This is a genomic window from Dyella japonica (genome assembly GCF_040545895.1).
In the GTDB taxonomy this organism is placed as follows: domain Bacteria; phylum Pseudomonadota; class Gammaproteobacteria; order Xanthomonadales; family Rhodanobacteraceae; genus Dyella; species Dyella japonica_D.
On the sequence record NZ_JBEPMU010000001.1, the window covers coordinates 801876 to 914767 of the forward strand.

The 112892-nt window shown below is 65.1% G+C and carries 105 protein-coding genes and 1 tRNA gene (2 of these 106 cut by a window edge); 38 read left to right on the forward strand and 68 right to left on the reverse strand.

All coding sequences use genetic code 11. The annotated features are described in order from the left end of the window. The 14 genes from ABIC75_RS03400 to ABIC75_RS03465 all read right to left on the reverse strand — a co-directional run. A protein-coding gene (locus ABIC75_RS03400) for a sulfate/molybdate ABC transporter ATP-binding protein (RefSeq protein WP_354012442.1) crosses the window boundary here: on the reverse strand, positions 1–419 show its 5' end (the start). It extends 700 nt beyond the left edge of the window; 419 of the gene's 1119 nt are visible here — the first part of the coding sequence; the start codon lies at positions 417–419; its stop codon lies off the left edge, out of view. Between the two features lie 9 nt (positions 420–428). Then, complete coding sequence (cysW, locus tag ABIC75_RS03405; protein ID WP_354012443.1) at positions 429–1460, reverse strand: sulfate ABC transporter permease subunit CysW; 1032 nt, start codon at positions 1458–1460, stop codon at positions 429–431. Continuing rightward, positions 1457–2281, reverse strand: coding sequence for a sulfate ABC transporter permease subunit CysT (gene cysT, locus ABIC75_RS03410; protein WP_436407867.1), 825 nt, complete (start codon positions 2279–2281; stop codon positions 1457–1459). Before cysT ends, cysW begins: the two co-directional genes overlap by 4 nt. Positions 2282–2285: 4 nt before the next feature. Continuing rightward, positions 2286–3287 carry a sulfate ABC transporter substrate-binding protein gene (locus tag ABIC75_RS03415; protein WP_354012445.1) on the reverse strand — a complete coding sequence of 334 codons (1002 nt, stop codon included), beginning with the start codon at positions 3285–3287 and terminating at the stop codon, positions 2286–2288. Between the two features lie 126 nt (positions 3288–3413). Next, positions 3414–4811 (reverse strand): FAD/NAD(P)-binding protein, encoded by a 1398-nt coding sequence (locus ABIC75_RS03420; protein WP_354012446.1) that lies wholly within the window; start codon positions 4809–4811, stop codon positions 3414–3416. Between the two features lie 300 nt (positions 4812–5111). After that, positions 5112–5741 (reverse strand): bifunctional phosphoribosyl-AMP cyclohydrolase/phosphoribosyl-ATP diphosphatase HisIE, encoded by a 630-nt coding sequence (gene hisIE / locus ABIC75_RS03425; protein ID WP_354012447.1) that lies wholly within the window; start codon positions 5739–5741, stop codon positions 5112–5114. Between the two features lie 27 nt (positions 5742–5768). Continuing rightward, positions 5769–6539: an imidazole glycerol phosphate synthase subunit HisF gene (gene hisF / locus ABIC75_RS03430; protein WP_354012448.1), complete on the reverse strand. Its 771-nt coding sequence runs from the start codon at positions 6537–6539 to the stop codon at positions 5769–5771. Next, positions 6533–7261 carry a 1-(5-phosphoribosyl)-5-[(5-phosphoribosylamino)methylideneamino]imidazole-4-carboxamide isomerase gene (gene hisA, locus ABIC75_RS03435; RefSeq protein ID WP_354012449.1) on the reverse strand — a complete coding sequence of 243 codons (729 nt, stop codon included), beginning with the start codon at positions 7259–7261 and terminating at the stop codon, positions 6533–6535. Before hisA ends, hisF begins: the two co-directional genes overlap by 7 nt. After that, positions 7258–7848: an imidazole glycerol phosphate synthase subunit HisH gene (hisH, locus tag ABIC75_RS03440; RefSeq protein WP_354012450.1), complete on the reverse strand. Its 591-nt coding sequence runs from the start codon at positions 7846–7848 to the stop codon at positions 7258–7260. Before hisH ends, hisA begins: the two co-directional genes overlap by 4 nt. Next, on the reverse strand, positions 7848–8912 hold the full coding sequence (gene hisB / locus ABIC75_RS03445) for a bifunctional histidinol-phosphatase/imidazoleglycerol-phosphate dehydratase HisB (RefSeq protein WP_354012451.1): 1065 nt from the start codon (positions 8910–8912) through the stop codon (positions 7848–7850). The genes hisH and hisB overlap by 1 nt, the downstream gene beginning before the upstream one ends. After that, entirely contained in the window at positions 8909–10015 is a 1107-nt protein-coding gene (gene hisC, locus ABIC75_RS03450; protein ID WP_354012452.1) for a histidinol-phosphate transaminase, read from the reverse strand. The genes hisB and hisC overlap by 4 nt, the downstream gene beginning before the upstream one ends. After that, positions 10012–11319 carry a histidinol dehydrogenase gene (gene hisD, locus ABIC75_RS03455; protein ID WP_354012453.1) on the reverse strand — a complete coding sequence of 436 codons (1308 nt, stop codon included), beginning with the start codon at positions 11317–11319 and terminating at the stop codon, positions 10012–10014. Before hisD ends, hisC begins: the two co-directional genes overlap by 4 nt. Positions 11320–11346: 27 nt before the next feature. Then, entirely contained in the window at positions 11347–12240 is an 894-nt protein-coding gene (hisG, locus tag ABIC75_RS03460; RefSeq protein ID WP_354012454.1) for an ATP phosphoribosyltransferase, read from the reverse strand. After that, a complete protein-coding gene (locus ABIC75_RS03465) occupies positions 12237–12572 on the reverse strand; it encodes a YerC/YecD family TrpR-related protein (RefSeq protein WP_354012455.1) in 336 nt (111 codons plus the stop codon). The genes hisG and ABIC75_RS03465 overlap by 4 nt, the downstream gene beginning before the upstream one ends. Positions 12573–12742: 170 nt before the next feature. Between ABIC75_RS03465 and ABIC75_RS03470 the strand changes: the two genes are divergently transcribed. The 4 genes from ABIC75_RS03470 (at position 12743) to ABIC75_RS03485 (ending at position 15889) form a co-directional block, all read left to right on the forward strand. Next, on the forward strand, positions 12743–13174 hold the full coding sequence (locus tag ABIC75_RS03470; protein ID WP_354012456.1) for a hypothetical protein: 432 nt from the start codon (positions 12743–12745) through the stop codon (positions 13172–13174). Between the two features lie 76 nt (positions 13175–13250). After that, on the forward strand, positions 13251–13709 hold the full coding sequence (locus ABIC75_RS03475) for a MarR family winged helix-turn-helix transcriptional regulator (RefSeq protein WP_354012457.1): 459 nt from the start codon (positions 13251–13253) through the stop codon (positions 13707–13709). Beyond that, a complete protein-coding gene (locus tag ABIC75_RS03480; protein ID WP_354012458.1) occupies positions 13706–15253 on the forward strand; it encodes an MDR family MFS transporter in 1548 nt (515 codons plus the stop codon). The genes ABIC75_RS03475 and ABIC75_RS03480 overlap by 4 nt, the downstream gene beginning before the upstream one ends. Before the next feature lie 57 nt (positions 15254–15310). Then, entirely contained in the window at positions 15311–15889 is a 579-nt protein-coding gene (locus ABIC75_RS03485) for a DUF998 domain-containing protein (protein ID WP_354012459.1), read from the forward strand. Positions 15890–15934: 45 nt separating this feature from the next. Here the strand turns inward: ABIC75_RS03485 and ABIC75_RS03490 are convergent, their stop codons facing one another. Both ABIC75_RS03490 and hisS read right to left on the reverse strand, forming a co-directional pair. Continuing rightward, the gene (locus ABIC75_RS03490; protein WP_354012460.1) at positions 15935–17827 is read right to left on the reverse strand and encodes an HAL/PAL/TAL family ammonia-lyase; all 1893 of its coding nucleotides are present in this window, start codon (positions 17825–17827) and stop codon (positions 15935–15937) included. Between the two features lie 97 nt (positions 17828–17924). Continuing rightward, positions 17925–19310 carry a histidine--tRNA ligase gene (gene hisS / locus ABIC75_RS03495; RefSeq protein WP_354012461.1) on the reverse strand — a complete coding sequence of 462 codons (1386 nt, stop codon included), beginning with the start codon at positions 19308–19310 and terminating at the stop codon, positions 17925–17927. Positions 19311–19510: 200 nt separating this feature from the next. Between hisS and ABIC75_RS03500 the strand changes: the two genes are divergently transcribed. Both ABIC75_RS03500 and ABIC75_RS03505 read left to right on the forward strand, forming a co-directional pair. Then, positions 19511–19587: transfer RNA gene (locus ABIC75_RS03500), tRNA-Pro, on the forward strand. 106 nt (positions 19588–19693) lie between these two features. Next, positions 19694–21763, forward strand: coding sequence for an acyltransferase family protein (locus ABIC75_RS03505; RefSeq protein WP_354012462.1), 2070 nt, complete (start codon positions 19694–19696; stop codon positions 21761–21763). A gap of 30 nt (positions 21764–21793) precedes the next feature. On the opposite strand, the gene ABIC75_RS03510 is transcribed toward ABIC75_RS03505, so the two are convergent. The 14 genes from ABIC75_RS03510 to ABIC75_RS03575 form a co-directional block, all read right to left on the reverse strand. After that, on the reverse strand, positions 21794–22606 hold the full coding sequence (locus tag ABIC75_RS03510; RefSeq protein WP_354012463.1) for a ferritin-like domain-containing protein: 813 nt from the start codon (positions 22604–22606) through the stop codon (positions 21794–21796). 73 nt (positions 22607–22679) lie between these two features. Continuing rightward, positions 22680–24155 carry an amidophosphoribosyltransferase gene (gene purF, locus ABIC75_RS03515; protein ID WP_354012464.1) on the reverse strand — a complete coding sequence of 492 codons (1476 nt, stop codon included), beginning with the start codon at positions 24153–24155 and terminating at the stop codon, positions 22680–22682. A 16-nt stretch (positions 24156–24171) separates the two neighbouring features. Then, positions 24172–24777 carry a CvpA family protein gene (locus ABIC75_RS03520; protein ID WP_354012465.1) on the reverse strand — a complete coding sequence of 202 codons (606 nt, stop codon included), beginning with the start codon at positions 24775–24777 and terminating at the stop codon, positions 24172–24174. A 41-nt stretch (positions 24778–24818) separates the two neighbouring features. Then, positions 24819–25871, reverse strand: coding sequence for an SPOR domain-containing protein (locus tag ABIC75_RS03525; protein ID WP_354012466.1), 1053 nt, complete (start codon positions 25869–25871; stop codon positions 24819–24821). A gap of 62 nt (positions 25872–25933) precedes the next feature. Beyond that, positions 25934–27226, reverse strand: a complete 1293-nt coding sequence (gene folC / locus ABIC75_RS03530) for a bifunctional tetrahydrofolate synthase/dihydrofolate synthase (RefSeq protein WP_354012467.1) — start codon at positions 27224–27226, stop codon at positions 25934–25936. Between the two features lie 11 nt (positions 27227–27237). Next, entirely contained in the window at positions 27238–27834 is a 597-nt protein-coding gene (locus ABIC75_RS03535) for a GNAT family N-acetyltransferase (protein WP_354012468.1), read from the reverse strand. Between the two features lie 3 nt (positions 27835–27837). After that, a complete protein-coding gene (locus tag ABIC75_RS03540; RefSeq protein WP_354012469.1) occupies positions 27838–28245 on the reverse strand; it encodes a ketosteroid isomerase-related protein in 408 nt (135 codons plus the stop codon). Between the two features lie 87 nt (positions 28246–28332). Then, positions 28333–28491, reverse strand: a complete 159-nt coding sequence (locus tag ABIC75_RS03545; protein ID WP_354012470.1) for a hypothetical protein — start codon at positions 28489–28491, stop codon at positions 28333–28335. A gap of 99 nt (positions 28492–28590) precedes the next feature. Continuing rightward, on the reverse strand, positions 28591–31011 hold the full coding sequence (locus ABIC75_RS03550; RefSeq protein WP_354012471.1) for a heavy metal translocating P-type ATPase: 2421 nt from the start codon (positions 31009–31011) through the stop codon (positions 28591–28593). After that, positions 31008–31433, reverse strand: coding sequence for a MerR family DNA-binding protein (locus ABIC75_RS03555; protein WP_354012472.1), 426 nt, complete (start codon positions 31431–31433; stop codon positions 31008–31010). Before ABIC75_RS03555 ends, ABIC75_RS03550 begins: the two co-directional genes overlap by 4 nt. Before the next feature lie 776 nt (positions 31434–32209). Beyond that, positions 32210–33217, reverse strand: a complete 1008-nt coding sequence (cydB, locus tag ABIC75_RS03560; RefSeq protein ID WP_354012473.1) for a cytochrome d ubiquinol oxidase subunit II — start codon at positions 33215–33217, stop codon at positions 32210–32212. Between the two features lie 4 nt (positions 33218–33221). Then, positions 33222–34622: a cytochrome ubiquinol oxidase subunit I gene (locus ABIC75_RS03565; RefSeq protein WP_354012474.1), complete on the reverse strand. Its 1401-nt coding sequence runs from the start codon at positions 34620–34622 to the stop codon at positions 33222–33224. A gap of 258 nt (positions 34623–34880) precedes the next feature. Continuing rightward, positions 34881–35429, reverse strand: coding sequence for a cytochrome b (locus tag ABIC75_RS03570; protein WP_354012475.1), 549 nt, complete (start codon positions 35427–35429; stop codon positions 34881–34883). Beyond that, on the reverse strand, positions 35426–36475 hold the full coding sequence (locus tag ABIC75_RS03575) for a catalase family peroxidase (RefSeq protein WP_354012476.1): 1050 nt from the start codon (positions 36473–36475) through the stop codon (positions 35426–35428). The genes ABIC75_RS03570 and ABIC75_RS03575 overlap by 4 nt, the downstream gene beginning before the upstream one ends. Positions 36476–37501: 1026 nt before the next feature. Between ABIC75_RS03575 and ABIC75_RS03580 the strand changes: the two genes are divergently transcribed. The 4 genes from ABIC75_RS03580 to ABIC75_RS03595 all read left to right on the forward strand — a co-directional run bounded on the left by ABIC75_RS03580 (position 37502) and on the right by ABIC75_RS03595 (position 40324). Further along, a complete protein-coding gene (locus ABIC75_RS03580; protein ID WP_354012477.1) occupies positions 37502–38575 on the forward strand; it encodes a catalase family peroxidase in 1074 nt (357 codons plus the stop codon). Beyond that, complete coding sequence (locus ABIC75_RS03585; RefSeq protein ID WP_354012478.1) at positions 38572–39171, forward strand: cytochrome b; 600 nt, start codon at positions 38572–38574, stop codon at positions 39169–39171. Before ABIC75_RS03580 ends, ABIC75_RS03585 begins: the two co-directional genes overlap by 4 nt. A 113-nt stretch (positions 39172–39284) precedes the next feature. Further along, positions 39285–39878, forward strand: a complete 594-nt coding sequence (locus ABIC75_RS03590) for a TetR/AcrR family transcriptional regulator (protein WP_354012479.1) — start codon at positions 39285–39287, stop codon at positions 39876–39878. Between the two features lie 2 nt (positions 39879–39880). Beyond that, positions 39881–40324 carry a PaaI family thioesterase gene (locus tag ABIC75_RS03595; RefSeq protein WP_354013058.1) on the forward strand — a complete coding sequence of 148 codons (444 nt, stop codon included), beginning with the start codon at positions 39881–39883 and terminating at the stop codon, positions 40322–40324. Positions 40325–40329: 5 nt separating this feature from the next. On the opposite strand, the gene ABIC75_RS03600 is transcribed toward ABIC75_RS03595, so the two are convergent. Both ABIC75_RS03600 and ABIC75_RS03605 read right to left on the reverse strand, forming a co-directional pair. Beyond that, a complete protein-coding gene (locus ABIC75_RS03600; RefSeq protein ID WP_354012480.1) occupies positions 40330–40863 on the reverse strand; it encodes a DUF6496 domain-containing protein in 534 nt (177 codons plus the stop codon). Between the two features lie 148 nt (positions 40864–41011). After that, positions 41012–42868: an ABC transporter ATP-binding protein gene (locus ABIC75_RS03605; RefSeq protein ID WP_354013059.1), complete on the reverse strand. Its 1857-nt coding sequence runs from the start codon at positions 42866–42868 to the stop codon at positions 41012–41014. 234 nt (positions 42869–43102) lie between these two features. Between ABIC75_RS03605 and ABIC75_RS03610 the strand changes: the two genes are divergently transcribed. Together ABIC75_RS03610 and ABIC75_RS03615 are read left to right on the forward strand one after the other, a co-directional pair. Beyond that, positions 43103–43762, forward strand: coding sequence for a PadR family transcriptional regulator (locus ABIC75_RS03610; protein ID WP_354012481.1), 660 nt, complete (start codon positions 43103–43105; stop codon positions 43760–43762). A 4-nt stretch (positions 43763–43766) separates the two neighbouring features. Beyond that, positions 43767–44120 (forward strand): Fur family transcriptional regulator, encoded by a 354-nt coding sequence (locus tag ABIC75_RS03615; RefSeq protein WP_354012482.1) that lies wholly within the window; start codon positions 43767–43769, stop codon positions 44118–44120. A gap of 3 nt (positions 44121–44123) precedes the next feature. On the opposite strand, the gene nfi is transcribed toward ABIC75_RS03615, so the two are convergent. Further along, positions 44124–44813 carry a deoxyribonuclease V gene (nfi, locus tag ABIC75_RS03620; protein ID WP_354012483.1) on the reverse strand — a complete coding sequence of 230 codons (690 nt, stop codon included), beginning with the start codon at positions 44811–44813 and terminating at the stop codon, positions 44124–44126. 87 nt (positions 44814–44900) lie between these two features. Between nfi and ABIC75_RS03625 the strand changes: the two genes are divergently transcribed. The 6 genes from ABIC75_RS03625 (at position 44901) to ABIC75_RS03650 (ending at position 50311) form a co-directional block, all read left to right on the forward strand. After that, entirely contained in the window at positions 44901–47333 is a 2433-nt protein-coding gene (locus tag ABIC75_RS03625) for a DUF3772 domain-containing protein (RefSeq protein WP_354012484.1), read from the forward strand. Positions 47334–47382: 49 nt separating this feature from the next. Then, entirely contained in the window at positions 47383–48198 is an 816-nt protein-coding gene (locus ABIC75_RS03630) for a helix-turn-helix domain-containing protein (RefSeq protein ID WP_354012485.1), read from the forward strand. 85 nt (positions 48199–48283) lie between these two features. Further along, positions 48284–49126, forward strand: a complete 843-nt coding sequence (locus ABIC75_RS03635) for a DUF72 domain-containing protein (RefSeq protein WP_354012486.1) — start codon at positions 48284–48286, stop codon at positions 49124–49126. Positions 49127–49189: 63 nt separating this feature from the next. Beyond that, a complete protein-coding gene (locus ABIC75_RS03640) occupies positions 49190–49645 on the forward strand; it encodes a ribonuclease domain-containing protein (protein WP_354012487.1) in 456 nt (151 codons plus the stop codon). Continuing rightward, on the forward strand, positions 49642–50076 hold the full coding sequence (locus tag ABIC75_RS03645; protein WP_354012488.1) for a barstar family protein: 435 nt from the start codon (positions 49642–49644) through the stop codon (positions 50074–50076). The genes ABIC75_RS03640 and ABIC75_RS03645 overlap by 4 nt, the downstream gene beginning before the upstream one ends. Positions 50077–50089: 13 nt before the next feature. Beyond that, positions 50090–50311: an RNA-binding S4 domain-containing protein gene (locus tag ABIC75_RS03650; protein WP_354013060.1), complete on the forward strand. Its 222-nt coding sequence runs from the start codon at positions 50090–50092 to the stop codon at positions 50309–50311. On the opposite strand, the gene ABIC75_RS03655 is transcribed toward ABIC75_RS03650, so the two are convergent. Then, positions 50312–51136, reverse strand: coding sequence for an arylamine N-acetyltransferase family protein (locus ABIC75_RS03655; protein WP_354012489.1), 825 nt, complete (start codon positions 51134–51136; stop codon positions 50312–50314). A gap of 179 nt (positions 51137–51315) precedes the next feature. Between ABIC75_RS03655 and msrA the strand changes: the two genes are divergently transcribed. Further along, entirely contained in the window at positions 51316–52026 is a 711-nt protein-coding gene (gene msrA / locus ABIC75_RS03660) for a peptide-methionine (S)-S-oxide reductase MsrA (RefSeq protein WP_354012490.1), read from the forward strand. Positions 52027–52030: 4 nt separating this feature from the next. Here the strand turns inward: msrA and ABIC75_RS03665 are convergent, their stop codons facing one another. From ABIC75_RS03665 to hutU, 4 genes are all read right to left on the reverse strand, one after another. Further along, entirely contained in the window at positions 52031–54781 is a 2751-nt protein-coding gene (locus tag ABIC75_RS03665) for a putative bifunctional diguanylate cyclase/phosphodiesterase (protein WP_354012491.1), read from the reverse strand. Positions 54782–54852: 71 nt separating this feature from the next. Continuing rightward, complete coding sequence (locus tag ABIC75_RS03670) at positions 54853–55626, reverse strand: TenA family transcriptional regulator (protein ID WP_354012492.1); 774 nt, start codon at positions 55624–55626, stop codon at positions 54853–54855. Positions 55627–55997: 371 nt separating this feature from the next. Further along, entirely contained in the window at positions 55998–56393 is a 396-nt protein-coding gene (locus ABIC75_RS03675; protein ID WP_354012493.1) for an MAPEG family protein, read from the reverse strand. Between the two features lie 188 nt (positions 56394–56581). Next, on the reverse strand, positions 56582–58252 hold the full coding sequence (gene hutU, locus ABIC75_RS03680; RefSeq protein WP_354012494.1) for a urocanate hydratase: 1671 nt from the start codon (positions 58250–58252) through the stop codon (positions 56582–56584). A 158-nt stretch (positions 58253–58410) separates the two neighbouring features. Here hutU and ABIC75_RS03685 point away from each other — a divergent pair, with 158 nt between their 5' ends. The 3 genes from ABIC75_RS03685 (at position 58411) to ABIC75_RS03695 (ending at position 61047) form a co-directional block, all read left to right on the forward strand. Beyond that, positions 58411–58950, forward strand: a complete 540-nt coding sequence (locus ABIC75_RS03685) for a YybH family protein (RefSeq protein ID WP_354012495.1) — start codon at positions 58411–58413, stop codon at positions 58948–58950. A gap of 70 nt (positions 58951–59020) precedes the next feature. After that, positions 59021–60517, forward strand: a complete 1497-nt coding sequence (locus tag ABIC75_RS03690; protein WP_354012496.1) for an AlkA N-terminal domain-containing protein — start codon at positions 59021–59023, stop codon at positions 60515–60517. Continuing rightward, positions 60517–61047 (forward strand): methylated-DNA--[protein]-cysteine S-methyltransferase, encoded by a 531-nt coding sequence (locus tag ABIC75_RS03695; RefSeq protein WP_354012497.1) that lies wholly within the window; start codon positions 60517–60519, stop codon positions 61045–61047. Before ABIC75_RS03690 ends, ABIC75_RS03695 begins: the two co-directional genes overlap by 1 nt. Positions 61048–61056: 9 nt before the next feature. Here ABIC75_RS03695 and ABIC75_RS03700 read toward each other — a convergent pair whose 3' ends face one another. Continuing rightward, positions 61057–61320 (reverse strand): hypothetical protein, encoded by a 264-nt coding sequence (locus ABIC75_RS03700; RefSeq protein WP_354012498.1) that lies wholly within the window; start codon positions 61318–61320, stop codon positions 61057–61059. A 114-nt stretch (positions 61321–61434) separates the two neighbouring features. Here ABIC75_RS03700 and ABIC75_RS03705 point away from each other — a divergent pair, with 114 nt between their 5' ends. Then, positions 61435–62724 (forward strand): ectonucleotide pyrophosphatase/phosphodiesterase, encoded by a 1290-nt coding sequence (locus tag ABIC75_RS03705; RefSeq protein WP_354012499.1) that lies wholly within the window; start codon positions 61435–61437, stop codon positions 62722–62724. A 57-nt stretch (positions 62725–62781) separates the two neighbouring features. Here ABIC75_RS03705 and ABIC75_RS03710 read toward each other — a convergent pair whose 3' ends face one another. After that, complete coding sequence (locus ABIC75_RS03710; protein WP_354012500.1) at positions 62782–63963, reverse strand: MFS transporter; 1182 nt, start codon at positions 63961–63963, stop codon at positions 62782–62784. Between the two features lie 364 nt (positions 63964–64327). Between ABIC75_RS03710 and ABIC75_RS03715 the strand changes: the two genes are divergently transcribed. Beyond that, positions 64328–66019, forward strand: coding sequence for a GGDEF domain-containing protein (locus ABIC75_RS03715; RefSeq protein WP_354012501.1), 1692 nt, complete (start codon positions 64328–64330; stop codon positions 66017–66019). 3 nt (positions 66020–66022) lie between these two features. Here the strand turns inward: ABIC75_RS03715 and ABIC75_RS03720 are convergent, their stop codons facing one another. The 5 genes from ABIC75_RS03720 to ABIC75_RS03740 form a co-directional block, all read right to left on the reverse strand. Beyond that, positions 66023–67015, reverse strand: a complete 993-nt coding sequence (locus ABIC75_RS03720; protein ID WP_354012502.1) for an alpha/beta hydrolase — start codon at positions 67013–67015, stop codon at positions 66023–66025. 5 nt (positions 67016–67020) lie between these two features. Then, on the reverse strand, positions 67021–70158 hold the full coding sequence (locus ABIC75_RS03725) for a glycoside hydrolase domain-containing protein (RefSeq protein ID WP_354012503.1): 3138 nt from the start codon (positions 70156–70158) through the stop codon (positions 67021–67023). Positions 70159–70256: 98 nt separating this feature from the next. After that, complete coding sequence (locus tag ABIC75_RS03730; protein WP_354012504.1) at positions 70257–71243, reverse strand: multidrug resistance efflux transporter family protein; 987 nt, start codon at positions 71241–71243, stop codon at positions 70257–70259. 73 nt (positions 71244–71316) lie between these two features. After that, a complete protein-coding gene (locus tag ABIC75_RS03735) occupies positions 71317–72681 on the reverse strand; it encodes a HAMP domain-containing sensor histidine kinase (protein WP_354012505.1) in 1365 nt (454 codons plus the stop codon). Continuing rightward, positions 72678–73364: a response regulator transcription factor gene (locus tag ABIC75_RS03740; RefSeq protein WP_354012506.1), complete on the reverse strand. Its 687-nt coding sequence runs from the start codon at positions 73362–73364 to the stop codon at positions 72678–72680. Before ABIC75_RS03740 ends, ABIC75_RS03735 begins: the two co-directional genes overlap by 4 nt. 159 nt (positions 73365–73523) lie before the next feature. Here ABIC75_RS03740 and ABIC75_RS03745 point away from each other — a divergent pair, with 159 nt between their 5' ends. Beyond that, positions 73524–74018 (forward strand): Spy/CpxP family protein refolding chaperone, encoded by a 495-nt coding sequence (locus tag ABIC75_RS03745; RefSeq protein WP_354012507.1) that lies wholly within the window; start codon positions 73524–73526, stop codon positions 74016–74018. Positions 74019–74192: 174 nt separating this feature from the next. On the opposite strand, the gene ABIC75_RS03750 is transcribed toward ABIC75_RS03745, so the two are convergent. Next, positions 74193–75308 carry an aldo/keto reductase gene (locus ABIC75_RS03750; RefSeq protein ID WP_354012508.1) on the reverse strand — a complete coding sequence of 372 codons (1116 nt, stop codon included), beginning with the start codon at positions 75306–75308 and terminating at the stop codon, positions 74193–74195. A gap of 106 nt (positions 75309–75414) precedes the next feature. Here ABIC75_RS03750 and ABIC75_RS03755 point away from each other — a divergent pair, with 106 nt between their 5' ends. Beyond that, the gene (locus tag ABIC75_RS03755; RefSeq protein WP_354012509.1) at positions 75415–76329 is read left to right on the forward strand and encodes a LysR family transcriptional regulator; all 915 of its coding nucleotides are present in this window, start codon (positions 75415–75417) and stop codon (positions 76327–76329) included. A 117-nt stretch (positions 76330–76446) separates the two neighbouring features. Here ABIC75_RS03755 and ABIC75_RS03760 read toward each other — a convergent pair whose 3' ends face one another. Both ABIC75_RS03760 and ABIC75_RS03765 read right to left on the reverse strand, forming a co-directional pair. Next, positions 76447–76614: a hypothetical protein gene (locus tag ABIC75_RS03760; RefSeq protein WP_354012510.1), complete on the reverse strand. Its 168-nt coding sequence runs from the start codon at positions 76612–76614 to the stop codon at positions 76447–76449. Between the two features lie 133 nt (positions 76615–76747). Then, the gene (locus ABIC75_RS03765; protein ID WP_354012511.1) at positions 76748–78118 is read right to left on the reverse strand and encodes a formimidoylglutamate deiminase; all 1371 of its coding nucleotides are present in this window, start codon (positions 78116–78118) and stop codon (positions 76748–76750) included. A gap of 82 nt (positions 78119–78200) precedes the next feature. Here ABIC75_RS03765 and ABIC75_RS03770 point away from each other — a divergent pair, with 82 nt between their 5' ends. From ABIC75_RS03770 to hutI, 3 genes are read left to right on the forward strand one after another with little or no spacing between them, the layout of a single operon-like run. Continuing rightward, on the forward strand, positions 78201–79775 hold the full coding sequence (locus ABIC75_RS03770) for a GNAT family N-acetyltransferase (RefSeq protein WP_354012512.1): 1575 nt from the start codon (positions 78201–78203) through the stop codon (positions 79773–79775). Next, positions 79772–81238, forward strand: coding sequence for a chloride channel protein (locus ABIC75_RS03775; protein WP_354012513.1), 1467 nt, complete (start codon positions 79772–79774; stop codon positions 81236–81238). Before ABIC75_RS03770 ends, ABIC75_RS03775 begins: the two co-directional genes overlap by 4 nt. Further along, complete coding sequence (gene hutI, locus ABIC75_RS03780; protein ID WP_354012514.1) at positions 81235–82470, forward strand: imidazolonepropionase; 1236 nt, start codon at positions 81235–81237, stop codon at positions 82468–82470. The genes ABIC75_RS03775 and hutI overlap by 4 nt, the downstream gene beginning before the upstream one ends. A 64-nt stretch (positions 82471–82534) precedes the next feature. On the opposite strand, the gene ABIC75_RS03785 is transcribed toward hutI, so the two are convergent. The 5 genes from ABIC75_RS03785 to ABIC75_RS03805 all read right to left on the reverse strand — a co-directional run bounded on the left by ABIC75_RS03785 (position 82535) and on the right by ABIC75_RS03805 (position 85194). Then, entirely contained in the window at positions 82535–82696 is a 162-nt protein-coding gene (locus tag ABIC75_RS03785; protein WP_204635521.1) for a 30S ribosomal protein THX, read from the reverse strand. A 70-nt stretch (positions 82697–82766) separates the two neighbouring features. Beyond that, positions 82767–83741, reverse strand: coding sequence for a cation diffusion facilitator family transporter (locus tag ABIC75_RS03790; protein WP_354012515.1), 975 nt, complete (start codon positions 83739–83741; stop codon positions 82767–82769). A gap of 60 nt (positions 83742–83801) precedes the next feature. Then, positions 83802–84227 carry a MerC domain-containing protein gene (locus ABIC75_RS03795; protein WP_354012516.1) on the reverse strand — a complete coding sequence of 142 codons (426 nt, stop codon included), beginning with the start codon at positions 84225–84227 and terminating at the stop codon, positions 83802–83804. Between the two features lie 124 nt (positions 84228–84351). After that, the gene (locus ABIC75_RS03800) at positions 84352–84846 is read right to left on the reverse strand and encodes a transcriptional repressor (RefSeq protein ID WP_436407882.1); all 495 of its coding nucleotides are present in this window, start codon (positions 84844–84846) and stop codon (positions 84352–84354) included. Between the two features lie 63 nt (positions 84847–84909). Next, positions 84910–85194 carry a hypothetical protein gene (locus ABIC75_RS03805; RefSeq protein ID WP_354012518.1) on the reverse strand — a complete coding sequence of 95 codons (285 nt, stop codon included), beginning with the start codon at positions 85192–85194 and terminating at the stop codon, positions 84910–84912. A 95-nt stretch (positions 85195–85289) separates the two neighbouring features. On the opposite strand from ABIC75_RS03805, the gene ABIC75_RS03810 reads away from it, so the two are divergent. The 5 genes from ABIC75_RS03810 to ABIC75_RS03830 all read left to right on the forward strand — a co-directional run bounded on the left by ABIC75_RS03810 (position 85290) and on the right by ABIC75_RS03830 (position 93483). Further along, positions 85290–85979, forward strand: coding sequence for a response regulator transcription factor (locus ABIC75_RS03810; RefSeq protein WP_354012519.1), 690 nt, complete (start codon positions 85290–85292; stop codon positions 85977–85979). 25 nt (positions 85980–86004) lie between these two features. Beyond that, positions 86005–87345: a sensor histidine kinase gene (locus tag ABIC75_RS03815; protein WP_354012520.1), complete on the forward strand. Its 1341-nt coding sequence runs from the start codon at positions 86005–86007 to the stop codon at positions 87343–87345. Positions 87346–87509: 164 nt separating this feature from the next. Next, a complete protein-coding gene (locus ABIC75_RS03820) occupies positions 87510–88688 on the forward strand; it encodes an efflux RND transporter periplasmic adaptor subunit (protein ID WP_354012521.1) in 1179 nt (392 codons plus the stop codon). A 35-nt stretch (positions 88689–88723) separates the two neighbouring features. Then, positions 88724–91912, forward strand: coding sequence for an efflux RND transporter permease subunit (locus ABIC75_RS03825; protein ID WP_354012522.1), 3189 nt, complete (start codon positions 88724–88726; stop codon positions 91910–91912). A gap of 128 nt (positions 91913–92040) precedes the next feature. Next, complete coding sequence (locus ABIC75_RS03830; protein ID WP_354013061.1) at positions 92041–93483, forward strand: efflux transporter outer membrane subunit; 1443 nt, start codon at positions 92041–92043, stop codon at positions 93481–93483. 57 nt (positions 93484–93540) lie between these two features. Here the strand turns inward: ABIC75_RS03830 and gltX are convergent, their stop codons facing one another. Beyond that, positions 93541–94941 carry a glutamate--tRNA ligase gene (gene gltX, locus ABIC75_RS03835; protein WP_354012523.1) on the reverse strand — a complete coding sequence of 467 codons (1401 nt, stop codon included), beginning with the start codon at positions 94939–94941 and terminating at the stop codon, positions 93541–93543. Positions 94942–95008: 67 nt separating this feature from the next. Between gltX and ABIC75_RS03840 the strand changes: the two genes are divergently transcribed. Continuing rightward, positions 95009–95794: a transporter gene (locus tag ABIC75_RS03840; RefSeq protein WP_354012524.1), complete on the forward strand. Its 786-nt coding sequence runs from the start codon at positions 95009–95011 to the stop codon at positions 95792–95794. 18 nt (positions 95795–95812) lie between these two features. On the opposite strand, the gene ABIC75_RS03845 is transcribed toward ABIC75_RS03840, so the two are convergent. Next, positions 95813–96247 (reverse strand): DUF4399 domain-containing protein, encoded by a 435-nt coding sequence (locus tag ABIC75_RS03845; protein ID WP_354012525.1) that lies wholly within the window; start codon positions 96245–96247, stop codon positions 95813–95815. A 171-nt stretch (positions 96248–96418) separates the two neighbouring features. Here ABIC75_RS03845 and ABIC75_RS03850 point away from each other — a divergent pair, with 171 nt between their 5' ends. Continuing rightward, a complete protein-coding gene (locus tag ABIC75_RS03850; RefSeq protein ID WP_354012526.1) occupies positions 96419–97627 on the forward strand; it encodes a glycosyltransferase family 4 protein in 1209 nt (402 codons plus the stop codon). A 186-nt stretch (positions 97628–97813) separates the two neighbouring features. Continuing rightward, positions 97814–98386, forward strand: a complete 573-nt coding sequence (locus ABIC75_RS03855) for a phosphatase PAP2 family protein (protein ID WP_354012527.1) — start codon at positions 97814–97816, stop codon at positions 98384–98386. Positions 98387–98891: 505 nt separating this feature from the next. Here ABIC75_RS03855 and accD read toward each other — a convergent pair. The 3 genes from accD to trpB are packed head-to-tail and all read right to left on the reverse strand — an operon-like array spanning position 98892 to position 101824. Further along, entirely contained in the window at positions 98892–99764 is an 873-nt protein-coding gene (gene accD, locus ABIC75_RS03860; RefSeq protein WP_354012528.1) for an acetyl-CoA carboxylase, carboxyltransferase subunit beta, read from the reverse strand. A 54-nt stretch (positions 99765–99818) separates the two neighbouring features. Beyond that, positions 99819–100619, reverse strand: coding sequence for a tryptophan synthase subunit alpha (gene trpA / locus ABIC75_RS03865; protein ID WP_354012529.1), 801 nt, complete (start codon positions 100617–100619; stop codon positions 99819–99821). Further along, positions 100616–101824: a tryptophan synthase subunit beta gene (gene trpB / locus ABIC75_RS03870; RefSeq protein WP_354012530.1), complete on the reverse strand. Its 1209-nt coding sequence runs from the start codon at positions 101822–101824 to the stop codon at positions 100616–100618. Before trpB ends, trpA begins: the two co-directional genes overlap by 4 nt. Positions 101825–101933: 109 nt before the next feature. Between trpB and ABIC75_RS03875 the strand changes: the two genes are divergently transcribed. Continuing rightward, positions 101934–102830, forward strand: coding sequence for a LysR family transcriptional regulator (locus ABIC75_RS03875; RefSeq protein WP_354012531.1), 897 nt, complete (start codon positions 101934–101936; stop codon positions 102828–102830). A gap of 445 nt (positions 102831–103275) precedes the next feature. On the opposite strand, the gene ABIC75_RS03880 is transcribed toward ABIC75_RS03875, so the two are convergent. The 10 genes from ABIC75_RS03880 to prmB all read right to left on the reverse strand — a co-directional run. Next, positions 103276–104280 (reverse strand): cupin-like domain-containing protein, encoded by a 1005-nt coding sequence (locus ABIC75_RS03880; protein ID WP_354012532.1) that lies wholly within the window; start codon positions 104278–104280, stop codon positions 103276–103278. A gap of 50 nt (positions 104281–104330) precedes the next feature. Then, entirely contained in the window at positions 104331–104960 is a 630-nt protein-coding gene (locus tag ABIC75_RS03885) for a phosphoribosylanthranilate isomerase (protein ID WP_354012533.1), read from the reverse strand. Next, on the reverse strand, positions 104957–105724 hold the full coding sequence (gene truA, locus ABIC75_RS03890) for a tRNA pseudouridine(38-40) synthase TruA (protein WP_354012534.1): 768 nt from the start codon (positions 105722–105724) through the stop codon (positions 104957–104959). The genes ABIC75_RS03885 and truA overlap by 4 nt, the downstream gene beginning before the upstream one ends. 104 nt (positions 105725–105828) lie before the next feature. After that, on the reverse strand, positions 105829–108183 hold the full coding sequence (locus tag ABIC75_RS03895; protein ID WP_354012535.1) for a FimV/HubP family polar landmark protein: 2355 nt from the start codon (positions 108181–108183) through the stop codon (positions 105829–105831). A 182-nt stretch (positions 108184–108365) separates the two neighbouring features. Next, a complete protein-coding gene (locus ABIC75_RS03900) occupies positions 108366–108656 on the reverse strand; it encodes a hypothetical protein (RefSeq protein ID WP_354012536.1) in 291 nt (96 codons plus the stop codon). After that, a complete protein-coding gene (locus ABIC75_RS03905; protein WP_354012537.1) occupies positions 108656–109684 on the reverse strand; it encodes an aspartate-semialdehyde dehydrogenase in 1029 nt (342 codons plus the stop codon). The genes ABIC75_RS03900 and ABIC75_RS03905 overlap by 1 nt, the downstream gene beginning before the upstream one ends. Before the next feature lie 113 nt (positions 109685–109797). Beyond that, positions 109798–110817 (reverse strand): 2-hydroxyacid dehydrogenase, encoded by a 1020-nt coding sequence (locus ABIC75_RS03910; protein ID WP_354012538.1) that lies wholly within the window; start codon positions 110815–110817, stop codon positions 109798–109800. Between the two features lie 49 nt (positions 110818–110866). Beyond that, entirely contained in the window at positions 110867–111955 is a 1089-nt protein-coding gene (gene aroC / locus ABIC75_RS03915) for a chorismate synthase (RefSeq protein ID WP_354012539.1), read from the reverse strand. A gap of 34 nt (positions 111956–111989) precedes the next feature. After that, positions 111990–112556, reverse strand: a complete 567-nt coding sequence (locus ABIC75_RS03920) for a GNAT family N-acetyltransferase (RefSeq protein WP_354012540.1) — start codon at positions 112554–112556, stop codon at positions 111990–111992. 6 nt (positions 112557–112562) lie between these two features. After that, on the reverse strand, positions 112563–112892 hold the final stretch of the coding sequence (prmB, locus tag ABIC75_RS03925) for a 50S ribosomal protein L3 N(5)-glutamine methyltransferase (protein ID WP_354012541.1). The gene runs 597 nt beyond the window's last position; only the last 330 of its 927 coding nucleotides appear in the window; its start codon lies beyond the right edge, outside the window; the stop codon is at positions 112563–112565.

Here is a 112892-nt window from a genome sequence, read left to right on the forward strand (position 1 = left end):
CCACCCGAGAGCTGCGCCGGAAAGCGCGCGCCCATGCCTTCCAACTGCACGCGGCGCAAGAGACGATCCACGCGCGCACGAATCTCGCCGCGCGACGGACGCAACCTCCACGGCCGCACGCGCAGGCCAAACGCAATGTTCTCGATCACGGTGAGGTGACGAAACAGCGCGTAGTGCTGGAACACCATGCCGATGCGCCGCTCGCGCGCCGGCTGCGCAAGAAAGTTCTCACCGTCGTTGAGCACGCTGCCGCTGTCGGGATAGTCCAGCCCCGCGAGTATGCGCAGCAGCGTCGTCTTGCCCGAGCCGGACGGCCCGAGCAAGGCGAGGAACTCGCCCGGCGCGATGCTCAGGCTCACATCGTCCAGTGCCTGGAAGCCGGCGAAGCGACGATGGAGTCGGGACAGTTCAAGCGTCATGCCGCACCCTCAATGACCACCCGGCGCATGCGCGGCGATCTCGTCGCCATAGCGCCATTCCAGCAAGGACTTCACCGCCAGCGTCACCAGCGCCAGCAGCGCGAGCAACGACGCCACCGCGAAGGCGCCGACGTATTCGTATTCGTTGTAGCGCATTTCCACTTCCAGCGGCATGGTGGTGGTCAGCCCGCGGATATGCCCGGACACCACGGAAACCGCGCCGAACTCGCCCATCGCTCGCGCATTGCACAGCAGCACGCCATACAGCAGCGCCCAGCGAATGTTGGGTAGCGTCACGCGGAAGAACATCTGCCAGCCGCTGGCGCCGAGTACGCGGGCGGCTTCCTCCTCCTCGCTGCCCTGCGCCTGCATCAGCGGAATCAGTTCGCGGGCGACGAACGGCAGCGTCACGAAGATGGTGGCCAGCACCAGCGCGGGCACGGCGAAAATGATCTTGATGCCGTGACTGTCCAGCCACGGCCCGAACCAGCCCTGCGCGCCAAACAGCAGCACATACACCAGGCCCGATACCACCGGCGACACCGAGAACGGCAGGTCGATGATGGCGCCAAGCAGCGCCTTGCCGCGAAACTGGAAGCGCGTCATCGCCCAGGCTGCGGCGATACCGAACAGCACGTTCAATGGCACGGCAAGTACGGCGACCAGCAAGGTGAGCTTGATGGCCGACAGCGCTTCGGGCTGCTTGATGGAATCAAGATAGGGGGCCACGCCTTGGCGAAAGGCTTCCACGAAAACCGCGATTAGCGGCAAGAGCAGAAACAAGGCCAGAAAGAACAGTGCCACCAAGATCAACGCAACACGCACCAGGCGACGTCGCCAACTCACCGACCGCCGCGAGTCATCGCGACTCAAGACGTTGAGTACCACCGTAAGGGCGGCCAAGAACAAGGCCAAATGACGAATGGTTGTCGACGACATTACGATGGAGAGTGCCAGCACCAGCAAAGTCACCGAAATCGACGCGATCAACCCAGCGCGACGCGACAACAGGAATGACCGTGATGGCGAAGAACGGCTCATGCCGAGCGCTCCTGCCATCGATGGCTCCAGCGCTGCAGGAACGCCACCAGCACCAGCAACACGAACGATATCGAGAGCATCGCCACGCCCAATGCCGCCGCACCCGCGTAATCGAACTGTTCCAGCTTCTGCACGATGAGCAGCGGCGCAATTTCCGAACGCATGGGGATATTGCCTGCGATGAAAATCACCGAGCCGTATTCGCCCACCGCGCGTGCAAGCGCCAGCGCAAAACCGGTGAGCAGCGTCGGCGCCAGCATGGGAAGGATCACGCGGAAAAAGGTTTGCCAGCGTTGCGCGCCCAGGCTCTCGGCCGCTTCTTCCACATCCTGTTCCAGCGACGACAGCACCGGCTGCAAGGTGCGCACGACGAACGGGAAACCCACGAACACCATCGCCACGAACACGCCCAGTGGCGTATACGCCACCTTGATGCCCATGGGTTCCAGCCACTGCCCCAGCCAACCGTTCGGCGCATACAGCGTGGTGAGCGCAATGCCAGCCACGGCCGTGGGCAAGGCGAACGGAAGATCCACCAACGCATCGAACAGGCGACGTCCGGGAAAGCGATAGCGCACCAGCACCCAACCCACCAGCAGGCCGATCACCACATTGACCAGCGCCGCCACCACGGCGCCGCCGACGCTCAAGCGCAACGCCGCCAGCGTGCGCGGAGCCGACAGCAGCCGTATCAACCCTTCGAAGCCGATGCCGGACGCTTTCCACGCGAGTGCTGCCAATGGCAGCAATACGATCAGGCCGAGGTAGGCCAGCGCGACACCGAGGCTGAGTCCAAATCCCGGTAGCACGCGCCTGCGCATGGCGTCAGCTTCCCGCGCCCAGTTGGTCGAACACACCGCCATCGTTGAAGAACTTCGCCTGGGCCTTGCGCCAGTCGCCGAACAATTCGTCGAGCGTGAAGGTGCGCACGGCAGGGAACTGGCTGGCGTAACGCGCCGCTACGTCCGGCGCACGCGGACGGTAGAAGTTCTTCGCGGCGATATCCTGTCCCTGTGGCGAATAGAGGAATTCCACATACGCCTGCGCGACGGCGCGCGTGCCGTGCTTGTCGACATTGCTGTCCACCACGGCCACCGGCGGCTCGGCCACGATGGTGATGGAAGGCACCACGATCTCGAATCCGTTGTTGCCCAGCTGGCGCTGCGCGAGCAAGGCTTCGTTCTCCCAGGCGATCAGCACATCACCGATGCCCCGCTGCACAAAGGTGTTGGTGGCACCGCGCGCACCGGTATCGAGCACGGGCACGTGCTTGAAGAGTTCCTTCACGTACGCGGTGGCGGTGGCATCGCTGCCGCCAGGTTGCTTGAGTGCATAGCCCCAGGCCGCCAGGAAATTCCAGCGCGCGCCGCCGGAGGATTTCGGGTTGGGCGTCACCACCTGCACGCCCGGTCGCACCAGGTCGGCCCAGTCCTTGATGCCCTTGGGATTGCCCTTGCGCACCAGGAACACGATGGTCGAGGTGTACGGCGTGGCGTTGTTCGGCAACTTCTTCTGCCAGTCCTTCGCCAGCAGGCCGTGATCGGCGATGGCGTCGATATCGTAGGCAAGCGCCAGCGTCACCACGTCGGCGGACAAACCATCCACCACCGAGCGCGCCTGCTTGCCCGAACCGCCGTGCGACATCTGGATGGTGACGCTGTCGCCGTGCTGCGCCTTCCATTGCGCGGTGAATGTGGTGTTGATCTGCCGGTACAGCTCGCGCGTCGGGTCGTAGGAGACGTTGAGCAGCGAGACATCCTTGGCGCCCACGGCGGCCGCCAGCAGCACGCTGGCGGCGGCAAGCAGTACGAGGATGGACTTCTTCATGAGGCCTCCTGCGGAACGATGAAACGGCAGACTAGCGTTGGCCGGCGGACAGGCGAAATCGCAATATGGCATAACCTCAGGTCGCGGCCTTGCGCAGCATCAGCACGCAGCGGGCCCATTTGCGCTTCAGGGCAACTCGCTTGCGCTCTCGCGGGCCACCGACGAGGCCTGCGACAAATGGACGGCCAGACGGTGCGCCGCCGCGCGGATCTCCGGCATGGCCGTGCATTCCCACAGGTTGCCGCGCAACAGCGAGCCGATGGCATATAGCCCGTGCTGCACCCGGCCGTCGGCATGTGTGAGCTGTCCGTCCGGCTGCGCCAGCACGCCCAATTGCAGCGGATCGGCGGTGGCCAGGCCATCGCGCAACAACTGCGACAAAAGGTCGTGCGCGCCGTAGGCCACGGCCGTATCCAGGCCGGTTGCCTGGATCACCAGATCGGCTTCGAGCGCACTGACCAACTGGGTGGCGCGCTCGCGCAGCGTCACCTGCAGCGGCGCCGAACCGTCGACGTCAAGCACGCGCGCCGCCAGCACCTGCAGGCGTCCTTCTTCGTGCAGCTGATAGATCGCCTCGCCCGTGGCCGGTGCCATGCGATGACGCGCCGCCTCCCACACCCAACGCGCATGGCGCAGGAACTGCCGGCGACGCGCATGCGTCAGTCGCTGCCAAAGCGTGGCGTTGATGGGACGCATGCCATCGATGATGCTGCGCCAATCCGTATCGCCAGCGTCGTCCAGCGCGCGCCGCACCAGGCGGAACATGGCGGCGGGGCAATCGCTGGCCAACAACGCCTGATTGAGCGCCTCCTGCCGCGCATACGGCGCCAATGGCAACGCCGCATGATTGAACGGCAACAACCCATGGCGCGATACGGCGATCAACTCCGCGTGCGGCCACTTCGCCGCGGCCGACAACAAGGTGTCCACGGCCGTCAGACCCGTGCCAATCACCACGACGCGGCGCGGCGCCTGCGGATGCCGGTCCAGCCGCCATGGATCGAGTTCGTACGCGCCGCTTGCCAAGGCCGTGGTGGACACCGTGCGCAACGGTCGCTGCGCCAGCGCACCCACCGCCAGCACCACGTGCCCTACTTCCAGCCAGCGGTCGGCACCCACGCGAACGGCATAGCCATCCTTGCCGCGCGAGACGATTTCGCGCGCGCTTTCCGGATGAATGCGAAAACTGCGCCCGGCGCGGCGCGCGGTGTCGATGCGCGCGCCCACCTGCGCCTGGATGAAATCGCCGAACAGTCGCCGCGGCAGGAAATCCGTGCCCTTCACCTGGCCCAGCTGGCGCGACGCGTGCTGCAGGAAGTCCTCGGCGTGCTCCTGGAATACGCCCATGGCGGCGGCGCGCACGTTCAACAGATGCTGGTCGTCGCTGGTGGCGTAGGCCACGCCACGTCCTGGTGCATGCTGTCCCACGATCCAATGCACCGTGCCGCCGTCGAACCGCGCGAGCAGTTCACCGAACGCAGCAGCACCCGCCGCTCCACCACCGATCACCGCCACATCAGCCATAACGCGATCCTCGAATGGGACACGAAGCCCTTGCGATCTGCCAATGGCAGGTCACGGCGCGTTGTGTCCCCTTGAAAGAAACCCCAGGTGAAAACTGCCTTCACATCCGACGGCAGCCGTACGACTCGGTTGGCTCAGCGCCCGTCCTTCGGGCGTGTACCGCTTGCGTGTCTTTGCGTGTCACCGTTCGGCATGGTGTTTCCCCGGCATGTCGGCCCGTCTGGCAAACAAGAAATCACAGGCGCCGTTAAGGCCGCGCTAGCCGTCCGTGCACTTGTGGCGCGGCTCATTCCCGGGAGGTTATGACGGACGGCTCACCGCATGCCGCTTGGCCAGCACGGCGGCCACGTCGGAAAGCCCCAGGCCGCGTGCGCGTAATGCCACCGTGAGGTGATAGACGAGATCGGCGGCTTCGCCCAACAGCGCTTCGTCGTCCTGCGCCACGGCCGCCAGCGCTGTTTCCACGCCTTCTTCGCCCACCTTCTGTGCCATGCGGCGTATGCCGCCTTCGAACAGGCTGGTGGTGTAGCTGCCGGCCGGTCGTTCGGCATGCCGCTGTGCAATCAGCGCATCGAGTTCCGCGAGGAAACCGAGGGGCGTCTGCACCTCGTTGCCGAAACAACTGCTGGTGCCCCGGTGACAGGTCGGGCCATGCGGTTCGGCCTGCACCAGCAAGGTGTCCGCATCGCAATCCATGCGCACGGACTTCAGCGCCAGCACATGCCCCGACGTTTCTCCCTTCATCCACAGGCGCTGCTTGCTGCGGCTGAAGAAGGTGACGTGCCCGCTATTTTGCGTGGCGGCCAGCGCCTCGGCATTCATGTAGCCCAGCATCAAGACCTCGCCCGTGAGCCAGTGCTGGACGATGACCGGCAGCAGGCCATCGCCCTTGGACCAGTCGAGTCGGGAGGAATCGAGTGTGGAGTTCATCGTAGATACCAACCGCATTGCCGATGTTTAGATTCTTACCGCCACGCCCCACGCACTCAGCGATTGCTTGAGCGCGGGAATGGCGATGGCGCCGGAGTGGAAGACGCTGGCTGCCAGTGCGCCATCGACGTCGGCCGCCACGAAGGCATCACGAAAATGTTCCGCCGCGCCCGCGCCGCCGGAGGCAATCAAGGGCACGTGGCAGAGGCTGCGCACGACGCTCAGTTGTTCCAGGTCGTAGCCCTGTCGCACGCCATCGCTACCCATGCAATTGAGCACGATCTCGCCGGCGCCACGCTGCTGCGCTTCCACGATCCAGTCCAGCGTGCGCCGGGGCAGCGCCTGCGTGCGCGACGGATCGCCGGTGTATTGGCGCACGCGCCATTCGCCGTCGGCATCGCGCAGGCTATCCACGCCCACCACCACGCACTGCACGCCGAACGCCGCTGCCAGTTCATCGATCAGCTCGGGGCGCTCGAGTGCGGGAGAATTTACCGAGATCTTGTCCGCGCCGGCATGCAGCACGGCGCGTGCCTCTTCCACGCTGCGGATGCCACCCGCCACGCAAAACGGAATATCAATGACGCTGGCCACACGCTCCACCCAGCCGCGATCCACGCTGCGCCCTTCCGGGCTGGCGGTGATGTCGTAGAACACGAGTTCGTCCGCGCCTTCGTCGCGATAGCGCAGCGCGAGATCCACGATTTCGCCCATCACCACGTGATCGCGAAAACGCACACCCTTCACCACCTTGCCGTCGCGCACGTCCAGGCAGGGAATCAGGCGGCGGCTCAACATGCGAGGGCTTCCTTCACCGTGAAACGGCCTTCGAGCAAGGCGCGACCGAGGATCACGCCCTGCGCGCCCGCGTCGCGCGCGGCCCGGATATCGTCGAGCGAACGCACGCCGCCCGATGCCTGCACCGCCATCGACGGCACGAGCGTGGCGAGGTAGCGGTAAAGATCGAGATTGAAACCGCCTAGCATGCCGTCGCGATCGATATCCGTGCACAGCAGGTGTTTGGCGCCGCATTCGGCATACCACGGCGCCAGATCGTCCAGCGTGGCCGATTCCGCCTCCGTCCAGCCCGCGCTGGGCAAGGTCCACGCGCCATCGCGATACAGCGTGTCCAGGGCCAGCGTGAAACGCTGCGCGCCGCGCGAAGCGAGCCAGCCTTCCACCATCACCGGATCGCGTATGGCCAAACTGCCCAGCACCACGCGCGAGACGCCGGCATCGAGCAATCGCTGCACGTCCGCCTCGGAGCGCACGCCGCCGCCGGCCTGGATGCGCATGCCGTCGCTGGCAATCGCTTCGATCACCGCGAGATTCTCCAGGCTGCCGCCGCGCGCACCATCGAGATCGACCAGGTGCAACCATTCGGCACCGGCCTGCGCGTAATCGCGGGCAAGCGAGCGAGGATCGACATCGTAAGTCGTCTGTTGCGCATAGTCGCCCTGCTTGAGGCGCACGACGCGACCGGCGCGCAGGTCGATGGCGGGAATGACAGTGAAACTCATAGTTCGAGGAAATTCTTCAGCAGGCGGGCGCCGACCTTGGCCGAGCGCTCGGGGTGAAACTGCATGCCGTGGAAGTTGCCGCGTGCGATGACCGCGGCGAACGGTCCGCCAAAATCCGTGGTGGCCAGGGTGTGATCGCCCACGGGTACTGCGTAGCTGTGCACGAAATACGCCCAGTCACCATCCGACAACCCATCCAGCAGGCGATGGTCGCGCTGGCGCTGAAGACGGTTCCAACCCATGTGCGGCACGCGCAGCTCCGGCTGCTCGACAAAGCGATGCACCGTGGCAGGAATCACGCCGAGACAGGTCGTGTCGCCTTCTTCCGAACGCTCGCACAACAGCTGCATGCCCAGGCACACGCCGAGCACCGGCTGCGTCAACGAGCGCATGAGCTCCACCAGGCCAAGTTCGTGCAGGCGCGCCATGCCCGGACCGGCCGCGCCCACGCCGGGCAGGATCACCTTGTCCGCCGCGCGAATCGCCTCGGCATCGGAGGTGAGCGACGCATCGACACCCAGGCGCTGCAGCGCATAGCGCACCGAGCCGATGTTGGTGCCACCGGCGTCGACCAATACGACGCTCATCAGAGCGCCCCCTTGGTGCTCGGCAGCTCGCTGCCTTCGCGCCGGATCGCCTGGCGCAACGTGCGTGCCACCACCTTGAAACACGCCTCCACCATGTGGTGCGCATTCTCGCCATGCACGCTCAGGTGCAGGTTGGCGCCCAGCGTCTCGCACAACGAACGGAAGAAATGCGGAACCAGTTCGGTGGGCACATCGCCCACGCGTTCACGCGGGAACTGCCCCTCGAAGACGAAGTACGGGCGACCGGAAAGGTCCAGCGCCGCGCTCGCCTGCGATTCGTCCATCGGCAACACGAAACCGTATCGGCCGATGCCGCGTTTGTCGCCCAGCGCCTGCCGCAGCGCCTGGCCCAAGGCCAGCGCGCAATCTTCGATGGTGTGGTGTTCGTCGATCTGCGTGTCGCCATCGCAGCGCAGCGCCAGCGCGAAACCGCCGTGCTTGCCGATCTGCTCCAGCATATGGTCGAAGAAACCCAGCCCCGTGTGTACCTGCGGCTCGGCGGACTTGTCGAGATTCACGCTCACGGTGATGCGCGTTTCGCGCGTGTTGCGCTCCACCGTGGCCATGCGAGGCCCGTCGAGCAGTTGATGGGCAATCTCGTCCCAACCGAGCCCGTGCGGACCCACGCGGAAGCCGCGCACGCCCATGTTGGCGGCGAACTGCAGATCGGTCTCGCGATCGCCCACCATGGCCGATGCCGCACGACTCCAGCCATCGTCCGCCAGGTAGTGACGCATCATGCCGATGCCCGGCTTGCGCGTGTCCTTGCGCTCATGCAGGAAGCTGCGGTCGATCAGCACCTCGCCGATCCTGATGCCTTGCGAGGCCAGGATGCGCATCAGCAACTCATGCGGGCCGATGAAGTCCGTCTCGGGAAAACTGCCCGTGCCGAGGCCATCCTGGTTGGTGACCATCACCAGCTCGTAGCCCGCGGCCACGCAGCGCTGCAACGCCGCGATGACGCCCGGCAGCAGCGCGAACTTCTCGTAGCTGTCGATCTGGAAATCTTCCGGTTCCTCGATCAGGCAGCCATCGCGGTCGATGAAGAGAATCTTGCGGCTCATGAGGGCTGTCCTGCGACCGCACCATCGGCCAGCGCGCAGCTGTCCTGCGTCCGGTTCTGCAATACATCGAGCACGCGTTCGTTCTCCTCCGGCAGGCCGACGGTGATGCGCAACGCGTCGCCAAGTTGCGGATAGCGCTGGATGTCGCGCACCACGATGCCGGCACCCAGCAGGCGTCGATAGACGGCGCTCGCATCATCAAAGCGCACGGCAAGAAAGTTGGCCTGCGAGGGAAGCACCTCGCGCACGCCCGGCACGTCTGCCAATGCGCGAGCCATGCGGCCACGCTGCTCGCGCACGATGGCAATGTGGCCGCGCGCCGCGGCCTGCCCACTCTCTGACAACGCTTCCAGCGCCAAGGCCACGCAGGGGCGCGGCAATGGATACGGCGCCATGATGCGTCGAAGCAAGGCGATCACCTCTTCATTCGCGAGCAACGTCCCGATGCGCGCACCTGCCAGCGCCCAGGCCTTGGAAAGCGTGCGAAGCACGGCGAGGTTGTCGAACTGTGTCAACACGGATGTCGCACTCGGCGCGTCGGAAAACTCGATATATGCTTCGTCGACCACCAGCAGCGCGCGATCGACCAGCGCCTGCGCAAGACGCGTCACCTCGCGCAAAGGCACCAGCTGCCCGGTGGGATTGTTCGGCGTGCACACGAACACCAGCTTCACCGCAGGCGTGATGGCCGCGAGCACGGCGTCCACGTCCAGCGTGAAATCCGCCGCCAGCGGCACGGTGACGACAACGGCATTCTGGATATGCGCACTCACCGCATACATGCCGAACGTGGGCGGCTGGATGGCGATGGCGTCCTCGCCGGCGCGGCAGAATGCGCGCACCAGAAGGTCAATGGCTTCGTCGCTGCCGCGCCCAACCAAGACCTGCGATGCCCTTACGCCATACAGACGCGCCAGGGCGTCGATGAGCGGCGCGGGCTGCGGATCGGGATAGCGGTTGCACGCCAGATCGTGATCGCCCGGCGGCGCCCATGCCGACTCGTTGGCGTTGAGCAACACGCGACCGCCGCTCGCTTCCATCCGCGCCGACGAATACGGCTGCAGCGCGCGAATATCGGGACGCGCGAGATCGAGCACGCTCATGCCGCATCCTCCAACGCCGCCAGACGCAGCGTCACGGCGCGGCGATGCGCCTCCAGTTGTTCGGCCGCGGCGAGCGTGGCCGTGCACGGGCCGATGGTGCGCAGACCTTCCGGCGACAGCTCCTGCACGGTGATCTGCTTCTGGAAGCTGGCCACGGAGACGCCGCTGTAACTGCGTGCGTAACCGTAGGTAGGCAACACGTGGTTGCTGCCGCTGCAGTAGTCGCCCACGGATTCGGGCGTCCATGCGCCGAGAAACACGGAACCGGCACTCTGGATGGCGTCGAGCAACGAGCGCGGCTCGTCGACCTGCAGAATCAGATGTTCCGGCGCGTAACGGTTGCTGACGTCCACCGCCTGCGCCAGCGACGCCACGGCGATGAGGCGGCTCTGCGACAGCGCCTTCTCGGCAATCCCCGCACGCGGCAACGCAGCGCACTGAGCGCTCACTTCGGCCTCGACGGCGTCGAGCATGGAAGACGACGGGCTGAGCAGGATCACCTGCGAATCCGGGCCGTGTTCCGCCTGCGACAGCAGATCGGCCGCCACGAAGGCCGGGTTGGCGTTTTCATCGGCAATCACCAGCACTTCGGAGGGGCCCGCCGGCATGTCGATGGCAGCACCCTCCGGATCGGACGACACCTGCAGCTTCGCCTCGGTCACCCACGAATTGCCGGGGCCAAACAACTTGTCGCACTTGGGCACCGATTCCGTGCCATAGGCCATGGCGGCAATTGCCTGCGCGCCGCCCAGCTTGAACACGCGATGCACGCCGGTGATGCGCGCCGCATACAACACGGCATCGTCGCAGCGGCCATCGGGACGAGCCGGCGAGCACAGCACCACTTCAGCGCAGCCGGCGATGCGGGCGGGCACACCGAGCATCAGCGCAGTGGAAGGCAACGGTGCGCTACCGGCCGGCACATACAGGCCCACGCGATGAACCGGGCGAAGCATGCGTTCCACCCGTACGCCACGGGCGGTGTCCAGCGTCACCGGCTGCGGTGCGGCAGCGCGATGGAAGGCGTCGATGCGCGAGGCGGCCTCTTCGATGGCTGCCTTCAGCTCGGGCGCGAGCCGCAGTTCTGCCTCGCGCCATTCCTTCTCGCTGACTTCGATGGCATGCAGTGCGCAGCGATCGAACGTGGCGGTGAGTTCGCGCAGGGCCACGTCGCCATCGGCGCGCACGCGCGCCACGATCTGCTCGACGCCGCTGCGCAGGCTTTCGGCGCGCGATTGCGCCGGACGCGACAACGCGGCGCGCTGCCCCTGTGTATCCAATGCGTTCCAGTCTAGGCGGTTCATACGCTGTACTCGTTCATTCGGCCTGCATCACGCAAGCATCTTCTCGACCGGCAGCACGAACATCTCGCGCGCTCCGGCTTTCTTGATCTCTTCCAGCTGGCGCCAGCTGACTTCGCCCGCGCACAGCGCCTGCAACATCAGCTGGTCAGGCTGGCCAGCCACGGGCAGCAACGTGGGTTGCGGGCCGCCGGGCAGCAGACGGATGACCGCATCGAGCGCACCACGCGAGGTCTGCAGCAACAGCAGCCGCGACTCGCGCACCTGGATGACACCGTCCAGGCGCTTGAGCAACAGATCGATCATGTCGCCGCGTTCGTCCGTGGGCAGCACCTGCGGACCGGCCAGCACGGCTTCGCTTTCCAGCAGCACGTCCGCTTCGCGCAACTGGTTGGCGACCAGCGTGCCGCCGCTTTGCACCAGATCGCAGATGGCGTCGGCCGTGCCCAGGCGCGGCGCAATCTCCACCGATCCCGCCAGCGTGACCACGCTGGCGTCGACACCGCGTTCGCGCAGCCATTCACCAAGCAGGCCCGGATACGAGGTGGCGATGCGTTGACCCTGCAGTTGCGATGCGTCGCGGTAATCGAGCTCCTGCGGCACGGCCACCGACAGGCGGCAACGGCCGAAACCCAGCGGACGCCACTCGGCCAGCGCGGGACCATCAAGGCCGCCGGTGAGGCGGTACTCGCTGAGCACGTTGCGACCGACGATACCTAGGTCGCAGACGCCCTGCGAGATCAGGCCGGGAATGTCGTCGTCGCGCACCAGCAGCAGGTCCACGGGCTCGCCTTCGCCGAAACAGAACAGCTTGTCGCGGCTTTGGCGGAACGTGAGTCCGCAGCGATTGAGCAACTCCAGGGCGGGCTCGGTGAGCCGGCCGGATTTCTGCATCGCGATACGCAGTCGGTCGCGCGGTTTCATGCCTTTGCCTTTTTAGTGGCCGCACGACGACGCGCAGCGCGGGCGGCTGCGGCGAGATAGCCGCCACTGCCCTGATTGAGATAGCGCGCCACGCGCCCGATGGTGGTGATGCTCACGGCGGTGCGTTCGTGGATCTCGCGATACGACACCCCGTCGAGCAGGTAAGGCACCACCCGCCAGCGGTCCACCATCACTTCCAGCTCGGCGGGCGTGCACAGGTCGTGCAGGAACGCCGACATCTCCTCGGCGTTCTTCAGCGAGAGCAAGGCCTCGCACAAGCTCAGCTCGGCGGACTCGGCAGGCGTCTCGGGATCGATCGATCGGCGCTTCATAATGTACTAATGCGTTAATACAGTGGATCGCATCATACGCAAGCAAGGCGCCGGCGGCAACCGGGGACTGAAGGCTCCATCGTTGCCCGCTCTGCCCTTTGGTGTATTCGCCGCGAAGCAATTTCTTGCGAACATGCATGTCTTACGTGAGCAGGAGCACAGCAAGCTTGATGGACTCGTTCGAGGCGACGTTGGACGCAGACCGCCTGCCTGCGATTTCGCTGGTCACACGCCGATTGCAACGGTTGATCGACCAGGGCTTCCTGGAAGCCGCGCCAGGCGCCCTGGCCTGGGAACTGGTCACCCATGCGTGGGCGCTGCGCCCAGCCCTGTTCGATGGTCGCGAAGGCCCAAGGCCACACCCACTGGCCGTGGCGGCCATCGCCCTGGCCGAGGCCGTTCGGCTGGAATCATTCCGCGGCGACGCCCCTCTGCAGGCCATCTATGTCCTGGCCCTTTCCACCCTGCTCGACGGCATCGCCCGCGAAGGCGAGTTGCTTCGCCTGCAGGAAGTCGACCGGCACCTGCTGGACGCCGCCCGGGCTGTCCGGCTGGGCCATCTCCATGGCGACCGGCTCGACCCGTTGCGCAAACCCAGCTGAGCGTCGTGCTCGCCAACCCGGATCAACCGGGTTAAATTAGATAGGTAGCCTACCTATCTAATGACCCAGCCCGAAGATGATTCCCACCCCGTCTGCCGACAGCGACGCACGAGAACTGGCCGAACAGCTGCGGTCGGCGCTGCGGCGCCTCTATCGCCAGCTGCGCCGGCACGCGGTCGATCAGGACATGTCGCCGCTGCACTTGCCGCTGCTGGTCAACATCGTCGAAAACCCGGGCATCGGCGTGGGCGAACTGGCACAGCTGGAAAACCTGCGCAGCCCCACCATGACCGGGCACATCAACAGCATGGTGGCGGCCGGCCTGGTGAAACGCACCGAACCCGCCAAAGGCGATCGGCGACGCGTCGGACTCGTGGCCACGCCGCATGGTCGCGCACTCATCGACGCCAAGCGCAAGCGCCGCACCGATCAACTGGTCCAAGCGCTGCTGCAACTTTCGCCTTCATCGCGCGCCGCCCTGTGGGCCGCGGTTCCCGCCTTGAACGACATCGAACTCAACGACATCGACGCATGAGCACCCCCAGCGCCACCCTCACTGCCGCCGCGCAGGCGAACCATCTGCCCACCGAACACGAAATCCGCCGCGTCTTCGCCGGGCTGGTGATCGTGCTCGCACTCGGCGCCATCGATCAGAGCATCGTCGCCACCGCCCTTCCCCGTATCGTGAGCGACCTGGGCGGCATCACCCACTTATCGTGGGTGGTGACGTCGTACGTGCTGGCTTCCACCGCCACCATGCCGCTGTACGGCAAGCTGAGCGACCAGTACGGCCGCAAGCCGGTGCTCTACTTCGCCATCTTCACCTTCCTGCTGGGCTCGGTGCTGTGTGGCGCCGCGCGCAACCTGTTCGAGCTGATCGTGTTCCGCGCCATCCAGGGCATCGGCGCGGGCGGGCTGTTGCCGTTGGCGCAGATCATCATCGGCGACATGGTGCCGCCCACGCAGCGCGGCAAGCGGCAAGGCGTGGTGGCCGGTATCTTCGCGCTATGCAGCGTGGTGGGCCCGGTGCTTGGCGGCGTCATTACGGATCTCCTGTCCTGGCACTGGATCTTCTTCGTCAACCTGCCGGTGGGCGCTGTCGCATTCGTGATCATCAGCCGCACGCTGCGGCAATACACGCCACTGCACACGCGGCGCATCGACTATCTCGGCTCGCTGCTGATGACCACCTGCACGATTGCCTTGTTGCTGGTGCTGACGCTCGGCGGCGGCGAATGGCCATGGATGTCGATGCCCATCGTGGCACTGAGCGCATTCGCCCTCGTCACCGGCGTGATGTTCGTGCGGCACGTGAAACACGAACCCGGCCCCGTACTGCCGCTCGACCTGTTCCACAACCGCCTGTTCGTGGTTGCGAGCATCGTCATGGCGCTGACCTTCATGGGCTTGATGGGCGCAAGCCTGTTCTTCCCGCTGTTCTTCCAGCTGGTGATGGGTGTGAGCCCCGCTCGCTCCGGCGTGCTGACGGGCCCGATGATGATGGGCATCGCGCTGTCCGCGCTGTTCAACGGACGCGTGCTGATGCGCGCCGGACGCTACAAGCCCACCGTGGTGGCAGGCCTTGCGGTGGCCACGATGTCCTTCGGCGTGCTCGCATGGAGTGCGGCCACGTCGCAGAGCCTCTACATCATCGAGCCTTCGATCTTCGTGCTCGGTCTGGGCCTTGGCCTGGTAATGCCCAACGTGACCATTGCGGTGCAGAGCGCGCTGGCGCCGATTCATCGCGGCGTGGGCACGGCCACGCTCACGTTCTTCCGTTCACTGGGCGGATTGGTTGGCGTCGCCGGTTCCGGCGCCATCCTCGCGTGGCAGCTGCGCAGTCGTGGCGATACCGCCATGCCTTCCGTCACCATGACGCCCGAAGGCGGCGGCATGACGAACCACGCCCTGCTGCATCAGGTAACGGACGCGGCGGTGATGGTGTATCGCCACGCCATCGCCTCCACCTTCACCGTCGGCGCCTGCATCGTGGCCTGCGCGTTCGTGCTGATCCTGCTGCTGCCCGAAGTGCCGCTGAGCGATCATCACCACACCGCACCCGCTCCGGCTGCCGACTGAGAGACACGGATGATCGCCCCGCGACGAAACGGATCGCTCGCGCTGTGTGCAAGCTGGATGGCTTTCGTCGTGGTGGCGTTCGCGCTGACAGCCGGCGCGCTGCAATGGACACGAACTGATCTGGATCCGATCGCCATGCCGCTCAGCGCGTATCTACGCGGCGCCGGCGGTGCCTGGCTGCGAAGCGCCTACTACCTGATGGCCAGTGCCCTGGCCGTTCTCGCCTGGGCGAGTTTTCGCGCAACGCGCGCCGCCCTGCGCAGCGGACTGGCGAGCGCCCTGTTTGTTGTCGCCGCACTCGCGCTACCCATCGTGGCCGTCACGGTGTTGTACGAACACACGCCGAAGGAAGATCTCGCACGCCTGATCCATAGCGAAGCTGCGCAGACGACGTTCCTGTGCCTGGTGATGGGCATGTTGCTGCTCTCGTCGCGGTGGCGGCGCGATGGGCGCATGCAGTCCGGCGGCACCATCGGCGTCGTGCTGGCGTGGCTCGCCTTCGTGCAGATGTGGGTGCTCGCGCTTTGGAAAGGCCTGCCGCCCGGGCTCACGCAGAAAGCGCTGATCGCGCTGATCCTGCTGTGGCTTGCCTGGGCCACGCGGCAATTGTGGCGCGCGAGTGCTCAGCCAGATTGAGTCGCACAAGAAAAGGGCCGCATCGGCGACCCTTTCCTGCGTTCCTTATTTGGCGAAGGCTCGCTGCCGCACCAGCTCGCACACCGTGCGCACATCGCCATCCATGGCGCGGTCGCGCGCCATGAAACCGATGCGCTTGCGCAGCGCATCGTGCGCCTTGCGCACCGCCTCGCCCGCGTGGAAATCGCCCACGTTCGCCAGCGCCGCGGTCAACTGCTGCACTTCCTCGACGAACTGCGCGTAGTGCGCATGACCTTCGCGCGGCGCGTTGGACACCTTGCCAGCCAAGGTCTGCCAGTCGCCCTTCGACGCAAGGCGGCACGCGGCATTGAGCATGGCCTGGCGGAAATCCAGCGCCTGCGCAGCCGTGTACAGCTCCAGCGCCAGCACGTGGCTGAGGTCTTCCATCATCTCCAGCACATGGCGCGCCTCGTTGGCGCCCATCGACACGTGGTCTTCGGCATTCGCACTGGTCGGCACGGAATAGACGCTGGCCGGATGAGCGCGCGTGGCCAGGTCGTTCACCAGCGCGGCGGCCGTGTACTGCACGATCATGAAACCGGAATCGGTGCCGTCCTCATTGCCGGTGAGGAAGGCTGGCAAACCATCGTTGGTCGCCGGGTCCACCAGCTTGTTGAGGCGACGCTCGGAGATGGAGGCAAGCACGGGAATGGCGGCCTTCACGTAGCTCATGGCCAGCGCCAGCGGCATGCCATGGAAGTGGCCGGCCGAAATCACCTGCTCTTCGATGAACTGCGCATCTTCCGCATCCGGGAAGATCAGCGGATTGTCGGTGACCGCATTGAGCTCCACGTCGATCACGCGGCACGCCTGCGCCCATGCATCGCGCACGGCGCCGTGTACCTGCGGCATGCAACGCAGGCAGTAGGCGTCCTGCGGCTGGTGTTTCTTGCCGCCCTTGAACGGCAGGAAGCGCGCATAGAACGCTTCGCGACCATGGCGCTGATTGGCCGGCACCCAGTCCCAGCCGATGTCGAAGGTGAGTGCCTGATCGGAAGGATCGGCCCAGGCCTCGGCCGACCACTGCTTGAAGCGCGGCACCAGGTGATAAGGAATGTCGACCAGGGTGCTGCCGGCCAGCAGTTCGCGCACGTGCGCGGCGGCATCGACCTGTCCCGGATGCGGACGCAACGCGTGCACTTCCGGACGCAGCGCGCCGCTGCGTCCGGCGAAGGCATCGAGCGTCATCGCAGCAGCAAGATCGGCCAGCTCCAGCAGGTGTTCGAGTTCGTCCAGCGCCAGCGCGGCCGTGGCAAGCATCTGCGCCGTGCCGTTGTTGAGCGCCAGGCCTTCCTTGAAGGACAGGCGGATCGGCGCGAGGCCAGCGCGCTTGAGCGCTTCCGCGCCCGGCAGGCGCTCGCCCTGATAGAACGCTTCGCCGCCACCGAGCAGCACGATGGCCAGATGCGAGAGCGGCGCAAGATCACCACTGGCGCCTACCGAGCCCTTCTCCGGCACCACCGGCACGATGCCGGCGTTGAGCATCGCGGTCAGCGCCTTCAGCGTTTCCACGCGAATACCCGAGTGGCCACGCATCAGTGTGTTGATGCGGATCACCAGCATCGCGCGCACCACGTCCGGCGCAAACGGCTTGCCCACGCACACGGCATGCGTGGTGATGAGGTTGTGCTGCAGTTCTTCAAGCAGCGTGCCTTCGGGCTTGTCCGGGTTGCCACCGGGCAGCTCATCACGCAGTCGATGCGCACCCAGCAACTTGTCGGCATTGCTGCCGAAACCGGTGGTGACGCCATACGTGGGTTCGCCGCAGCTCACCTTGTCGGCGAGGAAATCGGCCGCGCGCTGCACGCGCTTGAGTTGGACCTCGTCGAGCTCCACGCGCAGTCCCTGGCGGGCCACCGCCACCAGTTGTTCGCGCGTGAGGCTGTTGCCGTCCAGGAGTATTGTCTTTGCAGTCATGCTTGGCTCCAGCCCGGACGGGCCATCTCGGATTGGGTTGTCTGTTGCAGCCGCCGCGCCTCACGGCTGCAGCGGCGGATGATCAAACGCGCAGCGCTCAGGCGCCGATGTCGGCCTGCGCCAGTTCCACGCGCAACGTCTTGATGAGATCGGCGCGCGACACTTCGAACTGGTCTTCGCGACGCAGGTCTTTCACGGTCACCACGCCCTTGGCCAGTTCGTCTTCGCCCAGCACGATCACGAAGCGGATGCCCGCGCGATCGGCGTACTTGAACTGCTTGCCGAGCTTGCCGCCATCGAGCACCACTTCGGTGGCGATGCCAGCGCCACGCAATTCGCTGGCCAACGCGAGATAGGCCGGCAACTGCGCCGGGTCCATCTGCGTCACCAGCACGTCGACCGTGCTGCGCGCCGTGCCGATCAGGCCCGCATCGCGCAGCTGCCAGTACAGGCGCGTGAGGCCAATGGAAATCCCCACGCCCGGCAGGTGCGACTTGGTGTATTGGCCGGCGAGATTCTCGTAGCGGCCGCCAGAGCAGATGGAACCGATCTGCAGATGGTCGTTGAGCGTGGTCTCGTAGACGGTGCCGGTGTAGTAGTCCAGGCCGCGCGCGATCGACAGGTTCAGCGCGTAATGCGATTCGGGCACACCGAACGCGTGGATCAGGTTCAGCACTTCCTTCAATTCCGCGCGGCCCTGCTCCATCGTTTCCGGACCGGGGCCAAGCGCGTCGAGCTTGTCCAGCGCATCCTGCAGCGAGGTGGAACGCACCTGCACGAAGTCGAGGATCTTCTGCGCCGTTGCCGCGCTCAGGCCGAACGGCTCGCCGGTGAGCGTGTCCCGCACGTAATCGGCGCCGCGCTTGTCGAGCTTGTCCACCTCGCGCAGCACCAGCGTCTGCTGTTCGCCGTCCGTCACGCCAAGGCTTTCGAAAAAGCCGCGCATCAGCTTGCGGTTGTTGAGCTGGATGGTGAACGCGCCGATGTTCAGTTCGCGGAACACGCTGTAGATCACGGCGGGCAGCTCGGCGTCGTAACGCACCGACAGGCTGTCCTTGCCGATCACGTCGATGTCGCACTGGTAGAACTCGCGGAAGCGGCCGCGCTGCGCGCGCTCGCCGCGGTACACGCGCTGCATCTGGTAGCGGCGGAACGGGAACGAGAGATCGTGCTCGTGCTCGGCCACATAGCGGGCCAGTGGCACGGTGAGATCAAAGCGCAGCGCCAGCTCGGGCACGCCGTCGTTCTTCTCGGCGTTGGCCAGCGCACCGGTGGACTGCACGAAATACACCTGGCGCTCGGTTTCACCGCCCGTCTTGGTGAGCAGCACGTCGGAGAATTCCATCACCGGCGTTTCCACCGGCAGAAAACCGAAGCGCTCATAGTTGCGGCGGATCACGTCGAGCATGCGCTGGAACGCGATCTGGTCGAGCGGCAACAGCTCGAGCACGCCGGGCATGGTACGGGCCTGGGTAAGCGCCATGAAGTCCTCTGCTTAGCGGTATGAAAAGCGTCGGCCAACGCTGGTTGGCAGCCTGTCCGACAGAGCCCTATAGGTTAGCAGAAGGCCGCCCCCAGGCCCTCCTCAAACACGCTGCGACAGGGCCCGGCAACTTTGTGAAGAAAATTTTTCGCCCAAGTGTTGCCAAGCTTTGGAGGTGTCATTAAGATACGCGGCTCCCACGGGGTGTAGCTCAGCCTGGTAGAGCGCTACGTTCGGGACGTAGAAGTCGCATGTTCGAATCATGTCACCCCGACCAAAATTCGATGAAAAAGCCGGCCTAGTACCGGCTTTTTTATTGGGCGGCCGATGGTTGGCAGCTGATGCCTCATGGCATCCACCGCCCCCGGAAGGGATACGAGCTCATGGGCTACTATCCGCGGCTCGCCACCGATATCCCGCGCATGGGCAACAAAGTTCTCTACGCACCTTACATTGATGGACTCAGGGCAATCGCCGTGCTGTCCGTCATCGCGTACCACTTGAATCCACACTGGCTTCCTGGCGGTTTTGCCGGCGTCGACGTTTTCTTCGTCATTTCCGGCTTCGTCGTGGCCGGATCCGTTGGAACCCTTGAGCGACTTGGTCTTCCGCGGTTTTTCCTCTACTTCTATTCAAGGCGGCTGACCCGCATCACCCCTGCGCTGGTGGTTTGCCTGGTGGCGACTTCAGCCGCCCTGGCCCTTTTGATACCCGAGGCGTGGCTTTCCCGTTCGAATCAGGAAACGGGCCTCTACGCCTTTTTCGGGCTGTCGAACTTCCTGCTCGCGCAGGGCACGGGGTATTTCTCGCCGGTCGCTGAATTCAATCCGTTCACGCATACCTGGTCGCTCGCCGTCGAAGAGCAGTTCTACCTGGTTTTTCCGATCCTTTTCTTCGCATGGATCTACCGGCGCAAGTTCGTCTCCACCGCGCTTTTCGCCGCTGGTGTGGTCGCCTCGTTCATCGCGGCGATCTGGCTGGCCCACGTCGACCAGACCAAGGCTTTCTATCTGACATGGGGGCGCTTCTGGGAACTGGGCGTTGGCGTCCTTCTTTTCCAGCTCATGGCGCTGCGCGGTCATTCCTTTACCCAGGCAAGCGAACCGCGCCGATGGTTCGCGCTGTCAGGGGACTTGGCAACGCTCGCCCTGCTCATGGGATTAGTCATTGCCAAATCCGAAAAAGCTCCTTTTCCGGCCTGCATATTGCCCGTCGCAGCAACGGCAGCCGTACTGGGGTTTCTTCATGGCCGGTCGGGTGGCTTTGCCGCTTTCCTGCTGACGCGCTCACCGCTTCGCTTCATAGGAAAAATTTCCTACTCGCTTTACTTGTGGCATTGGCCGGTATTTGTCCTGTTTCGATGGACGACTGGACTGCAAAGTCCTGCACAGATGCTGGCTGCGCTTGCCATCGTGGCCATCCTCTCCACCGCGTCGTATTACTGGATCGAGATACCGCCGCGACGCACGGCTCGCAGGCTTAATCAGGTCGCCGTTGTTTTCGCGGGGATCGCGCTGATCGGGATTGGCTACAAGCTCTCTGCCAAGCTCGATGCCAAACAGCACAAGATCTCGATCAGCACCGTCGCGCGCAACGCCCAGGATTGGTATCCGGCCGGAGAAGCCACCAGCCCGGCGCACCCCGGTTGCGTCGTAAAGCCGACCATGACGCCGATAGGCACCGGCTTCTCCTTGCATTACGTCAGAAGGAACTGCGAAGAGCCCGTCACCGCTCCCCGGGTTTTTGCCGTGGGTGATTCTCACGCGATCGGTTATGAGGCTCTGTACAGAAGCTATGTGATGGAGACGGGTGCCCAGGTCGTCCTCTATCAAAACGGCGGATGTCCGTTCCTGAGCCTGCAACCCGGGCGCGAGGACGACGAGAGCTGCAAGGCGAACACGCAGGCGTCACTTGCCGACCTGCTTGGAAACATTCACGCCGGCGACGTCGTGTTTCTCCCCTCGCTTCGTCTCCCCCGATTCGGCGATCAGTGGGCTCAATCCACCGACGAGGAAGTAAAGAGCAGGATTTTTGGTACGGAGGCAGTCGCCCGCAGAGAAAAGGGTGTCACCGAAGGAAAGGACGTCGTGCGCAAATTTACGGATCTGGGTGCTCGCGTCGTATTCGAGGCTCCCAAGCCGATTTTCAGGACGCCCGCCTTTCGCTGTGCGGAAACCTACAATCGCAGCAATCCCATCTGCCAGGCGGGGTCCGAGGTCGATCGCGGGGAGGCTGTGGCGTTTCGCAAGCCGGTGGTTGATGCGCTGGCCCAAATCGCGGCAAGCAACGATCACATCTCCATTTGGGACCCGTTTCCCATCCTCTGCCCTCCAGCGGCAACCTGCAGCGAGTACCGCCAAGGCAGACCACTATTCTTCGACGGCGATCACCTGAGCGGCTACGGCAGCCGGGTACTTGTGCCGTCATTCGAGGCGTTCGTGAGGGAAAAGTAGCGGCGAGGGCCTAGCTGGTCGCCGGCTCAGTCAGACTTGCATTGCGAGGTCGGTCAGACGATCCAGCTCTTCCTCATCGAAACCTGCTTCCAAACGCGCTGGCCGGTTGAAAGGCCCACGCAGGTTGCGGCCCATGTAGTCGCGCAGCAGGTCGAGGAAGGTGTCGCGGGGATTGACGCCGTCGCGCTCGCAGCAGTGACGGAACCAGCGGGTTCCCGCGGCGACGTGCGCCACTTCCTCGCGCAGGATCACTTCGAGGATGGCCACGGTGCGATCATCGCCTACCGACAGCAGGCGCTCGATCATGCCTGGCGTCACGTCCAGGCCGCGCGCTTCCAATACGCGCGGCACCAGCGCCATGCGCGCGGTGTCGTGGTGGGCGGTTTTCTCGGCCATTTCCCACAGGCCGTTGTGCGCGTCGAAATCGCCGTAGGCGTGGCCCAGCTCGGCGAGTCGTTCCGAGAGCATGGCGAAGTGGCGAGCTTCGTCGTTCGCGCAGCTGGCCCAGTCGCGGTAGTAGTCGATCGGTTTGTCGCGAAAACGGTAGACCGCATCCCAGGCGAGATTGATGGCGTTGAACTCGATATGCGCCACGGCATGCACGAGTGCGGCGCGGCCTTCGGCGGAACCCAGGCCGCGATGCGGTACTTGTCGCTGCGGCACCAGGTTCGGACGCTCGGGACGGCCAGGCGCACCGATGGGTTCGGGCGCAGGTGACGCGCTCTCGGGACGCAGTTGACCAGCCTGGAATGCCGCCCACGCCTCATGCGTGAGGCGCAGTTTTTCGGCAGGATCCGTGGCGTCGAGGCAACGCTTGGCGGCGGCGTGGAGATCGGCGGTCATGGCGCGATGATCGCGGAAAGTCCCAAGGGATGGCGGGAGCGCAAGCGATGCGCTCCCGCGTGCAAGTCGACCGTTACGCGCTGCGGCGCGCCGCCTTGGCGTCGTCCGAGCGCAGCATTTCGATCTGCTGCAGGTATTGCTTGTCGAGGCCCGTGACGTATTCGCCGGAGAAGCACGAGGTGTCGAAGTGCTTGAGCGCTTCATTGCCGTCCTGCACCGCCCATACCAGGTCCTTGAGGTCCTGGTAGATCAGCCAGTCGGCGCCGAGCACCTTCTCCACTTCCTTCTCGGAGTGGCCGGAGGCGACCAGCTCGGACGCGGCCGGCATGTCGATGCCGTACACGTTCGGGTAGCGCACCGGCGGCGCGGCGGAGGCGAAGTACACGTTGCGCGCACCGGCTTCGCGCGCCATCTGGATGATCTGGCGCGAGGTGGTGCCGCGCACGATGGAGTCGTCCACCAGCAGCACGTTCTTCTTGCGGAATTCCAGCTCCACCGGATTGAGCTTGCGGCGCACGGATTTCACGCGCTCGCCCTGCCCCGGCATGATGAAGGTGCGGCCGATGTAGCGATTCTTGACGAAGCCCTCGCGGAACGGCACGCCCAGCGCTTCGGCCAGCGCGGAAGCCGCCGTGCGCGCGGTGTCGGGAATCGGAATCACCGCATCGATGCCATGGTCCGGACGCTCGCGCAGGATCTTCTCGGCCAGCTTCTGGCCCATGCGCAGGCGCGCCTTGTACACCGACACGTTCTCGATCATCGAGTCTGGGCGGGCGAGGTACACGTATTCGAAAATGCACGGCGCATGCACCGCGCCTTCGGCGCAGTGGCGTGCAAACAGCTGACCGTCGTCGGTGATGATGACGGCTTCACCCGGGTCCAGGTCTCGCAGACGCTTGAAGCCGAGGATATCCAGTGCCACCGACTCGGACGCTACGGCGTATTCCCGGCCTTCCGGCGTCACACGCTCGCCCAGCACCAGCGGGCGGATGCCGTTGGGATCGCGGAACGCCAGCAGGCCGTAGCCCAGCACCAGCGCGATGCACGCATAGCCGCCGGCCGCGCGCTGATGCACGCCGGCCACGGCCTTGAAGATGTGATCGGGCGTGAGCGCCATGCGGTCCTGGATCTGCAGCTCGTGCGCCAGCACGTTGAGCAGCACTTCGGAATCCGAATCGGTGTTGATGTGGCGACGGTCGTCTTCGAACATCTCGCGGCGGAGCTGTTCGGTGTTCACCAGATTGCCGTTGTGCGCGAAGGCGATGCCGTAGGGCGAGTTCACGTAGAACGGCTGCGCCTCGGCGGAGCCTTCCGAACCGGCCGTGGGATAACGGCAATGGCCGATGCCGATGCGCCCGCGCAGCCCGCTCATCGAGGTCTGGTTGAACACGTCGCGCACCAGGCCGTTGCCCTTGTGCAGGCGCAGGCGCGCGCCGTCCACCGTGGCGATGCCGGCGGCGTCCTGGCCACGGTGCTGCAACACGGTCAGACCGTCATAGAGTGACGCGGCGACCTCACTGGTGCCGACGATGCCGATGATTCCGCACATGGTTGAAAGCCTGTAATTAGTAATTCGTTGCCGGGGCGACCGTGGTGGCGATCGCGGGATGGGTTTCATGCGCAGTCGCTGGCGAAGCGCCTGGCATGCCCGCCGGCAAGGCGGGTAAATGGTCCAGCAGAGGCTGCGGATTGAGGTAGTGGCGGACATTGTCCGGCACGCGCTCACCCAGCCACGCAGCCATTCCCTTGAACTGCGGCAATAACGCTGAATCGTGCCACCACGGGTCGCGCGTGAACGCGGTGAACCCGAGCAGGAACACGGCAAGCGTCACCAACAGCACGCCGCGCACGAAACCGAACACCATGCCCAGCAGGCGGTCGGTACCGGACAACCCGGTACCTTCCACCAGCTTGCTCACCAGGAAGCGCAGCAGCGCACCCAGGACCAGCACGGCGATGAAGCAAAGGCCGTAACCCACCAGTATCCGCGCCGACGGCAGCTGGATGCTGTGTTCGAAATAACCCGCCACGCTCGGCCCGAACGTCCAGGCCACCCAGAACGCGGCGATCCAGATGCCCAGGGCCAGCACCTCTGAAATGAGGCCACGCCACAGGCCGATCAAGACCGAGACGCCCAGTACGGCAAGAATGATGTAGTCGGCCCAATTCACCGGGTCACCTCACCGTCGCGGGTTCACGTTCAGGTTGAAAATCACGGGGCGGTGACGACGTTGCCGTCCACGCCAAGCTTGGTCTTGATCTGGTCGCGGATGCGCACGGCGTCGGCGCGCTGCGTTTGCGGGCCCGCGCGCACGCGCCACAGCTGCTTGCCGTTGGCATTGACCGTATCCACATAGCCGTCGAAGCCGTTCGCGCGCAGCTTGTCGCGCAGCGCATTGGCGTCGTTCTGGCTGCCCATGGCGGCCACCTGCACGGCCCAGCCGCCGGCGCGGGACGTCGTGGGCGCGGCCGCCGTATTCGCTGCCGGCTTGGCGGCAGGCGCATCGTCCTGCGATGGCGTGGAAGCGCTACCTTCCAGACGCGCAGGCGCGCCCGGGATGGTCTGGGTAATCTTTAGGCGTGCCGCTTCGGCGGCCGCGCGCGACTCGAACGGGCCGGCCGTCACCAGGGTCAGCGACTTGCCGCCCTGGTTGATGGTGCGACCCGCGGCGGGATAACCCAGGCCGCGCACGCGCTGGATCAGGCTCTGCGCGCTGGCGCTGGACGCATAGGCGCTGAGATTGAGCGAATACGAACCGTGCGCGGCGGTTGCCGGCGGCGTGGCCGGTTCCTGCTGCGCCGGAACGGCCGGCGTGTTGGTCGGCTTGGTCGCGGAGGTCGTGGCCGTCGCGCCAGCGGCTGCCTTGCCCTGCACCGGGATCACCGGCTGGGCGGCATTGGAGCCGGGGCGCGTCACCGTGGTCGGCTCGGGCTTCTGGCCGGCGGTCGGGTCGGTTTCCACATCCTTGGGACGGTTGGAGCCGATGTTCACGGTCGCCAGCTGATCGGTCGAACCCACCGGCGCGGCGGTCGCTGCCGGCGTGGGCACGGCCGGCTTGGGTGCGGGCGCGGCAGAGGTGGCCGGCGCCGCACCGGGCGTCAGGCTCATGGTCTTGGTCTGCAAGTCGCGATCCGGTGCCGGCGGGATCGCCAGGCTCACCGTTTCGTCGCCACTCGTGGTCGGCGGATTGCTGGAGATGAACATCGGCACGAACAGCACAGCCAGCGCGATGAGAACGGCAGCTCCCAGCAGACGTGTTTTCAAGACGGGCTCCAAACGGGCGGGGGTGCGAGAACGGGGGCGATTATAGCTGGCCCAGCTGCCACTCAGGCCGAATCCGCACCCGCTGATTCAGCAAGCACCGCCGCGGCGACGAAAAACGAGCCAAAAGCGAGCACGCATTCGCCGGGCCTGGCTGAAGATCGCGCCGCTTTCAACGCACTGCCGACGTCGGGATGTGCGTCGCAAACGGCCCCGGGCAACACGGAGGTGAGCTGCTCGGCGAGTGCGGCGGCCGAGAGCCCGCGCGGCGTGTCGCGCTCCAGCCCGGCCAGGTGCCAATGCGCGATGCGCGTGCCCAGCGCCTGGATCACCCCGGCCACATCCTTGTCGGACAGCGCGCCGTACACCGCGTGCACGCGAACCTCGGGGCGCGCGTCCAGCCACTCGGCCAGCGCACGCGCCGCCTGTGGGTTGTGGCCCACGTCGACCACGAGCGAAGGATCGCCACCCAGCACCTGCAATCGCGCCGCCACGCGTGCCGTGCGCACGCCGGTCGCTGCCGCCGCGGCGAGATCCTTCGTCGCCAACACGGCGTCCACACGTTGCAGTCCGTGAAGGGCGGCGATGGAGGCCGCGGCGTTGGCGTACTGAACGGGTGCGGTCAGTGCCGGATCCGGCAGCGTCAACACGGTGCCGTCGCGATGGCGCCACTGCCAGCCCGAGGATTCGCGTGCCACCGAGAAATCCGCGCCGGCCCGCTCGATCACCGCGCCGATGCGTTCCAGCGCCAGCAAAAGTCCCGAAGGCGGTTCCCGTTCGCCGACCACCGCCAGGCGCCCTGCCCGCGCGATGCCGGCCTTTTCCACGCCAATGGTGTCGCGGTCCGGCCCCAGCCAGTCCATATGGTCCAGATCGATGGTGGTGATCACAGCGATATCGGCATCGATGATGTTCACCGCATCCAGCCGGCCGCCCAGGCCCACCTCGAGCACGGCGATATCCAGCCCGGCACGCGCGAACAGATCCAGCGCAGCGAGCGTGCCGAACTCGAAATAGGTCAGCGGGATCTCGCCGCGCGCCGCCTCGATGCGCTCGAAGCTGGCCACTAGGGCATCGTCGTCCGCGTCATGGCCATCGATGCGAATCCGCTCGTTGTAGCGCAGCAGATGCGGCGAGGTGTAGCAGCCCACGCGTTGGCCTGCTGCGCTCAGCATGGCTTCCAGCATGGCAACGGTGGAACCCTTGCCATTGGTGCCACCCACGGTGATCACACGCCGCGCCGGTGCGGGCGCGGCCATGCGTTCCCACACGGCACGCACGCGATCCAGGCCCAGCTCGATGCTGCGCACATTCACGCGTTCCTGGTAGGACAGCCATTCGTCGAGAGTGCGGGTCATGGGCACAGTGTTCATGCATCCAGTGGGCGAAGCCAGAAGCGCAGGCGATGGGCAGAAGGCGCAAAGGCGTCGAGTTCGGTCCAGTCCAGCTCGCAGAACATGTCGTCCTGCCGCTGGTAGCCGCGCTTGTTCCAGAACGCGTCGTTGGGACGATAGCCGGTAGGCTGGCGCGAGTCGTTGCCGGCGCGCTCCACCGCGCAGAACGCTGTCCAGCGATAACCGTCGAGAGCGCGCGCGTGACGTTCACGCGCATCGAAGAAGCGATGGCCGATGCCCTGCCCGCGATACGCAGGCAGCAACACCGACTCGCCGAAATAGAAAACGTCACCAAGCACCATGCCACGCTCGATGAAAGGCTGCTGGATGGCAGGCGTTTCGTCGGCCAGCGGGATGCCGGTGGAACAGCCAACCACCTCATCGCCGTCCAGCGCCAGCACGAACACACTGCGACGCGAGCGTGCGTACGCTTCGAGATAACGCTGCTCGTACGCCATGTCGCCGTCGTACAGATACGGATAGTCGCGAAACACCGCGATGCGCAAACGCGCCAATGCTTCCAGATGCGGCCTTACCGCCTCGCCGACGCTGGTGAGGATGCGCACGCTCATCGCTTAGCCGCCTGACACCTGCGCGATCCAGTCCTGCAGGTTGTAGTAGTTGCTGATGCGCGCAATGCGGCCGTCGCGGATATCGAAGAACGCGCCGCCCGGCAGCACGTAGCGCTGGCCATGGGCAGGCGGCAGCCCGTCATCGTCGGCGAGATATTCGCCGTGCACCACGTACTCGGCAGCGGCATGGCTGCCATCGGCGCTCGCCATCGGCACGATGTCGCGCAGTTGCTCGCGGTAGCAGCGGTTCATGCGTTCCAGGAAGCGGCGAAACGTGTCGCGGCCCTTTTCGCGGTGCCCCTGGTTGATGTCGTGCACCACGTCGTCCGTCAGGCAATCGAGCATGGCCTCCCAGTCCCCGCGATTGAACGCGTCGTAATAGCGTGCGATCAGGGCGATGCTGGGGGACATGGCGGCATCCTGCGGGGACAAGGGGCGCACAGCTTAAAGCATGTGCCACCCGCTTGATCACGCCCCGGCCTTTGTCCCAGCGCCTTCTCAGAAGTGCACGCCGGTGGCGCGCAGCGCCCAGTACATGCCGAACGCGGTCCAGAACATTTTCTTGAGTGCCCGGCCGGCCAGCCACGCCGCGAGCAGGCCAACCAGCAGGGGCATGTGTTTTTCGAGCGTGCTGCGCGTGTCGTTGATGATGTTCATGATGAAGTCCTCCCCGCACCCCATCGGTGCGGGAGACATCATCCGTCCCGCCTGGTTTCAGAGGCAGGGAGCGACGTCAGGCATCGCAGGTGACAAGCATCACGCGCCGCGCAGCCGGAGCGCGTTGCCCACCACCGACACCGACGACAGGCTCATCGCCAGCGCCGCCACCATGGGCGACAGCATCACGCCCAGCCACGGATACAGCAGGCCCGCCGCCAGCGGCACGCCCACGGCGTTGTAGACGAAGGCGAAGAACAGGTTCTGGCGGATATTGCGCACCGTGGCGCGCGACAGCGTCAGCGCACGCACGATGGCGCTCAATTCGCCCTTCACCAGTGTCACTTGCGCGCTCTCCATGGCGATGTCCGTGCCACCACCCATGGCGATGCCGACGTTCGCGACGGCCAGCGCGGGGGCGTCGTTGATGCCGTCGCCCGCCATGGCCACGCGATGGCCCTGTGCCTGCAGGCGCTGGATCACCTCTGCCTTCTCGGCAGGCGATACATCCGCGTGCACCTCGTCGATGTCCAACGCGCTGGCGACAGCTCCCGCCGCAGCGAGGTTGTCACCCGTGAGCATGACAATGCGCAAGCCTTGCGCACGCAGATCGGAAAGCGCTTGCGGTGTGCTGGGCTTGATGCGGTCCGCCACGGCGATCAAGCCCTCCAGTGCGCCATCGACCGTGAGGAACATCACCGTGGCGCCCTCGCCGCGCATTGCGTCCGCACGCGCCATCACTTCGTCATCGAGCGGCACGCACGCGTTGGACAGGAGACGGTGATTGCCGAGCGTGACCGCGTGCCCATCGACCTCGCCTTCCACGCCGGCGCCCGTCACGGTGCGGAATTGCGCTGCCTGCGGCACCGCGATGCCTTCCGCTTCCGCGCCGTGGACGATGGCCCGCGCCAGCGGATGTTCGCTGAGTCGCTCCAGTGCCGCCGCCATTCCCAGCAATGCGGGGCGAGGCATCTCACCAAGGCTTACGACCGCCTTCAAAACGGGCTTTCCTTCCGTCAGCGTGCCGGTCTTGTCGACGACCAGCGTGTCGATGGCGCGCAGTGACTCGATGGCCGCCGCATCGCGAAACAGCACGCCATTCTGAGCGGCGCGGCCACTCGCCACCATGATGGAAATCGGCGTGGCCAAGCCAAGCGCACACGGGCAGGCGATGATCAGCACCGACACCGCCGCAACCAGCGCATAGGCCAGCCGCGGCTCAGGCCCAAGCCATGCCCACAACGCAAAGGCGAGCACCGCAACGGCGACCACGGCGGGCACGAACCACGCCGCCACGCGATCGGCCACGCGTTGCAGCGGCGCCTTGCTGCGTTGCGCCTGCGCCACCAGCGCGACGATCTGCGAGAGCATGGTGTCGGCGCCAACCCGTTCCGCGCGCATCAGCAATGCGCCATCCTGGTTCACCGTGCCGCCCGTCACGCGCTCGCCGCTGAACTTGCTCACGGGAATGGGTTCGCCAGTGAGCATGGCTTCGTCCACGTGGCTGCTGCCGTCGAGCACCACACCATCCACCGGCACTTTTTCGCCGGGACGCACACGCAACGTATCGCCCGCATGCACCGCCTCGAGCGGCACGTCGTGTTCGGTGCCGTCTGCCTCGACGCGATGCGCTGTCCTAGGCGCCAGCCCCAGCAAGGCCTTGAGCGCCGCGCCCGTGCGGCGACGCGCACGCAGTTCGAGGAAATCGCCCAGCGTCACCAGCGTGACGATCACCGCCGCCGATTCGAAATACACGCCCACGCGGCCATGCATGTCGTGGAAGCCGGCGGGAAACAGCGACGGCGCGACGAATGCCACGACGCTGTAAAGCCATGCCACGCCCGTGCCGAGCGCGATCAACGTGTACATGTTCGGCGACCATGGCTTGAGCGAATGCCAGCCACGCGCAAAGAACGGCGCACCGCCCCACAGCACGACAACGGTCGACAGCAAGGCCTCGCTCCACGCCGCGATGCCATCCCATGGCGAGGGCACATGCCACCCGAACAAATGCGGCCCCATCGCCAGCAGGAATACCGGCAGCGTCAAGGCGGCCAGCGTCCAGAAGCGACGCGACATGGCGCGCAATTCATGATCATCATCGTCGAGGCTTGGCATCATCGGCTCCAGCGCCATGCCGCACTTGGGGCAATGGCCGGGACCGATCTGCTGCACTTCCGGATGCATGGGACAGGTATAGACGGCGCCGTCGATCACGGGCGCGGGTTCCGCCGAGGGCTGAAGATAGCGCGCGGGCTCGGCAAGAAACTTCTCCTTGCAGCGCTGGGCGCAGAAGTAGAACGTCTCGCCGTGATGTTCCGCCTGATGCCTGGCATGGGCAGGATCCACCGACATGCCGCACACGGGATCCTTCACCGCATGCGCTGCGTGGTCATGATGAGCGCCGTGATCATGGTGATGATGCGCTGGTGCTTCCGGATGTCCGCCGCAACACGACGGCGTCGTCGACGGAGCAGGCTCAGGCCTGTCACTGCAGCAGGCTTGTTTCTCCGCGCTCATGCCTCGTCCTCCTGATCGGTCAACGCTTTCAGGATGGGACATTGGTCGGGCGAGCCGTGTCCCGGGCATGCGTCGATGAGCTGCTCCAGTCCATCGCGCACACGGGTAAGTTCGGCAATGCGTTCGTCGATGGCGGCGAGCCGCTCCTCCGCACGCTTCTTCACCGCCTTCACGCCGCGCTGGCGATCGGCGGAGAGCGCCAGCAGATCGCGGATTTCCTCGAGCGTGAAGCCAAGATCCTTCGCGCGACGAATGAAACGAAGCTGGCGCACCGCGCCTTCGTCGTAACTTCGATATCCGGAGGCGCGGCGCAACGGCTCAGGCAGCAGCCCTTCGCGCTCGTAGTAGCGGATGGTGTCGATAGCCACGCCGACGCGACGCGCGACGGCCCCGATGGTCATGGAAGCGCTGGATGTGTTCATGGATCAAGTCTAGACCTTTGATCCAGGTCTAGAGTCAAGCCCTTTTTTCATGGCATCGCCTTCTGTCGAGAGTCCTTAACCTTGGCACTCAAGCCCATTACCTTGGCACTGACTCTTAACGATGGCACTGGGCAGTCCGAATGCGACGCTACCCCTGATAACACGGGCTAATCGGCACTCCCCTTGACCACTTGGATGGGGGCGAAGCCTCGGTGTTTTGCATGGAAAGGCGAAATTGGATGAATACACTTGTAGGCAGCGATGTTTACCACGGGTGGCACTGTCGCCCAGCGGCCAAGAAGCAATTCCAGAATGACTATGCACAGGCTTATGAGCGTTATCGCATGCGGTGAAGTCAACCGCTTTTTGCGACACTTTCGCAGGATCATGAATTCAATCGACTAATGGAGCGGGCCGTGTCCCACCCAATGGTCGCCGGTCCGCCGGAGGATTGTTGGTCCCGGGCCCAGAGTCGGTCCAGCCGCGCCTTGGCCGGAACGAGGCCACAGAGGAGCCGACGAGCAGCTAGCCCCCTTCACGTTTTCAGCATGGGACCGATCACAGGCTCTGAACGACTGCGTGACGTCTCGTTGAGTGCAGGCATTGCACTGAGTTTGGGGATGGACGGCACTAATGCCTTGTCGCCTCCCATATGAGCAGCTTGAAGATGCCAGCGATCAACGATGTCACCAGAACGGCGCTAAGCCACAGAAAGACGAACCAACTGAGTTTATGCCACCAGCGCGGCCTGGAGCCTGCGGGTACTGAGCTCCGCATCAGTGATACCCTGCGTCCGATTCGCGGACTTTGCCGCGAAACACGCGGTACTGCATGAAGCTGTAGCAAAGGATGATGGGAAGGATGATCGCCGCGCCTACGAGCATAAAGAGCTGGCTCGAATGATTGGCCGCCGCCTCCCAGATCGTCAGCGACGGCGGGATGATGTAAGGCCAGATGCTAATGATGAGCCCGGTGTAGCCCATAAACAGAACGAAGAGCGCCAGGGGAAAAGGTAGCCGCTCGTTCCGGCGATTGACCGCGCGCCATATTCCCCAAATGCTGGCAACGACAAGGACCGGTACCGGGGCAAAGTAGACGAGGCGATGACCGCCGAACCACCGCTCGGCCACCGCCGGGTTACCTAGAACCGTCCAGGCGCTCGCAATGAAAATGGTGGACAGAAGGACCGCGCTGATCGGCCTCATGAGCGCGTACATATTCTCCTGGAGCTTACCGTCGGTCTTGATGATCAGCCAGCCGCAACCCAACGTCGCATAGGTCACGAGAAGCCCAAGTCCGCAAAACACGCTGAAGGGTGAAAGCCAGTCAAAGCTGCCTCCTGCAAATCGACCGTCTACAATTTTGATGCCCTGCAGTAGCGAACCCAGAATAACGCCCTGGCAGAAGGCGGCCTGTACGGAGCCCGCGATAAACGCCAGATCCCACATATGTCGCGTGCGTGTGGCCTTAGCCCGCAATTCAAATGCCGCGCCTCGAAAGATCAAGCCTGCCAACATCAAGACGACAGGAAGGTAATTGGCTGGCAGCAGTGTGGCGTAGGCGACGGGAAAAACGGCGTAAAGCGCCGCTCCACCAAATACCAGAAACGTCTCGTTGCCATCCCATACCGGCGCAACGGTGTTGAGCATTACTTCCCGGTCGGCGCTTTTCTCTAGGAACGGAAACAACAAACCGATACCGAGATCAAAGCCATCAAGCACGACGTAAAGAAATAGCCCCAGCCCGATGATCGCAGCCCAAACAGTGGCGAGGTCTAGATTCATGGCTCTACCTGTCGATGGGATCTTCGGGACGATATAGAGGGTTGTTGACGAGCGCGGGGTGCGCGGCCGTTTGAACAGATGATTGCGTCTCGCTACCAGGGCCTTTCTTCATCAACTTGAGGATGTAGTAAATGCCTAGACCAAAGACGAGGAAATAAACGACTACGAAGGTCAAGAGCGAGGTCCCCACCTGCTGCGCATCGAGCGGTGACGCCGAGTCGGCCGTGCGTAAGACACCGTAGATGGTCCAGGGTTGGCGCCCTACTTCGGTCGTGACCCAGCCAGCCAGGAGCGCCAGAAGTCCTGTCGGCCCCATGTAGAGCGCCCAACGCTGGAACCAGCGTGTCTCGTAGATACGTCCTCCTCGTCGCAACGCCAAAGCGGCCAGGGAGAGCAAAAGCATCAGCAAGCCAAGGCCGACCATGATGCGGAACGTCCAGAACAGGATCGGAGAGTAAGGACGGTCTTGAGGCGGAAAGCTTTTCAGTCCTCTGATCTCGCCGTCCCACGAGTGGGTCAGGATCAAGCTACCAAGATGCGGCACCTTGACGGCGTGTTTGGTTTGCTCTTCCTGCATATCAGGAAACCCAACTAGATTGAGCGATGTACCGCCGCGCTCGGTTTCCCACAGCCCTTCGATGGCCGCAATCTTTGCAGGCTGATATTGACGGGTATTCAGCCCGTGGGCGTCGCCCACGATCATCTGAATGGGCACCAGCATCAGCAAGATCCATAGCGCCATCGAAAAACTACGCTTGACCGCGAGATCGCGACGCCCGGCCAGCAAATGATAGGCGCTGCATGCAACGACCAGGAACGCGGCCACGATGTATGCCGCGATGGTCATATGTGCCAGCCGATAGGGGAAGGATGGATTGAAGATCACCTTCCACCAATCTATCGGTACGAGCTGACCGTTCTCCATAGCAAAGCCTTGCGGCGTCTGCATGAAGCTGTTGGATGCAAGAATCCAGAAGGTGGACACCAGCGTCCCGGTGGCAACCATCAACGTTGCAAAAAAATGCCCTCGGGCTCCCACTTTCTCCCAGCCAAACAACATGACCCCAAGGAAACCCGCCTCAAGGAAAAAGGCAGTCATCACTTCGTAGGTCAGTAGGACGCCGGTGATGGGGCCAGCAATGCGAGAGAATCCGGCCCAGTTCGCACCAAACTCGTAGGCCATGACGACCCCGGAGACCACACCCATGCCGAAGGCAATGGCAAAGATCTTGGACCAGAAGAAATACATCTGCTTATAGACCGCATCTCCTGTTCTAAGCCACATTGCCTCAAGCACAGCAAGAAACCCAGCCAGCCCGATGCTCGTCGCCGGGAAAATGATGTGCGCCGAGATGGTAAAGGCAAACTGGATCCGTGCGAGGAGGATGGCATCAAAGATAGGCATTGGCGAAAAGTCCCGTGGTCTACCTTCGTAATCTCGATATAGGCGGTTGATGACACGAGCAAGCCCCTGACGGATCACGCTGCCACTAACCGTTCAATGGCTAAAAATGGACAGCGTGATGCCTCCCCCGCACTGCCCAACTAGAGCGAAGACGACTAATGTGGCTCGCGCCTCCTTCAAAACCCCTGCCGCTGCCCGGGTAGCTCTTGCACGATGACGAACGAGTCGACGTGTAGGTTGCACTCCGGCCCTCTCGCCTCACTTTCGTCTTCCAAACCACGGTGCCATGGCCTGAAAGACGCCATCGCGGCGAACGAGTGCGTGAAAGAGCGCAGCAGCCAAATGCAGCAGAACCAGCGCGAAGAACGCGAAGGCCAGGTAGTGGTGTGCATTCCACAGCGCGGTATGCAGGGCCAAGCTGCGCGGGGCGATGGACGGTAGATGCAGATTCCCAAAAATGACGGCCGGGTATCCAGCCGCAGACAACATGGCCCAGCCAAGCAGCGGCATGGCGATCATCAATCCGTACAGCAGATAGTGAGATAGCGAAGCCGCCAGCTTCATGGGTACGGGCAGGTCCACCGGTAACGCCGGCGCTCCATAGCGCCATCGCACCATGAGGCGCACGATCACCAGTAGCAGGATGATGATTCCCAGCGACTGGTGCGTAGCAATCAGGCCCAGATAACCCGGCGCAATGGTGGCAACCATCCCCACGCCGATGAAGAACATCGCGATGATGCAGGCAGCCATGACCCAGTGAAGTACCCTCTGGACGGGACGAAACATCGGACTCAGGCTGTTCATGGCTGCACCCCCGACTTCCCTTCCGGATAGTACTTTTCTTCCGAAGCGCGCAGATCGTATGAACGCCGGTACACGGCGGAGCGGGCCGCCGGGAAAGGATCACTGGAGACCGCCATGCCAGTGGGAAGGACCGTGGGATCGTAGTTCAAGTCCCGGCAAGGGCCGTTCTGTTCGGGCTCAATCTGCTGCACGACCAGCGTGCCCACGTCGATGGTCTGCCGGTCCTTGGGCCAGGCCTTGGTGGGATCGTTGACTGGATCCTCCTGAGTCGCCACCGTGACCTGCATGGTCCATCGGGCTGGACCTCGGTTGATGCGCTCGGTGATTTCCTGCTCCAGAAAGTCCGCAGGGCGCTGCGCCAGATCGGCTGTGGAGAGGTTGGTGACGGGAGACTGCGGCAGAAGCGACCAACGCACGATGTGCTTGGTGCCGTTGCTCGCCGTGAATTCAAAGCTGTTGAGACTGTTGTAGGTCTCCTCCGCATAGCTTCCTGTCCACGGCGCGCTCTTCGCCCAGGCCAGGAATGCCCCGAACTCTGGATGCGCTGCAATGTAGTTCTTCATGGCATCCGCCTCCTTGCTCTTAGACGCCACCAGCAGGTCATAGAACGCGTCGGGGTTTGCGGCGGCAAACACGGGCGCATTGATCATCGCTGTGCGCCACAGCTGGCCATTCGATGCCGCGATCTGCAAGCCCATGCCTCTCACACGAACGCTCGCGTCGGTAGCGCTCAATTCGGGAGACCCCAGATTGAATCGCCCAATAATGGGGTACTCACCGCGCTGGAACATCGGCGCACTGGACAGCGCCTGACCGTTGCCATTGGCCTCGAAGGTCCCTGTAAAGCAGATGCCCTTTGCGTGGTTGCGTCGATGACCAAGGGCTGGGCCGCCGGGTGGCGCAAATACTTCCACCAGCTTCTTGGAAGTCACGTGGCGCGGTGCCCACCAGCCGGTGTAACCGAAGAGCCCAGCCGCCACGAGGACAATGAGTCCGATTACGACGAGGGGCCGAAGCTTGTTCTGCCCGGGTGACTGAAGAGCCATACGAACTCCTCTTGCATGATTGGCAGTGCTGGTGGCGACAGGAGCAAACTCGACGCTGCCCATAGCGTATGCCCGCTACGCGTTCTGCTCAATGGCCGTCATGCCAAAGTCCCATAAGCCTCCGAATTGAAACGCAACCCAAGTGCCCTCGGAAGGCAAACGCCTCATCACTCGGCCATGGGCGGCATGGGCAACGCGTCGCCCCGAGCACGAGCCAAAGAGAAAGGTCCGGGCCAAGCAGGGTCCGGGGTGACCAGAGTCCGCAGTCATGCCAGAAGCAGTCACTGATGCCCTCGCACCTGTGCCGTTGCGCACGAAATGAAAGGGCTTCCTCCCAACGTGTCCCGCGAGGCCTATGGCAAACCGATGGCGCGCTATGGTGCACGTTCGCGTATCAATTCTCCGTCTATCGCAATATCAGTAGTAGTCACACAAGCCGCGCTCATAACGCTCGAACGCTTCGTCAATCCGCTGGCTTGTACGCTCCCCATAGCCCCCCCTCCATGCTATGCCTCATGCGATAGGCAACCCGGTACCACACGCCAAATTCATCATGTTCAATGTTCACGTTTGAACGTGCTGCCTCGAACTCGGCTCCGGCCCGTACGATCGCGTGGCGCCTAGCCGATGGCGTACTCGATCGCGACGAGTGCAGCTGTACACACGGCCGACATCGATGTTGTGAGAAGCGCTCGTACTGCCGCCGGACATCCTCCCACTGGGCGATGCCAGCAGATCAATGCGGGCCGACCAGCGTGCGTGAAATTGGTCGGTAGCCTCGTCACTGGCCCGATATTTGCCCTTGGCAATGACACTAAGATACTTAACTCAGGCCGGTCGTCCAAAGAATTTTTTTCCAAATCAATCACTAACGTGCAGTGCCAGAGTTAAGGTACTACGACAGCCTTCACCGGTTTCCGGCCTATGCTCTCCACCGGCACAGACATGCCGGCGCGACCCGAGGTAACCCTTCGCCGACGCGTGACGAAGTCATCAGGACATCCAACCGCTCACCGGGAGTGCCGCATGACCGACCCTTCGCTCCAGCCGTCACGCCAACCCTGGAGGTGGGCCGTCATCGCCCTTGCCGTGGGGGTGCTTGCGGTGGCCTTCGCCTATGTCGGCGGCTGGCTGACGCCGCAACGGCTTTCCTCGCGCCAGATCGTGAACCAGTTGCAGGCCGGCGGCGTGCATCCCGGCTTCCGGCGCAACCATGCCAAGGGTGTATGCGTGGCCGGCTATTTCGAGAGCAATGGCTCGGCTGCCACCTATTCCAAGGCCAGCGTGTTTGCACCGGGCCGCACACCCGTGGTGGGTCGCTTCGCCCTGCCCGGCGGCAATCCGTATGCACCGGACAGCAGCGTGCCGATCCGCAGCTTTGCCCTGCGTTTTACGCTGCCCAATGGAGAGCAATGGCGCACCGGCATGAACAGCATGCCGGTGTTCCCGGTGGCCACGCCGCAGGCCTTCTACGATCAAATGGTGGCCACGCAGCCTGACCCGGCCACGGGCAAGCCCGATCCCAAGCGCGCGGGCGCGTTCTTCGCTGCACATCCGGAAACCGGCGCCTTCCTCGCCTGGGTGAAGACGGCCAAACCGTCGGCCAGCTACGTCACCGAAACGTACGAAGCGCTCAACGCGTTCTACTTCGTCGACGCCGATGGCAAGCGCCATGCCGTGCGTTGGGAAGTGACGCCGGAAGCGAACGATGACGCAGGCACCGGACCGCAGGCCGGCGATCCCGACTATCTCGCGCAGGATCTGCAGAAGCGCATCGCGCAAGGACCACTGCGCTGGCATCTGCGCGTGACGCTGGCCGAACCGGGCGACCCGACCAACGATGCGACCAAGGCGTGGCCCGCCGATCGTCCGTCCATCGATGCCGGCACGCTGGTGATCGAAAGCGAACAAGCGCAGGACAGCGGACCGTGTCGCGACATCAACTACGACCCGACCGTGCTCCCCTCGGGCATCGAGATCTCCGACGACCCGCTGTTGCCGGCGCGTTCTTCCGCCTATGCGGTCTCCTATCTGCGCCGCACGCGTGAGGAAGCGCATTTCCCCGGCGCCCCGACCCCCTCTTCGGAGCATCCGCAATGAACGCCCGCAACGCTTCCTATCCTGGCGCCTTCCATCCCATCGCGCGCCTGTTGCACTGGCTGATGGCGGTGCTGATTCTCACCATGCTGTTCGTGGGTGTGGGCATGGTGTCCACCGTGTCCGACAAGCACCAATGGTTGCTGGCCATCCACAAGCCGCTGGGCGCGGCGATCTTTGTACTGGCATTGATCCGTCTTGGCGTGCGCCTGCGTTTTACCCCGCCGCCATTGCCGGCCGACATGCCGGCGATCATGAAGTTCGTGGCGCATGCGTCGCACTGGTTGCTCTACACGCTGATGCTGGCCTTGCCACTGGTGGGATGGGCGATGCTCTCGGCGGGCGGCTATCCGATCTCGCTGGGCGGTTCGCTGCATCTGCCGCCGCTGTTGCCGTTCAACGGCGAGGTGTTCGCGTGGCTGCGCGAGGCGCATCGCTATCTCGCCTACCTGCTGTTCTTCACGGTGCTGGGCCATATGGGCGCCGCGCTTTATCACGGGCTGATTCGCCGTGACGACGTGTTGCCGAGCATGACCTTCCCGTCGAAGGACGTCGCGCCTGCTCGTACGCCATCGGGGCCGTCTTCGCGGCATTCGTGAGACGACGCCAGCTGCGGCACGCGATGAACCGCTCCCATCGCGTGCCGCACTGCCACTTGCGTCGCGAGCTGTCAATAGTATGATTCGTGTCATACAAATTACGTGGAGCGGCCATGCGTTACGACGCCGAACACAAACAGAAAACGCGTACCAAGGTGCTGGAAGTGGCCGCCAAGGCCATCCGTACGGAGGGTCCTGACCGCATCGGCGTGGCCGGCGTGATGGCCGAAGCCGGCCTCACCCACGGCGGCTTCTATGCGCACTTCAAGTCGAAGGACGACCTCGTCGCCGCCGCCGTCGAGCAGATGTTCGACGAGTCGCGCGCGCGCGTGCATCACGAGATGGATGGCCACTCGCCGGCCGAAGGGCTGTCCAACTACATCGACTTCTACCTGTCGAAGAAGCATCGCGATGCACGCGGTGCTGGCTGCCCCATGGCGGCGCTGTCGTCCGATCTGCCGCGTCTTCCCGAGCAGACCCGCACGCTGTTTGCCGCAGGCGCACGTCACCTGGTCGAATCCATGACGGAAAAGCTCACGGCGCTGGGCTATGCCGAACCGCAGGCGCTGGCGCGCTCCACCATGTCGGAATTGGTGGGTGCCTTGTCGCTGGCGCGCGCGGAAACCGACCCGAAGCGCTCCGACGCCATCCTCGCCGATTCGCGCCAGCTGTTGAAAAAGCGCCTGGGCCTGGAGTCCGCTTCGTGAGCATGATCACCGAGATCGGCCGGGGCTTGAGCGGGCTGGAGCAGCTGCGCGCGTTCATCGCCTCGGGCCAGCGTCCGGGCATTGGCGACTCGCTGGATTTCGACCTGGTCGAGGTGGCCGAAGGTTTCGCCGCGTTCGAAGGTATGCCGGGTGCGCACGCGTACAACCCCATGGGCATCGTGCATGGCGGTTATTTCGCCACCCTGCTCGACTCGGCCTGCGGCTGCGCGGTGCATTCGCGACTCAGCGCGGAACAGGCATACACCTCGCTCGAACTGAAGGTCGCCTTCCACAAGGCCATGACGCGTGACACCGGACGCGTTCGCGCCGAAGGGCGCGTGCGTAGCATCGGGCGGCGCGTGGCGTTTGCCGAAGCGAGCCTGATCGATGGCGAAGGCCGTTTGTACGGCAGCGCGACGTCGACGTTGCTGGTGTTCGACCGCTAAGACCGTCAACGAGCTCGCGCGCGCATGGCACGCGTGCGCGCCGCACGTACCGCACCGGCTGCACGGCCACTGGCTCGCGTATTGGCTGCCTTCTTCGCCGCCGCCTTGCGTGCGGCTGGCCCCTTGGTTCGCGCCGCCTTGCGCGCAGCCGCCGAACGTTCGGCCGGCGTGTGTTCCGCGGCCGCCTTGCGCGCGTGTCGTGATAGCGCTTCCTTCGAAGCGGACCCGGTACTTTCACGCTTGAGCGCATTCAACGCGGCGCGGCTGCGCTTGGCCGAAGTTGCCTTCGTCGCCGGGCGCTTCTTCGCCACCGGTTTCTTCCGCGTAGCCCTGGCGCCCTTCTGTTCCGGCACGTCGATGCCGGCACGACGCGCCTGCGAGAGTCCAATGGCAATGGCCTGCTCCGGCGAACGCGCGCCGTGCACGCCCTCGCGGATGCGCTCGATTTCCTCGCGCACGAATTCGCCGGCCTGGGTGCTGGCCGACTTGCCTTGGCGCTTGTCCTTTTGCGCGCGTGCCAGGGCTCGTTCTGTGGGCATGTCGCGACTCCGGTGAGGGCGGAGAAACATGCTGCCGTGACCGCCGTGAAATGCGGAACAAATAAAGCTCAAGCGATCGACACGCGTGCTACGCGCCGATCACGTGTAGCAACGGTCGGTGCGACAGCCGACCGGTGCCCGCCGGCGATCAGGCAAGCGCGCTGTCTTCCGCGGGATCTTCCGCCGCCACAAAACCGCCGGTCTGACGCTGCCACAGCCTTGCGTAGAGACCGCCTCGCGCAATGAGCTCCGCATGCGTGCCGGTTTCCACGATCTCGCCCTTGTCCATCACCACCAGGCGATCCATGCGCGCGATGGTGGAGAGGCGATGGGCGATGGCGATCACCGTCTTGCCGCGCATCAGCACTTCCAGGCTGTCCTGGATGGCCGCTTCCGCATCCGAATCGAGCGCCGAGGTGGCTTCGTCGAGGATCAGGATCGGCGCATCCTTCAGCAGTACGCGCGCGATGGCGATGCGCTGGCGCTGGCCGCCGCTGAGTTTCACGCCACGCTCGCCGACGTGCGCGTCGTAGCCCACGCGGCCTTCGCCATCGACCAGTTGCGGAATGAACTCTTCCGCGCGCGCCTTGCGCACCGCCTCGATCACCTGCGCCTCGCTGGCGTCCGGGCGGCCGTACAGCAGGTTGTCGCGGATGGAGCGATGCAGCAGCGAGGTGTCCTGCGTCACCACGCCGATCTGCGCGCGCAGGCTTTCCTGCGCCACCTGGGCAATGTCCTGGCCATCGATGAGGATGCGGCCGTCCTCCAGGTCGTACAGCCTCAGCAGCACGTTCACCAGCGTGGACTTGCCCGCGCCGGAAGGCCCCACCACGCCGATCTTCTCGCCCCCGCGCACGTTGAGATCGAGGCCGGAGATCACGCCGCCCTTCTTGCCGTAGTGGAAGTGGATGTCCTCGAAGTGCACGCCGCCTTCGGTCACTTCCAGCGGCATGGCGCCGTCGCGGTCCTGCACGGCGCGCGGCCTGGAAATGGTCTCGATGCCGTCCTGCACGGTGCCCACGTTCTCGAAGATGCCGTTGATCACCCACATGATCCAGCCGGACATGTTGTTGATGCGGATGACCAGGCCCGTGCTCAGCGCGATCGCGCCCACCGTGACCTTGCCCTGGCTCCACAGCCACAACGCCAGCGCCGAGGTGCCCACGATGAGGAAACCGTTCAACGTGGTGATGGTGGCGTCCATCGCCGTGGTCAGGCGGGTCATGGCGCGCATGCGCTTGATCTGCTCGCCCATCGCATCGGCGACGTAGGCTTCCTCGCGCTGCGTATGCGCGAACAGCTTGAGCGTGAGGATGTTGCTATAGCCGTCGACGATGCGGCCCATCAGGCGCGAACGTGCCTCGGACTGCTTCCACGAACGCTCCTTCGTGCGCGGCACGAAGTAGCGAAGCGTAGCGATGTAAAGCACCAGCCAGACGATCAGCGGCACGGCGAGCCACACATCGGCCTTGGCGAACATGAAGATGGCGCTGCCGGTGTAGATGGCCACGTACCAGATCGCATCCACGATCTGCACCGCCGATTCGCGCAGGGCGCCAGAGGTCTGCATGATGCGGTTGGCGATGCGGCCTGCATAATCGTTCTGAAAAAAGCCCAGACTCTGGCGAATCACGTAGCGATGGTTCTGCCAGCGGATGCGGTTGGTGAGGTTGGGCACGATGGCCTGGTTCACCAGCAGGTCGTGCAGGCCGATCAGGATCGGACGCGCGATAAGCGCCACGAATCCCATCCACAGCAACTCGTTGCCATGCAGGCGGAAGAAGTCCGCCACGGGCGCACCCTTGGCCATGTCCACGATGCTGCCGATGAAGCCGAACAGCGATACCTCGACCAGGGCCACGCCAAAGCCCACCACCAGCGCGGCGGCGAACACCGGCCACACCTGGCGCAGATAGAACACGTAGAAACGCCATACCGACGACGGCGGCATGCCGTCGACGGGTTCCTTGAACGCGTCGATCAGCGATTCGAACCAGCGCAACAGCATGGGGAGTTCGTCCTTGGCGGGGGCGGCAGCGCTCAAGGCGCGCGCGATAGCTACTGGGTGAAGGCGTGGGGGAGAAGTTTCAAGTCACGTGACACCCGAAAGCCTTCCGCCCCGGGAGAGCGCATGGGCGCATTCCCGCGGATAAAGCCCCGGCAGCACAGGGGATACTTGCATTCCTGAAAACTTACGATATATCTTAAGACTGTTACTTACGATATATCGGAGTTAGTCATGGGATTTCGTCATTTCTTTGATCACCACCATCAGCATCACGGCCGCCACGGCCACTGCCGCGACGGTCTCGAAGGCCGCGAGGCATGGATTCGCGAGGCCATCGGGCGTGGCCGAGGACGGGGCCTTGGCCGCGGCTTCGGCGACGACGAGGGTGAAGGCGGTTGGGGTGGCATGGGCGGGCGTTTCCGCGGCGGCCGCGTGTTCGGCCACGGCGACCTCAAGCTCATCCTGCTTGCCCTGATCGCCGAGCAGCCGCGCCATGGCTACGAACTGATCCGCACCATCGAGGAGATGTTCGACGGCGCCTACGCACCCAGCCCCGGCGCGGTCTACCCCACCCTCACGCTGCTGGAAGAAATCGGCCACGCCAGCGTGCAGAGCGACGATGGCAAGAAGCTCTACACCATCACCGCCGAAGGCAAGGCCTTCCTGGCCGAGAACAAGGAAGCGGTGGACGCGGTGATGTCGCGCATGCAACAGACGGCCAAGATGTTCGCCCGCGCCGCCGCACCGATGGCCTTGCGCGAAGCCATGCACAGCCTCAAGCGCGCGCTGTTCATGCACGGCGGTCCGTGGAATGCGGAGGAGGTGAAGCGCATCGGCGACATCATCCGCAAAGCCGCCGAAGAGATCGCCAAGGGGCGCAAGGATGCGTGAGGCCATGTCCCCCGCGCCAGCCGATATCCACCAGCTGCTGGCGCAGGTGGGCATGCGCGCCACGCCGCCGCGCGTGGCGATCTGGCAGGTGTTGAACGAGTCGAGCGATGAACTCGACGCCGTAGCCTTGCTGCGCCGGGCGCAGGTTATCGAAGCTCGCACCAGCCTCGGCACGGTGTATCGCTTCCTGCGCGAACTGGAACAGCACGGGCTGGCCAGTTCGCGTGCCGTGGCGCACGAGCGCTCACGCTGGCGACTGGGTTCACCGAGCGAGTCGACGCCTGCGCAGCCCCAGGCCATGGCGGCCGTGGCACGCCTGGCAGCGGCTTTCGGCTATCGGCTGGTCCGCGCGACCTGAGCATCAGCGTCGCAGCGTTCCACGCCGCGACGCCAATCGATCAGCCAGCCGCGTCGGTTCGGGCAAGCGGTACTTGCGACCGAACGCCAGCACCAGTTCCGGTGCCGTGGCCATGCTCACACGGTGTCCCGGCGAGACGATCAGCGGGCGAATGCCATCCTTGCTGCGCAAGACACAACCGATCACCTCGCCCTTGTATTCCAGCGGCTGACGATCGCCCCGATGCGGGCCCACTTCCTCGTGCGTGCCCACCAGGATCGATTTCGCCACGCCGATGGTCGGCAAACCGGTGACCACGCCCAGGTGAGCGGCAATGCCGAGTCCTCGCGGATGGGCCACGCCTTGTCCGTCGACGAAGACCAGGTCCGGTGTTTGCGGCAGCTCCGACAAGGCCTGCAACAACGCGGGCAACTCGCGGAAGGAGAGCAACCCGGGGATGTAGGGCATGCGCGTCGGTTGTCGCGCAACGACTTCGGCGATGGGTGCCAGCGTCTGCGAATCCAGCAGCACGGCGGCAGCACGCGTGACCGCACCGCCCTCCTCGAAGCCCACATCCACGCCCGCCACGTGGCGCAGTGGCGGATAGTCGTCTTCCAGATGCACCCGTGCGGCCAGTTCGCTTTGCAACTGCCGCGCCTTGGCCACGTTGCCATCCCAGGGCGGCACGGCGTGGGTGATGTCGATGGAGGTCATCGCGCAAGCGTGAACGTGGCGTGCTGAACACACTGTCAAAGGCATTTATTCATTGACCGGTTCAGGACCGGTCCGGATCATGCCCGCATGCCTATCCTTTCCCGCTTGCTGCTGATCCTCATCGTCGCCATCGGCGGCACCACCACCGTGCTTGCGCAGGACGCGCAGAATACGAGCCAGAACCAGCAGGCGCCGCTGGCCACGCCCGACCAGCTCAATGCGCAGCTCGACCAGATCAAGCAGACGCTGGCCGACAAGCAGGTGACGGACGAGACCCTGTCCACCGCGCGCACCAAGGCGCAGTCGGTGCAGCAGCAGGCCGATGCGCTGGCAGCCAGCCTCGCCCCGCAGGCCGATGCGCTCAAGGCCAAGATCGACGTGCTCGGCCCGGCTCCCGAGAAAGGCGCGCCCGCCGAAGCACCCGAAGTGGCAAGCCAGCGCAAGCAACTGCTCAAGGACCAGACGGACCTGACCGGCCAGGTCACCCAGGCCAAGCTGATCAGCAAGGAAGCCCAGCAGCTGGTGACCAGCATCAGCGCGATGCGCCGCAACCTGTTCCAGACCCAGGTCAGCGAACGCAGTGCGTCGCCGCTGAGCCCCGCCTTCTGGAGCCGCATTGCGCAGAACGCACCGGCCGATCGCGCCGCCTTCCACGATCTCTCGCAATCGATCAAGGGCGCCGTCGTGCAGGCATGGCAGCCCGACAATCGCGTGCCATTCATCGCCTGCCTGCTCGGCGCCATCGCGCTGATGGCGGCGGGACGTCGCGTGCTGGAACACCAGATGCTGGACAAGGCAGCGCGCTACCTGCCTTCAGGCCATTTGCGCCGCAGCGTGATGGCCGTGCTGGTCACCGTGGGCACGACGTTGATCTACGGCGTTGCCGCGTGGCTCATCTATCTCGCCGTGAACTGGAACGGCGTGTTCGATCAGAACCTCGACGACCTCGTGCGTCCGCTGGTGCGCCTGATGTTCTACATCGCCACGATGGCGGGACTGGGACGTGCGCTGCTGATGGTGAAGCATCCGTCGTGGCGCCTGCCGCCGATTTCCGACGACCTCGCCAATCGCCTGTGGCCGTTCCCCATGCTGATGGCCTACAGCGCACTGTTGTTGAGCATCATCGAGCGCGTCACCAACAGCATCGGCGCCAGCCTCGCCGCCATCATGGCGGCGAACGCTTTCGCGGCCACGCTGATCGGCGTGCTGCTGGCCTACGCGCTCGTCCTGATGAGCCGCGCACGCCGCGCCCTGCTGGCCAGTGGCGAAAAGCCGGCGAAGCGTCCGCTATGGGTAGGCGTGCTGGTGTTGTGCGCTTTCCTGGGCATGCTGGTGACCCTGCTGGCGGTGCTTACCGGTTACGTGGCCGCGGGTTTCTACGTCGCGCGCCAGATGATTCGCGCCGGCTTCCTGATCTGTGCGCTCTATGTGCTGATGCACCTGATTAACGATCTCTGCGAGTCGTTGTTCGATCCGGAGTCGCGCACCGGGTTGCGCATGCAGCAGAATTTCGGCTTCGAGCCCGCACGTCTCGAACAGACGGCCACCATCCTTTCAGGCGTTGGCCGCGCCTTCCTGCTGTTGTTTGCCATTCCGCTGATTCTCGCGCCCTACGGCGCCGGGCCGAACGAGCTGGTGGATCGCGGCGCGCATTTCTTCAGCGGCGCATCGCTGGGCTCGCTGAAGATCAACCCGACCAGCATTGCGCGCGCCTTGATGGCGCTGCTGGTGGGTGGCCTGATCGTTCGCCAGATCAAGCTCTGGCTGGGCAACAAGCTGCTGCCCAAGACGGCGCTCGACAAAGGCATGCAGATGTCCATCGTGACGCTGCTGGGCTACGTCGGCGGCATCCTGGTGTTCGTGCTGGTGCTTGGCGCGCTGGACGTGGATGTGCAGAGCATCGCGTGGGTGGCCAGTGCGCTGTCGGTAGGTATCGGTTTCGGCCTGCAGGCCATCGTGCAGAACTTCATCTCGGGCCTGATCCTGCTGGCGGAACGGCCGGTGAAGGTGGGCGACTGGGTCAGCCTCAGCGGCGTCGAGGGCGACATCAAGCGCATCAACGTGCGCGCCACCGAGATACAGCAGGGTGACCGCTCCATCGTGATCGTGCCCAACTCGCAGTTGATCACGCAGAACGTGCGCAACGTGACGCTGGCCAATGCGCAGGGCCGCGTGCAGATCCGCCTGCCGATGCCGTTGAGCAGCGACGCGTCCAAGGTGCGGCAGATCATCTTCGACATCCTGCGCAATCATTCCGTCACGCTCAACACGCCCGCACCCAGCGTGCAGCTGGACAGCATCGACGCTGGCTCCATGATGTTCGTGTGCACGGCCTACGTGAATAATCCGCGCGACGCGGGCACAGTGAAGAGCGACCTGCTGTTCGAGATTCTCGACCGCCTGCGCAAGGCCGACCTGCCGCTCACCACGCCACAGGACATGGTGGTACGCACGATGCAGCACGATTCGGCCACCGCGCCGAACCCGAGCGGGCCGGTGTTCCCGGGCAAGTCGACCTGACAAGGCTCACCCATCGGCCTAGACTTCAGATGTCGCCTGGAGTCAGCCGATGGGACACCACGTTGTCGTGCCCTCGCCACCGCTCGATGTCCTGGTCTCGCGCCTGTGGGACTGGGACATGCCGCCGGCCGCCCACCACTTCGAACGCGTGCTGCCGGTGCCCGGCGCGGCGCTGATCATCAACCTCCACGAGAACGAAACGCGCGTCTACAGCGACGACGCCGACCGGCGTTGCCTGCGCGCCGCGGCCTCCGTCATCGGCGGCCCCTGCCTGCGCAGCCAGATCATCGACACCGCCGAACAGGTGCGCGTGATGGGCGCGGTGTTTCATCCCGGTGGCGCGCATGCGTTCACCGGCGAGGATCACGAAGCGCTGGTCGACCAGGACATCGGCCTGGAAGACATCTTCGGCCATAGCGCGCATCGCCTGCGCGAACAACTGCTGGATACGCCCTGCCCGCATGCTCGCCTGGCCATCCTCCAACAGTGGCTGCTGGCACACATGCGCATGCCGCGGCTCGCGCCCGAAGTGTTGCATGCGTTGAACAGCATCGGCGCGCAACCGCAACTGGCGCGCATTGCTCCGCTGGTACGGGATACGGGCCTGTCGGAATATCGGTTTGGCCGTCTGTTCCGCCGACAGGTCGGCATGGGGCCGAAGCGTTACGCACGGCTCATGCGCTTTCGCCGCGTGGTGGATGCGGTGTACCGGTCGCAGGCGGTGGACTGGAGCGGCGTGGCCATCGACGGCGGCTACGGCGACCAGGCGCATCTCGTGCACGAGTTCCGCGCCTTCGCGGGCATGACGCCCACCGCGTTCATGGCGGCGCGCGGGCCTTATCCCAATCACCTGCCGCTGGACTGAGGTCGGCGCCCTGAAGCCGCAGGTGTGGAGGCTTTCCTTCACTTTCGCCGTGGCATGATTTGTCGTCCCCAACGAGTTCACTGCCATGCCTGCCGACCTGTTCTCGCCCGCACCCGCGCAGGGTCCTGCATCGCGCATCCGCGTCGGCATCGGCGGCTGGAACTTCGCGCCGTGGCGCAACAACTTTTATCCGTCCGGACTGGTGCAACGGCGCGAGCTGGAATACGCCAGCAACCACCTGCGCGCCATCGAGATCAACGGCACGTACTACGGCGCGCAGAAGCCTGCGACCTACGCGAAATGGGCGGCCGAAACACCGGATGGATTCGTGTTTTCGCTGAAGGCACCGCGCTACGTCACCGAAGGCAAGCGACTGGCTGATGCCGGTCGCGGCATCGATGGCTTCGTGTTCGGCGGTCTGGCGGAATTCGGCCGCCGCCTCGGCCCGGTGCTGTGGCAATTCCCGCCATCGCGCGCCTTCGACGCCAACGACCTGGCCTCGTTCCTCGACATGTTGCCGCGCGAACTCAACGGCCAGCCGATGCGCCATGTGCTGGAAGTGCGCCACCGCAGTTTTCTCGACGAACGCTATGTGGAGTTGGCGCGTTCGTATCGCATCCCTACCGTGTTCACCGATTCGCCGCAGTATCCGTCGCTGGCCGATCTGACCGGCGACTTTGCCTATGCACGGCTGATGCGCAGCGAATCGCACCTGGATACCGGCTATGCGCCGGGCGAGCTGGACCACTGGAGCACGCGCGCACGTGCCTGGGCCGAGGGCAACGACCTGCCGGAACTACCGCACGTGTCCGCCCCGATCAAGCCGCAGGCGCCGCGCGACGTGTTCATCTACTTCATCAGCAGCGCGAAGGAACGCAACCCGGCCGCCGCCATGGCGCTGCAGCAGCGGGTGGACGCCGCGGGCTGACGCCGGCGTGCCTGGCCGCGCCGGAGGGTCTACACTCGCGCCACTCCGCCAGGGCGTTCCGTGATGCGCACAATCAAACCATTGCTTCTGCTGGTCGTGCTGGCCGTGGCGGCGTTGCTGTGGGGCCGCCACACTTCCGAGCCTGCGCCGCAAGGCAACGCGGTGCCGGAAAGCGCGGCACCGCAAAACGCAGTGCCACCAAACGCCGCGGCGCCCAATGCAACGCCGACGCGCAGCGACTCACTGCCGTCGTTCCTGCCGCCGGAAGCCGCCGACACGCTGCGACGCATCGCCACTGGCGGCCCGTTCGAACATCGGCAGGACGGCGTGGTGTTCCAGAACCGCGAGGGGCGCTTGCCGGCGAAGCCCGAGGGCTACTATCACGAGTACACCGTGGACACGCCCGGGCTCGATTACCGTGGCGCCCGACGCATCATCACCGGCGGCACCCCGCCGCAGTATTACTACTACACCGACGACCACTACCGCACATTTCGCCCGTTCGAGGTATCCCGATGAGTGCGCAATTCGATCTCGATTTCGGCGACGCCGAACACGGCGGCATCTTCTTCGTCACCAGCGAGGATCTGGAGCCCTTGGCCGAGGCGGCCGGCATGCAGGGGCTGCGCGTGTGTCGCATCAGCCTCGCCGACTACACCGACGAGGACGCGCTGTTCGATCGACTCACTCGAGCACTGCACCTGCCAGCCGACTTCGGCCGCAACTGGGACGCGCTGGCCGACAGCATGCGCGACCTCTCCTGGCTCAAGGCCAGCGGCTACATCCTGCTGTTCGATCACGCCGAACAGATGCGCAACCACAACGAAGACGACTTCGACACGCTGCTCGACATTGTCGAAGAGGCGGTCGACTACTGGCAGGAAGCCGACACGCCGTTCTTCGTATTCTTCGCGCTACCCGAAAGCGCCTTCGATGACACCGACGCCTGAGCACCACACCACCATGCAAGAACTCGATTTCGAACTGGACCGCGACTACGTGGAACTCAACCAGCTGCTCAAGCTGGTCGGCCTGTGCGACAGCGGCGGCGCCGGCAAGGCCATCGTGGCCACCGGCGCGGTGTATGTGGATGGCGAACAGGAACTGCGCAAGACCTGCAAGATCCATGCGGGCCAGGTGGTGCAGGTGGAAGACTTCGTCATCCGCGTGAACGCACTGGACTGATCAGGCATCCGGCATCGGCAGCGCGGCGAGTTTCGCATCCAGCAGCGGCGACGCCGGCAGGCGGATGCCGAACTGTTCCTCGATGACCCGCTTGATCTCGTCCGTGCCTTGCAAGGTGCGGCGCTCGGAGTCCTGCCCCAGCGTATGCACCACGAATTCGCGATTGCGCAAGCCGAGCCGGCGATCCGCCAGCGTGCGCGCCACGATCAAGCCGTGGCGAAAATGCGAAGACGGATACGTCGACGTGAAATGGTTGCCCACCACATAGTCGATGGCTTCGGCCGTTTGCAGCCGGAATCGGTAGAGCGTGCGCCATTCATCGCGAACCAGCGCCTGCGTGCGCCATTGCGTGCCATCCGTGATCAGCCGGAACGGTTCCAGTGACGTGGGCTGCGCCTCGTCGACCACCAGACGCAACGCGCCACCCAGCGCCATGCTGCCGAAGCCGACGTCGGCCAGCCAGCTCTCGCCTTCCACTTTCACGCGCAGCAGCATATGCGTTTGCGCCGATTCGGCATCCTCGGGCTGGTTCCACAGCACGCGGGCGATGAGCCCGGTCACGTCGAATCCGATGGCCTTCAGCGCCGCCTGGAACAGGCCGTTCTGCTCGAAGCAGTAGCCGCCGCGATGGTTCTTCACCAACTTGGTTTCGATGGCCGCCAGATCCAGCGATACCGTCGTGCCCAGCAGCGGGTCGAGGTTCTCGAACGGGATGGCCGCAATGTGCGCCGTGGCGAGCGCGCGCAAGGTCGCCACGTCGGCGCGTGGCTCGCCGACGAAGCCGATGCGTTGCAGGTAGCCCTCGAGATCCAGCGGATGCGACATGGGAAGGTCCAGGGAGGCCGGAGCCGAACCATAACACCGCCTTGGCGGCGCCTTCGCATCCTGCCTGGCCGGAGCTGGCAGGATGGAGGTAACCGGAAGCACCCAGGCGACGAATAAGGAAGCAAGGCCCGCCACTCCCCAGGCGGGCATGTCCCCACTCTTCGATGGAGCGTTCCTTCATGAGCATCCGCCGATTCAAGTTGTTCCCCGTCCTCGCCAGCGTGTTGCTGATGGGCGGACTGGGCGCCTGCACGCTGGCCACGGCCGGCAGCGACAACGCCCCGCTTCCCGATCCCACCGTGGATGCCAGCCCGGCCCAGGGCGACCAGACGGCCGTTCTCGCCGGCGGTTGCTTCTGGGGTCTGCAGGCGGTGTTCCAGCACGTCAAAGGCGTGAAGAAAGTGTGGGCCGGCTATTCCGGCGGCGCCGCCAGCACCGCGGACTACGACCGCGTCAGCGACGGCGACACCGGCCACGCCGAGTCCGTGAAGATCGTCTACGACCCCACCAAGGTGAGCTACGGCCAGTTGTTGAAGATCTACTTCTCCGTCGCCACCGACCCGACGCAGCTCAATCGCCAGGGCCCGGACGTGGGCACGCAATACCGCTCAGCAATCTTCTACGGCAACGACGAACAGCAGCGCATCGCCACCGCGTACATCGCGCAGTTGAAGGCAGCCCATGCGTTCGCCGATCCGATCGTGACGCAGGTAACGCCTCTCAAGGGTTTCTACGTGGCCGAGTCCTATCACCAGGACTATGCGAAGCGGCATCCCAACGAGCCGTACATCGTGTTCAACGACGCGCCCAAGGTGGTGCACCTGCAGCAGCAGTTCCCGACGCTCTATGTGCCCGATCGCGGTGAAGTGGTCAGCGTGACGCTGCACTGAGACGTCAACCGGCTTCGGGCGGCACCAGACGAAGATGTGAGTTGTTCTGGCGCCGCCCGGGACTCAGCAATTGCGCGATGACATCGGGCTCGACCGGTCGCGAATACAGGAAGCCCTGCCCTTCCACGCAACCGGCGCGCAGCAGGAAGCGATGCTGTTCTTCGGTTTCGATGCCCTCGGCAATCGGGCTGATGTCCAGGCGCCGGCATAGCGTGAGCATGGATTCCACGATGGCGCCGTCGCTGGCGTCGTCCGGCAGGCCGGCGACGAAACTCTGGTCGATCTTCAGGTAGTCGATGGCACGCAGCTTCAGGTAGCTCATCGACGAATACCCGGTACCGAAGTCGTCAATGGCCACGCCCACGCCCAGCGAATGCAGCGCGTGCAGCGTGCGCTCCATCTCTTCGCCCAGGCGAAGGATGGCGCCCTCGGTGATTTCCAGCATCAGGCGCTCGGGCGCGAGGCGCCGCGATTCGAGCAGCATGCGAATCTCGTCGACGAAGTTCGCCTGGCCGAACCAGTTGGCGGACACGTTCACGGCCATGCGCAAGGGCGGCAGGCCCGCCTTGTCCCAGGCCGACATCTGCTCGCACGCGGCCTGCAGCACCCACTGGTCGATGCGGCGGATCAGTCCGAGTTTCTCCGCCATGGGAATGAACTCGCCCGGCGCGATCAGGCCGCGCTGCGGGTGATACCAGCGCAGCAGCGCTTCCACCGCCACGATGCGTCCGGTGCGCATTTCCACGGTGGGCTGGTACATCAGGCGGAACTCGCTCTCCGACAGCGCCTTACGCAATTCCGAGGCGAGCGCGATGCGGCGCCTTGCATCAGCCTGCATGCGCGGCGAATAAAAGCGGAAGGCGTTGCGCTCTTCCGTCTTCGCGGCATACATAGCGGCATCGGCATTGGTGATGAGCGTGGGCACGTCGGTGCCGTCCAGCGGAAAACAGGCGATGCCGATACTGGCGCTGAGTGCGAGTTCGTAATCGCCCACGGCAAACGGCGCCGACAGCACGGTGAGCAATCGCCCCGCCAGCGCGCTGGCCTGTTCGCGCGAATGCAGGTCCGACAGCAGCACGGTGAACTCGTCGCCGCCGATGCGCCCCGCCACGCCGCGGTCGCCCAACTCGTAGACGATGCGTTCGGCCACCTTGACCAGCAGGTGGTCGCCGATGGCGTGCGTGTAGCTGTCGTTCACGGCCTTGAAGGCATCCAGATCGATGAAGACCACGGCGGCCATGCCGCGCTCGCGCTCGGCAGTGGTTATCGCCTGCACGCAGCGACGCTCGAACTCCGCCCGGTTGGCGAGGCCCGTGAGCGTGTCGTGCGCAGCCATGTACTGCAGGCGCTGTTCGTTCGCCTTCGCCGCGCTGATGTTGTTGATCACCGCCACGTAGTGCTGCACGTCGCCTTCCGGGTTACGGATGGCACTGATGCTGAGCAGCTCCGGATAACTGGTGCCGTCCATGCGACGGCTGCGCACTTCGCCCACCCAGTTGCCTTCGGCCTCGATCACGTCCCACACCGAGTTGGGCAACGGCGAGCCGTCCGGCAGGCAACGCAGGTCGTCGAAGCGCAGGCCTTGCAAGGCTTGCACGGTGAAGCCGGTCATGCGGATGTGCGCGGCGTTCACGCGCGCCACGCGGCGGTCCGCCTCGGCGATGATCACGCCTTCGGCAATGCTCGCCAGCGCTTCGGAGGCGATGCGCCGCTGCTGCTCCAGGTTCACGCGCTCGGTGATGTCGCGCAGGATGGACTGGCGCACGCTCCGCGTGCCCCAGTCCGTGACGCTGCTGCGCATCTCGACCGGACGCAGTTCACCGTCCGCCGTGCGCAACTCGCCGGTAATGGCGCCGTCCGCGCGATGCAGCAGCGGCGTGAAGAAGGTGGAGAGTTCCTCGCCGGTGAGGTTGTCCACGTCGCGGCCGGTCCATTGCAAGGCCGTGCGGTTCGCTTCGAGGATGCGGCCGGTTTCTTCGTCCACCATCAGGATGGCGTCGGCTGCGCTGTTGAACAGCAGGCTGTAGCGCTCCTCGGTGCCGCGAATGCGCGAAAGAATGCGCTGCGCCATGCGCAGCCACAGCAACGATGCCACGCACGCGGTGAGGAACACCGCGAGGAACAACACGCGTCCCAGCCAGATGGCGCCCTGCGCCACTTCCAGCGAAAAGCCGTTGGTGAGCGGCTCGAGATCGTTGTTCAGCCCGTTGATGCGATCGAGCTGCCAGTGCAGCCACGCCTGATCGGGCTGGCCACGCGAGTAAGCGTCGCTCAACTCCTTGGCCACGCCGTCCAGTTGCCTGAGCGGGCCGTCGGCCGCGCGCCAGAGCGCCACGGCCTCGCCCATGTGCGGCGCGGCTGTGCAGCAGCGCAGCATGAAGATCATGCCCGGCTCGGCCTGCGGCAGGATCTTGCCCCGCTGGAAGGCCTGGTGAATGAGGGTGCGGTCGTAGTGGCCCGATGCGATGGCGTCGCGCGCCCAGCCGTCGGACGACAACAACTCGTAGTTCTTGCGGAAGGCGGCCAGCCGGGCCGCATCGCCCGACTGGGCATAGCCAAGCAGGTCCACCACCGCCTGCTTCTGCGCCTTGCTCCAGACACTCTCGCCGTTGAGGAAACCGGCGAGAGTGACCTGGACCTGGAGGGCTCCCCAGGTAAGCATGAGAATCAGGCCGATGACGGCCACCAGCCCATAGGCCAGTGGCCTCAAGCGCCGGGACAGCGGTCTTGGAGAGGTGCTACGGATCAAATCCATGGCGTCCTTTTACACGACCACTTCATAAAGCTACATCTCGTCCCGTCACGCTGTCGACGACGAGATCCCCATTACGCCGCCTGCTCTTCCACTTCACCCACGGTGTGCTGCATCAGGCAACGCTCCAGCCCGTAGTGCAGACTCACGTAACTGCGCTCGATGCATTCCCGCAGGTGCTCCACTTCCTCGTCGGCTGGCTGGCTGCCCATAAGGGTACAGACGATCTCCAGCGCCTCCCATGGATGAGTATCGTCATAGGCAGCGTGTAGCTGAAGCCAACGCAGGGTCGACTTGCGGCCGGCCGCAGGCAGGCTGTTGGCATACGCCACGCTGTCATACACCTTCTGGGACCACTCGCCCGTCACGCCTTCGATGGCGTAGTTGGTGGCAGCGATGCCGGCGGCCAGCGTGTCGCGACCGCAAACGTCGTGGCACCACTCGGCAGCCGTCTGCGTGCCGCGCGGCGGCAACCCGTCAAGGACCTCTTCACGCGACACGCCCGATCCCTCGGCCCAGTCGAGCCAATACTCCGCGTGGTTCTGCTCCACGCGGATGTTACGAACCAACCAGCGCCGTGCCATGTTGTCGCCGGCACTGCGGCCATAACGCGTCTTGAGCAGGCTCAGCGCCATGAAGGACGGGAAGCGCTCGATCAGCGACCAGGTGCCGACCATGAAGTTGCGCACGGTGGACAGGTCGATATGACCCTCGCTCATCATGTCCCACATCACGTGGTCGCGGACGCTCCGGCGGGCGGGTTCGCAGGCTTCCACCATGTCGCGTGCCCATTTCGGGTAGCTGGACAGTTCGGTCAGCGAGCCGGTGCGTACAGTGTTGGTGTTCATGCAGTTTCTCCAGTCGTCAATCAGGGAATACCGCCGGACCCTGCCGGCGGCCCGACACGTACCGTGCCGGACCACCAGTGTGGTCACGCCATGAATGGCTTGCACCGCCCTCCTACAGGCCGCTCGGCGAAACACCCGCAAATGATTGACAAACATTGAAAAACACCACACCCAAAAGCGAACCCCAGGGGAAAGGTCGACGAAAAAATGACGTCAAAATGTCGACGAACGTCGATTTATTGACGCACAAGGCTCGCGCCACGCCCCGGCGGCGACGCCACCAGGCACGCGCAGACGAAGACGCTCCCGCGATGGGAGCGCCTTGGGTTCATCGTTGGAATGGCACGTCGCCGCCCAGGGCGACGATTGCGTTAGCGCGAACAGAACACGCCGGACAGGACCATGAGCAACCCCGCCATCGAGACCACCCACACCAGCGTGCGCAGGTAGGGAATGCCGATCACGTACACCGGCAGATAGACCACGCGTGCCCAGAAGTAGAGTTCCGCACCGAGCGCGGTGGTAGCGCTGGCGCACTGTCCCACCAGCACGGCCAGCACCGCCGCCGCAAAGAACGGGAACGTTTCGAGGAAGTTGCGGCTCGCGCGCCCCGCGCGATCGGCGGCACCGGTGAGCGCGCCCTCGCCGGTCCGATTGCCCGTGTTCCAGGACAGGCCCCGCTGCTGCGTGGCCAGTGTCACCGCCAACAATACGTAGACCACGCCAAGCAGGATCGACCACCCCAACATCTGCAGCTCGACCGACATGTCGCACCTCCTCGTTGGATGTGACGACATGATGCGCCCGCCAACGGTCCCGCACCACCGTGCTGAGTCAAGGATGGCTGGCGCTCACCAGGCTGCGTGAGGGATCAGCGAATAGACGCCAGGTGCCTTGTCCGCGCGCAGCACGCCACGTGCCCTGCGCTGCGCTGCGCGCAAGGCACGTCCGACGATCAGATCATCGGCAGGTTGAGGCCCTGCTCCTTCGCGCACTCGATGGCGATGTCATAACCCGCATCGGCATGACGCATCACGCCCGTGCCCGGATCGTTCCACAGCACGCGCGCAATGCGCTGGTCCGCCGCTTCGCTGCCGTCGCACACGATCACCACGCCCGAGTGCTGCGAATAACCCATGCCCACGCCACCGCCGTGATGCAGCGACACCCACGTTGCGCCACCGGCCACGTTGAGCATGGCGTTGAGCAGCGGCCAGTCGCTCACCGCGTCGGAGCCGTCACGCATCGCTTCGGTTTCGCGATTGGGGCTGGCCACGGAACCGGAATCGAGATGATCACGACCGATCACCACCGGCGCCTTCAGCTCGCCCTTGCGCACCATCTCGTTGAAGGCCAGGCCGAGTTTGTGGCGCAGGCCCAGTCCCACCCAGCAGATGCGCGCCGGCAAACCCTGGAAGTTGATGCGCTCCTTCGCCATGTCGAGCCAGCGGTGCAGGTGCGGATCATCGGAGATCAGTTCCTTCACCTTCTGGTCGGTCTTGTAGATGTCTTCCGGATCGCCCGACAGCGCCACCCAGCGGAACGGACCCACGCCGCGGCAGAACAGCGGACGCACGAACGCCGGCACGAAACCCGGGAACGCGAACGCATCCGCGCAGCCTTCGTCCTTCGCCATCTGGCGAATGTTGTTGCCGTAGTCGAAGGTGGGAATGCCTTGGGCGTGGAACGCGAGCATCGCTTCCACATGTTTTTTCATCGACTGCTTGGCCGCCTTGGACGTGCCCGCCGGGTCGCTCTTGCGACGTTCGAACCACTCATCGACCGTCCAGCCTTGCGGCAGGTAGCCGTTCACCGGATCGTGCGCGCTGGTCTGGTCCGTGACGGCATCCGGGCGCACGCCGCGGCGCACGAGTTCCGGCAGCACGTCGGCCGCGTTGCCCAGCAGCGCGATCGACTTCGCTTCGCCCGCCGCGGTGTACTTGGCAATGCGTGCGAGTGCGTCGTCCAGATCGCTCGCCTGCTCGTCGACGTAACGCGTCTTCAGGCGGAAATCGATGCTCTTCTGCTGGCACTCGATATTGAGCGAGCACGCGCCCGCCAGCGTCGCGGCCAGCGGCTGCGCGCCACCCATGCCGCCCAGGCCCGCGGTAAGTATCCACTTGCCCTTGAGGCTGCCGCCGTAGTGCTGGCGGCCCATCTCCACGAACGTCTCGTAGGTGCCCTGCACGATGCCTTGCGAACCGATGTAGATCCACGAGCCGGCCGTCATCTGGCCGTACATCATCAAGCCCTTCTTATCGAGCTCGTTGAAGTGTTCCCAGTTCGCCCACGCGGGCACGAGATTGGAATTGGCCAGCAGCACGCGCGGTGCATCCGCATGCGTGGGAAACACACCCACCGGCTTGCCGGACTGGATCAGCAGCGTCTCGTTGTCGTTGAGTTCGCGCAGCGCACGCAGGATCGCGTCGAAGCATTCCCAATTGCGCGCCGCGCGGCCAATGCCGCCGTAAACCACCAGCTCGGCCGGATTCTCGGCCACATCCGGGTCCAGATTGTTCTGGAGCATGCGGTAAGGCGCTTCGGTGAGCCAGCTCTTGCAGCTCAGTTCGGTGCCGCGCGGCGCACGGATGGTGCGGGAGGTGTCGATTCGGGTGGGAGCGTTCATGGGAAGCGTCGCAGCCAAGGGGAAAACGCCATTGTGGCGAGGCGCGCCCGTGCCCGCAAACCGCACTGCGGCAAAAAAGCCGCCCCATCTGCCATCCGGCACTGTCGCGTCGCGCGTGGCGAAATCATGCTTGGGGCACTCTCCTGGAGGTTGCGCTCATGGTGCGTTTCCTGGTTGTTGCCGTGCTTGGCCTGGTTGCATCCGCCGTTCATGCGCAGGCGGCGGAAACGCCGCGTTGCACGGTATGGCAACGGGAATTGTCGTTCGCCGCCTCGGTGGATCGACACGACGAGAAAGCGTTTGCCGAACACATCGACAACGACGCCGTGTTCGCCGCGAACACCGCGCATCCGCAGCGCGGCCGCGCGACGATCCTCAAGCACTGGAAGGTGCTGCTGGAGGGCAAGAGCATGCGCGTGCGCTGGTATCCGGCCTGGGTGGTGCAGGCAGGCGATCCTTCCGTGCTGCTGTCCAGCGGACCGGCCCTGCTGGAAAACCTCGCGCCGAATGCGAACCCGCGCTACACACTCATCGCGTTCAGCACGGTATGGCATCGCGGCAACGACGGCGTGTGGCGCGTGATGTTCGACGGCGGCGACGAAGGCCGCGCCGCCACCGCACAGGACGTGGCGAATTTCGAAGCCGGACGCCGCACCGAGTGCGCGCCCGATCTCGTATCGCTTGCGATATCCCGCTGAGGGCGGCACGTCCATCATTGATGTCCGAAAACGGCGAGTCACCCCGGCATGGCGGTGTTAGCCTTGAGTCATGGCTTCCCTCCCCGATCACCCGATTCCGGACGACAAGACGTGCGAACAGGCACGCCTGAGCCGAGACGCTCGCTTCGATGGCCTGTTCTTCACCGCTGTCACCAGCACGCGCATCTATTGCCGCCCCGTGTGCCCGGCACCATCGCCGAAGCCGCAGAACGTGCGCTACTACGGCAGCGCCGCCGCGGCCGAGGCGGCGGGCTTTCGCCCGTGCCTGCGCTGCCGGCCGGAGCTGGCGCCCGGCAATGACGCATGGCAGCGCGGCGATCACGTCATCGCACGCACGCTGAAACTGATGGACAGCGGCGCGTTCGACGAATGGTCGGTGGACGACATGGCTGAACGCGTCGGCCTCGGCGCGCGGCAGCTGCGCCGCCTGTTCGTGGAACGGCTGGGCGCGCCACCGATCAGCGTGCACACCACGCGTCGACTGCTGTTTGCAAAGCAGTTGCTCACCGAAACCACCATGCCCGTGACGGAAGTGGCACTCGCCTCCGGCTTTGGCAGCCTGCGTCGTTTCAATGCGGCTTTCCTGCAAGCGAACCGCATGGCGCCGCGCGACCTGCGCCGCCATCCGAGCGCGACGACGGGCGACGCGATCACGCTGCGGCTCGGCTATCGACCGCCCTACGATTTCGAAGCGATCCTCGCGTTCCTGCGCGGACGCGCCCTGCCCGGCGCCGAACTCGTGGATGAGCACAGCTACGCGCGCGTGTTCGGCACGCCCGATGCGCCGGGCTGGCTGCGCCTGAGCGCATGGCCCGGCCACGATCACGCGCTGCGTCTGGAACTGCACTGCCCGCAACCGGCGCAGATGCTCGGCGTGGTGAACAAGTTGCGTCGCATGTTCGACCTGGATGCGAGCCCGCAATCGATCGGCGACGCGCTGAAGGAAAGTCCCGTCCTGCGTCCGCTGCTGCGCAAGCGCCCAGGCCTGCGCCTGCCCGGCGGCTGGGACGGTTTCGAGATTGCGGTGCGCGCGATTCTCGGGCAGCAGGTAAGCGTGGCTGCAGCGCGCACCTTGGCCACACGCATCGTGCAGCACTTCGGTACACCGGTGACGTCACCGGTTGCCGGACTGGAGCGCCTGTTTCCCGGACCGGAATTGCTCGTGGATGCGGACCTGCGCGCCATCGGCCTCACCACCGCGCGCGCCGCCACGGTGCGTGGCGTGGCGCAGGCGCTGCTGGATGGGCGCATCGATTTTCGCAGCGAGCAACCGCTGGATGAATTCGTCGAACGCTGGGTGGCGTTGCCCGGCATCGGCGAATGGACCGCACACTACATGGCGATGCGTGCGCTCAGCCATCCCGATGCGTTTCCGGCCGCCGACCTCATTCTTCGTCGCGCCGCCGCCGGCAACGGACCGGAGCTTTCGACGAAGGCGTTGACCTCACTCGCGGAAGCGTGGCGTCCATGGCGCGCCTACTCCGTCATGCACCTGTGGCGAAGCGCGAGCGACGCAGCGCCACCCACGAAGAAGAAGGCCGCGTGATGTCCAACGACACCATCTGGTTCGACACCATGGACACGCCCATCGGCGTCCTGCGGCTGGTGGCGGACGAGATCGGTTTGCGCGAAGTGTGGTTTTCCTCCGGGCGTCATCAGCGCTCGCCGCAAGCGGACTGGGTGCATGCGCGCGAGCCGCTGGCACAGGCGAGGCAACAGCTTGAGGAATACTTCGCCGGTGTGCGCCAGCAGTTCGATCTGCCGCTGCATCCGCTAGGCACATCGTTCCAGCAGGCAGTGTGGTGGGAGCTCGCACGTATTCCGTACGGCACCACCATCAGCTACGGCGAACTCGCGCGACGCATCGAGCATCCGCAGGCCGTGCGCGCGGTGGGTGCCGCGAACGGTCGCAATCCGCTGCCCATCGTGCTGCCATGCCATCGCGTGATCGGCGCCAACGGCAGCCTCACCGGCTTTGGTGGCGGACTACCCACCAAGCAGTTCCTGTTGTCGATGGAAAACCGCCTCGCCGAGGGCGACCTGTTTGGCGCCATGCTGCAGGTGGGCAAGCGCTAGGCGCGTCGATCAGCGCTCGTTCGTGGATGGCGGTGGCGTCACCGCGTTCTGGTACGAATCGAGCCGATGCGGCGTGTGCGAAAGATGATACGGCGCATTGGCGGACGCTTCCGGCGACGACGCCATCTTGCCCGCGCTGCCCGCGGTTTTCGCATCAACCTGCGACGACTTCGTTGCAACATGCGATGCCGGCTTTTTCGATGCGGACAGTGCAGCCGGCGCACTCACGCTGGCAGCCGCCGCCGGTGCGTCTTGCGGTGACGGATGCGCCACCGCCACCGTTGCCCACAGAGGGCAAGTGGCGAATGTTGCGTAAAAGAAAAGACGTGTAATGGTCATACGCCTGGGCGATCATACGGCCTTTGTATCGATTCTAAGTCATTGCATATGAAGATCCTGTTTCGCCCGTTGCTCTGTTCGCTGATCGCGCTCGGAGCCGGTTGCGCCACGCCTCACCCGCAAGCCGCCGCACCCGCCGTCACCGCGCCGCAGAGCGCAGCGAAAGCCAAGCCCGCGCCCGCGCCGCTGCTGCTGATTTCGATCGACGGTTATCGCACCGACTACATCGAACGCGGACTCAGTCCCACGCTCGCATCGCTGGCAAAACAGGGCGTGCGCGCAGCCGACGGCATGCAGCCGTCGTTTCCGTCGCTGACGTTTCCCAATCACTACACCATCGTCACCGGCCTGCGACCCGATCACCACGGCATCATCAACAACACGATGACCGATGCGTCGCTCGGCAAGTTCTCGCTGAGCAATCGCGATGCGGTGAGCAACGGCCAGTGGTGGGCGGAAGGCACGCCGCTGTGGGAAACCGCGCAGATGCATGGCATGAAGACCGCCACCATGTTCTGGCCCGGTTCCGAGGCCGACATCCACGGCGAGCATCCGAATTTCTGGAAGCCGTACGACGGCAACGTGACGCCCGACCAGCGCGTGGACCAAGTGCTGGCATGGCTGGATCAGCCCACCGCCGAGCGCCCTGCCTTCCTCACGCTTTACTTCGATGCGGTGGATCACGCCGGTCACGACTTCGGCCCCGACTCGCCTCAGGTCAACGAGGCGATTGCGCAGACTGACGCGGCGCTCGGCCGCCTCGTGCAGGGGCTTCAGCAGCGCGGCCTGCTCGATCGCATCAACATGATCGTGCTCGCCGATCACGGCATGGCGTCCGCGCCGCAGCGCAACGCCGTCCTCATCGACAAGCTCATCCCGCTCAAGCACGTGGAGCTGGTGAGCGTGGGCGTGCTCGCGGGTTTCAATCCGAAACCGGGTTTCGATTTTGCGAAGATCGAAGCGCAACTGGAGAAGCCGCAGCATCACATGACGTGCTGGGACAAGACGCGCGTGCCTACACGCTTCGCCTATGGCAGCAATCCGCGCGTGCCGCAGCTGCTGTGCCTGGCGGACGTGGGCTGGCGCATCTCCACCACCGAATACCTCGCGAAGAAAAAGAAGCCGACGCAGGGTGACCACGGCTACGACAACGCCGCGCCGCAGATGCAGGCGCTGTTCGTGGCGCACGGCCCGGCATTCCGCCAGGACGCGCTGGTGCCGTCGTTCCCGAACGTCGACGTCTACCCGCTGATGACGCATCTGCTCGACCTTCCGGCCGCCGCGAACGATGGCGACTACGACGCCGTCAAGGGCATGCTGAAGCCGGACGCGCAGTAACGCCCGGCATTCCACGGCAAGAGCCCGCAACGCGCTCTTGCCGTGGAGATACCTGATTCACTGGGGAATCGGCGGCTCGGTCTCCGGCTTTGACGGATTGACCAGCGGCGGCAATCGATACAGGCGCAAGGCGATCAGCAAGCCGGCCACGATGAGCGCGCCGACGAACACGGCCACGCCATTCCAGCCATGCGATGCGTAGAACAGGCCGCCACTGGCGCCGGCCAGGCTCGAACCCATGTAATACGAGAACAGGTAAAGCGAGGACGCCTGTGCCTTGTTGTTGCCCGCGCGACGCCCCACCCAACTGCTGGCGATGGAGTGCCCGCCGAAGAAACCGAACGTCACCGCGACGATGCCAAGCACCACGAGCACCAACGGCTGGGTCACGGTGAGCGCCAGCCCCAACAGCATCAGTGCAAAGGCCGTCCACAGCACCTTGCGGCGTCCGAGCTTGCCGGCGAGATGGCCCATCCAGGCCGAGCTGAAGGTGCCGATCAAGTACACGCTGAAGATCGCGCCGACCACAGCCTGGTTCAGCCCGTACGGCGGCGCCAGCAGGCGATAACCGATGTAGTTGTACAGCGTGACGAACGCGCCGAGCAGCAGGAAGCCTTCGGCGAACAGCCATGGCAAACCGGCATCGCGGAATGCGGAAGCGAAGCGCCCCATCAACGCGCGAACATGGAAAGGCTGGCGCACGTGGTGACGCGATGGCGGCAGGCTGCGCCAGAACACCAGGCCCGAGGCCAGGCCGATCACGCCGACGGTGGCGACGCCGATGCGCCATCCGAAGAATTCCGCGAGCACGCCGGCCACCAGTCGCCCGCCCATGCCGCCGATGGCATTGCCGCTGATGTAGAGGCCCATGCCCAGGCCGATCGAATCCGGATGCATTTCCTCGCTGAGATACGTCATCGCCACGGCGGGCAGGCCGCTCAGCGTGAGCCCCAGCAGCGCGCGCAGGATCAGCAGCATGTGCCAGTCCGGCACGAGCGCGGTCAGCAGCACCAGGATGGCCGATGACACCAGCGAGGCCGTCATGATGGTCTTGCGCCCCCAGGCGTCCGACACGCCGCCGGCAAACAGCATGGCGAACGCGAGCACGCCCGTGGTCAGCGAGAGCGACAGCGCCGCGGTGGCCGCGCTCACGCCATAGTCCTTGCTGAACTCGGGCATCAGCGGCTGGGTGCAGTACAGCAGGCCGAAGGTGGCCAGACCGGCGGCAAACAGCGCCATGTTGGTGCGTCGAAAAGCAGGCGTTCCGTGGCGGGTGAAGCCGCGCGATTCAAGTTCGCCCGCTTCCGGCCGATGTTTTGACCGAGACACCGGTTCCGCGCTTTCCCGCCTTGCCATGCTGCTGCCGCCTCGATACTGCAAAGGCCGTAAGCATAAGACTTGCTGAGATCGTGTTCGACCCGCCACTCAGACACAGATCCAGACCGAAGGGCTTCTGCGCCCGGGGCTGGCAAAACGTCCATATCACGAGGGGAACGTGATACATAGAGGCCGCCGGGGAGACGTCCGAAGGAAGGACCACCCTCGCATGCCGGTAACGGGAGACCGGCGGACAAGGGGGGATATGCGTTTTCGCGAGCCCATCGTGATTGTTCTTGCATGGATGTGCGCCCTGTTCTTCGCGCTGGCCGCGGAGGCAACGCCTGCGCGTGCGAGTCTTCCGGTGCTGCAGGTGGCCGCGCTGGCGCCGTTGAAGCCCGCGCCCGATCCCGCGCAAGTCATCCACGGCGGCATGGACGACCGCTTCACGCGCAGCCTTTCCACACACACGCCCAACGCGGTGGAAACCCAGCGCTGGTATCGCCTCACCATCGACCGCGACTGGCACGAGGCAAGTTCACCGGTGCTCAATTTCACCGGCGCCACCTACATCCGCATCACCGTCTACGCGCCGCCGGACTACCGCCCGCACGAACTGTGGTTCGCGCAAACCGAAGAGCTGGCGCGCTACTCGCGCCACCATCTGGCGCTGGAACTGCCACACGATCTGCGCGCGGGCCAGCCGATCTACGTACAGATCGCCGCAGACAATTTCACGCGGCAGATCCGCGCCGACATCACCGACATGGCGTCGTATCAGGCACAGGACCTGACGCACGTGCGGCTCATCACGCTGTTCTCCAGCGTGCAGTTCACCATGGTCCTCGCCGCGTTCTGCCTGTGGCTGGTGCTGCGCGATCGCGTGCTGCTGTATTTCATCGGCTACACCGGCTGCCAGCTGATGAACCAGTTGCTGACCAGCGGCGAGATGTACGAACTGCCCGGCGGCGCACTGCTGGTACCGCTGGGCACGCACGCGCCATGGCTGTTCATCGCGCTCAGCGCGCCGCTGCTGCTTTCCTTCATCCTGGAATTCTGCGAACTGCGCGTCATCACGCCCCGCCCTGCCCGCGTGCTGGGCCACATGCGCTGGCCGTACTTCGTCATCGCCGCGCTGCTGTGCTTCCCGTTCGCGGAACGCATGCATCTGCTGGCCAGTGCGTACAACCTGTGGTTCATCATCACTTCTCTGTGGGCATTGAGCACGGTCATCCTCGCCGCCTCCCGGCACGGACGGCAAGCGCGCTTCTTCCTCGTGGCGTGGTTGCCGCAGGTGCTGCTCACGGTGCTGCGGCTTGGCCAGATCCTGCTCGCGCTGGATCTTCCCCGCTGGTTGGAATACAGCCTGCCTTTTGCCACGGCGTTCTGCAGCGTGGTGGTCACCATCGGGCTGGCGGATCTGTCGCTGCGCGCACGACGCGAACGCGACGTGGCCCACCATCTGGCCGATCACGACGCGCTTACCGGCCTGCTCAATCGACGCGCCCTGGTCGCGCGCCTGCACGAAGCCGTGGCGCAGGTACGTCCCCAGCACCAGCCGCTCGCGCTGATCTTCCTCGACATGGATCACTTCAAGTCGGTGAACGATCGCTTCGGACACCAGAGCGGCGACGCCTGCCTGCGCGCCGTGGCCGAAGCCATCGCCGACGAACTGCGTCCCTCCGACAGCCTTGGTCGCTACGGCGGTGAAGAGTTTGTCGCCTTGCTGCCGGGTACCACGCATGAGCATGCGATGGCGGTGGGCGAGCGCATCCGCCGCAGTATCGAAACACTGCAGGTGCATGCGCGTGGCAATACGTTCCAGACCACCGTGAGCATGGGCGTGGCCAGCCTGATGGGTGCAAACGACACGGCGGACGACCTGATTGCGCGCGCCGATGCCGCGCTCTATCGCGCCAAGACCCAGGGCCGAAACTGCGTCGTCGCCCACTCACCGCTCACGGCGATGGCGGGCTGAGCCTCAACGCGGCGGCGTTGCCGTGTTCGGGCCGTACGCCCACGCGAGGAACACCGGCAACATGCGTTTCCATGTGGCCTGGTTGTGTTCGCCATCGGCAAACAGATCGTAGGCGACGTCATCCGTGTGCGAGGGATGATCGGCGTAGTCCATGTCGATGCGATAACCCAGATCGCGCAGCCCGCGACGGTGCGTTCCATCGGGCGCCTGGAAACCGTTGATCAGATCTTGCAGGTCTTCCACCGCGTCGATGGTGCCATTGTGGTCGCGGTCATTGGTTTCCTCGCGACCGCCCACGGCAAACCAGAAGCGCAACGGCTTGCGCTGCCCGGCGCGGTCCACCATCGCCTGCGCCAGTCGCGTGCCTTCCACCGCGTTGGCGTCGCTGCGGTCGGCGGCGAGCCAGAACGAGGGAGAAAATGCACCGACCTGGCCGAAGATTTCCGGGTATTCCCAACCGATGGAAAACGCGTTGAGCGCGCCCAGCGACCAGCCAAGCATGGTGCGGCTTTGCGCGGAGGCCTGCGTGCGGTAGTGCGCATCCACGTACGGCACCAACTCGTTGGCCAGCCACGCCGAGTAATCGTAGGCGCGCGCGCCGATGGGGCCGATGCGCGAGCCGCCCACGATGCTCTGCCTGCGTGACCGATCAAACAGCCCATAGCCCGACGCGCGATCCTTCAGCATGTCGACGGCGACCACGATCACCGGCTCGATGGCGTGCTGCGCATACAGCGTCGCAAGCGTCTGCTGCAGGCCGACGGCTTCCATGTCCTGGCCATCATTCGCATAGAGCACCGGATAGCGGCGACCCGACGTGGCGTAATCGGGCGGAAGATAGATGCTGACCTTGATCTGCTCAGGCGCGAACGCCTTGGCATCGAGCGCAAGCTTGGTGGGCTGCGCGGGCGTGTCATCGCCCGCGTGAACCAATGACGATACGAGCAGCGCCCCGACCAACAGGCACGCAGCAAACGGCTTCCAACCTCTATGCATCACCATCACTCCACCACGATCAACCAGCCCTTGCCGGGCTCCACGGAAATGACATCGCCCGGCTTGAACGAAGCCTTGGGCTGAAAGCCGGCGATCTCCGGCGCCGTCCATCTTACGCGCCGGGCCGACAGGCCCAGCGCCTTCCAGTCGATGGCCAGACGCACGTCCACTTTTTGCGGCGCCCACGATGCAATGGCGATCAACGTCTTGCTTCCCTTGCGCACATAGCTGGTGACGAGCACGTCGTCGCGGTTCGTTTTCACCGGCGTGTCGTGCGCCCACCAGCCGATCATCTCGGACTGCTCGATGCCTACCGAATCCCACAGCTTCCACAAGTCACGCGGATCGCTGCCCGGCGACCAGCCCAACCGGTTCGTCATGCCGAACAGCATGCCGCGCCATGGATTGCCGTCGTTCTGCAGCATCTCGCCCATCAGGCCATAGGGAATGCCGGAGAGTTCGGTGAGCCAGTAGCTGGGTGAGGTTTTCTCGTAGTCGAACTCTTCACCGAACCACAAGCGGTCGATGTACGGAAATAATTCCATGTACAGCAAGGCGCTGTTGATGTAGCCGTCGCGCGGGTTGTACTGGCTGGCTGAATGCAGGTCGATCAACGGGTCGGGACGATGCGCCTGCAACACCTTGCGCACGCGCTTCATGGTGGTGCGGTCATAGGCCACGTCGTCCAGGTACAGGCCATCGATGCCTTCGTTGCGCGCGAGCCAGTCCAGCCCCTCGATGTAGTAGTTGTGCCAGCGGCTCTGGCCGGCGTTGATCACGGCGGCATCGCGATTTTCAGGCACGTGCCACGCGGCGATGTAGTCGCCATCCAGATGTTCCTGCAGCCACGAGAATCCGCCGCCCTTGCCGGCGCTGATCACCTCGTGCCCGAGGCTTTCGAGCATCGGCAGTTCCGGCGCGCGATCGGAAAGCTCGCGCACCGTGTCGTAGATCTTCACCCGCATGCCGCGTCGATGAGCCGCATCGACATATGCACGCATGGCCTCGGGTTCGAGGAAGGGATAATTGATCCACGGATTGATCGGCGTGGCATGGTGAATGTTCACCACGTTCGCACCATCGGCCTTGATGGCATCGAGGTCGCCGTACTTGTGGAAGAAGCGTTCGGCGAAATGCTCCGCCGGATCGATGGTCTTGAACGGCGTCACGCGCATGACGATGTCGTAGTGCAGCGTGTCGCCGGCTTTCATCTGGCGCGGGCCGCTGAAGGCGATCACCTGATAGCTGGAGCCGGCATCCTTTCCCGTGCTGGCGACGCGTTGAAAACGGATGCCACCTTGCCCGTGGTTATCCCACGACAAGGGCATGCGCAGCGGTTGCTGGTGATAGAAGTTGGTATTCAGCGGCCGGCGATAATTGTCGTCGCGCAGATGGAACTCCAGGCCGGCATTCACCGATCCTATCCATGCGCCATCCTGGTTGTTCTGTTCGTTCCACGTCCATTCGAACGTATCGGGCGCACGATCACCCTGGCGTCCCAGGCCCAACTCGTACTTGGCCACCTGCTCGTTGAGTGGCATGTCGAGGCGGATGTCCTTGATGGCGATGTCGTGCTCGGCCGTCAAAGCGATGCGGAACGTCAGCGTGCCATCGGCTTCCAACGCACCTTCGAGCACGGTGTCGAGTGGACCCGCGCTTCCATGCACCGTCCAGTGCACGCGGCCCGGCCCGTCGACATTGACGGCGGGCGGATACGCCGTATAGCCACTGGATGTCGCTTCATTGCGGCTGCGGTTGATCAGCTCGAAGACGGCGTCCGACGGTTTGGCCGATGCCTTTCTTGCCTGCTCGATGGCGTCATCGCCGAGGGCACGCGCCATGACGTGATCGCCCTCCGCTTCCTGCACCGTGAGCGTGACGGGACGCGCGAGCAAGCTCGTCGGCACGCTCGACCAACCTGTCATGCGGTCATTGAAACGCGTGGATATCTGGCGCGGCAGGCCGTCGCCGTTGAGAACGATGTCCCGGCCCAGAATGCCCAGCACACTGCCATCCACCGTGACTGGCGTGAAAGGCTTCACGACCGAGTCGTCCTGCGCAAGCGTGGAGTCGAGCCAGCGCAGGCGGCTCAGCTTGAATGGATCGTCGTCGCCGTGTGCGACCGCCTCACCTTCCGCCACGGTGATTTCTAGCGGAACCGATTGCGGCGCCACGCCATCCGCCGACACGACGACTTCACCGCGATAGACCCCGGGCTTGGCCGACGCGGGAATATCCAGGCCCATCCACAAGGGCTGCACTCGTCCACGGGCCGCGTCCACGCGCACGCTGAAAGGCTTGCCGTCGTAGCCGATGCCACCGAGGTTGAAGCAAGTCAGCGCGCTCGCCGGAATAGTCGAGCCATCAGCAGCCTTCAGTGCGCCAAAACGAACCCGCAGGTCATTCACCGCCGAGCCTGGCGCCCAGGCGCCGAGCTGGAAGCTCAGGTATTCCCCGCGCAAGGCCGTGTCGCTCAACGCGCCTCCCGCGCCTCGCGTAGCCCAGGCCTCGGGCAAGGCGTCAAACATGCGGATGGGGTTGGCGCGGGTTTCCGGGAACAACAACAACCTGGCGGCAGCATGCTGTTTCAACAAGGCGTCCACCTGTGCAGGCGATGCGGTGCGCTCCATCGCGGTGTAGGCATCGAAATCATCGACGGCCTCGTAGCGCAAAACCTTTGCCTGCGGCAGGCGCGGCCAACGCTTGGTGTCGCCGCTTTTCTTCGCCCACGCGGCGTCGGCGGTGGATACCGGTGCCGCGTACGTGACCGTCGGATAGTTGCTGCGCCCCTTGCTGACATAGGGCTGGTAGTAGACGGCGTAGACGCCGGCTGTTTTTGCCTGGAACACCAGCTCACCGCTGGCCTGGTCGATGGGCCCACGCAAGGTGTTGGCAACGGTGGATCCATCGGGTGCCGTGACGATCACGGCGACGTCCTCCGGGTGTGCATCGCGGCGGCGCCAGGGGATCGTCGCGCGTACCGCATCCGCGGGCTTGTCGACCTGTACCAGGTAACGATGATTGCCCAGCGCATCGGCGTTCCAGCGCAAGGGTTGCTGCGTCACCGGCGCCTGCGCGTACACCGTGCCGGCCATGGCCAGCAGCGCACACGCCACGATCGAGGCACTACGTCGATATCCCATGTCCACCCCTGGCAGCCAAAGAGCCGGTGCGTGAATCGCGACACCGGAGCGACGTGTTTAACCCGAGGGAGTGGAACGGGGCAAGTTCCGGAAGCGCTTTACGCGCCGCGGTCCGTGCGCAAGGTGCGCACGTCTTCCACGTGGCCCGCCGCCGCACGCCCGCTGACCCAGCCGAACAAGGCGATGCCCGTCACGATCATCACCGCGCCAAACGCCGAATAACCGTGCGGCCAGGCCTCGCCCAGGAAGGTGGCGCCAATCACCGTGGCGAACAGCAACTCTGCCGCCTGCATGGCTTCCACGGCGGCCAGTGCCGTCGGTTCAGTGCGCACCATGTCGGTGGCGCGGAAGAACAGCACCGTGGCGATCACGCCCGAAGACAACGCCACGCCCCCGGCAAGCAGCACTTCGCGCATCGTCGGCGGCCCCACCAGCATCCACGTCGCGACAGCGAGAACCAACCACAGCGGCCAACTGCACAGCGTCATGGCGAACACGCGTTGCGTGGCGCCGATGTGCGAGCCACTCTGCTCCAGGTGCAACAGCACCATGCGGTTGCCCAGTGGATACATGAAGGCGGAGAACACCACCGCCGCCATCGCCAGCCAATCGCTGGCGCGCAACTGGCCCTGCGCATGTCCCCACTGCAACGCGAACACGCCCGCCACGATCAACACGCCGATGGCCACGCTGCGCCATGCCAGATGCCTGCGTGCGTCGCGATAGATGAAAGGCGCGAGCAGTGGCCCCGCCAACACCGTGGTCTGGAAACTGCCGGCAACGAGCCAGGAAGGGCCGCTATTGGCCGCCCATGTCAAAGGCAGGCCGAACAGCACAAAGCCAACCGCACTCCACAACAGCCAGGTGCGCGGATGGCGCTTCAACTCACTGGGAAGTTCGCCGAGACCACCCTGCCACGGCAAGGCGATGGCCAACAGCGGCAGCGTGATGAGATAACGCAGGATCACCGCCCACGCCCAATGCCCGCCGCCCGCGACGAGGCTGCGGTTGAGGACGTAGGTCATGGTGAAGAACAGCGCCGCGCACAGCGCCAGTCCCACCGCGGCGACAGCGTTGGAGCGCATCGACGGGCCGTGGTTGAAAACCACGAGTGTCGCAGACCTGCGCACGTTTTCGAAGGCCGGCAGTTGCCGCGACTCAGCCCGAGCTGGGTGCCAGCGGCAACTGCAGCCTCACCAGCAGCCCGCCGCCGTCGACGTTCGCGGCATGGATGTCGCCGCCGTGCGCCTTCACCACGCGTTGCACGATGGCCAGCCCAAGGCCATGCCCGTGAGCGCGCGAGGCGTTGCTGCCGCGGAACAGCGGACGGAACAGCGAGCCGATTTCCGCCTCGGGCACGCCGGGCCCGTTGTCGCGCACGGATACGTCGACGCGGCCGCCTACGGCTTGCGCCTTCAGCTCCACGTGCCCGCCGCGCGGACTGAACTTGATGGCGTTGGCGATGAGGTTGTCGAATGCGCGCTCGAGCAACAGCTCGTTGCCTGACACCACCGCCGGCGCACTCTCGATCAACTCCAGCGTGATGTTGCGTGCCTGCGCTTCCAGGCCGGCGCGCCGCGCGCTTTCGCGCAACAGGGCCACCACATCCACAGGTTCGCGATTGACGCCGGGGATGCCGCCTTCCAGCCGTGACAACGCGAGCATCTCGCCAGTCATGTCGTCGAGGCGGCTGATTTCCTGTTCCGCCTGCAGGAAGTAGCGCGCGGCTTCCTCGGGCGTGCTGCTGCGCTGGGCCAGGTCGAGTATCAGGTGCAGGCGCGCCAGGGGCGAACGCAGTTCATGCGAGAGATCCTGCAGCACGCTGCGATCGTGCGCCACCAAGGCCTCGATGCGTTCGGCCATGGCGTCGAAATCGTTGGCGAGTTGCCTGAGTTCCTCGGGTGCGCGGCGCCCCTGCCCTTCCACCCGCGCCGACAATTCACCCGCCGCCATGCGCCGCGTCGCCTTGCTGATGGCATCCACCGGCTTGGCCACGCTGCGCGCGACCCACCAGCCCACCAGGCCGATGAAGAGCAGCGAAAGGCCGCCTTGAATCGCGAGGAAAATCGTCTGCCGCGTTTGCTGGCGCAGGCGCGAATGCGTGCGGCTGAGCGCCACCAGCTGGCGCACGCGTCCATCGCTGCCCTGCACCTGCTGCACGGCGAGATAGAGATTCGGCCATGGCTGCAGCACCACGTCGCGTTTCTCATCCAGCCAGGTCTTCAGCGATTCCTGCACCGAAGGAGGCATGCGGATGGGCGATAGCGCCTGGCCGTTCTCGAACAGCGTGGCCTCGATGCCTTCGCGCCGCTGCTGCAACGACCATTCCGCGAGCGCCGTGGCGCCGCCGCGTTCGTAAGCCTGGTCCGCACCCTGCGCCACGGCGGACCAGTTGATCTCCACCGCCGTGCTGTATTCGATGAAGCTCTGCGTGAGAAAAATGCCAAGCCCCAGCGCCAGCAGGTTCGCGGCGCAGAAGCTGATCAGCACGCGCCAGTAGAGCGAACTCTTGAACGGACTCACGCGCCACCTGCCACAAGGCTGTAGCCCGCGCCACGCACGGAGTCGATGCGCGGCGCCTGCGGCGAGGCTTCCGCCAGCTTGTGGCGCAAGCGGCTCACATGCACGTCGATGCTGCGATCGAAACGCTCCAGCTCGCGCCCCAACGCCATGCGCGTGAGTGTGGCCTTGTCCACCAGTTCGCCAGTGCGTTGCGCCAGCGCCAGCAGCAACTGGAATTCCGCGCCGGTGAGCGACAGCTCCTGCTCGCCCACGTAAGCCCGGCGTTCGCCAGGCTCCAGCCGGAGCAGCCCCACCTGCAACGTGCCTGCGGTGGCTGGCGTGTTGCGGCGCAGCTGGGCGCGCACGCGCGCCAGCAGTTCACGCGGCAGGCAGGGCTTGGTGAGGTAATCGTCCGCGCCCAGTTCCAGGCCGATCACGCGATCCACCGGCTCGCCGCGCGCCGACAGCATGATCACCGGCAGGCGATGCTTGAGGCGTAGCTCGCGCAACGTATCCAGGCCATCGCGGCCCGGCATCATCACGTCGAGGATCAACAGGTCCGGCCGCGTCGATGGTTGGTGAAGCTGGGCCAGGCCCGTCTCGCTGTCGTGCGCCACGTCCACGACGAAACCTTCGCGCCGCAGGTATTCGGCCAGCAGCTCGGCCAGGGCGCGGTCGTCGTCAACGATGAGGATACGGGGCATGTCGGGATTTCTATCTTGCCGGGTGACCATTCAAGCGGGGCGAAGGAACTTGCTCCACCGGCTTTACCGTTCTTTACCTTCCCGCAAAGAACATACACATAGCGCTGTCGTCAAATAGGCACCACGCAAGACCCACCCACCACGACACAGGTAATCCCCATGCGCAAGAACATCTCTCTCGCTCTGGTGCTCGCTTCGGCTGTTGCCCTCGCTCCGTTTGCCATGGCGTCCGCACAGGACGGTGCCCCGCAGGGCGGCTTCCATGGCCGTGGTCACGGCGCGTTTGAGGCGTACAGCAAGCTGAACCTGACGGACGCCCAGAAGGCCAGCATCAAGCAGATCATGCAGGGCGCCTTCTCGCAGGGTAAGGCGCAGCGCCAGGCACTACGCCAGCAGCGCGAAGCCTTCGAGCAGATGGCGCCGAATGCTTCCGGTTACCAGGCTGCGGCTACCGCCCTGGCCCAGGCCGAAGGCGCCGCCACCACGGCTCGCGTGCAGCAGCGCGCCGCCATTCGCGCCCAGGTCTACGCCATCCTTAGCCCCGCCCAGCAGGCCCAGCTGGCCAGCTTCAAGGCCCAGCGCGAAGCACGTCACCAGCAGTGGGAACAGTTCAAGGCCCAGCACCCGACCACGGGTTCGTCCTCGGCCCAGTAACGGTTCGGACGACGTCATAAGAACCACCGGCGCGTCCTCGCGCCAGCAAGAAAACTCGGCGCCAGCCTGCATGCTGGCGCCGTTTTTTTGGCTTTCCAAGAGCACACCCTGTGCGCGAACGCACGCCCCCGTTATCGCCAGTAACGCACAGGGTGCGCTCCCTTCCGACGGCGATCAGTCGGCCTTGAAGCCAGCCTGCTGCTGCGCCGGCACGAAGATGGGCGGCCCATAGCCATCGGGTTTGCTGCCCACCGACACACCGCCATGGATGCGCGACTGCTGCACGTCGCCGAAGAACCAGTACGGGAACGTGGGCTCCAGCGCGCTGGCTTCGTTCAAGCGGGCGCGCAGGTCGGCGGGAATGTCGAATGACAACGCAGCGAGGTTGTCGTCCAGCTGCGCCATTTTCGTGGCGCCGATGATCACCGAAGCAATGCCCGGCTGCGTCGCCACCCAATTGAGCGCCACCTGCGCCATCGGCTTGTGCATTTTCGCGGCGACTTCTTCGAGCGCACCGACGATGGCCCAGTTGCGCTCAGTGAAGCGATCAAAACCAGGCGCGCCGGAAATCTTCGAGAGGCGACCATCGCCCGCGCCGCCAGACTGGCTCGACTTGTACTTGCCCGACAGCAGGCCCATGCCCAGCGGACTCCACGCGGTGATGCCCATGCCGAGTTCAACGGCCATCGGTACGAACTCGTGTTCGATGTGGCGCTCGATCAGCGAGTACTCCAACTGCAGGTTCACCAGCGGCGTCAGCGCGTGTGCCTCGGCGTAGGTCTGCGCGCGCGAGGCGTACCAGGCGGGCACGTCCGACAGGCCGGCGTAGCGGATCTTGCCGGCGCGCACCAGGTCGTCCAGCGTGCGCACCACTTCCTCGGCGGGCGTCAGGCGATCCCAGGTGTGCAGGAGATAGAGGTCGATGTAATCGGTGCGCAGGCGGCGCAGCGAACCTTCCACCGCGCGCAGGATGTTCTTCCGGCCGTTGCCGCCCGCATTCGGGTTGCCGGGCTGGGCGTTGTAGGTGAACTTGGTAGAGAGCACCACGCGGTCGCGCGTGCCGCTATCGGCCACGAACTCGCCCAGCAGTTCTTCGCTCGCGCCATCGGTATACAGGTCGGCCGTATCGATGAAATTGCCGCCGGCAGCCAGATAGCGGTCGAACATGGCGCGGGCAGTGTCTTCCGCGGCGCCCCAGCCCCAGTTGTCCCCGAAGGTCATGGTGCCCAGGGCAAGGCGGCTGACGCGCAGGCCGGACCGGCCGAGGGTGTAGTAGGCATCGAGCGACATGGCGAACTCCCGTGATGGTGGGTGGAACGGATGGCCGAAGCATGCGCCTTGCCATTACGGGGAAAAATCCGCATCTTGTGGATGCTTTATTAAGAACGGCTAATCAATGGCCCTGGACCACGCCACCGCCCTGCGCGCTTTCCGCCTGATCGCCCGGCACGGGAGCTTTACCCGTGCCGCCGCCGAACTGGAGGTCACCGCTTCCGCGCTCAGCCAGACGCTGCGCCAGCTGGAGGATCACGTGGGCGTGCGCCTGCTGCACCGGAGCACCCGTCGTGTGGGGCTCACCGAAGCCGGCCGCACCTTCCTCGAACGCATTTCTCCGGCGCTCAGCGAAATCGACGACGCCATCGACGCGCTGCGCCAGCATGGCGACAAACCCGCCGGCACGCTGCGCATCGCCGTGCCGCAGATGGTGCTGGACCATCTGATCGCGCCCAGCGTCGCCAGCTTCATGCGCGCATGGCCGGAGGTGAAACTCGATATCCAGGTAGAGAACCGCCTCACCGACCTGATTGCGGAAGGCTTCGATGCCGGCATCCGTTTGGGCGAACGCCTGGAACGCGACATGGTGGCGCTGCCGCTAGGCGGCCCGCAGCGCGCGGTGGTGGTGGGTTCGCCGGCCTATTTCGCGGCGCATGGTCGCCCCGCGCATCCACGCGAGCTGGCGGCGCACGACTGTGTGCGTTTCCGCTTCAGCAGCAACGCGATCTACCGCTGGGAATTTGCGCATCCGTCGGGCGCGTCCAAAGGCCAGTGGTTCGAACTCGATGTGGACGGGCCCATCACCACCAACGATCCCAGCATGGCGATACGCGCCGCCATCGGCGGCATCGCGCTGACGCACATGGTGGAACCCTCGGTGCGCGCGGCGCTGGCCGATGGACGATTGGAAAGCGTGCTCGACGACTGGCTGCCGCCGTTCGATGGCTTCTATCTCTACTATCCCAGCCGCTTGCAGGTGCCGCCGAAATTGCGCGCGTTCATCGATCACCTGCGTGCGCACATGGCGGCTCACTGATCCGGCGATGGGGCTCGCCCCTGCTGGCGCGAGCCCATGCCGTGAGCCAAGGTGAACGTCAGGCGCTATGCCTGTGCATCATCACCGTATCCGCTTCAAACACATGACGAATCATCTTCAACGCCAGTGGCCCGACACGTACACGCTACCCGGCGCGTAGTACGCCGGCACCCAGACGCGTGCCGCATAGTGCGGCCGTGGCGCCACCACCACGCAACCGGTGAGTGAGAGGCTCGCGCTGAACATGACGGCGAGGCCGAGACCGATCAGCAAGAGTCGACGCATGGGGTTCTCCTTCGGGTGGGTTCGATGCGGAAAACGCCGGCCTCGAATGACCCGATGACGGGGACGCCTGAAACCGATGGCTGCGATTCATGGAAATCGCAGCCACCGTTCATGCTGACCTTGGACTTGCGCCTCAGTGCTGCTGGGCGAGGCGTTGCATCACCGAGCGGTAGCGCGCGGCGATGCGGTCTTCATCGCGATGGGTGAAACCGCGCACTATCCATTCGCCGCCCACCACCACGTCGCGCACCAGCGGTGTGTTGCCGGCAAAGAGGAAGCTGTCGATCACCGAGCGCTCGTCGCGTGCGGCAAGCAGTGGCGCGCGATCATCGAGCACCAGCAGATCGGCGCGCGCCTTCGCACGCAACTCGCCGATGGGCAGGCCCGAGGCCACTGCACCGCCGCGCAGGGCGGCCTTCCAGAGCGTCTCGCCCACGCTGTCATCCTGACGACGCGCGGCGATGTTGCGATGACGCGTGGCAAGACGCTGGCCATATTCCAGCCAGCGCAGCTCTTCCACGGGCGACACCGAGATATGCGAATCGGAACCGATGCCCAGCGTGCCGCCTGCATCGATGAACGACGCCAACGGAAACAGGCCATCGCCCAGGTTCGCCTCGGTGGTGGGACATAGGCCCGCCACCGCGCCGCTGCGTGCGATCTGCACGGTTTCCTTGTCGCTCAGGTGCGTGGCGTGGATCAGCGTCCAGCGTGCGTCCACCGCCGCATGATCGAACAACCATTCGACCGGGCGTGCGCCACGCGTGGCGAGACAATCCTGCACTTCGCCAATCTGTTCGGCGATGTGGATATGGATCGGACAGGCCTTGGCGGCGTTATCGGCGAGCACGGCCTGCAATGCCTCTTCGGGCACGGCACGCAGCGAATGCAACGCGATGCCCACGCGCACACGTTCGCTCTCGTGCTTGCGCAGGCTTTCGAGCAGGCGCAGGTAGCCGGGCACGTCGTGGCCGAAGCGGCGCTGGCGCGGCGCCAGCGGGCGACCGTCGAAGCCGCCACTCATGTACAGCACCGGCAACAAGGTGAGCGCGATGCCGGCCTCGCGTGCGGCCTCGATCAACGCCAGCGACATCGCTTCGGGCTGCGCGTAGGGCGTGCCGTCGGGCTGGTGATGCAGGTAGTGGAATTCGCACACCTGCGTGTAACCGCTTTTCACCATCTCCATGTACAGCTGCGCGGCGATGGCCTGCAGCTCGTCCGGCCCGACGGTGGCCGCAAACGCATACATGGTTTCGCGCCAGGTCCAGAAACTGTCGTCGCTCTTGCCCTTGCGTTCGGCAAGGCCAGCCATGGCGCGCTGAAACGCGTGCGAATGCAGGTTGGGCATGCCCGGCAACACCCAGCGCCCCAGGCGCTCGCCTTCGCCGGTGCCGATGTCCGCCAGCATGCCGCCATCGTCGATGGCCAGCACCGCATCCGACACCCAGCCCTGCGGTGTCCAGAGTCGGTCGGCGGCGTAGCGGGTCGGGACGGTGACTGCCATGAGCAGGCTCCTCGGGAACAGAGCATCCAGTGTAACCGCTGGCTACGGCGCCTCGTTCACATCGGTGCGGCATAATGGGGAAATGGCCAAGAAATCCCAGGAACACACTCCGAAGCTGCTGGTCAGGCAGGCCAAGCCCGCCGACGTGCCCGCACTGGTCGACCTCACCGCCCGCGTATACACACCCGAATGGGGTCATTCGGCGGAAATGCTGCGCTCACAGCAGACGCACTTTCCCGAAGGCCAGTTCGTGGTGGAGTACGAAGGCAAGATCGTCGGTTACTGCGCCACCTTCCGCATCGACGAAGCCACCGCTCTCGCGGCGCATACGTGGATGCAGATCACCGGTGGCGGCATGGCCTCGCGCCATCGCCGCGATGGCAACTGGCTGTACGGCATGGAAGTGGTTGTGCATCCCGATTACCGCAACATGCGCATCGGCCAACGCCTGTATCAGGCACGCAAGCGCCTGTGCACCGACCTGAAACTGCGCGGCATCGTGTTTGGCGGACGCATCCCCGGCCTGGCGCGCAACCTGCAGCGCTACGGCAGCGCCGATGCCTATGTGCAGGCCGTGGTCGAAGGCAAGCGACGCGACCAGACGCTGAGCTTCCAGCTGAGCAACGAGTTCGAAGTCATCGGCCTGCTGCGCGGCTACGTGCCTTCAGACTATGAATCGTTGGGCTATGCGGCGCATCTGGTATGGCGCAATCCGCAGTTGATGGATCACCCGGACATTCCGTCCATCCCCTCGACGCAGCGCCTGCCCGACATGGTTCGCGTGGCATCCGTGCAATATCAGCAGCGGCGCATCCGTTCGTTCGAGGAGTTCGCGACGCAGGTGGAGTATTTCACCGACATCGCCGCCGACTACAGCGCTGACTTCGTGACCTTCCCCGAGCTGATCACGTTGCAACTTCTGTCGATCGAGAACGAAGAACTTTCACCGGTCGAATCCATCCGCAAGCTCAGCCAGTACACGCCCCAGGTGAAGGAACTCTTCAGCCGGCTGGCCGTGCACTACAACATCAACATCGTGGCCGGCTCGCACCCCACCGAACAGGCCAACGGCGACATCCACAATGTCTGCTATGTGTGCCTGCGCGACGGTTCGATCCACGAGCAGGAAAAGATTCATCCCACGCCGAGCGAACGCACGGTGTGGAACATCACCGGCGGCGACACGGCGGCCACCATCCAGACCGACTGCGGCCCCATCGGCGTGATGATCTGCTACGACTCGGAGTTCCCCGAAGTCGCGCGGCACCTCACCGACCAGGGCGCGTTGATCCTGTTCGTGCCGTTCTGCACGGACGTGCGCGAAGGCTACCTGCGCGTGCGCTATTGCTCGCAGGCCCGCGCCATCGAGAACCAGTGCTACGTGGTGCTCTCCGGCAACGTCGGCAACCTGCCGGGCGTGAACAACTTCGACATCCAGTACGGCCAGAGCTGCATTCTCACGCCCAGCGATTTCCCGTTCGCGCGCGACGGCATTGCGGCCGACTCCACGCCCAACATCGAAACCGTGCTCTTCGCCGATCTTCATCTGGAAAGCCTGGCGCGTGCGCGCAATGCAGGCGCCGTGCAAAACCTCAAGGACCGTCGCTTTGATCTCTACGAAACACGTTGGACCCGCAAATCCGAGCCGACATCGTGACCGGGCCTGACGACGAACACGCACGGGCCTCGTCCGTCACTGGACGCTTTCAGCAACTCGCCGGATCGGAACTGTTTTCGCCAGTGCAATGGCGTCGACGCGTGCTGTTCTGGGGCGGCGCCGTGCTGGTGGGCTTGGCGGCCATCGGTTTTGCGCAAGCGGCGGACTGGGCATTCAACGTCTTCCACGGCGTCGTAACGCGCAACCGCCTCTGGGCATTCCTGATCACGCCGGTGACGTTCGCGCTGCTCGCGTGGCTCACCGAAGGCGCACTCAGGCCCACACGTGGCTCGGGCATTCCGCAAGCCATTGCGGCACTCAAAGTCGAAGACGAAGGTTTCCGACAAGGCCTGTTGTCGCTGCGCGTGGCCATCGGCAAGATGGCGCTGACGCTTGCCGCCCTGCTCGGCGGCGCATCAGTGGGACGCGAAGGACCCACCGTGCACGTGGGCGCCGGCTTGCTCTACACGCTGGGTCGACGTTTCGGCTTTGATGAACCTGCCGCCGCGGGCCGTTTCATTCTCGCCGGTTCCGCAGCGGGCCTCGCCGCGGCGTTCAATACGCCGCTCGCCGGCATCGTGTTCGCCATCGAGGAAATGAGCGGCTCGTTCGAACATCGCATGAGTGGCATCCTGCTCACGGCGGTGTTCATCGCCGGCCTCGTGTCGCTGGGCATGCTTGGCAACTACGCCTATTTCGGCCACTTCAACATTGGCCTGCCGTTGGGCGAGGCATGGTGGGCGGTGTTGGCCACGGGTATCGTGTGCGGTCTTGCGGGTGGCTTGTTCGCGCGCTTGATCCTGCCGAGCGATACCGGTTTTCGCGGCGTCATCGGCAGGCTGCGCGCGCGCCAGCCGGTGGTGTTCGCCGCCGCCTGCGGCCTAGCGCTCGTGCTGCTCAGCCAGCTGACCAACACCGGCCTCTACGGCACCGGTTACGCACAAGCCAAGGGCATCCTGGAAGGCCACTCGGACATCGTGACGAGTTTTGGCGTGCTGAAATTCCTGGGCAACGTCGCTTCCTACTGGGCGGGCATTCCGGGCGGCATCTTCTCGCCTGCGCTCGCGGTGGGCGCAGGACTGGGCAACAACCTCAGCGCCATCCTGCCGGGCGTCGATCCTTCCGCCGTGGCGCTGCTCGCCATGGCGGCCTATCTTTCCGGCGTGACGCAGGCACCGCTCACCGCCACGGTGATCACGATGGAGCTCACCGACAATCAGCAGATGGTGCTGCCGATCATGGCCACCTGCCTGATCGCGCGCGCTGCTTCATCGCTGTTCTCGCGCCAGCCCGTGTACCGCGCGCTGGCCGACAAGCTTATCCGCGGCTATGAACTGGAACTGGCGCGTCGTGCCGCCGAAGCGGTGCCCGAGGACAACGACGGACAAGTCTTGATAGAAGACCCCGCCACGCCGCCGCTTCCCACCGACACCGCTTCCCCGACCGATCAACGACCGTCATGACGCCACGCTGGGACCATTTGCTGATCAACGCCACGCTGGCGACCTTCGCGGGCGACGCGTCATATGGACTGATCGAGCGCGGCGCCATCGCCATGCACGAAGGACGCATCGCATGGATAGGCCCGATGGATGCGCTGCCGGGCGACGCGCCGTCGCTTGCCGCGCACGTGGAGGATCTCGGCGGTGCGTTGATCACGCCCGGCCTGGTCGATTGCCACACGCACCTGGTGTTCGGCGGCAATCGCGCGCATGAATTCGACCTACGCCTCAACGGCGCCACCTACGAAGAGATCGCGCGCGCGGGCGGCGGCATCGTGTCGACCGTGAAAGCCACGCGCGAGGCAAGCGAAGACGCGCTGTTCGCACAAGCATTGCCGCGCGCCCACGCCCTGATGGCCGATGGCGTCACCACGCTGGAAATCAAATCCGGCTACGGGCTGGACGTGGACAGCGAGCGCCGCATGCTGCGCGTCGCGCGCCGCATCGGCAAGGCGCTGGGCATCGCGGTGCGCACGAGTTTCCTCGGCCTGCATGCGTTGCCACCCGAATATCGCGAGAACCGCGCCGGCTATGTGTCGCTGGTATGCGACGACATGCTCCCTGCGCTTGCGGCCGAAGGCCTGGTCGATGCCGTCGATGCGTTCTGCGAGAACATCGGTTTCACGCTTGAGGAAACGCGTCGCGTATTCGATCGCGCCACGCAGTTGGGCTTGCCGGTGAAGCTGCATGCCGAGCAGTTGTCGGACCTCGACGGCGCCGCCTTGGTGGCGCGCTATCGCGGCCTCTCCGCCGATCATCTGGAATACCTGAGCGAAAGCGGCATACGCGCCATGGCCGATGCGGGCACGGTTGCCGTGCTGCTGCCAGGCGCGTTCTACGCGTTGCGCGAAACCAGGCTGCCGCCCATCGCCGGCCTGCGGGAACACGGCGTCGCCATGGCCGTCGCCACCGACTGCAACCCCGGCACGTCCCCCCTGCTCTCGCTGCGGCTCGCCGCCGGCATGGCCTGCACGCTGTTCCGGCTCACGCCGGAGGAAGCGTTGCGCGGCGTCACCGTGCATGCGGCGCTGGCCCTCGGTCTCAGCGACCGTGGCACGCTGGAAGTCGGCCGACGTGCGGACCTGGCCGTCTGGAACGTCAACCAGCCTGCCGAGCTCTGCTACTGGATCGGCGGGAGCCACGTGCTGCGGAAGCTCTATGTGGGCGGCGAGGAACCGTCTCCCGCCTCCTGAGCCTTCGCTCCGCCCATAAAAAAAGCCCCCGCCAGGCGGAGGCTTTTTTTGTGAAGCCAGGCGCTTAGGCCGACTTCTTCTTCGGCGCGGCCTTCTTGGCGGCTGCCGGCTTGGTCACGGTCGCCTTGGCACCGGCCACGGCCGGCTGCAGCGAATGAGCGCGGCTGTTGCCGTAGCTGCCACGGTAGGTCTTGCCACGACGGGTCCTGCGATCGCCCTTGCCCATGGGGAACTCCTTGATTCGTTAGGGTGAATACGGCCGACCATCGTATCAGCGACCGTCCAAAGCGCAATAGTCAGCGGCAACCGGGGCCGGCGCAGCCGCGCTTTTCGTCGGGACAGTCCCCGGCGTCGATCTGCACCGTCACATGCTGGATGCTGAAGCGCTCGGCCAGCACCCGGTTGATGGCCACAATGGCCGGCGTGCTGCTCGCGCCGTCATGCAGTTCGGCATGCAGCGTCGCCATGCGCGAGCCGGAGGCCAGCTGCCACACGTGAAGATGGTGCACGTCGCGGATGGAAACATCGGCGCCACGCAATGCCTCTTCCACGTCACCCGTGTTCATGCCTTCGGGCACGCCTTCCAACAGGATGTGCGAGGAGCGACGCAGCAGCCGCCACGCGCTATGGAGGATCAGCAGCGACACCAGCAGCGACAGCACCGGATCGGCCCAGTTCCAGCCCATCCAGCGCACAAGCAGCGCCGCGATCACGGCCGCTACCGAACCGAGCAGATCGCCCAGCACGTGCAGCGTTGCGCCGGCAAGGTTCACGTCGTCATGCGCGTGGCCATGCAGCGTGCTCAGCACCAGCACGTTCACCACCAGGCCGATCAACGCGACCACCAGCATCATCCCGGACAGGATATGCGCGGGTTCGAACAATCGAGTGATCGCTTCGTACGCAATGAACGCTACCAGCACGAACTGGGTGAGCGCGTTGACGAAGCCGGCAAGCACTTCGAGGCGGCCATAACCATAGCTTCGGCGAGCATCCGCCGGCCGACGCGCAAACCATGCGCCGACTACGGCAAGCAGCAGCGCCAGCGCGTCGATCAGCATGTGGCCGGCATCGGCCACCAGTGCCAGCGAGCCGGACCAGAAACCGCCCACCATCTCCACCACCATCATCACGGTGGTGAGCACGAAGGCGAGGATCAGTTTCTTTTCGCGACCGGTGACGCCGCCGTGGGCGTGCGCATGACCATGCGCATGGCCGTGAGCGTGGTCATGGTCGTGATGATCGTGGGTGTGCGCGTGCGCGGAACTCATGGGCAAATGCTAGGAATCAGCGGCCCCGTTACACAATCACGACGCGATCTGCCGCCATGCTCAGTGAGCGCACTGGGCGTCGTGCACGTGAAAGGCACGGTGCGTGCGCAGGTTCACGAAGTGCGCGCCCGCCACCAGCAAGCCGCCGCAGGTCACCATCACGCTGTGCAGCGCAATGCCGTAATGCTCGGCAAAGGTGACGCCCATGATCAGCAACGCCAGGCCCGGCAGCGCCAGCAACAGCGGCAGCGGACGGTGATGATGCCGATAGCCGCTGATGAGGCTGATCAACGCGAGCGCGCTGGCGAACATCACGAAGCCGCGTTCGAACGCGTGGTCGGCCAGGAAACCGAGGCCGACGAACGGCAACACGGCGAGGACAAACGGCAGCGCCGCGCAATGGATGGCGCACAGGAACGACGCGGTCGCGCCAACCCTGTCAGCCACGGACCAAAAGCGACTCTTGTTCTGCTGGGGAGCTTCCATCGGATCGGGGACCGGAGCGGAGCACAGAGGGGTCGTGGGTGACCCGATGACGCAATGTTACATTATAACGCCTTAAACGCAAACCCCTCCCACCGGCCCGTTCAGGCAGGCACGGGAGGGAGCGTCAGCCCTTGCGGCAGTGCTTGCAGAGGCCGTGCACTTCCAGCGTCTGCGCCTGCGGGCGGAATCCGAAGGCCTTGGCCTGCGCCTCGATCAGTTCGGCCACACGCTCGTCGCACACTTCCTGCGCGCTGGAGCAGTTGTCGCAGATGAGGAACGGCACCTGGTGCGCCTCGGCCGGATGATGGCAGGAGACGAACGCGTTGATGGATTCCAGCTTGTGGATGAAGCCATGCTCGAGCAGGAAATCGAGCGCGCGATACACCGTGGGCGGCGCCGCGTTGCCATGCCGTTCGCGCAACTGGTCCAGCAGGTCGTACGCCTTCACCGGCTTGCCGGCGGCAGCGACCAGCTCTAGCACTTCCTTGCGCAACGGCGTGAGCCTTAGGCCACGTTCCTCACTGGCATGCTCCACCGCACGAACGAAGCTTTGCGCGTCGTCGTGGTGATGGTGGTGATGCGTGTGCGGTTTGTCGACGGCATGACTCAATGGATTCACCTCGGAAGCCATCATACACCGTCACTTACGTGGAGCTTGAGGCGCGATATCGCAAGTGGCTGCTCAACGCCGCCTTGGCAGCGGCGGCGGCACGGCCCTGGGCTTGGGCCGCGGCCTCAGCAGCACGATGATCCAGCCGATCGGCCCCAGTACCGCCGCCAGCACAATGCCTTCCACCGTGCGACCGCGCCACCATCCCAGCAACGCGCCCACCACCACGAACAACACGCTCCACCAGAACAACGCTACCCACGGAACCAGACCCATCAGGTTCAGGAAGATGTGCATGAAGGCGTCGGGCGCGTCGGGGTCGACGCCCTGCATCGCTTTGTCCAGCAGCTCTTCCACGCCCACCCCGTCAACTCACTACGATAGGCGGATGATGCGATGTCCGAGCGTGGCTTGCACCATCGCCACCGCCGTTTCGTTACCGGATACGAACCATGCGTTGCCTCCTGATCGAAGACGACACCCAAACCGCCGCCTTGATTCGCGAGAGCCTCGCCGAGGCGGGCCACGAGGTGGCGGTCTGCCATGATGGCGCGAGCGGCATGGCGCGCGCCGCAGGCGAACGATGGGACGTGGTGCTGCTGGACCGCATGCTGCCCGGCGGCCTGGACGGGCTGGACATTCTGGCCGCCATTCGCCTGTGCGACGACCGCACGCCGGTGCTGGTACTGAGCGCGCTGAGCAGCCTGGATGAGCGCATACGCGGTCTGCGCAGCGGTGGCGACGACTACCTGACCAAGCCCTTCGCCCTTGATGAGCTGCTGGCCCGCATCGAAGCCCTGGCCCGGCGGGCCGGCCAGCGCGCCGAAACCGAAACGCTACGCGTGGAAGATCTCATTCTGGAGCCGCGCACGCGCCGCGCCTTCCGCAACGGCCAGCCGATACCGCTGCAGCCACGCGAATACCAGCTGCTGGAATACCTGATGCGCCACCAGGGCGAAGTGGTGACCCGCAAGATGCTGCTGGTGGCGGTCTGGGGCTATCACTTCGATCCAGAGACGAAGGTGATCGACGTGCAGATGAGTCGCCTGCGCAACAAGATCGACCAGGAAGGAACACCAGCGCTGATCCGCACAGTACGCGGCGTGGGCTTCACCATCGGCCACCCCAACTCCGATGGCTAGTTTTCGGCACTCAGTGGTGTTTCGCATGGCCGCAGGTTACGGCCTGTTGTTGCTGCTGTCGGTGGCCATGGTCTCCACCGTGTTCTACGTCGGCACGGCCGGGCTGTTTCGCCGGAATATCGACGAACAGCTCCGCAGCGCCTCGCGCCATCTCATCCAAGTGGATCAGCAACAGGGTATCGGCGTGCTCACCCTGCAGGTGCACGGACTGCTCACCGACAACCAGGACAGCGATACCGAAATCTATCTACTGCTCGACGCGGCAGGCCATCCACTGATCGGCAACCTGACGGCGTGGCCACCCTCTGCCGTCAATCACGACGGCCTGCGCCAGATGGAAGTGCAACGCCTGGGCGTCCGCTCGTTGAGCCGCGTGCTGAGCCATCGCTTTCCCGATGGCAGCGTACTGCTGGTGGGACGCGATATACGCGACGTACGCGAGCTCGAGCACATGATCCTGGTGGCCCTGAGCCTGGGCGGCATCTTGGCGTTGATGTTCGCCGGCGGCGGTGCCGTGCTCTTTCGTTCGCAGCTGCAACGCCAGCTCAAGGCCATTCATCGCACGACGACCGAGATAGCGGCGGGCCGCCTGGATCGCCGCGTCATGGTGGGCAGGTCGCGCGACGAATTTGCCGTGGTGGCGGGCGACATCAACGACATGCTGGACGAAATCGAACGCCTGATGGAAACATCGCGCAGCGTTTCCAACGCGATTGCGCACGACCTGCGCACGCCACTCGGCCGGGTGCGCGGAGCGCTGGAACAGGCCCTGCGCGCCCATCCCAACGAGCAGAGGCTGCCTCAGGGTGCGCAATACGCCATCGACGAGATCGACAGCCTGATCACCGTGCTGGATAAGCTGCTGCTGATCGCCGAGGCCGAGTCCGGCGTGCGTCGACAAAGCTTCGAGCCATTGGCGCTGCGCGAACTGCTCGACGACATCGTGGAACTTTACCGGCCCGCTGCGGAATCGCTGTCCATCGATCTGCAGTGCGTGATCGAAGGCGAACCATCGGTGCTGGCCGATCGGCATTTGCTTGCGGGCGTGCTGGCAAACCTGCTCGACAATGCATTCAAGTACGCAGGCAACGGGGCGCATGTGGAACTACGCGCCCTGCAGGCGGGCGACCAGGCGACCATCAGCGTACGTGACGACGGACCGGGTATTCCATCGGCGGCGTTGTCGCGCGCCACCGAACGCTTTTTTCGCGTGGATGCGAGCCGGCACCAGCACGGCAATGGGCTGGGACTGAGCATCGTGGCGGCCGTCGTGGCGCTGCACCGTGGCCAGCTCACGCTGGAAGACACCTCGCCCGGCCTGATGGTCGGTATCACGCTGCCCGCGGCCAACCTTTCCAAATCGTAACTGTTGCTGCCGATGCGATCGGACTAAGTTTCACGCGACTTTTCTGCCTAGCCCGCGGACGTAGCGATACGTTGGCAGGCACTGGAAAACATCGCGGTGACCAGGCACAGCGCCTGGCTGATTTCGTGCGCGTCCCCGGCGCCGGCCAGCAACGACAACAGAACATGAGAAAGCATCAAGGACGACTGGTCGCGGGCGGCAGCATGCTGGGAGCGTTGCTGCTGGCGATCGCCATCCACCACGGCTCCCCGGCCATGGCGCAAGCCGCACCAGCTCCAGCCAGGCCGCTCGACCCTCAGACGGTGGCCATCAATGCGCAACAGGCCAGGCAGGTTCGCGTCTCCGACGTGATTCAACGGGACTTTGCGCCGCGTGTCGATGCCGTCGGTTACGTGGATTTCGACCAGGACCACGTGGCCCAGGTCGGGTCGCCCTATGCCGGCCGCGTGCGCGATGTGTTCGCCAAGGCGGGCGACAAGGTCCATCGCGGCCAGGTGTTGTTCTCCGTCGACAGCCCCGATCTGGCGCAGGCCGAAGCGACCTTGGTAAGCGCCGCCGCCGCGCGGGCACAAACCACACTCGCACTGGAGCGCGCCAAGGGCATGGCACAGGTGCAGGCCAATGCACCGCGCGACCTGGAACAGGCCATCTCCGATCAACAGACGGCCGAAGGCAATTATCAGGCCGCGCGGCGCGCGCTGCGGATCTTCGACAAAAGTGACGCGGAGATCGATCGCATCGCCGCCACGCGCCGTGTCGATGGCGAATGGCGCATCGCCAGCCCCATCAGCGGCACGGTGAATGCACGCAACGTCGCACCGGGCGACTTGATGCAGCCGGGCAGCACGCCATCGCCCTTCACGATCTCCGATGCCGACAGCCTGTGGCTGGTAGCGAATGTCTCCGACGCGGATGCCACACAGGTGCGCGTCGGCGAGCCCATGACGGCCAGCCTTTCTTCGCTGCCGGGGCAGCTGATCCATGCGCAGGTCGACTACGTCAGTGGCAGTTCCGATCCAGCCACGCACCGCGTGATGCTGCACGCGGTGCTGCACACGCCGCCGGCGGGTCTGCGTCCGCAGATGCTCGCTGACTACAGCATTACCACTGCCCCGGCGTCGCGCCACGATGCCGTGCCCGCCGATGCCGTGGTACGCGAGGGCACCGGCGCGATGGTGGTGTTCACCACGGCGGATGGCCTGCACTTCACGCGTCATGCCGTGCAGCTGGGCGCCATCCGGGATGGCTATTACCCGGTGCTGGCCGGACTCCCCCCGCATCAGCGCATTGCCGCCGAAGGCGCGCTATTCCTGAGCAACGCGCTCGCGCTGCAATCGCAGTGAACGGCAGCGCCTCGCGCTTTTCATAAGGATTGATCGTGTTTCGAGGCCTTGTCGCGTTCGCGCTGACCCGCCGTGCCATCGTGTTGATGGCGCTCGCCGGGTTCGTCATTGCCGGAATGATTGCCTACGCCAGGCTCAATATTGAGGCGTATCCCAACCCGGCACCGGTGATCCTGGAGATCACCGCACAGGCGCCAGGGTTGTCGGCAGAGGAAATGGAGCGCAACTACACGCGCCCGATGGAAGTGGGCCTGGCCACCACGCCCGGCGTGGAAAGCATTCGCTCCACGTCGTTCTACGGGTTGTCGTTCGTTCGCGTCACCTTCAAGTACGGCACCGATTACTACTTCGACTACACGCAGGCCGCGCTGGCGCTGCAGCAGAACGTGAGCCTGCCCAACAACGTGCAGCCTCAGATCCAGGCTTCCAGCCTGGTCGGCGAGATATTCCGCTATCAGCTGGTGGGGCCGCCGTCGATGAGCCTGACGGAACTGCGCACCCTGCAGGACTGGGTGGTGACGCGGCGATTGCTCTCCGTGCCGGGCACGGCGCAAGTCGTTACATGGGGTGGCACCACCAAGGAATACGACGTCGAGGCCGACCTCAACACGCTGCAAGGCTATGGCATCACCCTGCCCCAGCTGGTGGCCGCCATTGGCAATGCCAACACGAACGTTGGCGGGCGCACGATCAATATTGGCCAACAGTCGGTCAATGTCCGCGGCGTGGGCCTGATCAAGGACGTCGACGACATCGGCAACACCGTGCTCGCGCAATCCAGCGGGACACCGGTGCTGGTGAAGGATGTGGCCAAGGTCGATGTGGGCGCCGTGCCTCGCCTGGGACGCGCCGGCCGCGACATGCAGGACGACGTGGTCACCGGCATCGTGGTGATGAACCGCACGCTGCAGACCAACGAAGTGGTGGCGCGCGTCAAGGCCGAAGTCGCCAGGCTCAACAGCGATGGCACGCTGCCGGCCGGCGTGAAACTGGTGCCGTTCTACGACCGCTCGACGCTGGTCGCCGTGACCACGCACACGGTGCTGCACAACCTGATTTTCGGTTGCTTGCTGGTGTTCCTGATCCAATGGATCTTCCTGGGCGATCTGCGCAGCGCCATCATCGTGAGCGCCAACATCCCAGTGGCGTTGTTCTTCAGCGTGATCATTTTGGTGCTGATGGGCGATTCGGCCAACCTGCTGTCCCTGGGTGCGGTGGACTTCGGCATCATCGTCGACTCGGCCGTGATCCTGATCGAGAACATTTTCCGCAACTTCCAGAAGACTGCCGGCGAACAGAGGGAGTTGCTCCACGATTCGGCACAGGGCGAGCTTGGCACCTATATGCGCGGCGGCGCCACGCACGGCTGGAATGATCGCCTGCGCCTGCTGTTCATCAGCGCCATGCAAGTAGATCGCGCCGTGCTGTTCTCTTCGGCCATCACCGTGGCCGCCTTCATTCCGTTGTTCACCATGCAGGGCGTGGAAGGCCAGATATTCAATCCGATGGCGCGCACCTACGCCTATGCGTTGTCTGGCGCACTGATCGCCACCTTCACCGTTTCGCCCGTGCTGGCGTCGCTGCTGCTACCCAAGCACGTCAAGGAAACCGAGACGTGGTTCGTGCGTGGCATCCGCTACGTCTATAGGCCGGTGCTGCGTTGGGCGTTGCGTCGTCGGCGAATCACGGTGGGCCTGGGCGTGGGTTTTCTGTTGCTCGCCGTTTTGCTGCTTACGCGCGTGGGTACGGAATTCCTGCCGGCGCTGGAAGAAGGCAATCTGTGGATTCGCGCCTCCATGCCGTCCACGATTTCGCTGGAAGCGGGCGAGGACAAGGTTGGCCAGTTGCGGCGCATTCTGCTGAAGCATCCGGAAGTGGTCACGGTGGTATCGCAGCATGGCCGCCCCGATGACGGCAGCGATGCCTCGGGCTTCTACAACGTGGAGCTGTTCGTACCGTTGAAGTCGCAGGACGAATGGCCGGCCGGCCACACCAAGGAAAAACTGGTGGCGGACCTGCAAAATGAATTCGAAAACGCCATGCCGGGCGTGGAGTTCAATTTCTCGCAGTACATCCAGGACAACATCGAGGAAGGCCTGTCCGGCGTGAAAGGCGCCAACTCGGTGAAGATCGTGGGACCCGAATTGCCGGAACTCGAACGCCTCGCCGACCAGGTGATGCACGTGATGCAGCAGGTGCCGGGCGTGCAGGACCTTGGCGTGTTTCACGTGCTGGGCCAGCCCAACCTCAACATCACCATCGACCGCGCCAGGGCGGCGCGTTACGGGCTCAACACGGGCGACATCAATACCGTGGTGCAGGCGGCAGCCGGCGGTACATCGGCCACGACCGTGCTGGAGGGCGACCGCCAGTTCGACCTGGTGGTGCGGCTGGCACCGAAGTATCGCCAGAGCATCGAGGACATCGGCCGCATCCAGGTGGGCTACAGCCTGCCCAACGGCGGCACCGGCTACGTGGCACTGCGCGACGTGGCCAGCATCACGCTCGACACAGGTGCGTCGTACATCTATCACGACCGTAACGAACGCTTCGTGCCAGTGAAGTTCAGCGTACGCGGTCGAGACCTGGGCGGGACGGTGGCCGACGCGCAGAAACGCATCGCCGAACAGGTGACCTTGCCCTCCGGTTATCACCTGGCATGGGCCGGCGAGTTCAACGACCTGCAACAGGCCAAGCAGCGACTGACCGTAGTGCTGCCCATCGCGATGGGCTTGATCCTGGCGCTGCTGTTCGCCCTGTTCAATTCGTGGCGAGACAGCCTGCTCACGCTGGCAGCGATTCCGTTCTCCATTGCCGGCGGCATCATCGCCCTGTATTGCTCCGGGCTGGATTTCAGTATCTCGGCGGCGATCGGCTTTGTGTCGTTGTTCGGCGTGTCGGTGATGAACGGCATCCTGGTCATCACCTACTTCAACCACCTGGTGTTCGCCGGCCACACGCCCCTGGAGGCGATGACGCAGGCCGCCGAGCAGCGCATGCGCCCCATGCTGATGACCGCATTGTCTGCCTGCATTGGCCTGCTGCCCGCGGCGATGTCCCACGGTATCGGCAGCCAGGTGCAACGCCCGCTCGCCACCGTGGTGGTTGGCGGCATGCTGCTGGGCCCGGTGATGCTGTTGATTGTTGCGCCTGCACTGCAGGTACTGGTGGTCGAGTGGTCGCACAAGCGCAGGCAGCGTCGCGTGAGTGGAGAGGCAGCATGACGTCACTGATCGAATCTGCTTCGAAGCACTCATCGTCAGGCGTTCGCCGAGATGACCACGGGGCAAACCGGAGCCTGCGACGATACGCGTTGCGTTTGCCCGTGCCTCGGACCTTGCTGGTCATCACTATGGCGGCATGCTGCGCAGGCTGTGCCCCAGGACCAAACTATCAGCGCCCGGACACGCCCTCACCTACCCGGTTCACACGTGACACGCTGACGACGACGGCTGGCGAGGCTACCGCCACGCCGCAGCAATTCGTTCCCGGGCAGACCATCGCCCAAACCTGGTGGCAGGTATTCGGATCGGATGCCTTGAACGATCGTGTGCAGCGAGCGCTGGCCCGTAATCCGGATATCGATGCCGCCGCTGCCGCCTTGCATCAGGCGCAGGAAAGCGTCGCCGCGCAACATGCCACGTACTTTCCCTCTGCCCAGCTCAACTACACGCCATCACGCCAGCGCGATGCCGTGGGCACGCTGTCGCCCACGCTCACCTCCAACGCAACGTACTACACGCTGCACACGGCGCAGCTCAACATCAGTTATGCGCCCGATGTATTCGGGCTCAACCGACGCACGGTGGAGTCGCTGCAGGCGCAAGCGGACAACCAGCGCTATCAACTCGAGGCCGCACGTCTGAGCCTGGCCTCCAACGTGGTCAATGCGGCAATCACGGAAGCTTCGCTGCGCGCGCAGATCGATGCGACCGAGGAAGTGATTACCGAAGAAACGCGCGCGCTGGATATCCTGCACAAGCAGGCAAAACTCGGTTACGCCTCCGGGCTTGATGTCGCCGCCCAGGAAAGCGCCCTGGCCCAGGCAAAGCAGGCGCTACCCGGATTGCTGAAGCAACTGGAGCAGAATCGCGATCTGCTCGCCGTGCTGTGCGGCGACACGCCAGACCATGCGGATGCCACACCGTTCGATCTCGAGAACCTCGTGCTGCCGGCGACCTTGCCACAAGGTGTACCTGCGCACTTGGTGCAACAGCGTCCGGATGTACGCGCGGCCGAGGAAAACGTCCACGCAGCCAGCGCCCAGGTTGGCGTGGCGCTGGCCAACCGCCTGCCGCAGTTCACCCTTTCTGGTGCCTATGGCGGCAGCGCGACTTCGTTCAACCGCATGTTCGCCGACGACAATGTGTTCTGGGTGCTCGCTGGCAGCGTGAGCCAGACCGTGTTCGATTTCGGTGCACTGAAACACAAGCAGCGCGCCGCCGAAGCGGCCTTGCAGCAATCGGCGGCCGAGTATCGAAGCGTGGTGTTCGGCGCTTTCCAGAACGTGGCCGACGCACTCTACGCCATCGACAGCGATGCACGTGCCCTGAGCGCCGCCACCGATGCCGAGCACGCGGCGGCGCACACGCTGGAACTCACCCGGAAGCAGCAGCAGCTCGGCTACGTGAACGTGCTGGTGCTGATCAATGCTCAGGAGAGCTATCAGCAGGCACGCATCACGCGCATCCAAGCGCAGGCCGCACGACTGAGCGATACGGCAGCGCTGATACAGGCCCTGGGCGGCGGCTGGCAGGCCGCCGAGGCGTCAGGCCGAGGTCAAGTATCGGGTTGATCGCGACCTGTCGCTGCCGTTCCCCTAAACAGGAGCGACAGCGCTGGTGCGAGGCAATCAGCCCTTCGCCTTGGCGATGGCGTCGTCGATGCGCTGCAGCGCCACCTCGCGACCCGCAAGGTAGATGGTGTGATCGATCGACGGCGACACCTGCGTGCCCGTCATCGCCACGCGCAGCGGCTGCGCGATCTTACCCATGCCCAGCTCCAGCTTGGCAGCGATCTGCTCGATCACGCCGTGGATCGGCTCGGGCTTCCACTCGACATTCGCGATCAGGCTCTTCGCCTCGGTGAGCACGGCCACGGCGCTGTCGTTCTGCAGATGCTTGGCCACGGCCTTCTCGTCCCATTCGGTGATGGGGCCATACCAGATCTTGGCGCGCTCAGCCATTTCCTTCAGCGTCTGCACGCGATCACGCAAGGCGACGATGACGTCGGCGGGATTGGGGCCTTTGCTGAAATCGATGCCTGCCTGCGTGAGGTGCCATTCGAATTCCGGCGCGATCACCGAGGGCTCTTCGGTCTTCAGGTAATGCTGGTTGAGCCACGACAGCTTGGTCACGTCGAAGCGCGACGCGGCCTTGTTGACGTCGGCCACGTCGAACAGCTTGACCATCTCCTCCTCGGAGAAGATTTCCTGGTCGCCATGCGACCAACCCAGGCGCACGAGATAGTTGAGCAGCGCGTGCGGCAGGAAGCCGTCGTCGCGGTACTGCATCACGCTCACCGCGCCGTGGCGCTTGCTGAGCTTCTGGCCATCGGGGCCGAGGATCATCGGCAGGTGCGCGAATTCCGGTGCCGGCTTGCCAAGCGCCTTGTAGATGTTGATCTGGCGCGGCGTGTTGTTCACGTGGTCGTCGCCGCGGATCACCTCGGTGATGCCCATGTCGATGTCGTCGACCACCACGGCGAAGTTGTACGTCGGCCAGCCATCGGAACGGAAGATCACCAGGTCGTCGAGCTCCGCGTTGGCCCACTCGATGCGACCCTTCACCTTGTCGTCGAACACCACCGTGCCTTCCAGCGGATTCTTGAAGCGCATGACGCGGTTCGGATCGTCGCGGTACGGCTCGTTGCGGTCACGGTAATAGCCGTTGTAGCGCGGCTTCTCGCCCCTGGCGTACGCCGCCTCGCGCATGGCCTCGATCTCTTCCTTGGACTCGTAGGCGTAGTAGGCCAGCCCGGCCTTCAGCAGCTCGTCCGCCACTTCCTTGTAGCGCTGTAGACGCGCGGTCTGGTAAACGGGGGCGGCGTCGGCGTTCAGGCCCAGCCAGTTCATGCCATCGAGGATGGCCTGCACGGCTTCGTCGGTGGAGCGCTCGCGGTCGGTGTCTTCGATGCGAAGCACGAATTCGCCACCGCGGCGACGGGCCTCCAGCCAGCAGTACAGGGCCGTGCGGGCGCCGCCGATATGCAGGAAACCGGTGGGACTGGGGGCAAAGCGGGTGCGGACGGTCATGGGCTGCTTGGGCAAGGACGATAAAGAAGTGCGGAATTTTAGCCGATACGGGGGCAAGAACCGATCCATGGCGGTCACAACCGTCAACGCAGCGCTTTTTGCGACGGCGCTGGCCGGCGTCGCGGTGGCATGCCCTGTCCGCGCGGAGGACAACAATCCCGGTTACGACCGCCCCGGCCTGGGTTTCACGGCCGTGGTGCTCAATGCGGGCGACGTCACCATCGAGCAAGGCCTGCCCACCTGGACCCGGGACAACCTGGGCGGCGGCCAGATCCAGTCCCAATACACCACCGACAGCCTGGTGCGTGTGGGGCTGGGCGGCCCGTTCGAGGCACAGCTTGGCACCTCGCCCTTCAATGCCATCCATACCACCGGCCCCGGCCTCGACACTTGGAGCCACGGCCGCGGCGACACGACGCTTGCGCTCAAGTTCGCCCCCAACAAGGCCGATGCGACGTGGACCTGGGGTTTCCTGGGCAGCGTGGAATTCACCGACGGCGATCGCCAGGTGCGCAACGATCACCGGCAATACCTGCTCGGCGTTGACGTGAACTGGCAGGTGGGCGACAACGACGGCATTGGCGCCTATGTGGAACAGACGACCACCGGCAGCGACGGCCAAAGCACGTTCGCGCTCAACGAAAGCCACGTGCTCAACAAGTCGATGGTGGGCTACGTCGAACTCGCGCAGGTGCACGAACGTGGCGAACACAGCGGCACCGAGGCGGGCACGGGCGTGGCGTGGCAGCTGACGCGCCGCGTGCAGATCGATGGCGGCCTGCGCGCCCGCATTGCCGGACACGCCCAGCTGTGGATGGTCAGCATGGGCGTGTCGGTCTTCCTGGGGCACTGAGGCTCAGCGCCCCGGCGCTTACTTCACCGTGATGGTGATTGGCTTGGACACGATCGCCGGATCGAACGGAATATGGTTTTCGTCGGCCAGTTCCAGCTGCAGCGTGTGCTTGCCCGGTGCAAGCTTGAGCGTCGTCTCGGTCTGGCCGTTGCCGAAGTGGATGTGCTGGTCGTCCTTCGGAATCGGCTGGCCGGCCGCGGGCAGATCCTTCACATCCACCAGCAGGTGATGGTGACCGGTGCCTTCCTTCTTCACGCCGGCGGGCGCCACGCCCATGCCCTTGAGACCGAACAGCACGGTCACTTCCTGGCCGACGACGGCGCCGTCCTTGGGCGAAATGATGTAGACCTCGGCACCCGCGGGCGCCTTCGTCACGGGAAGCCCGGGAGCATCGGCAGCAACAGCTCCACCGGCAAGGCCGGCAAGCGCAACAGCAAGCAGAAAGCGTTTCATCGATGTGGCTCCGCAATGACAAGTCCCGCGAGTGTACCCGCGGGAGACGTAGTGGAAGCGTCAGCATGGCATGGCACGCCGTGGTTGCCGTCATGCGGGCGTCATGCATACGCCACGACCCCGCAACGCCGCCAGAGGAATCTGCACCGGGCCAGCCAACGGTAACTCCCAGTGCGCATCGGCATTGTCAGCGAAACCTATCCACCCGAAATCAACGGCGTGGCATTGACCGTGCACAGCCTCGCCGCCGGACTGGCGTCGCAAGGGCATACGGTCGACCTGATCCGTCCCCGCCAGCAGCAACCCTTCAAGGACGAGCCCGGCATCGTCGCGCTGGAAGTGCGCGGCGCCTCCCTGCCCCGCTATCCCGGCCTGCGCTTCGGCCTGCCTGCGGGCGGCACGCTGCGCGACCGCTGGACGCGCCTGCGCCCCGACGCGATCTACGTGGCGACGGAAGGCCCGCTGGGTTGGTCCGCGGTACGCGCCGCCAAACGCCTGGGTATTCCCACCGCCACCGGCTTCCACACGCGCTTCGATGCCTACGCCGATCACTACGGCGTGGGCTTCCTCACGCCCATCGTGCGCAACTACCTGCGCAACTTCCATCGCCGCGCCGCCGCCACGCTGGTGCCGACGGAGGCGCTCGCCAACGAACTCACTGCACTGGGCGTAGACACCGCGCGCCTGCTGCGACGCGCCGTGGATACGCAGCTGTTCCACCCGCGCCATCGCACTGCCGCGTTGCGCGACGCCTGGAACGTGGACGGCAACACGCCCGTCGTGTTGTATGTGGGCCGCATCGCGCCGGAAAAGAACCTCGACCTTGCCGTGCGCGCCTTCCGCGCCGTGCAGCAGCAGGTGCCGAAAGCGAAATACGTGTGGGTGGGCGATGGCCCGGCGCGTGCAGCGCTGCAGGAAGCCAATCCCGATTTCATCTTTGCCGGCATGCAGCGCGGCGATGCGCTGGCGCAGCACTACGCCAGTGCCGACCTGTTTCCGTTCCCGAGCCTGAGCGAAACCTTCGGCAACGTGATTCTCGAAGCCCTGGCCTCGGGGCTGCCGGTGGTCGCCTATGAAGAAGGCGCTGCACGCGAGCACCTGCACACCGGGCAGAACGGCTATCGCATCGATGCCGGCGACGAACGGAGCTTCATCGAATCCACCGTCATGCTCGCTTCCAACGCCAGCCTGATCCGCCACATGGGCCGTGCCGCGCACGCGAGCATCGCCAATCTCTCACCCGACGCTGTCATCAACGAGTTCGAGCACCTGTTGCGTGAACTAGGGCGGGATGGCACCAACGAAATGGCCCGCGCCGAATCTGTTTGCGCGCAGGCCAAGGAAGAACGAGGGCGTGTATGTCGATACACAACCGAGTGATGACGCGGGCATGCGCGCAAACAGATTCGGCCCTTCGGGTTGCCTCTCCCGTAGCCACAAGCGGTAGCGCGACGCTCGAACAGGCGCCCAGCCTGCACTGCGCGCCGCGCTACAGCCTGTGGCTACGGGAGAGGCAACGCGGACCATTTCGTTGGTGTCATCCCGCCCTCACCAAGGAGAATGCGCATGAGCACCATGCCGCCACTGCACACGCCTGAACTGCCTGCAGGCCCTCGCTTCGCCATCGACCGGCGCATGTGCGTCGCCGCCAACCGCTGGGGCACGCGACGCGCCGTCGGCGTGTTCTTCGGCGTCATCAGCCGGCTCGGCGATGGCGTGTTCTGGTATTCATTGATGGCCGTGCTCGCCCTGGTCGACGGACGCCGTGGCCTGCTGGCTGCCGCGCAGATGGCTCTTACCGGCCTCACCGCGCTGCTGCTCTATCGCCTGCTCAAGCGCTGGACGCGCCGCCCCCGCCCGTTCCGCGCCTGCCCCGGCGTGATTGCCCACGTGCCGCCGCTGGACGAGTTCAGCTTCCCCTCGGGGCATACGCTGCAGGCCGTTAGCTTCACCATCGTCGCGCTGGCCTGGTATCCGTTGCTCGCGCCGCTGCTGCTCACGTTCACGGCCCTGGTGGGCGCGTCGCGCGTGATCCTTGGGCTGCATTACCCGAGCGACGTGATTGCCGCCACGGTGATCGGCAGTGCGCTGGGTGCGCTGTCGCTGTGGGTGCTGCCGCTGCACGTGCTGGTGGCGTAACGCTAGACGAGGCGCGCACACAACGCGCTGTCGAATCGCTGCGCATTTGTGCATCACTGCGTCGCCATCGCTTTGGCATCAGTGAGATAGGCAACCTATCCACAAGCTTTTCCCGCATGCATCCACATTGGCTGTGGAAAACCGACATGCAAGGTGTCGGGCGCGCTGCTTACTTCTTGATCATGGCGTAACGATCGCCTTGTGCAGCAAGCAGTTGCGATGCTTGTCCACAGGTTTGCTCCACATACATCCACAAACGCTGTGGAAAACATCGCTGCCACTGGGCAAAACATCAGCACGATGTCGCAAACCGTTGTCGGCAAACACGGTTCGCGGGGTTGTCCACAGGCTTATGCAGCAGCTATCCACGCGAGCTGTGGAAAACAGGGAGCCTGATTACGCCGCCAGCACTCTTGCGCGTAACACATGGCGCAATGGAGCGCATCGCGCACAAAAAAACAGCGCCACGCGGGCGCTGTTTTTCTTGAGCGACGCAACGCACCGCTTATGCGACGCGCGGCGCCTTCATCATGATGCCCAGCAGATCGGCCAGCTTGTCGCGCATCTCGCGGCGGTCGACGATGAGGTCGATGGCGCCGTGCTCCACCAGGAATTCCGAACGCTGGAAGCCTTCCGGCAGCGTTTCGCGCACGGTCTGCTCGATCACGCGCGGGCCGGCGAAACCGATCAGCGCCTTGGGCTCGGCCACGTTGATGTCGCCCAGCATGCCTAAGCTCGCCGACACGCCGCCGGTGGTGGGATGCGTCAGCACGCTGATGTAGGGCACGCCGGCATCGCGCATGCGCGCCAGCGCGGCCGAGGTCTTGGCCATCTGCATCAGCGAGAACAGCGACTCCTGCATGCGCGCGCCACCCGTGGCGGAGAAGCACACGAGAGCGCTGCGCTCGGCCAGCGCGCGTTCGGCGGCGCGGGTGAACTTCTCGCCCACCACCGAGCCCATCGAACCGCCCATGTAGCTGAACTCGAAGGCCACGGCCATCAGCGGACGGCCCTTGAGGCGACCGCTCATGGCGATCAGCGCGTCCTTCTCGCCGGTGGACTTCTGCGCCGCGATGATGCGGTCGCGGTACTTCTTGGAATCACGGAACTTGAGCGGGTCGCTCGGCTCCATGCTGGCCCAGTGCTCCTGCATCGAGCCCGGATCGAGGAAGGCATCAAGGCGAGCGCGCGCCTCGATGGTGTGGTGATGTCCACACTTGGGGCAGACCATCAGGTTGCGTTCCAGCTCCGGACGGTACAGCACCGTGCCGCAGCCACCGCACTTCTCCCACACGCCTTCCGGCACCTTGCCCTTGCCGGCGTTGCCGGTGGCTTCCGTGCGAGCACGGGGGGTCATGATTTTCTGGAGCCAGTTCATCGCAACACCTCAAACGTTCATGACGCGACGCCGCGTCACGAACGCAGCGTGTCCTCAATGCGCATCCAGCGCGGCGCGGATGGGCGCCAGGAAATCCTTCGCCCGCACGGTGATGTCATCGACACCTTCCGCACCGGCCAGCCGCTCTACCAGCGCACTGCCGATCACCACCGCATCCGCGAAGCCGGCGATGGCCTTGGCCGACTGCGCATCGCGCACGCCAAAACCCACGGCCACCGGCGCCTTCGACTTCGACCGGATCTCGGCCACGCGGGCAGCGATGTCGCCAGTGCTCAATCGTGCCGCGCCCGTGATGCCGGCGAACGAGACATAGTACAGGAAACCCTGGGCGGACCCGCACAGCTGCACCATACGCGCGGGTGCGGTGGTGGGTGCCGCCAGCAGGATCTGCTGCAGGCCGGCCGCTCGCAGAGGCGCCAGCACGGCCGATTCCTCCAGCGGGCAATCCACCACGAGCACGCCATCCACGCCGGCCTTCACGGCCTCGCTGGCAAAGCGCTCGTAACCGTGGATTTCGATCGGGTTGAGATAGCCCATCAACACGATGGGCGTGTCGTTGTCGCGTTGGCGGAACGCGGCCACCCAATCCAGTACATCGGTGAGGCCCACGCCTTTTTCAATGGCGCGCTCGCTGGCGTGCTGGATCACCGGGCCATCGGCCATGGGATCGGAGAACGGCACGCCCAGTTCGATCACGTCGGCGCCGGCATCCACCAGCGCATGCATCAGCGCCACGGCGTGTTCGGGCGACGGATCACCCGCAGTCACGAAGGGAATGAGGCCCGTGCGGCCATCGGCCTTCAACTGGGCAAAGCGGCGATCGATGCGGCTCATACCTGCACTCCTTCGCGTGCGGCGATGGTGTGAACGTCCTTGTCGCCTCGACCGGACAGGTTGCACAGCACCAGGCCGTCCTTCGGGTATTCGCGCGCCAGTTTGATCGCCTGCGCCACGGCATGGCTCGATTCCAGCGCGGCGAGTATGCCTTCGGTGCGCGCCAGCAGATGGAACGCTTCGAGTGCCTCGTCGTCGGTGACGCCCACGTATTCCGCGCGACCGGCATCTTTCAGGAACGCGTGCTCGGGGCCCACGCCGGGATAGTCCAGTCCGGCGGAGACCGAGTGCGTTTCGGTGATCTGCCCGTCGTCGTCGCACAACACGTAGGTGCGATTGCCGTGCAATACGCCAGGTCGACCGGCTGCCAGCGACGCGGCGTGATGTCCGGTCGCCATGCCCTCGCCCGCCGCTTCCGCGCCGACGATGCGCACGCCTTCGTCATTGAGGAACGCATGGAACAGGCCGATGGCGTTGGAACCGCCGCCCACGCAAGCGGTGAGCACGTCCGGCAGTCGACCAAATTGTTCCAGCACCTGCGCGCGCGCCTCGCGGCCCACAATGGCGTTGAAGTCGCGCACCATCAGCGGATACGGATGCGGGCCGGCCACGGTGCCGATGATGTAGAACGTATCGGCCACGTTGGTGACCCAGTCGCGCATCGCTTCGTTGAGCGCGTCCTTGAGGGTCTTCGAACCGGACGTCACCGGCACCACGTCCGCGCCGAGCAGCTTCATGCGGTAGACGTTGATCTTCTGGCGCTCGATGTCCACCGCGCCCATGTACACCACGCACTTGAGGCCGAAGCGCGCCGCCACCGTGGCGCTGGCCACGCCGTGCTGGCCGGCGCCGGTTTCCGCGATGATGCGCGGCTTGCCCATGCGCTTGGCCACCAGTGCCTGGCCGATGGTGTTGTTGATCTTGTGCGCGCCCGTGTGGTTCAGGTCCTCGCGCTTGAGCAGGATGCGCGCGCCGCCCACGTGCTGGCTCAACCGCTCGGCGTAGTACACGGGGCTGGGGCGGCCCACGTAGTACTTCAGGTCACGATCCAGTTCGGCGATGAACTCGGGATCCTTGCGCAGCCGCAGGTAGGCCTCGGTGAGTTCGGCCAGCGGCGCCATCAGGGTTTCGGCAACGTAGCTGCCGCCGTAATTGCCGAAGCGCCCGTGTTCGTCGGGATAGGCGCTGAAGTCGATCTTGCTCATGGAAGGCACTCGGGAAAGTCACAGAAAGACACCGCCCAACCTACCCGAAAGCAGCCGTGGCAAAAAGCGATATGATGGCTACGACTCGTCAGTAAAACTCACAGGTGCCATGCCCCGTGCCCTGCCCTCGCTGAACGCCCTGCTGGCCTTCGAAGCGGCTGCCCGCCTGGGCAGCGTGAGCCGCGCAGCGAGCGAGTTGCATGTCACCCACGGCGCCGTGAGCCGGCACATTCGCGCACTGGAAGAAGACCTGCGCACCTCGCTGTTCCAGCGCCAGGGGCGCGGCCTCGTGCTCACGCCCGCCGGCCAGCGCCTGCGCGATACCAGCACGGCCGCGTTCGCCCAATTGCGCGACACCTGCGACGAGCTGCGCGTCGGAACCGCGCACGCACCATTCGTTCTGGGATGTCCGGTGAGCCTGCTCGCCCGCTGGATGATTCCCCGCCTCGAACGCCTGATGGAAGAACTGCCGGACCTCGATCTGCATCTGCGCCCGCAGGAAACCGCCTTCGATGAATCGCTGGGCGGACTCGATGCCGCCATCATGGCAGGCGAGCCACCGTGGCCAAACGGTTGGCGGGTGTATCCGCTGGCGAGCGAACGCATCGGCCCCGTGGCCAGCCCGGGTTTTGCCAAGGCCCATCCATTCGCCGGCAGCCGGCCACAGGACATCGAAGAGCAAACCCTGCTGCACACGCAATCGCGTCCGGATGCATGGGGCCTTTGGGCAGAGAGCGTCGGCCTGCCCGCCAAGCGACTGACACTGGGACAGGGTTACCCGCACCTCTATCACATGATCGAAGCCGCCGTGGCGGGACGTGGACTCGCCATCGCCCCGGCGCAACTGGTGGCGGGTGACCTTGCATCCGGACGCCTGGTGGCGCCGTGGGGATTCCACGATGTACGCCCGCAATGGGTGTTGGCGACGTCCGCACGCGCCGCCGATGCGCGGGTCGAGCCGCTTGCCGAATGGCTGAAGGCCGCCTTCGCCGAACAAGGCAGCTGATCGGCGCTGTGCATTTGCGCATCAACGCGTAGCGACTTCTTTCGCGTCAGTGGGATAGCACACCTATCCACAAGCTTCTCCCGCAGGCATCCACATGCGCTGTGGAAAACTTGCGCGCGGCACGCATGCGGATAGGCGAAAGCGATGCACGACATTGAGCAATCGCGCATCAACGCGTCGCGACCTCTTTGCGGTCAAGCAGATAGGACACTTGTCCACAAGCTTTGCCTGCCTGCATCCACATTCGCTGTGGAAAACACGCGTGCATCGACGGCGCATGCATGTCGACGCACTGCGCATTTCTGCAGCAGTGCGTCAGGATGTGTTTGCCATCAGGCAGATAGCACACCTATCCACAAGCTTTTACCGGATGCATCCACATTCACTGTGGACAACACCGCGCGCAGCGCGCGAATCGCGCGAGAACGCGAACTCGAACTCGAACTCACAGATACTGGCGAATGCGTTCGAGCAACTTGCGCGATTGTTCCTCGTCGAGCTCGCCCAGCCAGCCGCGACGGCCCTCGGGAATGTGCGCCGCCGGGTCTTCGTCGTTGAACACGTAGTAGTCGAGCAGCTCGCGCCAGGCCGCGCGCTCTGCCGGCGGCAACGACTTGAACAGCAGGATGCAATGCAGCAGGCCGCCCAGGCGCGTATTGGGCGCGAGCCCCGTGCCGTGCGCCTTCTTCCACCAGTAGTTCACCAGCGCGTTGAGCCTGCCGAGCGAGGCCACGTGATGCCACCACATCGGCGGGATATAGATGGCATCGCCCGGTTCGAGCTCCGCCGCCTGCGCATGCGCCATGGCTTCCTGCAAACGCGGATAGCGCGGATCGTCGAGGCGATCGAGACGCGCCATGCTGATGGCGGCGCCGGTGGGCGCGAAGTCCAGCGGACCGATATAGAGGTTGCGCACCTGTTCCGGCGGAAACAGCGTGAAACGGCGCACGCCGCACGCCACGCAGGCGATATTGTGGTACTCGTCGAAATGCGCCGGTGTGGTGACGCGGTTGCCGATCCACAGACGCGGCGTTACCGACGCATCGAGCAGCGGCAAGGCGTGATGTTCGAGCAGACCCGGCAGGCAGTTGGCGATGGGTGCGCTCTGCAAGGCAATGCCGGGCGCGTTCGCGGCATCGGCAAATTGCAGCAGCCGCTGCAGCGCCTGCGTGACCGACGCGCGGTGATGCTCGAAATTGAACGCCTCCGCTTCGCCGCGATAACCCACCACGCCCTCCGCTTCAGGCGGCATCAGCAGCGCGTCGACCGGCGCCCCGTTGTCGGCTGCCATCAATTGCGCAGCAAAGGACTGGTCCGACTCGCGCGCCGCCTTGACCAGCGGCCAGTGATTGACCAATCCGCGAATGACGAGCGGCCTGTCGCCTCCAACGATGGTGTCCAGCGCATCGGGCTGGCCTTCATAGTGGAATGTTTCGATCGGGGCGGGCATGCGAAACCTGGGCGGACAGACCAGTAGCCATGCTAGCAGCGGGCCGACGTCTACAGACCCTGGCCGTCCGTTTGGCGAACCGCTGCGATGAAGTCCGCCAGCTTCTGCGAATCCTTGATGCCCGGCGCCGACTCGATGCCGCTGGCCACATCCACGCCCCACGGCGTGGCGATGCGAATGGCCTCGGCGACATTGGCCGGCGTAAGGCCGCCGGCGAGAATCAAGGGCTGCGTGACATCGCGCGGCATCAGCGACCAATCGAACGCCTTGCCGCTGCCACCGGCTTCGCCGAGGCCGTGACCATCCAGCAGGAGTCCCGACGCTCCCGGGTAGCGGAGGAGGCTGGGCAAGTCGGCGGCGCCTTCGCCCATGGCAATGGCCTTGAGATAGCGGCGACCGAACTGCGCGCACCAGTCGTCGGATTCGGCGCCGTGGAATTGCAGCAGGTCCGGCTGGATCGCGTCGATGGCTTCGCGAACGAACGCGGCATCGTCGTCCATCAGGAGCACGACGGCACTGACGAACGGTGGCAACGCCCGCACGATGGCTTGCGCCTGCGCGATGGTGACGCGCCGCTTGCTGCGCGCCGTCAGCACCACGCCGATGGCGTCGGCGCCGAGACGTGCGGCGAGCAAGGCGTCCTCGATGCGGGTCATGCCGCAACACTTGATGCGCGTCATCGCGTCACCTCCGCCGGCAATCCCCATTGCGCCTCGTAGCGTGGACCGAGAAAGGTGAGGCCCGAAGCCGGCGCGGTAGGACCGGCCACCTCGCGACTGCGCCCTTCGAGCAGCTCGTGCATCCAGTGCACCGGCTGTTCGCCTCGACCGATCGGCAGCAACGAACCGACGATGTTGCGCACCATGTGGTGCAGGAAGGCGTTGGCCTCGATCTCGATGATGACCTGCTCGTCTTCGCGCCGCACGCTTACCGCCAGCACTTCGCGACGCGCATGGGCGGCCTGGCACGAAATGGCGCGGAATGCGCTGAAGTCGTGCTCACCCATCAGCGCTTGCGCAGCAGCGTGCATGCGCTCGGCGTCGAGCGGCAGGCGCTCCCAGGTGACGTAGCGCGCATCCAGTGCAGCACGCACCTGGCGATTGAGGATGCGATAGCGATAGCGGCGGCTGCGCGCGGAGAACCGCGCATGGAAGGTCGGATCGACCCGCTGCGCCCACAGCACGGCGACCGTACCCGGCAGGTTGGACGATGCGCCGAGCGTCCAGCCGCGCATGTCGCGCTCCACCTCGGTATCGAAATGCACCACCTGGCAACGGCCGTGCACGCCGGCATCGGTGCGCCCGGCGCAGGTCACTTCCACCGGGTGCGCCGCAACGAACGACAGCGCGCGTTCCAGCGCGCCCTGCACGGTCTCGCCGTGGGTCAGCCGCTGCCAGCCGGAAAATTCGGTGCCGTCGTATTCGATACCCAGGGCAATGCGCATGAAAACCAGTAAAGCAGCCAACAGAAGCGCAAAGGTTAGCAGGCCCAAACGCACACGGGCCGGCAAAGGCCGGCCCGTGCGGGATATCGCTCAGAAAACGAGGATCAGCGGATGCTTTCCAGCAGGCGCTTGGCCACGTCCTTCTGCATCTGCGTGCCTTCGTGCATCACTTCTTCCAGCATCGCCTGGGCGCCGTCCGGGTCGCCCATGTCGAGGTAGGCGCGGGCCAGGTCGAGCTTGGTGTCCACCGGATCGTCGGTGAAGTGGCCGCCCAGCTCGTGGCTGAGGCCATGGTCGGCTTCGTGCTCCAGGCCGTGGTCCAGGCTGTGCGCGTGCTGTCCTTCCGTCACCGTCTCGGCTTCGGGCTCCTCGAAGTGCCAGCTGGACGCCGAGGCATCGAGCTCTTCTTCCTTCGCGGTCGAGGCCGGCGCACTGGCCGATGCCTGCGACGGACGCGGGGTCAGGTCGAAGTCGAAGTGATAGCCGCTGACCTTCGGCGCGTGCTGCACCGAGGGCGTGGGAATGGGCGGGATGTCCTCGTGATCCTTGGCGTAGTTGCCGAGGTCGAACTGGTCCAGCGCCTCGTGTTCGTCCTCGTCATGGCGGGGCGCCACGTAGCCATGGGCGAACAGCGGGTGTTCCGGCACCAGGTCTTCGCCCATGTGCAGCACATCCACCCACTCCGGCTGCTGCTCGTCGCTGATGTGGGCGTGCATGGCTTCGGCCGCGGCTTCGAAATGATCGACGTCGCGACGGCTGTAATACAGGCTCACCAACTCCAGGTGCAGGCCGATGTCGTCCGGGTGCTCGGCGAGCTGATCGAGCAGTTCGTCCTGATCGGGGTCGGCGCTGGCGCCACCGCCATGGGGAACGGTCCCGAAGCGGTCGGCCAGCGACGATGCGCTCGCCGCCGCAGGCTCCACCGACTTGCGGCTACGGCCACGCAGGGCGGCCAGCAGGCCGAGCACGATGACGGCGGCGCCGGCACCCCATGCCCAGGTCTGCATGAACCACGGTTCTTCTTCGGCCACCGGCGCGGGCTTTGCAGCCATCGGCTTGGCAGGCGTCGGCTTGGCGGCAGCCACCGGCGCGGAGCTGGCGTGTGCCGGGGCGCTGGTGCTGGCAGCAGCCGGGGTGGCGGCGGCCGTGGCCGGCGCACTGGACGCAGCCGCAGGCGTGGCCGGCTCGCTGGCCTTGACCACCGTCTCGGCTTCGGCGGACTTCACCGACGCCGCCTTGGCGGGCGCGGAGGCCGCCGCAGCCGGCTGTCCGCTTGCCTTGCGGGCGTCGGCCAGCTTGTGCTGCAGCTCGGCGATCTCGTTGTCCTTGAGGGACAGGAGGCGCTCGTTCTTGCTGTTGATGTCTTCCAGGTCCTTCAGGCGCGACTTCAGCTCGTCACCCTGCTTGGTGAGCGAGGTGAGGGCTTCCTGGCTGCGCAGGAGGTCCTGGTGCAACGCGGCCATGCCCTTCTCGGCAGCGGCCTTGTCGCCCTTGCCACCACGACCGGCGGCATTGTCCGAGCCTTCCTTCGCGGGAACCAGGGCCAGGTGATCGCCGGCGGCACCGCCGGTGGCCGGCGCCGAGCTGGCGTTGGCACGTGTGCCGGCGTCGGCGACCGTGGTCGGCGTGCGGGCGGCACCCGAGCGCCAGTCGCTGTTCTGGCGGCGGACTTCGGCCACGGCAGCGGCGGCGGTCATGGCCTGGGCGTCTTCCTTGGACGGCACGCGCAGCACGGCGCCGCTCTTCAGGGCGTTGATGTTGTCGCGGTAGAAGGCGTCCGGGTTGGCGGTCTTCAGGGCCACCAGCATCTGGTTCATGTCCACGCCGGCCGGCGCGGTCTCATGGGCGATGGCCGAAAGGGTCTGGCCCTGCTCCACCGTGATGCTGCCATTGGCGGCCACGCGCGGTGCCGGCGCGGGCCTGGCCGGCTTGGCTTCGGGGGCCGGAGCCGGGGCGGCAGCCGTCGATTCGGTGCTGGTCGCGGCCGGCGGGGTGGCCGCGGCGCGACGGGAGGACTTGCCCGAGGACTGCGTCGGTGCGCGGGTGGCCGGCACGCTGGCCACGGCGCTGCCCGGCGGGTCGAGCAGGATGGTGAATTCGCGCAGGCTCTTGCCCGATGCGTTGTTCACTTCGACCAGCAGGTCGAGATAGGGATCGTTGACTGGGGCGGAGCTGGTGATGCGGATCACCTTCTTGCCGTTGGCGCCGTCCACCACGGCGAACGAAAGGGGAATCGTGGGACCGGCCGCGACGCCGGCCTGGGCCGCGTCCTCGGAGGAAGCCAGCCGGGCCGTGAGATTCTCCAGCTCGGCCGCATTGGCGGGATTGAGCGGAATTTCGGCCAGCAGCGGCTGCCCGAGGGCCGATTTCACCTGGATCTGCCCCAGTTCCAGCGCGGCTGCCTGGCTGCTGCCGAGGGCAAGCGCCAGCAGCATCGACAGCTTCAACGAACGATTCATCGTGTTTCCCCCGAACGACCCCGTGACGTTTTCTTATGGCATGCCGCGAAACGGCAGCGCCTGCAACGAGGCGTCACTTTAGTTAGATACAAGCCAATCAACAATAGCGTTGATCAGTATTTACAGCACTTTGCTGGCGTTTGTTCTCGTTGGACGGCGGCCCCGGGGGCCGCCGCCTGCCCTCAGTGCCCGGTTGGCTGAGGCGTGGCTTTCGCGGCCTTCAGCTGGGCCTGCAGTTCGGCGATGGTCTGGTCCTGCTGCTTGAGCTTGGCATCGGTGTCGTGCGACTTCGATTCCTCGCGCGCCACGTCGCCCTGTAGCTGCTTGAGCTGCGCCTGCTGCTTCTCGATGGCCTGGTCGAGCTGCTTCTGGTCGGCCGCCTGGCCGGCAGGCGACGTCGACGGCTGTGCCGCCCGGGCAGGTACCGCGAACACCAATGCACACATCACCAACCCGGTCAGCACATGCTTCATTACAGATAGTCCTTGATCAGAAGTTCTGCGATTTGAACGGCGTTGAGCGCCGCACCCTTGCGGATGTTGTCCGCGACGATCCACATATCCAGGCCGCGCTCGTGCGAGATGTCCTCGCGGATGCGCCCCACGAACACCGGGTCCTGCCCTGCGGCATCGCCCACCGGCGTCGGGTAGCCGCCCGCCTTGCGCTCGTCCATCACCACCACGCCTTCGGCGTTTTCCAGCAGCTCGCGCGCCTGCTCGGCGCTGATCTTCTCGCGCGTCTCCACGTGCACCGCTTCGGCGTGGCCGTAGAACACCGGCACGCGCACCGCCGTGGGATTCACCTGGATGGTGGGGTCTTCCAGAATCTTGCGCGTCTCCCACACCATCTTCATTTCTTCCTTGGTGTAGCCGTTGGGCTGGAAGTCGTCGATGTGCGGAATCACGTTGAACGCGATCTGCTTGGAGAATTTCTTCACTTCCACGTCCTGGAAGCTGAGCAGCGCGGAGGTCTGCTTGCCCAGTTCTTCCATGCCGCTGCGGCCGGCGCCGGACACCGACTGATACGTGGCCACGTTGATGCGCTCGATGCCCGCTGCGCGATGGATGGGCGCCAGCGCCACCAGCATCTGCATGGTCGAGCAGTTCGGGTTGGCGATGATGCCGCGCGTGGTGTATTCGGCGATGGCGTGCGGGTTCACTTCGCTCACCACCAGCGGAATGTCGTCCTGGTAGCGGTATTCGGAGGTGTTGTCGATCACCACCGCGCCCGCCGCTGCGGCACGGGGCGCATGCTCGCGGCTCACCGAACCGCCGGCCGAGAAGAATGCGATGTCGACGCCGTCGAAATCGTAGTCCGCAAGGTTCTGCACGGTGATCTGTTTGCCGTCGAAGGTGATTTTCTCGCCGGCGGAACGCTCGCTCGCCAGCGGCACCAGCTCGCTGACGGGGAATTCGCGCTCGGCAAGAATCGCCAGCAGGGTCTCACCCACGGCGCCCGTTGCGCCGACCATTGCCACCTTGTAGCTGCTCTTCTTGCTCATGTCCCGTAATCAGGTAGGAGGAATCGGAAAACCGCTCCGGCCTCCGCATCAAGCGGAAATCTAGCCGGGGCAGCGCGCAAAACAACCTGCGACACGCCTGGGCGTGAATGTCATCACGCTTTATGTGCGGAGCCGCGTATCAGAACCGCCGGATTGAGCGCCGTGGGCGGTTTTCCCGCCGCCTCGCCAAACCCAAGCGCTGCGATCACATTGTCTGCCGCTAGGTTAGCCATCGCCCGGCGGGTTTCTTCGCTGGCGCTGGCGATATGCGGGCTGAGCACGGCGTTGTCGAGCGTCAGCAGGTCCGGATGAACCATCGGCTCGCCCTCGAACACGTCCAGCCCCGCCGCGGCCAGCTTACCTTCACGCAGGGCAAGCGCGAGCGCGGCATCGTCGACGATGCCGCCACGGGCGATGTTCACCAGCACCGCGGAGGGCTTCATCTGGGCCAGCTCGGGCGCGCCGATGGCGTGGCGGTTCTCCGGCGTGAACGGCAGCACCAGCACGAGGTAATCGACCTGGCGCAGCAGTTCGGACTTGCTCACCAGCGTGGCCTGGCACTCGCGCTCCACCATTTCGGGCAGGCGCGAGCGGTTGTGATACAGCACGCGCATGTCAAAGCCGGCTGCGCGACGCGCAATGCCCTGTCCGATGCGACCCATGCCAAGGATGCCGAGCGTGCGGCCGTGCACGGGCAAGCCCAGCCAGTCGTCGAAACGCATGTTGCTGCCAGGCCACTGCCCTGCCCGCAGCCAGCGCTCGGCGGCGCTGACGCGACGAGCGGCCGCGAGCATCAGCGCCCAGGCGTAATCGGCCACACTCTCGTTGAGCACGTCCGGCGTATTGCTGGCCACGATGCCGGCGCGGGTCAGCGCGTCCAGGTCGAGGTTGTTGTAGCCCACGCCAAGGTTCGCGACCACCTTGAGACGCGTGTTGCCCTCCAGCACCGCCGCATCGATGCGATCGGCCAGGCCCACCACCGCGCCATCGACGCCGGCCAGCTTCCGCTTCAGCTCGTCCGCCGAATGGCGATGCTCGACCGCTTCCGCGTCGACGTCGAAGTGTTCGGCCAAGCGGGCCAGTACATCGGGAAACAGCGGGCGCGATACCCAGACTTTCGGTTTGGCAGTCATCAACGTCTACTTCGTCGTTCCGGGCCGGCCGCGAGCGGACCGGCCGATATCAGGGAATGCGGGGAAGAACCTCACCCACGTCGCCGCACTGGGCACGATGCCGGAGCGCGTGGTCCATCAACACCAGCGCCATCATCGCCTCGGCGATGGGCGTGGCGCGGATGCCGACGCAGGGGTCATGGCGGCCCTTGGTCACAACATCGACCGACTCGCCGGCCAGGTTCACGCTGTGGCCGGGAATGAGGATGCTCGACGTGGGCTTGAGAGCAATCGAGGCCAGCACTTCCTGCCCCGTGCTGATGCCGCCGAGAATGCCGCCCGCGTGATTGGACGCAAAGCCGTCCATCGCCATTTCGTCGCGATGCTGGCTGCCGTGTTGGGACACGACACTGAAACCATCGCCGATCTCCACGCCCTTCACCGCGTTGATCGACATCAGCGCGGAGGCCAGATCGCCATCGAGCTTGCCGTAGATCGGCTCGCCCCAGCCCGGCGGCACGCCATCGGCCACCACGTTCACGCGCGCACCGACGGAATCGCCGGACTTGCGCAGCGCATCCATGTACGACTCCAGCGTGGACACTTCATGCGCGTCCGGCCAGAAGAACGGATTCTGCTCGACGACGTTCCAGTCGAACGAGCCCGGCGTGATCTCGCCGATCTGCGCAAGATAACCGCGCACGCGGACGCCGTAGCGTTCGGCCAGCCACTTCTTCGCGATCACCGCTGCCGCCACGCGCATGGTGGTTTCACGCGCCGAGGAACGGCCGCCACCGCGCGGATCGCGGATGCCGTATTTCTGCCAGTAGGTGTAGTCGGCGTGGCCAGGACGAAACGTCTGGGCAATGTCGCCGTAGTCCTTGCTGCGTTGATCCGTATTGCGAATCAGCAAGGCGATGGGCGTGCCGGTGGTCTTGCCCTCGTACACGCCGGAGAGGATTTCCACCTCGTCCGCCTCGCGGCGCTGCGAGGTGTGGCGACTCTTGCCGGTGGCGCGACGATCGAGATCGGTGCGGAATTCTTCCGCGCTGATCGACAGGCCCGGCGGGCATCCATCGATCACGCAGCCGATGGCCGGGCCATGGCTTTCGCCGAACGTGGTGACGGTGAACAGTTTGCCGAAGGAGTTGCTGGACACGAGGCGGGGTCGTCTGCGGAATAACCCTCACAGCTTAGCGCGATGCAGCAAATCCTGCGCCCTTGGCGCCGATCTCGCGCCATTCGCGCGCCAGCAAGGCGAACACCACGTCGTCGACCCATTCGCCGCGGAAGAGCAGGCTCTCGCGAAAATGCGCTTCCTGGCGCATGCCCAGCGCCTTCAGCAGGGCCATGCTCGACGCGTTGCGTGGATCGACCGAGGCATGCACGCGATGGATATCCAACCCGCCGAACAGCCCGTCGAACAACGCGCCCACCGCTTCGCGCGCCAGGCCATGGCCCTGTGCGTCCGGCGCCAACGTGACGCCGAACTCCGCCTGCCCGTCCTCCGACAGGCACAGGCCCAGATCGCCGATCAATGTTGGTTCGCCATGGCGACGGATGGCGCGCTGAAACCATTCACCGGGCGACGGAACGGCGATGCCTGATTGGTTACGGATGAAACCCTCGGCGTCGGCGAGTGATGCCGGGCGCCAACCCTGGTAACGCGAAACCTCAGGATCAGATCGATAGCCAAACAACGCGGCCGCATCGCCTTCGCGCAGTGCATCGATGCGCAGCCGCGCCGTGGTCAGCTCCATGACTGCTCAGCGCCCCTGACGCGCCTTGGCCGCCGCGCGAATCGCTTCGGCGTGCTCGATCAGGTCGCGACGCTCCAGCGCAAACACGCCCATCGCGCCCACCTTGAACTCGATCCACACGAACGGGACTTCCGGCAGCAACTCCACCAACTGGCGCTCGCTCTCGCCCACTTCCACGATCAGCAGGCCGTCTTCCGTGAGGTAGTCGGCCGCTTCGTCGAGCATGCGCACGCAGATGTCCAGGCCGTCCTCGCCCGAGGTCAGGCCAAGCTTGGGCTCGTGGCTGTACTCGCCCGGCAGTGCGGCGTATTCGTCTTCGGTGACGTACGGCGGGTT

What these genes read in the sequence shown, in the direction of transcription:
- hutI (WP_354012514.1), top strand. Translation starts at nt 81,235, where the DNA reads ATGACGCCACGCTGGGACCATTTGCTGATCAACGCCACGCTGGCGACC.
- ABIC75_RS03725 (WP_354012503.1), bottom strand. Translation starts at nt 70,158, where the DNA reads ATGGGATATCGACGTAGTGCCTCGATCGTGGCGTGTGCGCTGCTGGCC.
- ABIC75_RS03580 (WP_354012477.1), top strand. Translation starts at nt 37,502, where the DNA reads ATGACCGACCCTTCGCTCCAGCCGTCACGCCAACCCTGGAGGTGGGCC.
- ABIC75_RS03670 (WP_354012492.1), bottom strand. Translation starts at nt 55,626, where the DNA reads ATGAACACCAACACTGTACGCACCGGCTCGCTGACCGAACTGTCCAGC.
- hutU (WP_354012494.1), bottom strand. Translation starts at nt 58,252, where the DNA reads ATGAACGCTCCCACCCGAATCGACACCTCCCGCACCATCCGTGCGCCG.
- ABIC75_RS03550 (WP_354012471.1), bottom strand. Translation starts at nt 31,011, where the DNA reads ATGAGCGCGGAGAAACAAGCCTGCTGCAGTGACAGGCCTGAGCCTGCT.
- ABIC75_RS03820 (WP_354012521.1), top strand. Translation starts at nt 87,510, where the DNA reads ATGAGAAAGCATCAAGGACGACTGGTCGCGGGCGGCAGCATGCTGGGA.
- ABIC75_RS03650 (WP_354013060.1), top strand. Translation starts at nt 50,090, where the DNA reads ATGCAAGAACTCGATTTCGAACTGGACCGCGACTACGTGGAACTCAAC.
- ABIC75_RS03895 (WP_354012535.1), bottom strand. Translation starts at nt 108,183, where the DNA reads ATGAATCGTTCGTTGAAGCTGTCGATGCTGCTGGCGCTTGCCCTCGGC.
- ABIC75_RS03485 (WP_354012459.1), top strand. Translation starts at nt 15,311, where the DNA reads ATGGCTTTCGTCGTGGTGGCGTTCGCGCTGACAGCCGGCGCGCTGCAA.
- ABIC75_RS03665 (WP_354012491.1), bottom strand. Translation starts at nt 54,781, where the DNA reads ATGGATTTGATCCGTAGCACCTCTCCAAGACCGCTGTCCCGGCGCTTG.
- ABIC75_RS03910 (WP_354012538.1), bottom strand. Translation starts at nt 110,817, where the DNA reads ATGACTGCCAAACCGAAAGTCTGGGTATCGCGCCCGCTGTTTCCCGAT.
- ABIC75_RS03570 (WP_354012475.1), bottom strand. Translation starts at nt 35,429, where the DNA reads ATGAACAGCCTGAGTCCGATGTTTCGTCCCGTCCAGAGGGTACTTCAC.
- ABIC75_RS03600 (WP_354012480.1), bottom strand. Translation starts at nt 40,863, where the DNA reads ATGCCCACAGAACGAGCCCTGGCACGCGCGCAAAAGGACAAGCGCCAA.
- gltX (WP_354012523.1), bottom strand. Translation starts at nt 94,941, where the DNA reads ATGACCGTCCGCACCCGCTTTGCCCCCAGTCCCACCGGTTTCCTGCAT.
- ABIC75_RS03760 (WP_354012510.1), bottom strand. Translation starts at nt 76,614, where the DNA reads ATGCGTCGACTCTTGCTGATCGGTCTCGGCCTCGCCGTCATGTTCAGC.
- hisS (WP_354012461.1), bottom strand. Translation starts at nt 19,310, where the DNA reads ATGGCGCTTACCCAGGCCCGTACCATGCCCGGCGTGCTCGAGCTGTTG.
- cysT (WP_436407867.1), bottom strand. Translation starts at nt 2,281, where the DNA reads ATGCGCAGGCGCGTGCTACCGGGATTTGGACTCAGCCTCGGTGTCGCG.
- ABIC75_RS03685 (WP_354012495.1), top strand. Translation starts at nt 58,411, where the DNA reads ATGGTGCGTTTCCTGGTTGTTGCCGTGCTTGGCCTGGTTGCATCCGCC.
- trpA (WP_354012529.1), bottom strand. Translation starts at nt 100,619, where the DNA reads ATGAGCCGCATCGATCGCCGCTTTGCCCAGTTGAAGGCCGATGGCCGC.
- ABIC75_RS03815 (WP_354012520.1), top strand. Translation starts at nt 86,005, where the DNA reads ATGGCCGCAGGTTACGGCCTGTTGTTGCTGCTGTCGGTGGCCATGGTC.
- ABIC75_RS03785 (WP_204635521.1), bottom strand. Translation starts at nt 82,696, where the DNA reads ATGGGCAAGGGCGATCGCAGGACCCGTCGTGGCAAGACCTACCGTGGC.
- ABIC75_RS03740 (WP_354012506.1), bottom strand. Translation starts at nt 73,364, where the DNA reads ATGCCCCGTATCCTCATCGTTGACGACGACCGCGCCCTGGCCGAGCTG.
- ABIC75_RS03575 (WP_354012476.1), bottom strand. Translation starts at nt 36,475, where the DNA reads ATGGCTCTTCAGTCACCCGGGCAGAACAAGCTTCGGCCCCTCGTCGTA.
- ABIC75_RS03750 (WP_354012508.1), bottom strand. Translation starts at nt 75,308, where the DNA reads ATGTCGCTCGATGCCTACTACACCCTCGGCCGGTCCGGCCTGCGCGTC.
- ABIC75_RS03655 (WP_354012489.1), bottom strand. Translation starts at nt 51,136, where the DNA reads ATGTCGCATCCGCTGGATCTCGAGGGCTACCTGCAACGCATCGGCTTC.
- ABIC75_RS03905 (WP_354012537.1), bottom strand. Translation starts at nt 109,684, where the DNA reads ATGAGCAAGAAGAGCAGCTACAAGGTGGCAATGGTCGGCGCAACGGGC.
- hisG (WP_354012454.1), bottom strand. Translation starts at nt 12,240, where the DNA reads ATGAAACCGCGCGACCGACTGCGTATCGCGATGCAGAAATCCGGCCGG.
- ABIC75_RS03505 (WP_354012462.1), top strand. Translation starts at nt 19,694, where the DNA reads ATGGGCTACTATCCGCGGCTCGCCACCGATATCCCGCGCATGGGCAAC.
- trpB (WP_354012530.1), bottom strand. Translation starts at nt 101,824, where the DNA reads ATGAGCAAGATCGACTTCAGCGCCTATCCCGACGAACACGGGCGCTTC.
- ABIC75_RS03695 (WP_354012497.1), top strand. Translation starts at nt 60,517, where the DNA reads ATGTCCAACGACACCATCTGGTTCGACACCATGGACACGCCCATCGGC.
- ABIC75_RS03845 (WP_354012525.1), bottom strand. Translation starts at nt 96,247, where the DNA reads ATGAAACGCTTTCTGCTTGCTGTTGCGCTTGCCGGCCTTGCCGGTGGA.
- ABIC75_RS03475 (WP_354012457.1), top strand. Translation starts at nt 13,251, where the DNA reads ATGATTCCCACCCCGTCTGCCGACAGCGACGCACGAGAACTGGCCGAA.
- ABIC75_RS03880 (WP_354012532.1), bottom strand. Translation starts at nt 104,280, where the DNA reads ATGCCCGCCCCGATCGAAACATTCCACTATGAAGGCCAGCCCGATGCG.
- ABIC75_RS03635 (WP_354012486.1), top strand. Translation starts at nt 48,284, where the DNA reads ATGCCTGCCGACCTGTTCTCGCCCGCACCCGCGCAGGGTCCTGCATCG.
- ABIC75_RS03810 (WP_354012519.1), top strand. Translation starts at nt 85,290, where the DNA reads ATGCGTTGCCTCCTGATCGAAGACGACACCCAAACCGCCGCCTTGATT.
- ABIC75_RS03710 (WP_354012500.1), bottom strand. Translation starts at nt 63,963, where the DNA reads ATGGCGCTGTTTGCCGCCGGTCTGGCCACCTTCGGCCTGCTGTACTGC.
- hisH (WP_354012450.1), bottom strand. Translation starts at nt 7,848, where the DNA reads ATGAGCGTCGTATTGGTCGACGCCGGTGGCACCAACATCGGCTCGGTG.
- ABIC75_RS03480 (WP_354012458.1), top strand. Translation starts at nt 13,706, where the DNA reads ATGAGCACCCCCAGCGCCACCCTCACTGCCGCCGCGCAGGCGAACCAT.
- hisD (WP_354012453.1), bottom strand. Translation starts at nt 11,319, where the DNA reads ATGAACCGCCTAGACTGGAACGCATTGGATACACAGGGGCAGCGCGCC.
- folC (WP_354012467.1), bottom strand. Translation starts at nt 27,226, where the DNA reads ATGACCCGCACTCTCGACGAATGGCTGTCCTACCAGGAACGCGTGAAT.
- purF (WP_354012464.1), bottom strand. Translation starts at nt 24,155, where the DNA reads ATGTGCGGAATCATCGGCATCGTCGGCACCAGTGAGGTCGCCGCGTCA.
- ABIC75_RS03640 (WP_354012487.1), top strand. Translation starts at nt 49,190, where the DNA reads ATGCGCACAATCAAACCATTGCTTCTGCTGGTCGTGCTGGCCGTGGCG.
- ABIC75_RS03720 (WP_354012502.1), bottom strand. Translation starts at nt 67,015, where the DNA reads ATGCATAGAGGTTGGAAGCCGTTTGCTGCGTGCCTGTTGGTCGGGGCG.
- ABIC75_RS03900 (WP_354012536.1), bottom strand. Translation starts at nt 108,656, where the DNA reads ATGAAGCATGTGCTGACCGGGTTGGTGATGTGTGCATTGGTGTTCGCG.
- ABIC75_RS03470 (WP_354012456.1), top strand. Translation starts at nt 12,743, where the DNA reads ATGGACTCGTTCGAGGCGACGTTGGACGCAGACCGCCTGCCTGCGATT.
- accD (WP_354012528.1), bottom strand. Translation starts at nt 99,764, where the DNA reads ATGAACTGGCTCCAGAAAATCATGACCCCCCGTGCTCGCACGGAAGCC.
- msrA (WP_354012490.1), top strand. Translation starts at nt 51,316, where the DNA reads ATGAGCATCCGCCGATTCAAGTTGTTCCCCGTCCTCGCCAGCGTGTTG.
- ABIC75_RS03765 (WP_354012511.1), bottom strand. Translation starts at nt 78,118, where the DNA reads ATGGCAGTCACCGTCCCGACCCGCTACGCCGCCGACCGACTCTGGACA.
- ABIC75_RS03540 (WP_354012469.1), bottom strand. Translation starts at nt 28,245, where the DNA reads ATGTCCCCCAGCATCGCCCTGATCGCACGCTATTACGACGCGTTCAAT.
- ABIC75_RS03535 (WP_354012468.1), bottom strand. Translation starts at nt 27,834, where the DNA reads ATGAGCGTGCGCATCCTCACCAGCGTCGGCGAGGCGGTAAGGCCGCAT.
- hisA (WP_354012449.1), bottom strand. Translation starts at nt 7,261, where the DNA reads ATGAGTTTCACTGTCATTCCCGCCATCGACCTGCGCGCCGGTCGCGTC.
- ABIC75_RS03705 (WP_354012499.1), top strand. Translation starts at nt 61,435, where the DNA reads ATGAAGATCCTGTTTCGCCCGTTGCTCTGTTCGCTGATCGCGCTCGGA.
- ABIC75_RS03690 (WP_354012496.1), top strand. Translation starts at nt 59,021, where the DNA reads ATGGCTTCCCTCCCCGATCACCCGATTCCGGACGACAAGACGTGCGAA.
- ABIC75_RS03490 (WP_354012460.1), bottom strand. Translation starts at nt 17,827, where the DNA reads ATGACTGCAAAGACAATACTCCTGGACGGCAACAGCCTCACGCGCGAA.
- ABIC75_RS03625 (WP_354012484.1), top strand. Translation starts at nt 44,901, where the DNA reads ATGCCTATCCTTTCCCGCTTGCTGCTGATCCTCATCGTCGCCATCGGC.
- ABIC75_RS03465 (WP_354012455.1), bottom strand. Translation starts at nt 12,572, where the DNA reads ATGAAGCGCCGATCGATCGATCCCGAGACGCCTGCCGAGTCCGCCGAG.
- ABIC75_RS03645 (WP_354012488.1), top strand. Translation starts at nt 49,642, where the DNA reads ATGAGTGCGCAATTCGATCTCGATTTCGGCGACGCCGAACACGGCGGC.
- ABIC75_RS03830 (WP_354013061.1), top strand. Translation starts at nt 92,041, where the DNA reads ATGGCGGCATGCTGCGCAGGCTGTGCCCCAGGACCAAACTATCAGCGC.
- ABIC75_RS03875 (WP_354012531.1), top strand. Translation starts at nt 101,934, where the DNA reads ATGCCCCGTGCCCTGCCCTCGCTGAACGCCCTGCTGGCCTTCGAAGCG.
- ABIC75_RS03595 (WP_354013058.1), top strand. Translation starts at nt 39,881, where the DNA reads ATGATCACCGAGATCGGCCGGGGCTTGAGCGGGCTGGAGCAGCTGCGC.
- ABIC75_RS03855 (WP_354012527.1), top strand. Translation starts at nt 97,814, where the DNA reads ATGAGCACCATGCCGCCACTGCACACGCCTGAACTGCCTGCAGGCCCT.
- ABIC75_RS03555 (WP_354012472.1), bottom strand. Translation starts at nt 31,433, where the DNA reads ATGAACACATCCAGCGCTTCCATGACCATCGGGGCCGTCGCGCGTCGC.
- hisIE (WP_354012447.1), bottom strand. Translation starts at nt 5,741, where the DNA reads ATGAACTCCACACTCGATTCCTCCCGACTCGACTGGTCCAAGGGCGAT.
- ABIC75_RS03615 (WP_354012482.1), top strand. Translation starts at nt 43,767, where the DNA reads ATGTCCCCCGCGCCAGCCGATATCCACCAGCTGCTGGCGCAGGTGGGC.
- truA (WP_354012534.1), bottom strand. Translation starts at nt 105,724, where the DNA reads ATGCGCATTGCCCTGGGTATCGAATACGACGGCACCGAATTTTCCGGC.
- ABIC75_RS03585 (WP_354012478.1), top strand. Translation starts at nt 38,572, where the DNA reads ATGAACGCCCGCAACGCTTCCTATCCTGGCGCCTTCCATCCCATCGCG.
- cydB (WP_354012473.1), bottom strand. Translation starts at nt 33,217, where the DNA reads ATGAATCTAGACCTCGCCACTGTTTGGGCTGCGATCATCGGGCTGGGG.
- ABIC75_RS03420 (WP_354012446.1), bottom strand. Translation starts at nt 4,811, where the DNA reads ATGGCTGATGTGGCGGTGATCGGTGGTGGAGCGGCGGGTGCTGCTGCG.
- hisC (WP_354012452.1), bottom strand. Translation starts at nt 10,015, where the DNA reads ATGAGCGTGCTCGATCTCGCGCGTCCCGATATTCGCGCGCTGCAGCCG.
- ABIC75_RS03590 (WP_354012479.1), top strand. Translation starts at nt 39,285, where the DNA reads ATGCGTTACGACGCCGAACACAAACAGAAAACGCGTACCAAGGTGCTG.
- ABIC75_RS03675 (WP_354012493.1), bottom strand. Translation starts at nt 56,393, where the DNA reads ATGTCGGTCGAGCTGCAGATGTTGGGGTGGTCGATCCTGCTTGGCGTG.
- hisF (WP_354012448.1), bottom strand. Translation starts at nt 6,539, where the DNA reads ATGTTGAGCCGCCGCCTGATTCCCTGCCTGGACGTGCGCGACGGCAAG.
- ABIC75_RS03510 (WP_354012463.1), bottom strand. Translation starts at nt 22,606, where the DNA reads ATGACCGCCGATCTCCACGCCGCCGCCAAGCGTTGCCTCGACGCCACG.
- ABIC75_RS03795 (WP_354012516.1), bottom strand. Translation starts at nt 84,227, where the DNA reads ATGGAAGCTCCCCAGCAGAACAAGAGTCGCTTTTGGTCCGTGGCTGAC.
- ABIC75_RS03610 (WP_354012481.1), top strand. Translation starts at nt 43,103, where the DNA reads ATGGGATTTCGTCATTTCTTTGATCACCACCATCAGCATCACGGCCGC.
- ABIC75_RS03840 (WP_354012524.1), top strand. Translation starts at nt 95,009, where the DNA reads ATGGCGGTCACAACCGTCAACGCAGCGCTTTTTGCGACGGCGCTGGCC.
- ABIC75_RS03885 (WP_354012533.1), bottom strand. Translation starts at nt 104,960, where the DNA reads ATGACGCGCATCAAGTGTTGCGGCATGACCCGCATCGAGGACGCCTTG.
- ABIC75_RS03565 (WP_354012474.1), bottom strand. Translation starts at nt 34,622, where the DNA reads ATGCCTATCTTTGATGCCATCCTCCTCGCACGGATCCAGTTTGCCTTT.
- ABIC75_RS03415 (WP_354012445.1), bottom strand. Translation starts at nt 3,287, where the DNA reads ATGAAGAAGTCCATCCTCGTACTGCTTGCCGCCGCCAGCGTGCTGCTG.
- ABIC75_RS03630 (WP_354012485.1), top strand. Translation starts at nt 47,383, where the DNA reads ATGGGACACCACGTTGTCGTGCCCTCGCCACCGCTCGATGTCCTGGTC.
- ABIC75_RS03770 (WP_354012512.1), top strand. Translation starts at nt 78,201, where the DNA reads ATGGCCAAGAAATCCCAGGAACACACTCCGAAGCTGCTGGTCAGGCAG.
- ABIC75_RS03745 (WP_354012507.1), top strand. Translation starts at nt 73,524, where the DNA reads ATGCGCAAGAACATCTCTCTCGCTCTGGTGCTCGCTTCGGCTGTTGCC.
- ABIC75_RS03790 (WP_354012515.1), bottom strand. Translation starts at nt 83,741, where the DNA reads ATGAGTTCCGCGCACGCGCACACCCACGATCATCACGACCATGACCAC.
- ABIC75_RS03755 (WP_354012509.1), top strand. Translation starts at nt 75,415, where the DNA reads ATGGCCCTGGACCACGCCACCGCCCTGCGCGCTTTCCGCCTGATCGCC.
- ABIC75_RS03545 (WP_354012470.1), bottom strand. Translation starts at nt 28,491, where the DNA reads ATGAACATCATCAACGACACGCGCAGCACGCTCGAAAAACACATGCCC.
- cysW (WP_354012443.1), bottom strand. Translation starts at nt 1,460, where the DNA reads ATGAGCCGTTCTTCGCCATCACGGTCATTCCTGTTGTCGCGTCGCGCT.
- ABIC75_RS03920 (WP_354012540.1), bottom strand. Translation starts at nt 112,556, where the DNA reads ATGGAGCTGACCACGGCGCGGCTGCGCATCGATGCACTGCGCGAAGGC.
- hisB (WP_354012451.1), bottom strand. Translation starts at nt 8,912, where the DNA reads ATGAGCCGCAAGATTCTCTTCATCGACCGCGATGGCTGCCTGATCGAG.
- ABIC75_RS03730 (WP_354012504.1), bottom strand. Translation starts at nt 71,243, where the DNA reads ATGCGCTCCAACGCTGTCGCCGCGGTGGGACTGGCGCTGTGCGCGGCG.
- nfi (WP_354012483.1), bottom strand. Translation starts at nt 44,813, where the DNA reads ATGACCTCCATCGACATCACCCACGCCGTGCCGCCCTGGGATGGCAAC.